We start from the raw sequence: 112,243 nt of genomic DNA, 5'->3' as shown, positions 1-112,243 counted from the left end.
CGGTCGAAGGAGTAGCGATCTAAGCTGATTCTGAGCCTCCTTTTATCGACCGCTTCATCGGTGAGGAACTCTAGGACCTTGGCAAATTCTTGCACCGGCTGCGCCAGGAGCGACTCATAAGCGGTGACCACCACGTTGCCATGGGCAGAGGAACACCAAGAATGCACATGTTCACTCCACGTGGCACCCCGAAAGGCAGTTGGCTCGACTGATTCTGCTTCAATAAAGAGGGGGAGGTTCTTGCGCACATCCAAGGGATCGTAATTTACCCCGAAGAGATGCCGGAACCGTGCCCGGAGGCGTGCGGCCTGGCGCGGATGGCGCGGATGGGTGATAGAGCGATGCTGGTAGTGGTACAGCGACACCATAACGTCTCGCCCGTCTCGCCGGATGTATGCTGTTCGAGGAAAGGCGTTGTCATACATCCAGTGATTATGGAGGACCGCTCGCATAGCAATCGGCAGGGAGTAGTTCTGAGGGTGCGGAATGTCCAGGTAGGAGCTGATCACCTGGCAGAGCCAGGATGTGCCCGACTTCGGATATCCCGAACCGAGATACATACCATAATGAGTGCCCGCCCGACGGGCTATGTGCTTCGTCGCGCGAGAAGAGACCCTCCGGAGTTGTTCGTCTAGCCGAGCAGGCATGCTGGCCATGCCCATCATTCCGTGTCTTCCCTGTGGTGCGCGGGGCGCCCTGGCACGCCGACGGTTGTGGTGTCTGGAGGGACATCGTGGATGATTGCCGCTCCGGCGCCCACGACCGAGCGAGCACCGACTGTGACCCCTTGGATGGCCGAGCTGCCAATTCCCATCCAGACCTCGTCGTGCAGAGTGACACTGCCGCTGAGATGTACCCCTGGTGTGATAGTCACGAAGTCGCCGACTCGACAGTCATGCGAGATGGTCGAGTTCACATTGATGTGCACATGCTGGCCGAGGGTCACCGCGTGCGTCACGCGGGATCCCGCCGCCATGATGAGTCCCGGGCCGTGGGAGACATGACTGCCGATCGTGGCGGTCGGGTGGATCAGGTCGGCGACCTCGTGGTGTGGGAAGCGCTGCACGATGAGCCTGCGGAGTTCGGGTGAACCGACGGCGGGAACGAAGGCAACTGCGTGGGACTCGAGCCAGTCGATGCCCCCAAGAATCGTGGCGGTGTGGGGCGCTGCCGGGTCGCCGGGGCTGAGTGCGTCGTCTAGGAAACCAACGAGCTCGAATGAAGGATTTACCTCATTGACGGCGACAGCAATGTCGTGGGCCTCTCGACCGTGTCCGCCGGCCCCGACGATGACGAGTGGCTTCACGTTCGAATTCCTGCCCACGCGTGGTGCCGACGAGCCGTGGACAGGATGAACTTCACGACACGTTCGCTGGTGTTCTGGATGAGGTAGTCGTCCGGCGTCAGATGGCTGATCCCGTCCGCGAGGTGGCTTGAGTCAAGAGCCATCCGGACGGCTGAAACCACGTCCTCGGACTCCAGGCCCGTCATGATGATGCCGCCAGTGTCCAGGGCCTCTGGGCGCTCGATCGAGTCGCGCAAGGTGATGGCAGGGAATCCGAGCAGCGTGGATTCTTCGGCGATGGTCCCGGAGTCGCTGAGGCAGCATGCCGAGGACATCTGCAGCTTGTTGTAGTCGTGGAACCCGAGTGGCTCGCTAAAGGTGATGCCCTCTGGGTCGACCCGTGCGGGTAGCGACTCCAGCCGTCTCCGCGTGCGGGGGTGTGTCGAGACAAAGACTGGCATCTCGAAGTGGTTGTGGACCGCGGTCAGGCAGTCCAGGAGCATCTGCAGGCGCTCGGGGGAGTCGACGTTTTCCTCACGATGCGCGCTGACGAGGAAGTAGCCGCCTTCGGTGAGCCTCTTGTCGGTGAGAACGGTGGAGGCATCTATGTCCGCCCGATAGGCATCGAGTACCTCGCGCATGGGTGAACCTGTCTTCAGGATCCGCCGGGGGTGTAGCCCCTCCGCCAGGAGGTTGCGACGAGCATGCTCGGTGTAGACGAGGTTGAAGTCGCTGATGTGGTCCACCAGGCGACGGTTGGTCTCCTCAGGAACGTTGAGATCGAAGCAGCGATTACCTGCCTCCATGTGGTACACAGGCACCTTCATCCGGCGGGCCATGAGGGCTGCGATGCACGAGTTCGTGTCGCCGAGGACGAGAAGCGCCTCCGGTGCCTCATCGCGGATCACCTTTTCCACGGCAATGAGCGTGCCGCCCAGGACAGTGCCGAGGGAACTCGTGTCGACACCGAGCAGGTGGTCCGGCCTGCGGATCCCCAGGTCTTCGAAGAAGACGTGGTTCAACTCATAGGCATAGTTCTGCCCGGTGTGGACCAGTACATGATCTACGTCCTCGGTCGAGTCGAGACGGTGCAGCACCCGGGACAGGCGGATCAGTTCGGGTCGGGTGCCGACGACGGTCATAACCTTCATGGGCGCCGTCCCAGCGGACGAACGGTCTCGGGGAAGGTGTCAGGAGCCTCTGGCCGGAACAACTCGTGGCTCCAGAACTGCGTCAGGAGGACATCATCACCGGTATTGGTGATGTTGTGGACCCAGCCGATCGGCATGTCCACAGCGATGGGCGCATCACCGTCAGCCTCAAAAGCCAGGATTTCATCGGTGAACATCCGGCGTAGCTCCATAGTTCCTTTCCCGCGGACAACGGCAAAACGCTCGATCTTCGAGAGGTGGTAGTGCTCGCCGCGAGTGATCCCGGGAAGTGTGGTGGAGAAGGAGTTCTGACCCTCGCCACCGCGGCAGCGGACGGTCTCGACGAATGTCCCGCGGGCGTCTGTGTGCGGGACCAGGTGGATCGGGTAGTGCTCCGGAAACAGAGCTGCCCGGTAGGTGTTGAACAGATCGATGCGGAACTTCGATGAGAGGTCCGGAATCTCGCCCCCGGGCACGTAACGCGCATGGAACTCCTGTAACAGGTCCCAGACCTCCTGTACGGTGTGCATCTCTGGTGTGGGGGACACGGTGCCGGCGTCCGCGTCAAGTCCTTCGATCAGAGCCTGGGCCGCGTCCTGGGCATGAATGAGCCCCACCGCGTTGTCGTTGATCGTCACGTCTTCTCCAGCGACCGTGGCGTGGACAAACGTCGCAACGAAGGAGTTGTATCTCGGACGCCCGTGCTCCCCGAAGATGTTCGGGAGGAGGACATTGACGAAGGTGCCGCCGACGGACGCCACAGCGGTGGCCAGCACCCGTCCGGCCGACTCCTTGCCGGTCCCGTACGGGGTGCTGTTACCTGCCTGGATGGAGTTGGCGTACACGACCCTGACGGGTCCACCCTGCGCGGTGATCGCGGACGCCACGTCCTCAGCGACCCTCACGTTGCCCTGAGCAACCTCCTCATTGGATTCAGCGCGGTTCACGCCGGCGATGTGGATCACTGTGTCCGCCTCCGCCACCAACTTGCGCAGTGAGCCCCATTCCGCACGGCTCACGGGGACAACCTCGTGGTCGGTGAGCGCATGCAGCCGTAGCCGGGTATGCCACCCGAGGAAGCCGTGAGCCCCAGTGACGACGATCCTCATTCGACCTCCGCCATCATCGCCTGCATCTCGGGGATGGCGGCGACGAGTGCCTTGGTCTGCTCCAGATCCAGCCGCTCAGTGTTGTCGGAGTTGTAGTCATCGGAACGGTAAGCATCGCCTTTGCCCTCCTCGACAAACTTGGCGTAATCAAGGGAGCGCGCGTCTATAGGGACCCGGAAGTAGTCGCCCTGGTCCGTGGCCTGGACCATTTCTTCGGAGGACAGGAGAGTCTCAAACATCTTCTCTCCGTGGCGGATGCCGATCTGTCGCATCTCCGGCTCGGTGACTCCTAGGAGAGAAGCCACGGCATGGGCAAGTGTCTCGACGGTGCACGCGGGGGCCTTCTTGACGAAGAGGTCACCGGGTTGCGCGTGCACAAAGGCGTACTTGACCAGGTCGACAGACTCCTCCAGGGACATAAGGAAACGGGTCATGCGTGGTTCGGTCACGGTCACAGGTCGGCCCTGACGGATCTGGTTCACAAAGAGCGGGATCACCGAGCCGCGGGAATACATCACGTTGCCGTACCGCGTGACCGACACGGTGGTGGGGGATTCTGGCGTGTTGCGGGCGAAAGCCTGTGCCGTCTTCTCCATGAGGGCTTTGGTCATTCCCATCGCATTGACTGGGTAGACGGCCTTGTCAGTGCTCAGGCAGACGACAGAGCGCACGTGGTGGTAATGGGCGGACTCGATGACATGCTGGCTACCGATCACGTTCGTCTTGACCGCCTGGTCGGGGAAGAACTCACAACTCGGCACCTGCTTGAGCGCAGCGGCATGGAAGACGAAGTCCGTGCCCGCCATGACGTTATCGACGCTGTGCCGATCCCGCACATCACCAAGGAAGAACCTCACTCTTCCGTCAGCTATCGACCGGCGCATCTCGTCCTGCTTCGCCTCGTCGCGGCTGAAGACATGGATCTGGCCCACTTCCTCCTCGAGCAGATGGTGCACCATCGTCCTGCCGAAGGAACCGGTGCCACCGGTGATCGTCACGGTAGCGCCACTGAAGTCGCCCATCTCCCTCGCCTCACTGCCCTTGATCGCTGATGAGCGAGACCAGTGTCGAGATCACCCGATCGATCTGGTCATCCGACAAGGCTGGCCCGCTGGGCAGGGTGATCCCACGACGGAAAAGATCGTCGGAAACGCCGGTCGTGAAGGTGCGGGCGCGGTCGAAGACGGGCTGGAGGTGCATCGGCTTCCACAGGTGGCGCACTTCAATGCGCTGTCGCGACAGCGCGCCGACCACTGCATCCGCATCCGGTCCGTCCTCAACAGTGAGGGTGGTCAGCCAGCAGTTGTCATCGTCGTCGCCACGCTGCGCACCGCCGCGGCCCAGGAAAGTGACCGGGAGGTGCGCCAATCCGCTGGCGTAACGCTCGCGGATCTGCCTCCGGCGGTCGATCATCTCGTCAAGCCGAGACAATTGGCCACGTCCGAGGGCTGCCAACACGTTAGACAGGCGATAGTTGTAGCCCACTTCCGTGTGCTCGTACCAGGCGACGGGCTGCCGTGCCTGAGTCGAAAGGTACCGACACCTCTCGAGCAAATCGTTGTGGTCGCTCAGGAGCATGCCACCACCTGAGGTAGTCATGATCTTGTTTCCGTTGAACGACAGCGCGGCGACACGTCCGAACGAGCCGGCGGCACGTCCCTGAAGTGACGCGCCCAACGCTTCAGCTGCATCTTCGAGCAGTGGGATCTCACGCTCCGCAAGTGCCGGCTCGATGGACGCGTAGTCGCAACAGCGACCGAACAGGTCGACCGTGATGACGGCGGCGATGTCCCTGCCCTCCGTCCGGAGGGTGTCCACGGCCTCGATAAGCAGGTGCGGATCGACGTTGCCGTCCTGGCGCTGGCTGTCCACGAAGACCGGTTCGGCGCCGGTATACAGGACGGCATTTGCGGTGGCGGCAAAGGTCATGGTTGGCAGGACAACGACCTTGCCCGGGCCTGCACCGAGTTCGAGCAGCGCCAGGTGGAGTGCAGCCGTTCCTGAGGAGAGGGCCAGTGCCCCTGCGACACCCACGCGATCGGCGATCTCAGCTTCGAAGGCATCCACATGGGGGCCGAGTGGTGCGACCCAGCCCGATCGAAGCGCATCAAGTACGTATCTCTCCTCGACCTCGGTGACCTGAGCCTGGGAGAGCAAGATGCGATCACTCACGGGTATGTACCGAGGTGAGGCGAGATGTGGTGTTCGCAGCCATCCATTGTGAGGCGACGTTGCCAGCGCGGAAAACCTGTGTGCGGACGTGTTCTGTCGCGAGTGAGGGCACGTGGACAGCGGTCATCAGCGGGTGACCCGTGTCGAGGTGGTCCTCCCCCTCGGTGAAGAGATCCTCGCTGAGCTTTTCGCCAGGGCGCAGGCCGGTGAACGTGACCTCGATCGTTTTGCCCGAGAGCTCGATGAGCTCGCGGGCGACATCGACGATCTTCACGGGCGTGCCCATGTCAAGCACCATAGCCTGCCCATCGTGACCCATGGCGCCGGCCTGGAGGACCAGCTGGCACGCCTCGGGGATCAGCATGAAATAGCGCTCGACGTCCGGATGCGTCACGGTCACTGGGCCGCCACGTCGGATCTGCTCGGTAAAGGCCGGGATGACTGAGCCGCGGGAGCCGAGCACATTGCCGAACCGCACGGAAACGTATCGTCCGATCTGCGTCTCAGAATAGTGCGCCGTGAGCCGCTCAGCGATGCGCTTGGAGTTGCCGAGGACGGACGTGGGGCTGGCCGCCTTGTCCGTGGAGATGTTGACGAAGGTTCCCACCCCGCTCGTAGCTGCTGCGTGGAGCACATTCAGGGTGCCGAGCACATTCGTTTTCCACGCTTCAAGCGGATACCGTTCCAGCAGCGTTAGGTGCTTCAGTGCCGCGGCGTGGAAGACGACGTCCGGCCTGAGTTCTGCGAAATGGTCAGTGAGCGCCTCGGCATCACGGATGTTGACCAGGAGTAGGTCGTCATTCGCCAGGAGTGCCTGTCCGCTCAGGCTGAGCTGGACAGCGTGAAGGGCGGACTCGTCGCGGTCCAGCATGATGAGACGGTCCGGACTGAAGGCCGAGATCTGTCGACACAGCTCCGAGCCTATCGAGCCGCCCGCGCCCGTGACCAGCACGACCTTGCCCGTCAGGTGCTCGAGGATCGCCTCCTGGTCAAGCTGGATCGCGCGGCGACCCAGCAGGTCCTCTAGATTGAGGTCGCGCAGATCGCTGCCGTGCGGGTCATCAGGCCGCACCCAGTCATTCAGTGGGGGAAGAACCTTGACGGTGAGGCCAGACTGGTTCGCCAGGGCGCGTGTCTCGCGGATGAGTGCGGCGTCGGCCGAGGGAATGGCGATGAACAGGTGGCTCGCTGACTTCTGCGCAGCCACCTGCAACAGGTCTGTTCTCGTGCCCAGCACTGGCACGCCCTCGACCCGCAGTCGTCGCTTGCCACGGTCATCGTCGATGAAGGCCACAGGAAGGAACTCGCTGCGGTCGTCATGCAACATGTTGTGCACGAGTCGGCCACCGGCAAGACCGGCGCCGTAGACGATGACTCGGCGGCCGTGCCGACGGTTCGCCGCCCGGTGAGCGCGATACGTGCGCACCGTGAACCGGCCCGCAAGCATCAGCACGATCGCCAGTGCGGTGGCGAGGAAAGGTACCGAGCGAGGCAGCTGGCTGCTTCCGATCACCCACGCGACTGTGACGAGGGTCAGCCCGGTGATGAGCGCAGTGCGCGCAACGGATGTCACCTCCTCGAAACTTCCCCGGACATGACGAACCATGTAGGGGCCGAAGGAAAGTCCGACCATCCCGTGGACAGCAGCCGCGCCCAAGGCAATCACCCATGTGCTGTGAAGCTCCAGGACGCTCGCATTGAGCTGCAGGCGGGTGAACAATGTCGCCACGATGGCCAGCACCCAACACAAGCCATCACTGACGATCCAGATGGCGCGAATGACATTCTCGCGCGCGTGGCCCTTCTCGGTGGCGCGTGACTCGAGCATGGCATCCCATTCCGTTCTCAAGCCCGAGGGCTCATCGCCTTTACCCATCTCGCCAAAGACCTGATCACGACGATGCCACACGCCACGACACGCGCGTCAAGCCACGGATATCGCTTCGCACGGACCTTGGCCACAGATTTACCAAATTTGGGTTCAATCGAGGGACAAGGGGGGGTGGTGCTTATGACGAGCCAGGCGATCTGGTGGTTGACGTTCACCGAGCCCGGTTTCGGGACGGGGGGTCGTCCAAGGCGCTGCTTACCGCTAGTAGGCTGGTGGTCACGACAGGGGAGCGCACAAGCGCTGAGAGTGCGGCACCGGGCCGCAGACCCTCGAACCTGATCCGGCTAGCACCGGTGGAGGAAGTCGAGTCTCGAGGTGGACCATCCACCGCCCCTCCTGCAGTCCGAGGAGGATTCACCACCATGCAGTATGCCGACACGCACCGTTCCCGAACCGCTCTCCTGGCCGCGGGGCTGGGTCTGGCGCTCGCCGTGAGCGGGTGCACCCTGATGGGTGGCAACGAGGAGCCGGCCGGGAACGAGCCAAACGTCCCTGAAAATGCGGGAGAGACGAGCCAGACCTCCCCAAAAAATGGGGAGGTCGTGCTCGTCACCCACGACTCGTTCAACCTGCCCGACGACGTCCTCGCCGGGTTCACCGAGGAGACCGGCTACGAGCTGGTGGTGCAGGCCTCCGGCGACGCCGGCTCTCTCACTAACCAGCTGGTCCTGACCAAGGACAGCCCGACCGGCGATGCCGTCTTCGGCATCGACAACACCTTCGCGACGCGAGCCGTCGACGAGGGCGTGCTCGCGGCATACAGCCCGTCTGACCTGCCTGCGGGGGTGAGCGAGCACGCCCTCCCGGGCGACGGGGCCGACTACCTCACGCCTGTCGACTATGGCGACGTCTGCCTCAACGTCGACGACGCCTGGTTCGCCGAGGAGGGGACCGCCCCGCCGCAGACGCTGCAGGACCTGACCGACCCGGCCTACCGCGACCTGTTCGTCACCCCGGGCGCCAGCTCCTCCAGCCCCGGCCTGGCCTTCCTCCTGGCCACCATCGGCGAGTTCGGCGAGGACGGGTGGCAGGCCTACTGGGAGGACCTGATGGCCAACGGTGCCCGGGTCACCTCCGGCTGGTCGGACGCCTACTCCGTGGACTTCACCTTCAGCGGCGGGGACCGCCCGATCGTGCTGTCCTACGCCTCGAGCCCGCCCTTCACCATCCCGGAGGGAGGCGACGAGCCGACCACCAGCGCCCTGCTGGACACCTGCTTCCGGCAGGTGGAGTACGCCGGAGTCCTCGAGGGCGCCGCCAACCCTGAGGGGGCGCAGGCCCTGGTCGACTACCTGCTCACCGAGCAGGTGCAGGCGGCGATCCCCGACTCGATGTACGTCTTCCCGGTGACCGACGTCGAGCTGCCCGAGCTCTGGGCGCGGTGGGCGCAGGTGGCGCCGGAGCCGATCGACCTCGACCCCGCCCTCATCGAGCAGCACCGGGAGGAGTGGGTCCGCGAGTGGGCCGACATCGCGACCGGCTGATCCCCGCGCTGGGGGTCGGCGCCCTGGCGCTGGTCCCGCTGCTGTTCCTGGCGGTCTTCTTCGTGCTGCCCGTCGGCGGCATGCTCGCCCGCGGCCTCTATCCCGACGGCGCCTGGGACCTCTCCGGGGTCGGGGAGGTCCTGGGCCGCGCCCGGACCGCTCGGGTCCTGCTGTTCACCATCGGTATGGCGTCACTCGGGACCGTGCTGACCGTGCTGCTCGGTCTGCCGCTGGCTTTTGTGCTCTACCGGCTGACGTTCCCCGGCCGGGGGGTGCTGCGGGCGGTGGTGGTCATGCCGTTCGTGCTGCCCACGGTCGTGGTCGGCGTGATGTTCCGCGCCCTGCTGTCCTCCGGGGGCCCGCTGGGCCTCCTCGGGTGGGACCGGCACTGGATGGCGATCCTGCTGGCGTTCGTCTTCTTCAACCTGGCGGTCGTGGTGCGCACCGTCGGGGGCATGTGGGAGGGGCTTGACCGTCGTGCGGAGGACGCCGCGGCCGCCCTGGGGGCGACGCCCGGGCAGGTCTTCCGGACCGTCACCCTGCCGGCGCTGGCCCCGTCGCTCATCTCGGCCGCGACGCTCGTGTTCCTGTTCTGCTCCACGGCCTTCGGGGTGGTGCTGACCCTCGGCGGGCTGCGCTACGGCACGATCGAGAGCGAGATCTACCTGCTCACCACCGAGTTCCTGGACCTGCAGGGGGCCGCCGTCCTCTCGCTGATCCAGCTGGTCGCGGTGGTGGCCATGCTCGCCCTGGCCGCCAGGGGGCGGGCCCGCACCGAGCAGAGCGTCAGCCGGGCCAGGGGCGCGGCCCGCCCGCCGCGCCGGGCCGACTGGCCCCTGCTGGCCGCCGCCGGCGCCGTGGTCGGTTTCATCCTCCTCCCAGTGCTCACCCTGGCCTGGCGCTCGCTGCGGGACGGCAGCGGCTGGACGCTCGACCACTACCGGCTGCTCGCCGACCCCGGCGCCTCGCCCGCCCTGCGCGTGAGCATCCTCGAGGCCGTGCAGAACTCCCTGCGCACGGCCGTCGATGCGACCGTGCTCGCCGTCGTGCTCGGGCTGTGCGTCGCAGTCGTCGTCTCGCGGCGACCGCGGGCCAGCGGCGCGCGCCGGGTCGTCTCGGCCCTGGACGGGGCGTTCATGCTGCCCCTGGGGATCTCCGCGGTCACGGTCGGCTTCGGCTTCCTCATCACCCTCGACCGCCCACCGCTCGACCTGCGCAGCTCAGCGGTCCTGGTGCCGATCGCGCAGGCGCTGGTGGCGCTCCCGCTCGTCGTGCGCACCCTCACGCCCGTGCTGCGGTCGGTGGACCCTAGGCTGCGCCAGGCCGCGGCGGCGCTCGGTGCAGGCCCGCTGCGCGCCGCCTGGACGGCCGAGGGGCCCGTGCTCGGGCGACCGCTGCTGGCGGCCACAGGGTTCGCCTTCGCGGTCTCGCTCGGCGAGTTCGGTGCGACCAGCTTCCTGGCCCGACCGGACCGGCCGACCGTGCCGGTCGTGATCTATCAGCTGATCAGCCGACCGGGGGTGGACAACCTGGGCATGGCCCTGGCCGCCTCGGTGCTGCTCAGCCTGTTGACTGTGACCGTGATGGGCCTGGTGGAGCGCCTCAGGGTCGGAAGTGTGGGGACGTTCTGATGCTGCGACTCGATGACGTGAGTGTGCGGTTCGGCGACACGGTCGCCGTCGACGAGGTCTCGCTCGAGGTGCCCGAGGGGCAGGTGCTCGCCGTCCTCGGGCCCTCGGGCTGCGGCAAGTCGACGCTGCTGCGGGCCATCGCCGGCCTCGAGGAGCTCGCCACCGGCACGGTGCGCGTGGACGGTCGCGACCTGGCCGGGGTGCCCACGCACCGCCGGGGCTTCGCGCTGATGTTCCAGGACGGCCAGCTGTTCCGGCACCTCGACGTGGCCGGCAACGTCGGCTACGCCCTCCGGCTGCGCGGCGTGCCACGGAGCGCGGTCGCCGGGCAGGTCGAGGACCTGCTGGAGACGGTCGGGCTCCCCGGCTACGGCGCGCGTGCCGTGACGACCCTCTCCGGCGGCGAGCAGCAACGGGTCGCCCTCGCGCGGGCGTTGGCCGCGCAGCCGCGGCTGTTGCTGCTCGACGAGCCGCTGTCGGCGCTGGACCGCTCGCTCCGGGAACGCCTGGCCGGTGACCTGCGCGGCATCCTCACCGGCACAGGGACGACCGCCCTGCTGGTGACGCACGACCACGACGAGGCGTTCACCCTCGCGGACCGGATGGCCGTCATGCTGGCCGGCCGGATCGTGCAGCACGGCCCGACCCAGGAGGTCTGGACCCGGCCCGTGGACCGTCAGGTGGCGGAGTTCATCGGCTTCGGGACGTTCCTGGAGCAGGAGCCCGCCGCGCGCGTGGCGCGGGCGGCCGGCCTGCCCGACCCCGGCGGGAGGACGCTCGCGCTCCGGCGGGCAGCCCTCCGCATCGACGACGCGGGCGTGCTCGGAGCCACCGTGCGGGGCGCGGCCGCGATCAGTGACGCCGTCCGCGTGGATCTGGACCTGGACGACGTGGGGGCCGTGGAGGCGCTGGCGGGACAGGACGTCACCCTGCGTCCCGGCGACCGCGTCCGGGTGCGGGCGGACGCGACCGGGATCACGGTGCTCTGACGGCGCCCGCAGCCGGTGTGGGCGGGCGAGGGCAGGGTGGTGGCCGCGGCGCTACAGGACGTGCATGACGGGTCCACCGCCGCCGGTGCTCGAGCTGTCCGGGAGGTCGGCCGACGAGGCGGCGGTGCTGACGGCGATCGCCAGGAGGACGGCGGTGCCGATTGCGGCCAGCGGCCAGAGGGCTACGGGATTGCGGGCGCGCTGCGCCTCAACCGGGCTGTCCAGCAGAATATGCATGACGTGTGCTCCAGGATGAGGGGAACCTGCGCCGCCAGCAGGTGGGTGACCCCGTCACGGGTGCTGGCGGTGCACCACCCCTCAGCGTCGCGGATGGTCCAAGGGTTTGTCAATGCGCAATTCTAGGCAGGCACCACCGACACGTCGTCCTCCTGCAGGATGACTTCTCGGGGGAGGTCGCCCTGCAGGAGGAGCGTGTGCGTCAGCTGGTGGCCGACGGGTGCATGAGCCCGTGGCCGGCGGGTGGGTCAGCTGGTGGCCGCGCCACCGGTGTCCGCCGGCAGCTTCGGGTCGGCGCAGAAGCTGAACTTCGGGTCCTTGCCGGCGTGGTAGCTGAACTGCTGGTCCTCGACCTGCAGCACCAGCAGGTGGCCGGGCACCAGGGCCTGGGTGTAGCTCATCCCGGGCTTCGGGCAGCCGATGCTGCCGTCGGACCAGGTCACCTCGAAGTAGCCGACGGCGCTCACCTGGTCGGGCTCGACGGACTCGCGCTCGGCGAGGTCGGCGATGGCCGCCTGCACCCCGTCGCTGGCGAGCACGTCGTCGGGCACGGGGCCGGTGGGCAGGGCCCCGCCCTCGGTGGGTGGCAGTGCAGTCACGGTGGAGTCCTCCGGCTTGCCGATGATGTTGTCGCTGGTCTGTTCTGCGTCGTCAGCCGGTGGCTGGGTCTCGCTGCTGGTCGGTGCGGGGTCGTCCGTCGCCCCACCCGGGTCCTCGGTCTCGGTCCCACAGGCCCCCAGCCCCAGAGCGATGGTCAGTGCCAGCAGCGGAGCTGCGGCGCGAAATCGGGAGATCGTCATGGTCATCACCTCTCGTCGGTTCCCGAGTGTATGACGTGGGGCCCGGCCGATCCGTTCCGCCTCCGGTCCACCTCCGGCCCGGAGACGGAGGAGGGGCGCCGACCCCCTGCGTCGGCGCCCCGTCCCCTGTCGCCCCTGGTGCGACCTCCGAGGAGGCCTCCCCTGCACCGTGTGCGGGTCTTGCCCCGGACCCACACACTCAACAGACGTCGGCCGAGAGGGTGACGTTGCATGCCGGCATTGTGACTCTCGTCACACGCGGTAGTCGGTGTGGTCCCGCGGCGGAGGTGGACCTCCGACGTCCGTGCGGTGCGCGGCCTGCGGTCAGCGCCCGGGCATCGGGCGCAGCGTGATCACCTGCAGCGCGTGGCCGACCGGGCCGTGCTCGTCGTGCAGCGTCGTCGCGTTGACGCCCAGGCCGGTCGTGCCCCACTCCACCCGGGTGTCGAGCCCCACCCAGCGCCCGGTCGGCGCCCGGTGGAAGTGGATGGTCAGGTCGGTGTTGGGGAACATCCACTCGGCCGGTGAGGTGCGCACCGCGATGCCGTTGGCGGTGTCGACCAGGCCGACGAACCGTGCCAGGTCGGTGGAGGCCTCGCCCTCCACGAGGTCGTGAGGCGTGCGCAACCAGACCCGCCCGCGCCCGGGGTCGGGCTCCTCGACGGGCCGGAGCTCCAGCGAGTCGATGTAGCCGCCCGGCCAGACGTCCATGCCGTCCCAGGTCACGAGCCCGTCCGGCGCCGGCAGCGCGTCGCTCGTCAGCCCCGCGACCGCGGACGTGTCCTGGACCGACAGGCGCCAGGCGCTGGCCCGGATCACGTCGCGGCCACCGGAGCTCATCGTGGCCTCGACGAGCTCGATCGTCCGCCCGGCCCGGAGGGTCCGGGTGCGGATCGTGGAGTCCTCGTGCCGGATCATCCCCAGGATGTCGAAGGACAGGCGCGCGAGCTGCAGGTCCTCGCGCGGCTGGTGCGCCTCGATCGCGTGGGTGAGCAGCCCGGAGGCCGGCGCCATGTGCTGCTCGTGCTCGGACCAGGCGCCCTGCGCGTGGACGGTCGGCCGGTAGACACCGTCACCCAGGGGGAGGTAGTAGCTCACGGCGCCATCGTAGGGAGCAGGATGGCCGGATGGACCAGCACCTGCTCCGCATCGCCACCGAGGTCCTCGGGCGGCCCTACCCCTACTCCTCCGGCCACGTCGCCACCGGCCCGGACGACACGGACATCACCCCGCACCTCCTCCACCCCAGCTTCCACGGGGCCCTGGACTGGCACAGCTCCGTGCACATGCAGTGGTCCCTGGTCCGGCTGCTCGGGCCGTATGCCGCGGCGCCGGGTCCGGTGGCCCCGTCACCGGAGGCGGTGGCCGCACGGCAGCTGCTGGAGGAGCGGCTGACGCCGGAGAACCTGGCTGTCGAGGCGGCCTACCTGAGGGAGCGGCCGTCCTTCGAGCGCCCCTACGGCTGGGCGTGGGCCGCGTTGCTGGGTGCCGCGGTGCGGGAGGAGCCGGCCTGGGCGGGCGCGATGGCGCCGGTCGTGGACGTGGTCGCCGACCACGTGCTCGCCTGGCTCCCGCGTCAGGCCTACCCGGTCCGCCACGGGAAGCACCAGAACGACGCCTTCGGGCTGCTGCTCCTGCACCGTGCCTACCGCGAGCTCGGCCGCGAGGACGTCGTGTCGGCGGTCCGCACCGCGGCGCGGGACTGGTTCGTCGGCGACGGGCCGGCGTCCACGGCGGACGAGCCGTCGGGGACCGACTTCCTGTCGCCGGCGCTCACCGAGGCGGTGCTCATGCAGGAGGTGTTGGGTGAGGAGTTCGACCCGTGGCTCGCGGCGTTCCTGCCCGGCCTGGGGGAGGGTGCCCACGCGCACCTGCTGGAGCCGCCCACGGTCCTGGACCCCGGCGACGGTCAGGGGGCGCACCTGCTGGGCCTCGCGCTGTCCCGCGCCTGGCAGCTGCGCGCACTGGCACGTTCCCTGCCCGACCGGCCCGCCGGCATACTCCGGCAGTCGGCCGACCGGCAGGTGGCGGCGGTGCTGCCGCACGTCACCGGCGGCGACTTCATGGCCACGCACTGGCTGGTCAGCTTCCTGCTCCTCGCGCGGGAGTAGGTGGCTACTCCCAGCGGTGAGGGGGATCGACGTGTCGGCGCAGGTCCATCGCGTCATGGAGAACTCTGCCGACGACCACCACATCGTCCTCGTGACGACAGATCAGGAAGTGCCGAGGGCGGTGGACAATACCGCCGGGGGAGCGGGTGCGACTCAGTCCTAGGTGCCAGGAGAAGACGCCGTCCCCGAGTTCTGGCCGAGCCGTTCGCCCCACCTTGTGGACCTGCGAAGCCGCATCGCGAATCGCTGTCGCGATCAACGCTTCGTAGCGCCGGCGTGCCTCCTCGCCGAACTGCTCGTCCGACCACGTAAGAATCGTGACAATGTCAGCCTGGGATGCGTGGGTGAGGCGGTAGCCCGCCATCAGTCAGTGTGCACGTGCCGTGCGCTGCGGACGCCGAGCTCGCCGATGAAGTCATCGAGATCGTCATCGGCGATGTCGTCGTAGCGTCCGGAGGCCAGATCTGACCACCCCTTCTCCGCAGCGTCGCGCAGTGCAGCAAGTTTGGCGGCGTCCTCCGACTCTCGTCGTTCGAGGAGTCGAAGGCCTTCGCGCAGCACCTCGCTCGCGTTCTGATATCGCCCGGACTCCACCAGCGACTCGACCAGTTCGTGCTGGTGTTGACTCAGGACCACGTTCCTCGTTGCCACGTCCATCACCTCCATTGGCAGTTTATGCCACTGTGCACCGGACTGGTAGGACACAACGCAGACGGGCCCGCCCCCTCGCGAGGAGGGGACGGGCCCGTCACAGGGTGGTGGTCAACAGACCACCGGTGCTGACTACGGCGTGTTGACCGAGACCAGCGTCTTGCCGACCGGGTCCGTGCCGTTGGAGTAGTTCACCGCGCCGAGGTAGCGGGTGCCGGCCTCCAGGCCGGTCCAGGCGACGGAGTAGTCGACCGTGCCACCGACGGTGGCCGGAGCGGTCTCCGGGGTGACCGTGAGGTTGCCCTCCGCGGTGTCACCCACTGCCCAGACGTAGGTCGGGACCGTGGCTGTCGCGCCCGCGGCACCGTCCCAGTAGTCGAGCGCGATGAGGTAGGTCCCGGCCTCGACGTCGTGCAGCGTGACGCTCTCGTCGGAGCCTCCCACCGCACTCTGGGCGATGACCTGGCCCGCGCTGTTGGCGAGGTACATGTCGATGTCGATCCCGGCCGGGTCCGTCTCGGCGTCGAACACCGAGACCCGCAGGGTGTGGGTGCCCTCCGGGACGGTGATCTCCGTGACCGAGTCGGCGATGGACTCGCCGCCACCCGGACCGTCCGAGGTGACCTCGGTCGGCAGGACCTCGGCGACAGCCAGGCCGTCGACCTCGGCGTTGACGACGCCCGCGTAGCCGGTCACGGCCTGGTAGTCGGCCGAGCCTTCGGCGGTGTCGCCGCTGATCTCGGCCGGTGCCGCCAGAGCGGTCGGCTGCACCGCGATCGGGCTCTCCACGACGACGTCACCGTTCACCAGGCGCAGCTGCGCGAAGTGGTAGGTGTCCGTCGCGGCGCCCGCCGACTCGATGGTGACCTCGAAGGAGGCCTCGCCGCCCGCCGGGACCACGATGGTGGCCGGCTCGACGGTGATCGACAGGCCCTCGGGCGCCTCCACCCTAGCGGTGTAGGTGCCACCCTCGCCGGTCACGTCGGTGACCGTGCGGGTGACCGTCTGGACACCCGCGAGCTCACCGATCGAGATGCTCGGGTAGTTCAGGTCGCTCGCGTCCGGAACGACCTCCGGGCAGCCACTGACGGCCGAGGGGTGCACCGAGCAGAGGTACAGCAGCCAGTCGTCGAAGCCGGCGTCGAAGACCAGGCCCGGGTTGTAGGACTTGCCCGGGACGACCTCGCCCGCACCGTAGTCGAGCGGGGACGCGTCCGCGCCGGAGCGCTGGATCGGGTCGCCACTGTCCATGGTGTCGCGCGCGGTGGTCATCATGGCCGACTTGATGGCGGCCGGGCTCCAGTCCGGGAACTCCTGCTTCATCAGCGCCGCCAGACCCGCGATGTGCGGGGCCGACATGGAGGTGCCGGAGATCTGGTTGAACGTCGGCACCGAGGGGTCCTCGTGGTCGGCGTGGTAGGCCGCCGCGACGTCGACACCCGGAGCGGTGATGTCCGGCTTGAGCAGGTCACCGTTGCCGGCCAGGGCCGGACCGTAGGAGGAGAAGCCGGCCATCTCGGGCGCGTTCACCGGGTCGGTGGACTGCGCCGAGATGGTGACGACCGCCGGGTCGTTCTCCGCGACCCACGCCTTGACGGCGGCACCGTCGGTGCCGTTCAGGTGGATCGAGGGGACGTGGTGGAAGTCGGCGTTGAGCGACTCCTGGTCGTTGTTGTTGACCTGGATCATGCCGATGCCGCCGGACTCGGCGACCTCCTGGCTCTTCTCCACGCGGGCGTTGCTGCCACGGGTGCAGAGGACGATGTTGCCCGCGGCCGCGGCGTCGTCCACCGAGCCGAGCAGGCACAGCGCGGCGTCCTCGGCGGTGACACCCTCGGCCGGGATGGTCGCCGCGTCGATGACGCTGCCGGTGACACCGTCACCGACACCGACACCGGTGTAGGTGGGAGCGTCGTCACCGGCGGTGAGCAGACCCTCGACCGTGGTCTCCACGCCGGCGCTGACCGCGGCCTCGCCACCGAGGACCACTGCGCCCTGCGGGGCCAGGCGAGTGAGCTCGGCACCGACGGCGTTGGGCAGGTGGGTGGGCTGGGTCAGCTGGACCGGCACGCCCAGGCTCGCCGCCAGGGCACTGGCGGCCAGGGCGTCGGGGAAGGCCTCGCCGCTGGCCACGAAGGTGACCTCCGGCTCAGTCGTGCCGAACGCCTGGGAGACAGCCACAGCGGTCTCGTAACGGTCGCCGCCGGAGAGGCGGTCCGAGGCGCCCAGCTCGGTGAAGACGTCGGCGCTGACGGCACCCTCGCCACCAATGACGACGATCTCGGCGGAGCTGGCGTTCTCGGTCGCGAGGTACTCCTCGAGCACGGTCGGGACGTTGTCCGTCTGGGTCAGGACGATGGGCGCACCCAGGTGGCCGGCCAGTGCGGCACCGGTCAGGGCGTCGGGGAAGTCCGCGCCGTTGGCGACGTAGATCCGGTCGACCGCGCCGTACATCTCCGCGATGGACACGGCCGTCTCGTAGCGGTCGGAACCCTCCACACGGGTCACCGTGCCGTAGGCGGCGATCTCCTCGGCGACCTCGTCGCTGACGGCACTGTTGCCGCCCAGCAGCACGATGTTGGTCGGCTCGATCGTCTCCAGGGAGGCCCTGGTGGCGGCGGGCAGGTGGTCCGGACGGGACAGCAGCACGGGGGCCGGCGTGAGTGCGTCGGACGGGGCGACGCCCGGGGCGAGGCCCTGGGCGGCCGACGGCGAGCCCGTGAGGGCGTCGGCGTACTCGTCGCCGGTGGCGATGTAGACGGTGTCCACGCTGTCACCGAACTCGGCCGCGACCAGCGCGGCGGTCTCGTAGCGGTCCGCACCGCCCCAGCGGTCGACCGGGTCGGCGTCGGTCTCGCCGAGCGTCACCGTCTTGACTGCGCCACGGTTGTGGGTGCTGGCCGCGACGGTCGTGGTCCACGGGGCGTTGTGCGCCACCGAGGACTCCCCGACGGTGTCACCGGAGTTGCCGGCCGACGTCGAGACGAAGATGCCCGCGTCCGCGGCGAACAGGAAGGCCACCTCGTCCGGGCCCACGATGCTGGTGCTGGAGCCGGAGATCGAGTAGTTGATGACGTCCACGCCGTCGGCGACCGCGTCGTCGATGGCCTGCACGAGGCCCGCCGTGGTGCCGGAGCCGTTGCCGTCGGGGGTCATCCACAGACCCTTGTAGACCGCGACGTAGGCCGACGGCGCCATGCCGGAGGCCGAGCCGAGGTCGTGGCCCATGATGGACAGGGGCACGTCGAAGTTGCCGGCGGAGGTGCCGGCGGTGTGCGAGCCGTGACCGTTGCGGTCGCGGGCCGAGGTGTACTCACCCTCGATGACGGTGTTGCCGTACTCCGCGCCGTACCAGCGGGCGCCGATCAGCTTGTCGTTGCACTCGAAGGCCCCGAACCAGTCGGTCCCGGCCTCGTCACAGCTGCCGTTCCAGTCGGCCGGGGCGGGGGCGAAGCCCTCGCCCGCGAAGCTCGGGTTGAGCGGGTCGATGCCGGTGTCGATGACACCGACGATGACGCCCTCGCCGGCGTTCTCCACGCCGCCGAACTGCTCCTCCCAGACGCCTCCCTCGCCGGACAGCCCGAGGTAGTCGGGGGTCTGCACCGTGTCGGCGTGCCGGATCTCGTCCTCCCACACCTGGACGACACCGGGGGCCTTGCGCATGTGCGCGGCCTCGATGTTGTTCATCCTGACCGCGAAGCCGTTGAGCGCCGTGTCATAGGTGGTGACGACGTCCGAGGAGCTCAGGCCGACGGTGCTCAGCACCTCGGAGCGCTGGGCACCCAGGTAGTCGGTGTAGGCCTCCGCGGCTGCACTGTCGACGTCGACCTTCTCACCCGCCTTCGGGGCCGTGGCCGCGAGGCCGTTGCCGCCGTCGAAGGCGACCAGTGGCTGGTCGGCCAGCTGGACGATATAGGTCTTCGTCTCTCCTGGCTGGAGATCGGCGACACCGTCGGCCTGAGCCGAGATGGTGCCGATCGCCAGCGGCGAGACTACGACCGCGGAAGCAGCGAAGGCGGCGATCCGCGCTCGCTTTCCGAGGGTAGGAGTACGCACTGGGTGTCCTTACTCGAGGGGATTTTCGCCGCACGCCATCGACACATGCCGCTCTGGCTCGACGGATGGGTGCGCTCGCAGTCTCACGGGCGGTGTCACCGTTGTCCAGAGGTGTGCCCTAATCGTTACCTTTGGGTCATGCCCCTCCTGCCCGGTCTGCTCGTCGCCGCCCTCGTCGGGTGGTCCCTGTGGGCCGAGGTGACACTGCGCCGCAGGTCACGGCGGGGCGAGGAGGTGCCGGCCCGGCTGCGGTGGCCGGTCCTGGTCCCGCCCGTCCTGGCCTACGTCGCCGGGGCGGGCTCCCTGGCGGTGCTGACCCCCGCCGGCTTCCTCGCGATCCTGGTCCTCCCCGCCTGGGTCGGTATGACGTGGCTCGCCCTGGACGAGCGGCGGCACCTCGTGCAGGGCCTGGGTCTGGCGACGGTGCTCAGCCTCCTCGGGTTCGTCGCGGTCGAGGTGCTCCGGTGACGGTCCTGGTGCCGGGGGAGCGTCGGCGCCTGGTCACCGAGACGTGGCTCGTCCTCGGGGTGAGCCTGGGTGCCTCGGCCGTCTGGGCGCTCCTGTCGCTGGTCCGCAAGCTGACCGAGCCCGTTCCCCTCGACCGGCAGACGACGGCGATGAACACCTCGCGCGCGCCCGACCGGCCGTGGCTGGACCTGGCCTACCAACTCGCCGAGATCCTGCTGCCGCTCGTGCCGGTGCTGCTGGCCCTGTTCCTGCTCGCGCACCACCTGCCTCCGCTCGGAGCCAGCCCGCACCGGGGGATCGGCTTCGACCTGGCCCGACCGGTCCACGACACCCTCGCGGGGCTCGGTCTCGCCGCGCTGATCGGGCTGCCCGGACTGGGGCTGTATCTCGGTGCGCGCGAGCTGGGGCTGAACACCACGATCAGCGCGGCCGGCCTGCCGGAGATCTGGTGGGGCATCCCGGTCCTGGTGCTCGCCGCAGTCGGCAACGCGCTCCTGGAGGAGGTGGTCATGGTCGGCTACCTGTTCACCCGGTGGGCGCAGGCCGGGTGGACCACCGCGGCGGTCATCGTCACCAGCGCCCTGGTCCGTGGCAGCTACCACCTCTACCAGGGCTTCGGCGGCTTCGTCGGCAATGTCGTGATGGGGCTGATCCTCGGGCTGGTCTACGCGCGCACCCGGCGGGTGATGCCGCTGGTCATCGCCCACACGGTGCTCGACATCGTCGCCTTCGTCGGGTACGCGCTCGTGGCGCCGCACGTCACCTGGTTGTGAACGGTTGGGGAACCGTCGCCCCACTCGGTTAGTTTGACCTCCACTGGCCGAGGGAGATGAGGGGCCGATGATCGAGGCGATCAACGACTTCGTGAGCACGCACGCCGGCTCGGTGTGGGTGCTCTGGGTGGTCTTCGGCCTGTGCGTCGTCGACGGGTTCTTCCCGCCGCTGCCGAGCGAGTCGATCGTCGTGGGGCTGGCCGCGGCGGCCGTCTCGGTCGGTTACCCCAACCTGTGGTGGGTCTTCCTCGCGGCCGCGGCCGGCGCGATGATCGGCGACAACATCGCCTACACGCTGGGCCGGCACTGGCTCACCGGGCTGGCGGACAGTCCGCGGCCACGGATCTACCGGACCGTGCGCTGGGCCGCACGCCAGCTCGACCGGCGCGGGGCCGTGATCATCATGGCCGCCCGCTACATCCCGGTCGGCCGCGTGGCCGTCAACATCACCGCCGGCGCCACCCGCTTCCCCCGGCCGCTCTTCGTCGTCCTGGACGCCGTCGCCGCCGTCAGCTGGGCGGCATACTCCATCGCGATCGGGACGCTCGCCGGTCAGTGGCTGCACGACAACCCGTTGCTCGCGATGGCGGTCGCGGTCACCGGTGGCGTGCTGCTCGGGCTGCTGCTCGAGCGCATCCTCAAGATGTTCACCGGGTCGCCGGACGAGCCGGCTCCCCAGAAGGAGACGGAGGGGACCGCGTGAGGTTGCCCAGCTGGCAGAGCCTCGGCGCCAACCACCGGGTGCTGCGGCACGGCCTGAACATCTGGCCGCCGTTCGCCGCGGCCGGGATCCGGGTCGAGGAGCTCTCCGAGGACTTCCGCTACGCCAGGGTGGCGCTGCACCTGCGGGCGCTCAACCGCAACTACGTGGGCACCCACTTCGGCGGGTCGCTGTTCTCCATGACCGACCCGTTCTGGATGTTCCTGGTGCTGCGCAACATCGGGCGGGACTACCTGGTGTGGGACAAGGCCGCCGAGATCGACTTCGTCTCGCCCGGGCGCTCCACCGTGCGGGCCGAGTTCCGCCTCACCGAGGACCACCTGGACGAGCTGCGGGCGGCGGCGGCCGACGGGTCGCGCGTGCTGCGCTGGTTCGAGACCGACGTCCTGGCTCCCGACGGGACCGTCGTGGCCAGGGTGCGCAAGCAGCTCTACGTGCGGCGCAAGCGCGACGTCGCCGCGGACTGAGCGCTGCCCCCGTCCCTGACCGCGGTGTGCCCCCGTCCCTGAGCGCTGCCCCCGTCCCTGACCGCGGTGCTCGTCCCCGCCTCCCCTTCCTCGCTCTCTGCGCGGTGCGTTCCGCCGTGGCAGAGTGGCGCCATGAGTGAAGTCACCGTCGTCAACAACGCCGCCGAGTCGCGCTTCGAGGCGCAGGTCGCCGGCGAGATGGTGGGTCGGATCGAGTACTCCACCGCCGCCAGCACCATCGAGCTCAGGCACACCGTGATCGACCCCGGCCACGAGGGCGAGGGCATCGGCTCCACGTTGGTGCGCGGCGTGCTCGAGCGGCTCCAGGAGGACAAGCCGACGCTCAAGGTCATCCCCAGCTGCCCGTTCGTCAAGAGCTACCTCGACCGGCACCCGGAGTTCCACTCCCTGCTCGACCCCCGCTGACGCCGCACAGAATGTCGTCGTTTACGCCGTTCGATCCAGGGCCAGGGTCGTGCAGGACCGGGCAGGGTTGGCCGCTTTTGCACGTCGTAGGCGGTGGCGGGCGGTGGCGGGCGGTGGCGGCTCGGGGTGGTCGTGCAGGACCGGGCAGGGGTGGCCGCTTCAGCACGTCGCAGACGGTGGCGGGCGGTGGCGGGCGGTGGCGGCCGGGGGCGGCTCGGGGTGGTCGTGCAGGACCGGGCAGGGGTGGCCGCTTTTGCACGTCGCAGGCGGTGGCGGGCGGTGGCGGCTCGGGGGCGGTTCGGGGGTGGTCGTGCAGGACCGGGCAGGGGTGGCCGCTTCTGCACGTCGTGGCGGTGGCGGCCGGTGGCGGCCGGTGGCGGCCCTCAGCGCAACGGCACGAACTGATAGTGCCCGGGCGCCGTCTCACGACCCTCGCGGGTGACCCGCACCAACCGCCCGCGCAGCGGCAGCACCATCGCGCCGTCCTCCGTCAGCTGGTCGACGAGGTCCTGCGGCACCGTGCTGGTCGCGGCCGAGACCAGGATCCGGTCGAACGGTCCGTCCCCAGGTGACCCGAGCACTCCGGGGACGGCGACGCGGACCCGGGCGTTCGGCATACGGCTCAGGGCGTCGGCGCTGCGCCGGACCAGCGGCTCCTCCAGCTCGACGCCGAGCACGCTGCCCTCGGGGCCCACCAGCAGGGCGAGGATCGCCGTGCTCCAGCCCGAGCCGCTGCCCACGTCGAGCACGCGGTCACCGGGACGCACCCCCAGGAACTGCAGCATGGCCCGGAGCGTGCTCGGCTGCGAGCAGGTCGACCCGTAGCCGATCTCCAGGGCCCGGTCCTGGGCAGCCGACCGGCGCACGGACCGGGGCAGGAAGTGGGCGCGCGGGGTCTGTGCCATCGCCCGGCTCACCGGGTCGGGGCCGCGGTCGCTGGGACCGGTCATGCCCCCTAGTCTGGCGCAGGTGAGCAGAGCGATCGAGTTGATCCCGGAGTCCTCCCGCGTCGTGACCGAGCTGCCGCTGGAGGGGCAGTGGGGCCGGCCGACGCCGTGCGAGGGGTGGACCGTGCGCGACCTGTTGGGTCACCTCACCTCCGAGCACCTCTGGGCGCCGCACCTGCTGCGCGGCGAGACGCTTGAGCAGGTGGGCTCGCGCTATGACGGCGACGTGCTCGGCGACAACCCTGTGGGGGCCTGGCGGCGGGCGATCACCTCCTCCGTCCTGGCCTGGGGGCAGGCCGACCCGGGCGGCACCGTGCACACCTCGATGGGGCCGATCCCCACGGACGAGTACGCCCACCAGATGCTGGTCGACCTCACCGTCCACGCGTGGGACCTGGCGCGTGCGGTCGGTGTGCGCCCGCACCTGGTGGCGGACGCGGTGGAGGAGTGCCTGGCCTACGAGCAGCCGCGCGTGGGCGCCGGCGAGGTGCCCGGGATCTTCGCGGCGCCGGTGGAGACGGACTCCGAGAGCCGCGTCGACCAGCTCGTGGCGCTGCTCGGCCGCGAGCCGGCGTGGGCGCCGGGCGCTCACTGACCCGCTTCTCGCCACAAGCACTGGCAGTTCGCGGGGGTGCGCCACCTGACGGCCTCCTGACCTGCACGTTTGTGGGGCCGTGCGCTCCGTGACCGTCGAACTGCCAGTCCGTATGGCGCGGGGTCGAGCCTGCGGGTAGCTGCAGTGCGTGCGCTGGTCAAGGAGCAGACCTCCACCGAACGGTTGAGGGGAGGTGTGACCGGACGGTCGATGTGGGCGCGCCGGATCGGCGGTGTCCTGGGATCTCACGATCCCAGGAGAGAGATGTCCCAGCTCACGACACCCCAGCAGTCACGCCCGATCCCGACCCCGACGCCGCAGGACCCCAGCGGTCAGCGTCCTCGGGGCGGGCGGTTCCTCACCTCCCGACGCGGCGCGTGGGTCGTCCTGGCCCTCGCGCTGGCGGTCTGTGCTGTCGTGCTCGGCCCGCTCCGGGCGACCGAGGCGCCACCCCGCGGTGACACGGTCCCCGCCTCCGCGGAGTCGGCGGTGGCGGCCGAGGTCGGCGACACGTTCCCCGGCAGGGACGTCGCGCCCGTGCTCGTCGTCCTGGACCGCGGCGGTGCGCCGCTGGAGGCCGGTGACCTCGAGGCGGCCTCGGCGATGGGTGAGGCGCTCGCCGGCCTGACCGGTCACGAGGTGTCGCCGGTGATCCCGGCGCAGGACGGCGCGGCCGCGATGCTGTCGGCCCCGATCACCCTCGGCTCGGACAACGCGGCCACCGCCGAGGTGGTCGAGGCGGTGCGGGCCACGGTGGCCGACCACGCCGTCCCCGGCCTGAAGGCCCAGGTGACGGGCGGCCCGGCGTTCGGCGCCGACATCGCCTCGAGCTTCGACGGCGCCGACCTCACCCTGCTGCTCGTGACCATCGGCATCGTGGCGGTCCTGCTGATCGGGACCTACCGCTCGCCCGTGCTCTTCCTCGTGCCGCTGCTCGTGGTCGGGGTGGCCGACCAGGTCGCCGGCGTCCTCACCAGGTGGCTCGGCACCACCTTCGACCTGCACTTCGACGGAGGCATCATCAGCGTGCTCGTCTTCGGCGCCGGCACCAACTACGCCCTGCTGCTGATCAGCCGCTACCGCGAGGAGCTGCGCCGCCACGACGACCACCGCACGGCCCTGGGCGCGGCCTGGCGCGGCGCGGTGCCCGCGATCCTGGCCAGCAACCTCACCGTCGTCCTCGCCCTGCTCACCCTCGGGCTGGCGACGCTGCCGGGCACCCGCGGCCTGGGTCTGGCCTCCGCGGCCGGACTCCTCGTGGCTCTCCTGGCGGCCGTGATCGTGCTGCCGGCCGCCCTCGCGGTCTGTGGCCGGAGGGTCTTCTGGCCCTTCGCCCCGCGCGCCGGTCAGCCCGACCCGCAGGAGACCGGGGTGTGGGCGCGCATCGCGCGCTTCGTGGTCGGTCGGCCCACCCAGGTGGTCGTGGCCGCGGTCCTGACCCTCGGCATACTCGCCTCTGGTCTGCTCGGCACCCAGGTGGGCCTCGCTCAGTCGGAGAAGTTCCGCGTCGCCTCGGAGTCGGCGGCCGGGCTGGAGGTGCTCGCCGCGCACTACCCGGCCGGTGAGGCCGCGCCGCTGCAGGTCTACGCCCGTGACGCCGAGGCCGACTGGGTCGCCGCGGAGCTGGACTCGATCGACGGCGTCGTGCGGGTCCGTCCCGAGCAGACCGATGAGTGGACGCGGTTCACGGTGATCGGCGAGGCCGCTCCGGGGACCCCTGCCGCCGGGCAGCTCGTGACGACGGTGCGGGCGGCGGTGACCGACGCCGACGTGCCCGTCGAGGACCGTGCCGTGCTCGTGGGGGGCGCCAACGCGCAGACCCTGGACGAGGCGCGTGCGGCCGACCGCGACTTCCTCGTGGTGGCGCCGCTCGTCCTGCTCGTCGCGCTCGCCGTGCTGGTGGTGCTGCTGCGCTCGGTCCTCGCCCCCGTGCTCCTGCTGCTGGTCAACGTGGCCAGCGCGGCCGCAGCGATCGGCGCCGGTGCCTGGCTGGGGAGGACCCTGTTCGACTTCCCCGCCCTGGACGTGATGGTGCCGCTGCTGGCCTTCCTGTTCCTCGTGGCCCTGGGGATCGACTACACGATCTTCCTCGTGCACCGCGCCCGGAGGGAGGCGATGACCCACGGGACGCGCGCGGGGATGGTCCGCGCGGTGGCGCACACCGGGGCCGTCATCACCAGTGCCGGCATCGTGCTCGCGGGGGTGTTCGCCGCGCTCGGGGTGCTGCCGCTGGTCACCCTCGGCCAGCTGGGGCTGATCGTGGGCGTCGGGGTCCTGTTGGACACGCTGCTGGTCCGGGCGGTGCTGGTGCCGGCCGTCTTCGCGCTGGTCGGGGAGCGGATCTGGTGGCCGAGCACGCCTGCCGACCGGTCCCGGGCCTGACGGCCGAGGAGGTCAGGTGGTGCACACTCGTGCCGTGGACCTTCGTGACCTGCAGCGCGGCGAGGCGGACCGGGCGGTCGCGCTCTGGGAGCAGTGCGGGCTGACGCGTCCCTGGAACGACCCGCGCGCCGACCTGTCCCGGGCGCTCTCCGGGGAGACCTCCACGGTGCTCGCTGCGGTGGAGGCGGGGCGGCTGGTCGGCACCGCGATGGTCGGGCACGACGGGCACCGTGGCTGGGTCTACTACCTGGCGGTCAGTCCGGAGCACCGCCGGGTGGGGGTCGGGCGGCTGCTCATGCAGGCCTGCGAGCAGTGGCTGCAGGACCGCGGTGCGCCCAAGGTCCAGCTCACGGTGCGACGGGGCAACCCCGACGTACTCGGTTTCTACCGGGCGCTGGGCTACACCGACCAGGAGACGCTCGTGCTCGGGCGCTTCCTCGACCCCGAGCTGGAGGAACGGCGCCGGGTCGGCACGGGTGGGCAGGGGTGACATGACCGAGGTAGGAGCTGTCACAGACGGGCCCGAGGACCGGTCCGAACCTCCCTCAAAATGGGCAGAGGGCGGTCCAAACCTCCCCAAAAATGGGGTGGCGGGGTGGTTGGCGGTCGGGCGGCACACGCTGTTCGCCCTGCTGCTGGTGATCGGTGTGGTGCGCGCGGTCTCCGCGGACGCCGACCTGCGGTGGCTCGCGCCCCTGGTCCTGCTCACGGCGACCTGGTATGTCGTGGGGACGGCCTGGCGCCGCACGTTCGTCGCGGCGGGGGCCGGCCCCTGGTGGCTGCTCGGGCTCACCCTGCTGTGGGGAGGCCTGGTCCTGGTGTCCCCGGAGTTCGTCTGGGTGGCGTTCGCGCTGTGGCTGCTGTCGGTGCACCTGATGGCCTTCCCTCTGGCCGTGGCCTACTCGCTGCTGGTCCTGGCGGTGGTCATCGGCGTCCAGATCGATCTCGGCACGCACCCCGCGGGGGCGGTCCTCGGCCCGGCGATCGGGCTCCTCGTGGCGCTCGCGGCCTCCCGCGGCGAGCAGCTCCTGGCCCGGGAGGCCGTCGAGCGGCAGCAGCTCGTCGAGCGGCTCGTCGCCACCCAGGAGGAGATGGTGGTGCTCCACGACGACCTGACCCGCACCCAGCGCGAGAGTGGCGCGCTGGCTGAGCGCACCCGCCTGTCCCGCGACATCCACGACACCCTGGCCCAGGGCTTCTCCTCGATCCTGCTGCTGTCCCGCGCCGGTGCCCAGCGCGATGACCCGGCCCAGCTGCATACGCTCCTGCGGCAGATCGAGGCGACGGCGGCAGAGAACCTGGAGGAGTCGCGGCGCGTGGTCAGCGCCCTCACCCCGTCGGTGCTCGAGGGCGCCGGCCTGTCGGCCGCGCTGTCGCGGCTCGTCGGCGGTATGACGCAGGAGACCGGGATCGACGCGCGCTTCACCGCGGACGGTCGGGAGGCCCCGCTCGCCACCGCGCAGGAGGTCGCCCTGCTCCGGATGGCGCAGAGCGCCCTGGCCAACGTGCGACAGCACTCCGGCGCCGACCACGTCGTGGTGACCCTGACGAGCGGGCGCGACGAGGTGCGCCTGGACGTGGCGGATGACGGACGGGGTTTCGTCGTCAGCTCCTGGGAGGCGGTGCCGGCCCCAGCGGCGCGCGGCGGCTACGGTCTGCGCTCGATGCGGGAGCGGCTGCGTGACCTCGGCGGTGACCTGGTGGTCGAGTCGACACCGGGCGAGGGCACGGTCCTCGGTGCGCACCTGCCTCTGTCCGTGTCCGGTCCCGCCACGCAGCCGCAACCGGACGGTGGCGCATGAGTGGGAGCGGGGAGGGGACGATCATGGTGCGGGTGCTGCTGGTGGACGACCATCCCGTGGTCCGGTCGGGTCTGCGGGCCGTGCTCGAGGCCACCGGGCGGGTCGAGGTCGTGGGAGAAGCGGCGTCGGGCGAGCAGGCGCTGGCCCTGGTGCCCTCGGCGCGTCCTGACGTCGTCCTGATGGATCTCAACCTCGGTGACGGGATAGACGGTGTCACGACGACCACCCGCATCCTGGCGACCGGCCCGACGACGTTAGGCGCAGCAAGGCCTCCGGCAGTGCTGATCCTGACGACCTATGACCACGACGCCGACATCGTGCGCGCCGTGGAGGCCGGTGCCTCGGGTTACCTGCTCAAGGACGCCTCACCCGAGGCGATCGCCGATGCCGTCGCCGCTGCGGCCCGCGGGGAGACGGTGCTGGCCAGCGGGCTCGCGCAGCGGCTCGTCAGCCGGATGCGGGCTCCCAGCGAGCCGACCCTGACACCGCGGGAACTCGAGGTGCTGCGGCTGGTGGCCGACGGCTCGAGCAACCGGGCGATCGCCAGGGCGCTGTTCGTCAGCGAGGCCACCGTGAAGACCCACCTGGTGCACGCCTACGAGAAGCTCGGTGTCGACAACCGCACCGGTGCGGTCACGGTGGCCCGGGAGCGCGGGCTGCTGTGAGTCCGAGTGTGGAGAGCCACCGAAGGGCTTGCCACTAGTCTTGTCAGAGCGCTAGGCTTGTGTCATGTCTGATCTCTCGGTCGCTGAAGCTGCCGGGCTGCTCGGTCTGAGTCGTCAGCGCGTCAACCAGCTGATCCGTGACGGTCAGCTGGAGGCTCATCGGGTGGGCCGGAGCTGGTCCATCCCTGAGGCGGCCCTCAAGGCCCACCAGGCATCGCGCCGACCTGGTGTCCGTCCGATGTCCCCGCGTGTCGCCCGGGCCATGGTGGATCTGATGGGGCAGCACCTCGGGGAGGAGCCGGGGCCGAGCTGGGGAGAGCTGCCCCACCGCGAACGCTCTCGCTTGCGGCAGCGCTGGCAACAGCTGGCCGCCAGTCGCCACCCCGCGTCGCTGCTGCGTGCCTGGCTGCCGCGCCGGTGCCGCGCTCAACGCTTCTCCTATCAGGGTGAGGCGCAAGACCTCTTTGCCGACTCCAGGCTGAGATCCGGCGGCGTGGCACATCCCGCGCTGGGCCTGGCGGGTGGTTCGCTGGTCGAGCCACATGTGGCCGACGTCGACCGCGAACGCGTCATCTGGGATCTCCTGCTGGTCCCGGACTCAGGCGGCAACGTGCTGCTCCGCTCCGAACCCGTTGTCCGGGTCGACCTGGCTGCCTGCCTCGTGGACGTGGCCGAACTTGGCGGTGGCCGCAACGACAAGGTCGTCGCCGACGTGCTCGCGCAGGAGGTGCGCCGATGACCGGCGCCCCACCGCAGGTCACGGTGCCAAGGAACGTTCCTCAACCGCAGGCCGAGGCCTGGCTCATCGCGGGCAGGCTGCAGCAGCGCCCTTGACCGGTTCACGAGTCTTGGCGTCGAGGTCAGACGTCTACGCATGGCGATGGAACGCATCCTCTGCGGCTGAACGACCTGATCAGTGGCGGTCGGTGGTCACCAGCAGGTCCGCGTCCGCGTACTTCACGACTGAGCCCGGCCGCACCTGGATGCCGCGGCGCATGACCGTCTCCCCGTCGACGGTGACCTCGCCGTTCTCGATGACCATGCGGGCCATCGCGCCGTCCTGCACGACACCCGCGAGCTTGAGCAGCTGGCCCAGGCGGATGGACTCGTCCCGGATCGGGACCTCCTGCGGCTGGCTCATGGCTCCAGACTACGCGGGTTCCGGGGACGTGACACTGGTGCGGGGGGAGACACCAATGGCTCGGCTGGTGCAGCTGGAGACACCAATGGGTCGGCTGGTGCACCTGGAGACACCAATGGGTCGGCTGGTGCACCTGGAGACACCAATGGGTCGGCTGGTGCACCTGGAGACACCAGTGTCACGTCCTCCCGGACGGGGGCGTCTTCCTGGGCGATGTCCGCGGCCACCGACTCAGTCGGTCGGCCTGGTCAGGGTGCTGACCGCACAGATGGCCCCGGCCTCGCTGCGGGACTCGGCGCCGTGGGCCAGGCCGTCCTGGCCGGGAACGATGGTCAGGGTCTGGGGCCCGACCATCGGCGAGACCAGGCGGTAGCCGTAGGTGCACCCGACCAGGTCGATCCCTTCGCGCCGCATGTGGTCGCCCATCAGCAGCGCCTGCAGGGGACCGTGGATGACGAGGCCGTCGTAGCCCTCGGTCGGCACGTAGCCCAGGTCGTAGTGGATGCGGTGGGTGTTGTAGGTCAGCGCCGAGAACCGGAACAGCATCCGCTCGTCGACGGCCAGGGTCAGCACCGGGCCGGCTGGTGGCGTCGGCGGCTCGGGCGCCGGGGGCAGCGCGCCGGTGCCCGGGGCGCGGTAGACGATGTCCTGCTCTTCCCGGATGACCAGCTCACCGCCCTGGCTGATCTCCTGCAGCACGGTGACGAAGGTCAGCGGGCCGGTGCGGCCCTTCTTCTCGAGGGTCCTGGCGATCGAGGTGACCTTGGTCGCGGGCTCACCGATGACCAGCGGAGCGTATGTCGTGACTCGCCCGCCCGCGAACATCCGGCGACGCCCCGGGCCGGGTGGGGCCGGGATGCCGCTGGTCGGGTGGCCGTCGCGGCCCAGGTCGGACTGGCGGCGGCGGTCGAGCAGGTACATCCAGTGCCACAGCGGCGGGACGGTCGCCCCGGCCTCGAAGGGCACCTCGGTCTCCAGCATCGCGGCCAGGGACTCGACCGGCTCGGCGGAGATCACCTCGGTGCGGGTGGCTGTGGTGGGGTTGTCGGCGGGGTCTGTGGTCGTCATGTCAGTTGCCCTTCCGGCGCAGGATCTCCTCGGCGCGCGCCACCACGGGCGGGTCGACCATGTCGCCGTCCACGCGGACGGCCCCGCCGGCTGAGGCCGCCTCGATCACCCGCTGGGCCCACGCCACCTCCTCCTCCGAGGGGCGGTGGGCCGCGTGAGTGGGCTCCACCTGCCTGGGGTGGATGAGCAGCTTGCCGGTCAGGCCGAGGTCGCGGGCGTAGGCCAGGTCGTCGGTCAGCACCTCGGTGTCGTCGAGGGCGGTCGTGACCCCGTCGATCGGGCCGGGCAGTCCGGCTGCGCGCGAGGCCAGCACGAGAGTGGAGCGGGCCAGCAGGACGGCCTCGCGGCCGTTGCCGCTGCCGAGGTCGACGGCGTAGTCCAGGTGACCGAACGCCAGCCGGGAAACACCTGGGGCAGCGGCGAGCTCGTGCGCCCGGACGACGCCCAGCGCCGACTCCACCAGAGCGATCACCGGCACGCCGGTCAGGTTCGCGACACTGCTGGCCAGATCCGGGTCGTCGGCCTTGGGCAGCACGACCGCCAGCAGCCCTGTGCTGGGTGTCGGCGCCCCAGCTCCGGACGCTTCTGCAGCAGAAGCGATCCCGGCCAGGGCGGCCACATCGTCAGCGTGCTCCGCGCTGTCCGCAGCGTTGACCCGCACGGCCGCTCGGCCACCCTCCGTCAGCCACTTGACGACGGCGTCCCGCGCCACCGCCTTCGCCTCCGGCGCGACGGCGTCCTCCAGGTCGATGATGACCACGTCGGCCCCGCTGGCGACGGCCTTGTCGAAGCGCTCCGGCCGGTCACCGGGCACGAACAGGAACGAGCGCGCGGACTGGACTGTCGTCATACCGGGTCCACGTTCCCGCGCTTGACCAGCTGCCGGGCGATGACGTTCTTCTGGATCTCGTTGGTCCCCTCGCCCACGATCATCAACGGCGCGTCGCGGAAGTAGCGCTCGACGTCGAACTCGGTCGAGTAGCCGTAGCCGCCGTGGATCCGGATCGCGTCCAGGGCGATCTCCATGCCGACCTCGGAGGCGAACAGCTTGGCCATCCCAGCCTCCATGTCGGCGCGCTGACCGGCGTCGAACGCGCGCGCCGCGTGCAGCGTGAGCTGCCGGGCGGCGACGAGCTTGGTGGCCATCTCCGCCAGGTAGTTGCCGATCGACTGGTGCTTCCAGATCGGGACGCCGAAGGACTCGCGCTCCTGGGAGTACTGCAGGGAGTCCTCCAGGGCGGCCCGGCCGACGCCGAGCGCGCGCGAGGCGACCTGCAGGCGGCCGACCTCCAGGCCCTTCATCATCTGGGCGAACCCGAGCCCCTCCTCGGTGCCGAGCAGGGCCGAGCGGGGCACCCGCATACCGTCAAAGGCGATCTCGCAGCTCTCCACGCCCTTGTAGCCCAGCTTGGGCAGGTCGCGGGACAGGTGGAAGCCCTCCCGGCCGTCCTCGCCCTCCTTCTCCACCAGCAGGATCGAGACGCCCTTGTGGCGCGGCTCGGCCTCCGGGTCGGTCTTGACCATCAGCGCGATCAGCTCGGCCTTGCGGGCGTTGGTGATCCAGGTCTTGGAGCCGTTGACCACGTAGTCGTCGCCGTCGACCCTGGCGGTCGTGCGCATCGCCTGCAGGTCGGAGCCGCCACCGGGCTCGGTGAGGGCCATCGTGGCGCGCAGCTCTCCGGTCGCCATCCGGGGCAGGTAGGTGTCCTTCTGCTCCTGCGTGCCGTAGGCCAGGATCAGCTTGGCGACCACGGTGTGCCCACCCATCGCGCCGGCCAGGCTCATCCAGCCGCGCGCCAGCTCCTCGGTGACCAGGCAGTAGGCCGGCAGGCTCACCTGCGCCTCACCCCACGGCTCGGGGATGGCCAGCCCGAAGATGCCCATCTCCTTCATCGCGTCGATGAGGTCCTCGGGGTAGGTGTTGGCGTGCTCCAGCTCGCTGGCGACCGGCTTGACCTGCTCGGTGACGAACTCCCGCACCAGGCGGACGATCTCAACCTCTTCCTCGGACAACATCTCGGTGCTCATCGGTTCTTCTCTCGTGTCAGACCATTTTTGGGGAAGTTCGGACCGCGTCCTCCACCTTTTTGGGGAGGTTTGGCACACTGTCGTGCCTGCGGCGTGAGGGTCAGGTGCCTGCGGGCAGGTGGGTGGACAGCAGCCGGGCGCCGGTGGCCCAGCTGATGTCGGCCGGGGAGACCCCGGTGACGCCGCCCAGCTGCAGGCAGTCCTCCACCTTGGCGGTCATCTGCTGCTCCGTGGGCGGCTTGCCGGGGGAGCCGGGCGGCAGGTCGAGCGAGCCGGTGACGGTGCGGCCGTCGGTGAGGTCCACCTCGACGTCGACCGCGCCGACGAGCAGGCCGTCGCCGGGCTCGTCGGTCAGCGTGATCTCGGTGAGCCCGACCAGACGCTGGGCGTCGGTTCGCTGCACGGCCTCGTCACCGAAGGCCTGGAAGCCCGAGTGCGGGTCGAGCAGGGCGGTGGCCGCGGCGTACTCCAGGCTGAACTTGCCCTCCAGCCCCGTCTGCGGGCGGCTGTGGACCAGGGGGGTGACCGTGCCGCGCGGCGTGGTCAGCCGGATGGCGGTGACGTCCTCCGCGGCGAGCGGGCCTCCGGCCGTCTCGCGCAGCGCGCCGATCGGGCGCTGCAGGGCGTAGCAGGCGGGGTAGACCTTGATAGCCAGCCCGTCGGGGATCATCGCCGGGTCCGAGCCCGGGTCGGCCACCAACGGGTGCTCGGGGTCGCCGCCGAGCAGACCCATCCACGCCTCGACAGCACGGGGGTCCGCGCTGGCGCCGGCCGCCGCGAGCTGGGCGGCCTGGATGCCGGCCTGGGCAGCCATCCCGACCTGCAGGCTCTTGGCGTCCGTGCCGAAGGCACGCTGGACGCCGCCCGAGGCGGGGACCGCCAGCGCGATGGCGTTCGTCAGCTGCGCCTCGGACAGGCCGTGCGCGACACCAGCGACCACCGCTGCCGAGATCGCGCCGGCGGTCGTCGTGGCGTGCCAGCCCTTGGTGTAGTGCTCCCAGCCCAGGGCAGTCCCGAGCCGGGCCATCACGCCCGCGCCGGCCAGATAGGCCCGCGCGGCCCGGGCGCCGTCGTGCCCGGCGGTGGCCAGGGCGACCGGCACGCACACGGTGGAGATGTGGGTGGTCGAGGGCAGGTGCAGGTCGTCGAAGTCGATGACGTGGGCCAGCGCCGCCCAGCGGGCGGCCTGGCTGTCGAGCGCGTCGACGACCGGGCGGATCTCGTGGGTGCGGGCGGCCAGCGCCACGGCCACCGTGTCGAGGAGGCTGCGGTCGGCCAGCTCCAGGTCGGCCGGGGACGGCTCGGTGCTGGCCGCCCAGTGCGCGAGCGCTGCAGCGACGGTCCGGGTGTCGGAGGGTCCGGTGGTGGCTGTTGAGCCCTCCTCCGTGCCGATGGTGTCGACGGTGCTCACGGGGTGCCTCCTGCGGCGGGTGTCAGGCCGAGCTCGGCCAGGATCTGGTCGGTGTGCTCGCCGACCTCGGGGATCGGGCCCATGACCGGGGTGGAGCCCTGGAGCGTGGCCGGGGGGATCAGGGCGCGGAGGCGACCGACCGGCGAGTCGTAGTCGACCCAGCGGTCGCGGGCCTCCAGCTGGGGGTGGGCGGCCAGGCCGGCCAGGTCGCGCAGCAGCGCGTTGGCGATGCCGACCTCCTCGAGGCGGGCCGCTGCCTGCTCGGCGGTCTGGCCGGCGAAGGCCGCCTCGATCTCGGTCGTGAGCGCGGCCGCGTTCTCGACCCGCAGGCTGTTGCGCTCGAAGCGGGGGTCGGTGGCCAGGGCGGCGTTGCCGAGCACCTGGTCACAGAAGGTCGCCCACTCGCGCTCGTTCTGGATGCCGAGAAAGACCTGCTGCTCGTCGCCGCAGTGGAACGGACCGTAGGGTGCGATCGCCGCGTGCTTGGCGCCGCTGCGCCGTGGCGCGCTCCCGCCGTACACCGTGTAGTTGAGGGGGAAGCCCATCCACTCGGCCAGGGCCTCCAGCATCGACACCTCGAGGGTGGCGCCCTCGCCGGTGCGCTCGCGCTGGAACAGGGCGGTGAGGATGCCGCTGTAGGCATACATTCCCGCGGCGATGTCGGCGACCGAGATGCCGACCTTGGACGGCTCATCCTCGGTGCCGGTGATCGAGATCAGGCCGGCCTCGCACTGGACGAGCAGGTCGTAGGCCTTCTTGGTGGTGTAGGGCCCGCCGGGTCCGTAGCCGGAGATCGAGACGTGCACCAGGCGTGGGTTGGCCGCGCGCAGGGTCCCGGCGCCCAGGCCCAGCCGCTCGGCGGCACCGGGGGCCAGGTTCTGGACGAAGACGTCGGCCTCGCGCGCCAGCGCGGTGATCGCCTCCTGACCCTGAGGACTCTTCAGGTCCAGGGCGAGCGACTCCTTGGACCGGTTGAGCCAGACGAAGTGGCTCGACATGCCCTTGACGGTCTCGTCGTAGCCGCGGGCGAAGTCGCCGGGCCCGGGTCGCTCGACCTTGATGACCCGGGCGCCCAGGTCGGCGAGCTGGCGGGTCGCGAACGGCGCGGCGACAGCCTGTTCGAGCGAGACGACGGTGATCCCGTCGAGTGGGTTCATGGGTCAGTCCTCCGTAGATGTGAGGCCATTGTTTCGAAGGGCCGTACATTTTGTCAACCAGAGTCGGGCAGTGTTCGGTATGCCGTGGGGCCGGCGCGAGCCGGTGCGCTCGGTCGAGGGGGTGGCGGGAGGGGCGGAGTATGCCGAGGTGCCGGTCCGAGGAAGCCGGCACCTCGGCATACTCCTGGAGCTAGCTGATCAGGGCCAGCGACAGGATGGGCAGGTAGGTCACCAGGATCAGGGCGACCAGCAGCACACCCGCACTCGGGAGAGCTGCCTTGGCGACCTGCAGCACACTCATGCCCGACAGGCCCGAGGCCACGAACAGGTTCAGCCCCAGGGGTGGGGTGATCATGCCGATCTCCAGGTTCATCACCATGATGACGCCCAGGTGGATCGGGTCGACGCCCAGCTCCAGGGCGATCGGCAGCAGGATCGGCGCGAGGATCAGCAGCGCGCTGCTGGTCTCCATGAAGCAGCCGACGATCAGCAGCACCACGTTGACGATGAGCAGGAACTGCCACGGCTCCAGGTTCATCCCCGCGATGCCCGAGGTCACCTGGTTGGGGATCCGCTCGAGGGACAGCACGAAGGTGAACAGGATGCCGTTGGCGATGATGAACATGACCATCGCCGACGTCTTCGCCGAGTTGAGGAACACGGTCGCCAGGTCCTTGAAGGTCAGCTCCCGGTAGATCAGCATCGCCACGATGAAGCTGTAGGCCACCGCGGCGGCGGCCGCCTCGGTCGGGGTGAAGATGCCGCCGTAGATGCCACCCAGCACGATCACGGGCAGCAGCAGGGCCAGGATGGCGTCGCGGAAGGCGCGACGCCGCGTGCCCCTGGGCAGCCTCTCGCCGGTGTGCTCGCCGAAGTTGCGCCGCCGCGACACCCAGACGGCCATGCCCAGCAGCATCAGGCCGGCCACGAGGCCGGGCAGGATGCCGGCCAGGAACAGGTCACCGATGCTGGTCTCGGTCGCGATGCCGTAGACGATCAGCGGGATCGACGGAGGGATCAGGATGCCCAGCGAGCCCGAGGTGGCGATGAGGCCGGTCGAGAACTCCTTGGAGTAGCCGTGCCGGATCATCGCCGGGATCATCAGCGTGCCGACCGCGATCACCGTCGCGGGGCTGGAGCCGGACACCGCGGCGAAGAACATGCAGGCCAGGACGGCCGTCATCGCCATGCCGCCGCGGTACTGCCCGACGAGGGCGTTGCCGAACTCGGTGAGCCGGCGGCTGATCCCGCCCCTGGTCATGATGTTGGCGGCCAGGACGAAGAATGGGATCGCCATGAGGGGGAAGCTGTTCAGCGCGTTGAACAACCGCTCGACCACCTGGGTCAGCGGAACGGTCGTGAAGTAGTAGAGGTAGACGAAGGAGGTCAGGCCCAGGGCCATCGCGATCGGTGTCGACGTGAACAGCAGCACGAACAGGATCACGATCAGGGTGATGACTTCGGTGCTCATCGGCCGTCCTCCTTCGTGTCGTCCTGGGTGTCCGTCTCGGTCGCGATGACCTTGCGGGAGGCGCGGATCTCCTCGAGGGTGAGACCCGTGGCCTCGGCCTCGGCCGCGAGCAGCTCCTCGTCGCTGGGTCCGCCGTACTTCCACGTGCGCCACAGCATCTCGACCGCGCGGATCAGCATGAGGGTCATGCCCAGGGGCACGGCGAGCTCGACCACCCACAGCGGCAGCTTGAGCACGGGGGTGACGGTGCTCCAGGAGAACGGTTCGGCGATCAGCTGCCAACCGAGGTAGCCCATGATCACCAGGTAGACGATCGTGACCGTGCCGGCGACCAGCGCCAGCCACTTCTTGCCCCGGTCCTTGAAGAAGACGCCGAGGATGTCCACGCTGACGTGCTCGTTGTGCCGCAACGTGACGATCGCGCCGAAGAACGTCGAGTAGATGATCAGGTAGATGACGGCCTCTTCGGTCCAGAACCAGGACTTGTCGAACTGCCGGAGGATGACGTTCACGATCGAGATCAGTGCGGCCACGGCAAGGGTGCCTGCGGCGATGACGTTCTCGATGACCGTGAGCGCCCGGTCGAGTGGTTTCACGTCTGCACCCCTCTGTGGTGGGGGTCGGTGCCGGGGCGGCGCGAGGCCGCCCCGGCTCGGTGGACAGGGATCATCACTCCTGGTTGGCCAGGAGCTCGTCGATGATCTCGTCGCCGATCACATCGCGGTACTGCTCGTAGATCTCGGGAACGACGACATCCTTGAACGCCTGACGCTCCTCGTCGGTCCACACATTGATCTCGGTGCTGCCCTCGGCCTCGATGGCCTCCTTGGACTCCTGGTTCACCGCCACGGCGTTGTCGCGGTTGTAGGTCGAGGCCTCCTCAGCGGTCTCCACGAGGATCTGCTGCAGGTCCTCGGGGAGGCTGTCGAAGAACTCGGTGTTGACCACCAGGATGTAGCCGATGTAGCCGTGGTTGGACTCGGCGATGTTGCTCTGCACCGTGTGCATCTTCTGCGACTCGATGTTGGAGTAGGTGTTCTCGCCACCGTCGATGACACCCTGCTGCAGGGCGGGGTAGACCTCGGCGAAGGCGATCGCCTCGGCGGACCCTCCCCAGGCCTCGATCTGGCTCTTCAGGACGTCGGAGGGCTGGATGCGGTACTTCTTGCCCTCCATGTCCGCCGGCTTCTGGGTGAGGTTGTTGGAGTGGATCTGCTTCATGCCCGAGTCCCAGAGGCCGAGCACCTTCATGTTCTTGGACGCGAGGTCGTCGTTGGCGAAGATCGCCTTGCCGACCTCGGTGTCCGGCGCCGCGACGGACGGGATGTCCTCCGGGGTGTCGAACAGGAACGGCAGGTCCAGGACCTGCAGGGCGGGGGCGACGGTCGTGAACTTGGCGGAGGCGGGAGCCAGCATCTGCACGGAGTTCTGCTGGATGGCCTGCATCTCGTCCTTGTCGCCGTAGAGCGAGGAGTTGGAGAAGACCTCGACGTCGATGCGACCGTCGGTCCGCTTCTCCAGCTCCTCCTCGAACCAGATCGCCGCCTTGCCCTTGGGGGTGGCGTCCGTCGTGACGTGGGAGAACTTCAGGGTGAAGGTCTCGCTGCCGCCACCACCGGTGCTGTCGCCACCGTCGTCACCGCCACCGCTGCGGGCCCCGCCACAGCTGGTCAGGGCCAGGGCCCCGATGGCGACGACCCCGGCGAGGGTGCGCAGAGTGCGCGTAGTCATGAGGGTGTTCCTTTCATGGATGGCCGCTCCGCCGTCATCGACGAAGGGGTACTGCGCCGGCGTCCGAGATGGAGCCGGTGGGTGTAGTGCTCGGGTAGGAAGTCGGAGACGGCCCACTCGACGGCGGCACCGCTGGAGTCGACATAGAGCCGCTCGATGTGGAGCAGGGGATGGCCGACGTCGCACCCGAGCCGCTCCCGGTCGGTCTCGGTGGCGGCGCGGGCGGTCATCGTCTGCTCGGCGCCGTTGAGCTGCACGCCTCGTGCCGTGATCGCGCCGATGACCGTCGTCGTGGTCGTCGCGCCGGTCTCACCGAAGGTGGGCTCGCCCTCCAGCAGCTGGCCCACGGCCGGGGGGAGGTAGACGGAGGTGTGGCAGAAGACGGTGCCGCGGTGGCGGCGCACGAAGCGCATGGCGTACATCAGCCGTGAGGTGAGCCCCAGGGCACGCACGGCGTCCGGGTCGAAGGCTCCCGCGAGCGGCTGGACCACCTCGAGCTCGGTGTCGTCGGCCAGGCCCAACAGGTCGTCGACGGTCTCGAACGGTCGCCGGTACCTCAGGTGCGAGGGGGTGATGAAGGTGCCGCTGCCGGGGACCCGGTAGACCAGCCCCTCGTTCACCAGGTCGAGGTAGGCGCGGCGGACGGTCTGGCGGCTGACGCCGAACTCCTGACCCAGCTCCCCGTCGGTGGGCAGGGCCTCCCCCTCGGCCCAGCGCTGGTCGCGGATCGCGTCGCGCAGGTGGCTGGCGAGCCGTCGGTAACCCGGCTCCTCCGTCCGGCGCGCACTGCGCGACATACTGATCTCCATCACCTCTGGTGCAGCGGGCGCGGTGTCGGACCGCCGTTGGTTGCCACGGGGCACTATGTCAAAGGGCAGTACATTTCGTCAATGGCATGTAGATAACGATTTGGTTGAGGAGAGCGACGTGCGGGGAGGGTCTGTCAGGGGTGCTCCCCACGGGGAGCCCGGAGCGGCACGGGTGATGCTGGGGGCCAGTGCGCTGACGACGCTGGGGGCGATCCCGCCGTTCCTGGTCGGCGCCCAGGCGGTGCTCATGCAGCGGGACCTCCACTTCGGGCCGTCCGTGCTCGGCATCGTGGTCAGCACCTTCTTCGGCGTGGCAGCCGTCGCCACGATCCTCGGCGGTGGCCAGTTCGGGCGCTGGACCCGGCGCCAGGGGCTGTTGATCTCTGGGGTCCTGGTGGCGCTCGGAGGCTTCGGCCTGGCGTTCGGGGTGCACCGCTGGGAGGTGCTCGTGCCCGCGATGGCGGTGCTGGGGCTGGCGAACGCTGCCTGCCAGGGCACGTCCAACCAGACGGTGGCCACGGCCCTGCCGGTGCGCCGGAGGGGCCTGGGCTTCGGCATCAAGCAGAGCGCGGTCCCGGCGGCGATCATGTTCGGTGGCCTCGCCGTGCCGACGATGACGGCGCTGTTCGGCTGGCGGAGCACGTTCGTGGTCACCGGCTGTGCCGGGGTGCTCGTGATCGTCCTGGCCCTCCTCAGCCCGCCGGCGAGAGCGGGTGGGGACCGCGCGGCCGCCGCGGCGCGACCGGGCGACGAGGCGCCGCGGTGGCCGCTCCTGCTCTGCGGGATCGCGATCACCTTCGCCAGCGCGGCAGCCAACTTCCTGGGCGCCTACCTGGCCAGCTGGGCGCACGACACCGGACTCACCGTGGGGCAGGCGGGGCTGCTCATGGCCGCGGGATCGGGCAGCTCGATCCTGGTCCGCGTCTTCTCCGGCCACCGCGCGGACCGTCGGCACGGGGGCAACCTGGGCATCGTGGCCGTGCAGATGGCCCTCGGGGCCGTCTGTCTCTTCCTGATCGGGCTGCTGCCGGTGCCGTGGGCGGTCGTGGTCTTCGGTTTCCTGGCCTTCGGGCTCGGCTGGTCCTGGCCCGGGCTGTTCCTGTATGCCGTGGCGCGGGTCGGGCGTGACGCGCCGGCCAAGGCGTCCTCGGTCGTGCAGGCCGGCGCGTTCACCGGTGGCGCGATCGGTCCGGTGCTCTTCGGCCTGCTCATCTCCGCCGTCAGCTTCGAGGGAGCCTGGCTGGTGGCGTCGGGCTCCTTCCTGGTCGCGTGCCTGCTGACCCTCGTCGCGCGCGCCGGCTTCCGCCGTGACCTGGTGCGTCGCCCGCCCGCCACACCCTTCGGCTACGGCGGCGGGATCACCCGCCCCAAACGGGTGACCGGCGGCTGACCGACCGGAGGCCACCGCGACCGCCCGGCGCAGCGACTCCGGCCCAGTAGCAGCGACTCTTCCCTAGTAGCGCAGGGAGAAGCTGCGGCTCCCGGGTCCACCAGTCCGGCTGGTCACCGAGACGATGAAGATCTTCCCGCGCTGCGGCTCGGTGAAGGTGACCGGGTAGGTCGCGCCCTCCAGCCCCCGGTCCAGACGGGCGTGGCGACCGTAGCCGGGCGAGAACGCGCTGATCTGGGCGGTGGCCGTGCGCACCCTGCCGTGGGTGTCGGTGTACTTCACCGTGGCCGTCGAGCCGGCCAGGTTGTAGCCGGCCACCCACAGGGCGTTCTTCTGCGGGTTCAGGGCGGCGTTCGTGATCAGCGGCGTGCTGACGTGGTGCCGGAGCGCCTCGGCCAGCGTGGTGCCGCTCACCTGGCACGTGTAGTAGGGATCCCACCGGAACGAGATGTTCTTGGCCGTGTAGCGAGCGACCGCCTGCACCTGGCGGTCCAGCCGGTCCTTGGTGGTCTTGCCGCGGGGCCCGCCGGCGCCGCAGCCGGTGTCGCCCGCACCGCCCTGCGGGGTCATCCCCTCCACGTTGGCCCACAGCCTCGCGCCCGTGCCCTCGAGCCCCGCGCTGGCCGCACGGAAGGAGTCACTGACCGGCATCACGTAGGTGTTGTCCCAGGTGCCCTCACCCACGAAGGCCGCGGTATGCGGGTCCACCGGGCCGTTGCGCTCGTTCACCAGGTAGGAGCCACCCTTGCCGGTCCCCATCCCGTCCTGGAGGGCGATCGTCAACGGCACGCCGGAGGCGGTCTCCGCGATCGCCCTCGCCCCGTCCCTGGTCTTCGCCGACAGCTCCTCGCGGTCCGTGCCCGGGTTCGCGGACCTCCGGTTGTCGAGGTACGGCGACACCAGGGCGGCCCTGCCGGGGAGGATCCGGGCGATGGCCCGGTTCTGCAGGCGGTACAGGTCGAGCACCGGCTGCCAGACGTCCCCGGCGGCCACCGGCATCTCGGTGTGGTGGTAGAAACCGGCGAGCGCCGCGGTGGCGCCGACCGCCTTGTGGTAGCGCAGGAACCGGTCGGTGAACTCGGCGAACGTGTCCTGGTAGCTCAGGTCCGGCAGCCACGGGACGTCCGTGCGCTTCTCGACCGACGGCATCCCGACGTAGACCGCCATCCCGGCCCGGTCCGCGGCGGCGAGCAGCGAGACCGTCCGGTCGATGCCCTTCGCGGCGCCTCCGTGGATCGCGACCAGGTCGTACCGGCCGTCGGCCGAGGTGCAGCCCTCGCCCCCGGTCGGGATCATCAGCAGCGTGAACCGCTGGCCACGGCTGGTGATCGCCCGGTCCAGCGGACACTGCAGGGCGCCCTGGGTGAAGTGGCTGTGGTTGGCGAAGGTGAGGACTCGGCGGATCCTCCCCTCCGCCGCCATCGCGGTGGCGCAGGGCCGGCCGTCGATCCGGCAGGCCGTGAAGGCGGGGTCGATCTCGCCGCCGGTCCGGATCCGGTCCTGGCCGTCCAGCGAGCTCGTGCGCAGGGTGTTGCCGAAGGTCACCACGGTGTCGCCGCCGACCTGCTTGATCTGACGCAGGGTCGTGGTGTTCTCCGCATCGGTGCTGCCCGCGGAGACGAAGAAGCCGCTGAGCGGTGGTGTGGCGGCCCGGGCGGTGGGGGCCGCCTGGGCGGTGTCGGTGACGAGTGCTGGTGCCGGACCGGCGACCAGGGCGAGGATGACGGTCAGGGCGGTGCGCAGCGCCCAGATCCGTTGGACCATGGTGTGGGACCTCCTGAGGCCCTCGGAGACTCGGTCTGTTCCGCCCCGGGGGGCGAGCAGGCGAGGCCAGGGTAGGCGAGCTCCCTGAGTGGTGGTGGGGTGGCGGGCCGGTGAGTCCGATATCGCCGCTTCGGGCACGCGTCTGGTGTCGTCGGGGCCCGGTGCGGGTCCTCCGTGAGACGGCTCGGCCCTCAGCGGACCCGGGGCAGCTGCTGGTCGCCGTGGAGCACGCCGCGGAACAGGTCGCCGGTGTCCTCGAGGCGGTCCAGGACCGTCCGGATCGTCCAGCGGTCGGGTCGCAGGTCGGGGTCGTCGAGCTCGTCCCAGGTGATCGGCGCGGACACCGGCGCGCCCGCGGAGGGACGGGGGCTGTAGGGCGCGACGAGGGTCTTGTTGACGGCGTTCTGGGTGTAGTCCAGGCGCGCCAGCCCCTTGCGGCTGCGGACCTCCCAGCGCCAGCTCACCAGCTCCGGCAGCACCGCCCCGACGCTGCGGGAGACGGTCTCGGCCCAGGCGCGCGTGTCGGCGAAGCTGGGGCCCCGCCGGATCGGCACCCAGACCTGGAGGCCGCGGCGCCCGGTCACCTTCGGGTAGGCCCGCAGCTCCAGGTGCTCGAAGGCCGTCCGGTGCAGTCGCGCGAGCTCCAGGGTCTGCGCCCACGTGGTGCGCTCGCCGGGGTCGATGTCGAACATGACGTAGGACGGGCAGTCCGGGGCCTGCGTCGGAGAGGTCCACGGGTGCCACTCCAGGGCACCGAAGTTGGCCGCCCAGACCAGCGCCGCCGCCTCGTCCACGACCAGGTAGGTCCGTGTCTCGCCGGGGTCGGCGTCGGGGTTGTCCCAGCGGGGCAACCAGTCGGGGGCGTGGTCGGGCAGCTCCTTGTGCCAGAAGCCCTTGCCCTGCGCGCCGTCGGGGTACCGGTGCAGGTTGAGCGCCCGACCCGAGACATAGGGGAGGAGCACGGGGGCTATCTGTGCGGCATACCGGATGAACTCGCGCTTGGTGACCGCCTCCTCGCCCTCCCGGGCCGGGAACAGGACCTTGTCCAGGTTGGTCAGCCGCAGCGACCGTCCGTAGACCTCCCAGCTGCCTGAGGAGCCCAGCTCCGCCAGGGCCGCGAGCTCGTCCTCGGACGGCGGGTCGGGTGGTGCCACGCGCAGCGACTCCGCTGCCTCGGCGGCGGGGCGGTCCGAGTGCCAGAGGGCGTCCGGGTCGGCCCTCACCTCCTCGTTGGTGCGATCGCTGAGCACCGACCGCGGGAGGTCCTCGGCGTCCCAGCCGTGCGCGGCGTGCTCGTCGCGCTTGTGGAAGAGCAGCCACTGCTCCTTGTCGCCCTGCTGCCGGGCCGTGCGGACCAGCATGAACTGGCCACGCAGCTTCTCGCCGTGCAGGATCACGTGCAGCGTGCCGTTCCTGAGGGCGGTCGCCGGGTCCTCGTCCGCCCCGGGCTCCCACGTGCCGGTGTCCCAGACGATGACGTCCCCGCCGCCGTACTCGCCCGCGGGAATCACGCCCTCGAAGTGCAGGTACTCCATGGGGTGGTCCTCGACGTGGATGGCAAGCCGCCGCACGTCCGGGTCGAGGGTGGGTCCCTTGGGCACCGCCCAGCTCGCCAGCGTCCCGTCCACCTCCAGGCGGAAGTCGTAGTGCCGGGCGGTGGCCCGGTGCCGCTGCACGACGAAGACCCGGTCCCCGTCCCCGGCGAGGGCAGGGGTCTCACCGCTCGGCTCGGGCGTGCGCGAGAAGTCGCGCATCTGCCGGTAGCGCTCGAGCCGCTCGGTGGCGCGCTGCGTGGGGCCGGCCCGCGATGTCGAGGTGTCTCCCGCCATCAGCCCACCGTGTCACCGGCGGTCCGGCGCTGCACCCCGGAGCGGCGGCTGCCCGCTCAGAGGGTCCGGCGCGATGAGGTCGAGGTGGCGGTCGTCCGGCTGGACGGCGCCGGACTGCACGGTGCGACGGGCGCTCGATCGTGGTGAGATGAAGAGTGGGCACCGGTGCGGATCTGCGGCTGTCCGACCTTCTCGCCGCGCTGTCGGTGGCCACGGACCTCGGGATGGCCAGCCACCGGAGCAGGCGGTCCGGTCATGCCTGCTGGCGACCGGCCTCGGTCGGGCACTGGGGCTGCCGGTGGAGGATCTCCGCGATGTCTACTTAGCCTCGCTCATGCGGCATCCCGGGAGCACCGCGACCGCCTCGCTGGAGGCCAGGTTGTTCGGCGGCGAGCTCGTGTCCCGACGGATCTCCCAGCCCGCTGACTTCGGGAACCGCCGAGAGATGCTGGCCCTCACCTCGGCACGGGCCGCGGGAGCGGACCGCAACGTCTGTTGCTGGTCGGGCGGGCGATGGCCGGCGACCTGCTGCACGGACGCGACCTCTTTGCGTCCATCTGCGACACCGGTGCAGTGCTCGCCGGGCGACTCGGGCTCGGACGAGGGGTTGCGGACTCGATCTCCCAGCAGTTCGAGCGCTGGGACGGCAGGGGCGGACCACACGGGCTGGCGAGGGCGGAGATTGCCCTCCCAGCGCGCGGGAGCGAGGTCGCCACCCAGGCACTGCTGCTTCATCAGGCTGGCGGTGCCGATGCGGCCATGTCGATGCTGCGCGACCGGTCGGGCGGCTGGTGTGCCCCGGCCATGGCCGAGGCGTTCCGGCGGCACGGCTGAGGACGAGGCCCGCGAGGCTGTCGTTGGTGATGAAGGTCTTGGAGCCGTTGGCGACGTAGTCCGCACGCTCCCGCCGCGCCGAGGTCCGGATCGACTGCAGGTCCGAGCCGGTGCCCGGCTCGGTCCTCGCGATGGCACCGACGAGCTCGTCGCTCGCCATCCGGGGCAGCCACCGGCGCTTCTGCTCCTCGGTGCCGTAGGCCAGGAGGTAGTGCGCGACGATCCCGCTGTGGACGCTGTTGCCCCAGGCGTCGTCCCCGGCATAGGCCTGCTCCTCGAGGAGGACGGCCTCGTGGGCGAAGGTCCCGCCCCCGCCGCCGTACTCCTCCGGGACACTCAGGCACAGCAGCCCCGCGGAGCCGGCGGCCAGCCAGTGCTCCGGATCGACCGGCTGCTGCTCGGCCCAGCGCGCATGGTTCGGGACCGACTCCTTCTCCAGGAAGGTCCGCGCGAGGGTGCGCAGCTCGTCCAGGTCACCGGTCATTCACGGCGAACGGTATGCCCGGATGAGCTCCACCATCGGTGCTACTCCTTTGGTCGCGATGCCGCCGTCCGTGCGCAGGCGGTGCCTTTCCGCTGCAGCGAACTGCTGACCACAGACCATGCTGCTCACACACGCTCGCCGGTGCACCGCTCCTTCACCGACCCCGCGGCGTGTCGGGTGAAGGACCCGTGCGCATGGACGCCCAGGCGACCTCACGAGACTCCATCGCAGCGCGCCCAGGCACTGGGAGTGCTTCCAGAGGACGCAGTCCAGGCTGCCGACCGGGCCGCTGCGGGTCGAGCCACCCGAGGCGGCGCCGTGCCCTCATGGTGTAGCCCCTTCCATGGGCTTGTGCTCGATGCCCTGAGCCCACATCGCGTCGAGACCGCGCGTCGGCAGCAGGGCCTTCATCGCGAGGATCGCCCGGGCGTCCGCACCCACCAGGGAGCGTGCCCGCATCCGCCGCCGGGTCAGCTGGCGCTCGACGGCGGCGGCGACGCGCTCGGGCGGCTTGGCGTTCCTGCGGAGCTTCGCGATGAGCTGGCGCTCGCCGGCGAAGTGCGGCGCGTAGAGCTTCCGGTGGTCGGGGTCGAGGCCGGCCTCGAGATCGTCGAGGAGCTGGTCCATCTCGTGCCACGGGTCGGTGTCGATGACGCCCGGTTCGACGAGGGCGACCTGCACCGCGAAGGGGCGCAGCTCAACGCGCAGGCAGTCGGCCACCGCCTCGGTCGCGTACTTCGAGGCGTTGTAGATCCCGGTGAACGGGAAGGACACCCGGCCGTTGATCGAGGAGATGAACACGACGCGTCCACCGGAGCGGCGAAGCCGGGGCAGCACGGCCCGGGTCAGCGCGAGTGGTCCGATCAGGTTGACGTCGAACTGTTCGTGCATGTCGGCCCGGGACAGCGTCTCGAGCGGTCCGCCGACCCCGATGCCGGCGTTGTTCACCAGGGCGTCGAGACGCTCTGGGAGAACGCGGTCGAGTGCGGCCACGTGCTCGGGGATGGTGACGTCGAGCTCAACCGGGGTGATCCGGGCGGACTCCGCGGCCAGCTGCCTGGCGGCAACGTCCGAGCGCACGCCGGCGTATACCTGCCAGCCTGAACGGGCTAGGCGGACGGCGATGGCGCGACCGATGCCGCGTCCGGCGCCGGTGACGAGGACGACTCGAGCGGTCATGACCAGAGTCCTCTCCGGGAGGCTTCGGGTGCGGACATGGCTCCGTGCGCGGACGCTCGGGGGCTCTGCCCGGCAACCAGCGCTGGTCTGCGGGTGAGGCCGATGACACCGGTCGCGACCAGCCAGATTCCGGCCAGGCCGGCAACTGGGAACAGCGGGTCGAAGGTGTCGATGAAGGCGATCGTGGCCGTGGCGAGGGCGAACGCGAGGCCGCCGAGCAGGCCGAGGGGGAGAACGATCCTGTTGCCCAGGGCGCGGGTGCGGCCGCCGGCGACAGCGAGTGCTGCGACCGAGAGGCCCCATGCGGGGTTGACGATCGTCTCGACACCCATGAAGGCGGCCACCAGCGGTGTCGTGCCGCCGTGCTCGATCGCGGCAGCCTGGGTGGCGGCGAAGAGGTGGATCACGGCACCGAGGACGGCGACGACCGCAACCGTCGCACTGATCGGCAGCAGCCTGCCGAGGCGGTCGCGGATCGTCTGGTCGTGCCCGAGCGCAAGGAGTCCGGCAGCGACGCAGGCGAAGCCCAGGAGTGCCACGAGGTGGGCCGGATACCAGGCGGTGTCGACGAGCATCGAGTGGAGCTGCTCAGTCTTGTCGCCCTCGTCGCTTCCCGTGGGATGGAGCGGACCGCTGGCGAAGAACGCGGCGCCACCGACGATCAGGGACACGAAGCCCAGGCGGTTGAGACGTGGCGTGGCAGTCGCGGCGGTGTGGGAGTTGCGGAGGGTGGTCATGCCTCCACATTCCGCCGATCCCGGGCCCAGCACATGCGGGCAGACCCGGGCCCACCTCGAGGGTCAACCCTGGTACGCGGACACCCTGACCGTGCCATGATCTGAAGATGAACCCGGCCGTCGCCGCCGACCAGTCGGGGTACCACGATGTGCCCTCGCTCGGGAGGGAGGTCGCGGTCGGCAGCCTGGCCCTGCTCGTCCTCGGGTTGGTGGCGTACGGCGCGACGCTGGGCTTTCACGTCGGCAACCTCCACAATGCGCTCCTCGCGCTCACCTTCGCGGGTGTCGGGCTGCACGTGCTCCGCGCACGGTCGGGACACCGCGTGGGGCAGCTGTTCGTCGGGCTCGGGCTGGCGGCTGCCCTCATGTACTTCGGTCGCCAGACCGGCCTGCACGACCCTGCTCTTCCTGGAGCCGCGTGGCTGTCATGGGTGTCGATCTGGCTGGTGCCGCTGGTGATGGCGGCCGCTGGCGTTGCCGTGATGGTGTTTCCGACGGGCCAACACCTGTCACCACGGTGGCGCGTCGCATCACACGCCATGGTGGGGCTGGCGATCCTGATCGCGTTGGCGTCCGCACTGTGGCCCATCGAAGACGACTGGCGCAGCAGCGATCTCACCTTCCCGTTCACCCTCGGTGGTGGGGACACCGCCCGGGCCATCGGCTGGCCGCTGATGATCTTCGGCTACTCCGCCTTCCAGGTGATGTGGGCCGCCGCGGTTGTCACGCGGCTGCGGCGGGCCGACGGCGACGAGGTCCGCCAGCTGCGGTGGTTCGTGTTCGCCGTGGCCGTGTCCCTGCTGCTCCTGTTTGCCGGGCAGATCGCCTGGGGGACGCCGCTGCTCGGGCTGCTCACCCTCCCCCTGGTGCCGCTCGCGGCGGGTGTGGCGATCGTCCGATACCGGCTCTACGACATCGACTTGGTGATCAGCAGGACGCTCGTCGGCGGCATCTTGCTGCTGCTGATCTCCGTCGGCTACGTCGGCGTGGTGGTCGGGGTGGGCGCTCTGCTCCCGGTGTCGGACCGGGTGCTCGCCCTTGCTGCGACGGCCGCCGTGGCGGTCGTGTTCGAGCCCGTGCGACGGCGCGCACAAACGCTCGTGGATCGGCTCGTCTACGGTCGGCGCGCGACGCCGTACGAGACGCTGTCGCGCCTCTCGGCCCAACTGGCTCGCGACGACGCAGGACTGTTGGAGGGCCTTGCCGCGACGATCGCCGGCGGTGTGAGTGCCTCCGAGGTCGTGGTCTGGGTCGGCGACGCGGAGCGGATGGAGGTGGTCGCCGCCTGGCCCACCCGACCCGCGAGAGAGGCACGCTCGCTGGCCGAGCTCGGCGGCCGGCGGGAGGTGGTGCGGCCCGTGTGGCACGACGGCGTCGTGCAGGGGGCTCTCGTGCTGACCAAGGCGCCCGGCGAGCCGCTGGCACCGAGTGAGGACCAGCTCCTCGGCGATCTGGTCGCGCAGACCGGGCTGGTCATCGACCACCGCGCCCGCCTCGAGCAGATCGCCTGCCAGACTGCCGAGCTGCAAGCGGCGGCGCGCCGGATCGTCACCGCGGAGGACGCTGCCCGGCGCCGGATCGAGCGCAACCTCCACGATGGTGCCCAGCAGCGGCTCGTGTCGCTCGGCATGGAGCTCGGCGCGCTGGTGGAGCGTGCTGCGGCGGCGGGTGACGCGGACCTGGTGCGACGAGCCGAACTCGCCCGCCAGCAGCTGCTCGACGCGACCTCCGAGCTGCGCGAGATGGCCCGGGGAGTGCACCCGGCGGTGCTCACCCAGGACGGACTCGAGGCAGCCCTGGCCAACCTCGTCGACCGGTCACCGGTCCTCGTGCGGCTCCACGTCGCGCTGGGTTGGAGGCTCCCGTCCGAGGTCGAGGCCACCGCCTACTTCATGATCAGCGAGGCCCTCACCAACGCGGCCCGCCACGCCCACGCGAGTGTCGTCGTTGTCGACGTGTCTCTCGACGAGGACCGCCTCACTGTTGAGGTGAGTGACGACGGCATCGGCGGCGCAGCCCTCGAGCCGGGCGGCGGCCTGCAGGGGCTGGCCGACCGGCTGTCCGCCCTCGGCGCGCGGTTGGAGGTCGTCAGCCTGCCGGGCGGCGGAGGAACCACGGTAAGGACGGTGTTGGCGTGCGGGTGATCCTCGCCGACGACTCCGTCCTCCTCCGCGAGGGTTTGGCGCGGATCCTCACCGACTCCGGGTTCGAGGTGGTCGGGCAGGCGGGTGACGCACCGTCGCTCGTGGACCTCGCCCGGCGCGACACTCCCGACGTCGCCGTGATCGACCTGCGGATGCCGCCAGGGTTCGGCAGTGAAGGCATCGACGCCGCGGCCGAGATCCGCGCGTTCGCGCCAGGGGTCGGGCTGATGCTCCTCTCACAGCACGTCGAGGTCCACCACGCGATGCGGCTGATGACCGACTTCGACGGGGGTGTGGGCTACCTCCTCAAGGACCGGGTCTCCGACCTCAGCGCGTTCGCTGCCGACGTGCGGCGCGTGGCCACCGGCGATGTCGTCCTCGACTCCGAGCTCGTGAGCCGGCTGGTCGCCAGGCGCCGCCGCGATGACCCGCTCGACCGACTCAGCGCCCGCGAGCGCCAGGTGCTGGCCCTCATGGCTCAGGGCCTCACCAACGCGGGTCTCTGCTCGGAGTTGCACGTGAGCCCCAAGACCGTCGAGGGGCACGTGCGCAACATCTTCACCAAGCTCGACCTCGACGCCGACGAGCGCTCGCACCGGCGTGTCCTGGCGGTGCTGCGATTCCTGCGTGCGTGAGCCCATAGGCGTGGAGGTTCTCACGCACTCTGTCGTGGGAGCAGGGGTGTGACCTGCAGACTGACACGTTCGTGGGACGCCGACTGTGTCACCAACTTGTCGGAATCCTCAGATTGCGGTTCGGCTTCGTTCCGGTGAGGATCGCTTCTCGGGGCCGGTCTGGCTGGGGTCGTTAGCCTTCGAGGGCATCTGGATAGTGCCGCCGGGAGTGCAGCACCCGGACGACGAGCAGGTCGCCAGTCGGGGTCTGCTGGTAGAAGATTCCGTAGGGGAACCGCCGCATCCGGGCTCTGCGGAGCTTGTCGAACCCGTCAACCGCCGGTGCTCCTCTGGGAAACATGACGATCCGCTCGATGGCCGCGTCGACGTCGTCGGCGAAGCGTGGGCTGAGCTTCGGGTCGATGCCGGCGTAGTGGTCACAGGCCTCTTCGACATCGCCCACCGCGTGCGGGGTGAGGACGATCCTCAACGTCGACCAGGGAGCGTCTTGCGGACGTCTGACCACTCGTGCAGCGACTCGGGGTCCGCCTGGGCGGCATCCAGTGCTGCGACGAGGGCTGCACGTTCCTCTTCGGTCGGACGGTAGGCGGGCTCGCCGAAATGAGTGCGCAATGCCTCCTGGATGACTTCCGACCGACTCCGGTGCTCTATCGAGCGGGCCTGTTCCACCATCTTGTACAGCTCCTCGGGGAGCGTCACTGCCACCTTGCGGACTGCCATGCCTACCTCCTCGGTATGATCCGATCATACCACCGATGGCAGATGGCAGGTGAGCCTCTCGCCGGAATAGTGGGCCCCTATCCTTAGTTGAGTGACATGTACTCAACTTCACTGAGTCCCAGTTTGACAATGACCGGGTCTGTGGAGGAAGTTGGGGACCGGAGATCTGGCCGGGCAGACGCGCTGCGGCCACCACACGACATACAGGAGAGTCAACGCATGGGACGTGCAGTCGGGATCGACCTCGGGACCACCAACTCGGCGGTCGCCGTCCTCGAGGGCGGGGAGCCGCAGATCATCGCCAACGCCGAGGGTGGGCGCACCACCCCGTCCGTCGTCAGCTTCACCAAGAGCGGTGAGGTCCTCGTCGGTGAGATCGCCAAGCGTCAGGCGGTCACCAACGTCGACCGCACCATCCGCTCCGTCAAGCGCCACATGGGCACCGACTGGAGCCAGGAGATCGACGACAAGAAGTACACCGCGCAGGAGATCAGCGCCCGCATCCTGATGAAGCTCAAGCGGGACGCCGAGTCCTACCTGGGTGAGGACGTGACCGACGCGGTCATCACCGTGCCGGCCTACTTCGACGACGCCGAGCGCCAGTCCACCAAGGAGGCGGGCGAGATCGCCGGCCTCAACGTGCTGCGCATCGTCAACGAGCCGACCGCCGCCGCGCTGGCCTACGGGCTGGACAAGGGCAAGGAGGACGAGCTCATCCTCGTCTTCGACCTCGGTGGTGGCACCTTCGATGTGTCCCTCCTCGAGGTGGGCAAGGACGCCGAGGACGGCTTCGCGACCATCCAGGTCCGCGCCACCCACGGCGACAACAAGCTCGGTGGTGACGACTGGGACGAGCGCATCGTCAACCACCTGCTGACCACCGTCAAGAACACGACGGGTGTCGACCTGGCCAAGGACAAGATCGCCATGCAGCGCCTGCGTGACGCTGCGGAGCAGGCCAAGAAGGAGCTGTCGACCTCCACCAACACCAGCATCAACCTGCAGTTCCTGTCGATGAGCGAGAACGGCCCGATCCACCTGGACGAGTCGCTGACGCGCGCGCAGTTCGAGCAGATGACCACTGACCTGCTGGAGCGCACCAAGGCACCGTTCGAGCAGGTCATCAAGGACGCCGGCATCTCCGTGAGCGAGATCGACCACGTCGTCCTGGTCGGTGGCTCCACCCGGATGCCGGCCGTCACCGACCTGGTCAAGAAGCTCACCGGTGGCCAGGAGCCCAACAAGGGCGTCAACCCGGACGAGGTCGTCGCCGTCGGCGCGTCCCTGCAGGCCGGTGTCCTCAAGGGCGAGCGCAAGGACGTGCTGCTCATCGACGTCACCCCGCTGAGCCTGGGCATCGAGACCCAGGGCGGCATCATGACCCGCCTCATCGAGCGCAACACGGCCATCCCGACCAAGCGCAGCGAGGTCTTCACCACGGCCAGTGACAACCAGCCGTCGGTGGGCATCCAAGTCTTCCAGGGTGAGCGTGAGATCGCGCAGCACAACAAGCCCCTGGGCAACTTCGAGCTGACCGGCATCGCGCCGGCCCCGCGTGGTATCCCGCAGATCGAGGTCACCTTCGACATCGACGCCAACGGCATCGTGCACGTCTCCGCCAAGGACCGCGGCACGGGCAAGGAGCAGTCGATGACCATCTCCGGCGGCTCCGCGCTGCCGAAGGAGGAGATCGAGCGCATGGTCAAGGACGCCGAGGCGCACGCCGAGGAGGACAAGAAGCGGCGCGAGGAGACCGAGACCCGCAACACCGCCGAGCAGCTGGTCTACTCCACCGAGAAGTTCCTGACCGACTCCGGCGACAAGGTCCCCGAGGACCTGCGCGGCACGGTCGACACCGCGCTGAACGACCTCAAGGAGGCGCTCAAGCCGGAGTCCGGCGCGAGCCCCGACGACATCAAGGCCAAGATGGAGACCCTCTCCACCGAGAGCCAGAAGATGGGGTCGGCGATCTACGCCGCGCAGCAGGCCGAGGGTGGCGACGGTGCCCCCGGTGCCGGCTTCCCCGGTGGTGACGGCTTCCCCGGCGCCGGTGCCGGTTCGGCCGGTGGCGACGGTGCCGGCGGTCAGAGCGCCGCGGCCGACGACGTCGTCGACGCCGAGGTTGTCGACGACGAGGAGACCAAGTGACCGACAGCACCGGTGCCGGTGTGCCACAGGACCGTGAGTCCGAGGGCCACACCGGCCCGGTGATCCGCGACAAGCGACGGTTGGACCCGGAGACGGGCCAGGTCCGCGAGCCGGCCGCTGCAGCGGCTCCGGCCGGCGACACCGCGGACGCCGAGGTGCTCGCTGCGGGCGACGACGCCTTCGCCGGTGACGTCGGCGAGGCGCTCCCCGGCGAGGCCGGGGTGTCCGCAGAGGACCACCCCGACACCCAGCTCGCGGCAGACCGGCTCGAGGACCTGCGCCGTCTCCAGGCGGAGTACGTCAACTACAAGCGCCGCGTCGACCGCGACCGGGCCAGGGACCGCGAGGCCGGCACCCTGGTGGTGGTCGAGGCACTGCTGCCGCTGCTGGACGACCTCCACATGGCCAAGGAGCACGGTGAGCTCACCGAGGGGCCGTTGCTGGCCATCGCCGACAAGCTCGAGACCACCCTGGGCCGGTTCGGCGTGGAGCGGCTCGGCGCGGTCGGTGAGGTGTTCGACCCCGCCCTCCACGAGGCGCTGATGCACCTGCCGGAGGCGGACCTGCCCGAGGGCGCGACCGAGACCACCATCGTCCAGGTCATGCAGCCGGGCTTCAAGGTCGGTGACCGGGTGGTGCGCGCCGCCCGGGTGGCGGTCGCCGACCCGGCGTGACCCCGTGGCCGGGGCGGTGCGCGAGCGCCGTCCCGGCCCACCGGCCCACCCGGCCGGACAGCGGCCCGGGTGGGTCGACATACTGCAGCAGGACCATGATGGACAAAGAGTGGCACCTGTGGGACCGACGAAACCGCTACGACATGGCGGGTAGGACCTACGGAACCGCTATGAATACGGGTGGGACCGACGAAACCCCTACGAAAATGCGGGAGGTGAGGAGACATGGCCAGCCAGGACTGGTTCGAGAAGGACTTCTACGCCATCCTCGGCGTGCCCGCGGACGCGGACGACAAGAAGATCAAGAGCACCTACCGCAAGCTCGCCCGTGAGTGGCACCCCGACTCCAAGCCCGGTGACACCGCGGCAGAGAAGAAGTTCAAGGAGATCGGCGAGGCCTACGCCGTCCTCTCCGACCCCGAGCAGCGCAAGCAGTACGACGCCGTCCGGGCCATGTCCCGCGGCGGTGCCCGGTTCACCGCGGGCGGTCCCGGCGGTGCCGGCGGTGCGGGCTTCGAGGACGTCTTCGCGCAGATGTTCGGCGGGGGCGGTGGGGGCCGGAGCACCCGCTTCACCACGGGGGGCGGTGCCCAGGGGATCAACCTCGAGGACCTGCTCGGTGGGTTTGCCGGCGGGGGACAGTACGCCGGTGGGTCACCCTTCCAGTCGACGCGCGGCCCCCGTCCCGGCCGGGACGTCGAGGCCCGCACGACGATCGACTTCACGCAGGCAGCGACCGGTGACACGGTCACCCTGCAGACGCCGGAGGGCGAACGGATCACCACCCGGATCCCCGCGGGGGTCAAGGACGGCCAGAAGATCCGGTTGCGCGGCAAGGGGCTGGCCGGTGACCCGGGAGCCCCCAACGGTGACCTGATGCTGATCGTGTCGGTCCGCCCGCACCCGGTCTTCGGCCGCGACGGCAACAACCTGACCGTCGACCTGCCGGTGACCTTCGCCGAGGCGGCCCTCGGCGCCACCGTGCAGGTGCCCACGCTCGACGGGGGCACGGTCAGGGTCAAGGTCGCACCGGGCACCCCCTCGGGGCGCGTCCTGCGCGTCAAGGGGCGCGGCATCGAGACCAAGAACGGCACCGGCGACCTGCTGGCCAGGGTCAGCGTCGTCGTCCCCCAGCGGCTGTCCGACCGGGCGCGTGAGGCCGTCGAGGCCCTCGCCGCGGAGGAGGACGGTGCCGACCCGCGCGCCGAGCTGCTCCGCCGCGCCCGCGAGTAACCACCCCGGCGGGGCACGAGCAACAACCAGCCCGCCCCGCGGCATACTGCGAAGGAGGAGGACCGATGGCACGGAAGCAGTCACCCGATGAGGACACGCCGGTCTACGTCATCTCCATCGCGGCCGAGCTCGCGGGCATGCACGCCCAGACGCTGCGGCAGTACGACCGGCTCGGGCTGGTCACACCCCAGCGCACGCGGGGCGGCGGACGACGCTACTCCGCGCGGGACGTGTCGCGGCTGCGCGAGGTGCAGAGACTGTCCCAGGACGAGGGCGTCAGCCTCGCCGGGATCCAGCGCATCATGGAGCTGGAGCACCAGGTCCGCGCGCTGCGCGAACGCACGGCGGAGCTGCTCGAGCAGAACCGGGCCCTCCGGGAGACCCTGGAGATCCGCAGCCGCGTCTTCGCCGCCGGCACGAGCGGCGAGGCCGTCGTGATGCGTCCCGGCACCCGCCCGCGCCAGGAGCCGCCGAGCACTGCCGTCGCCGTCTGGCGCCCCCTGCCCTTCTGACGCGCGTGCCCTTCTGTGGGGCGCCGGCACCCGGCGGCCTCTCACGGCCTCTCACTACGCCCGAACCTCTTGGCGGGCCGTGTAAGTGCTCTGCAAGAGGTGTCGTATGAGGTGACTTCTGCAGAGCGCTGGGGGTGTGCGCTGGCGCTCGGGTGCCCGGCTCGAGGACGCCACAGAAAGAACCGCCGGGCCGGAGCAGCTGCTCCGGCCCGGCGGCCTGTGGTGCTGTCGAGCCCGAGGGCTCAACGGGTCAGATCAGCGTCAGCCGATCCAGCCCGGGTACCGCTTGTTGAGCTCGTCCTCGACCTCCTGGGAGATCGCCGCGGTGCCACCGACGATGACCACGCGCTCCGGCGAGAGCCGGTCGAGCTCCGCCCAGATCGCCTGCGGGACCTGCTCCGTCTTGGAGATCAGGACGGGGACGTCCTGCGAACCAGCCAGCGCGGAGCCGGCCAGCGCGTCGGGGAAGTCCCGACCGTCGGCGATGTAGACCACCGGGACGTCGGTGCCGAAGTTCTGCGCCGACACCTCAGCAGCGGTCTCCCAGCGGTTCGCGCCGGAGATCCGCTCGGACGCACCGAGCTGGTCGTAGGCGGCCTGGCTGACCGCACCCTCGCCACCGATGACGACGATGTTGCCCGGGTTGAGGGCCTCGAGCGCCTCGAGGGTCACCTGCGGCACCTCGTCGGTCTTGGTGAGCAGCACCGGGGCGTCGTTGGCGCCGGCCAGGGCCGAGCCGGTGAGCGCGTCCGGGTAGGCGTCGTCGACGCCAGAGGCCACGTAGACCACCGGCAGACCCGACGGGTACATCTTCGCCAGGTTGGCCGCGGTGTCGTAACGGTTCTCACCGTCGACACGGCTCACCGTGTACTTCTCCGCCAGGCCGTCCTCGACGTCCTGGTTGATGATGCCGGTGCCACCGAGGATCACGACGTTGCTCGGAGCGAGCTCCTCGAGCGCAGCCTCGGTCGGCTTGGTGAGCTTGTCCGCCTTGGCGAGCAGCACGGGGGCTGCGTTGCCGTCAGGGGTCTCCATCGTGCCCGCGAACTCGGGGAACTTGCCCTGGGCCGCGGCCGGCGCACCGGTCATGGCGTCGGGGTAGTTCTCGCCCGAGGCGAGGTAGACGGTGTCGACACCATCCGGGAACAGGTCCGACACGGCGTCAGCCGTCTCGTAGCGGTTCGCACCGAAGACGCGCTCGACCTCCGGGGCCGGCGGCGGCGGGGGCTCCTCACCGGGGGGAGCCTGCTCGCCACGGGCGATGACCGGGAACGTGACGGTCGGCTGACCCTCACCGGTCCAGGACAGGGTGCCCTTCTGCCACACGTCGGCGGCAGCGTCCACGTTGCGCACCGCAATGGTGACGTCAGCGGACCCGCCGGCCGGGATGGTGACCGTCTCGGGGGTGACCTTGACCTCGAGGCCAGCCGGGCCCTCGAAGGCCGCGGTGTAGGAGACCTCCGCGTCGGTCACGTTGGTGACGGTGCGGGTGACCTCGGTCGGGCCGTCGGCGCCCAGGGCGCCGATCTGCAGCGACGCGGTGTTGAAGTTGTAACCGGTGGTGTAGTCGGCCTCGAAGGCCTCCCAGTCGGCCGGACCGGAGTCGAAGACCAGGCCCGGGTTCAGGAACACCTTGGGAGCCACGAAGCCGACGCCGCCGTTGAACGGGTCGTTGCTCATGGCGTCCGTGTAGTTGCGCGTCGTGGTCTGCATGGCCGACTTGACCGCCATCGGCGACCAGTCCGGGTGACCCTGCTTCATCAGCAGCGCCAGACCCGCGATGTGCGGGGAGGCCATGGAGGTGCCGCTCATGTAGGCCCAGCCACCGGGAACGGCGGCGAGGACGTCGACACCCGGGGCGCCCAGGTCCGGCTTGAGCAGGTTCTGCTCGGCAGCCGGGCGCTGGACCGGGCCGCGCGAGGAGAAGCCGGCGACGACCGGGGAGTTCTCGTCACGGTGCGTCGCGGCGGCGACGGTCGTCACCCACGGCGCGTTGTTGGAGACGTACATGTTCGGCGGGTTGCCCTCCGGGCCGGAGTTACCGGCGGAGACGGCGCTGTAGACACCGGCGGCGGCAGCGTTGCGGAACGCCTCGGCGACCGCGCCGTTGTTGTACTCGTTGTCCGTCGGGCTACCGATGGAGTAGTTGAGGACGTCGACGCCGTCCTCGACCGCCTTCTCGATGGCGGCGGCGGAGTCGGTGTCCATGCAGGTGCCACCCTCCTGGTCACCCGCCACGAAGTCCCAGCAGACCTTGTAGACCGAGATGTGGGCGGCCGGGGCCATACCGGAGATCTCGATGTCGTTGGTGCCGTCGCTCAGGGCCAGCGGGAAGCCCGCCGCGGTGCCCGCGGTGTGGCTGCCGTGACCGTTGACGTCGGAGGGGCTGACATCCTCGTGCGGTGCCGGCTCGCCGCCGGCGGCGCGCAGGCCCTCGACGAAGTAGTTGGCACCGATGACCTTGTTGGAGCACGCGTCGGCCGGCCAGGAGCCGTCCTCGCCGGTGTCGCAGTCGCCCGCCCAGTCAGCCGGGGGAGCACCCACGGTGCCCTCGGTGAAGGACTCGTTGTCGTAGGCCAGGCCGGTGTCCAGGACACCGACGACCAGGCCCTCGCCAGCGGTGGCCGCGCCACCCAGCTGCTCCCACAGGCCGCCCGCACCACGAACCCCGAGGAAGTCGGGGCTCTCGTCGGTCAGCGGGGTCGCCGAGCCGGTGACGTCCGGGTCGGTCGAGTGCAGCTCCTGCCACTGTGCCTCGGACACCGACTTCACGGCCGGGTTGTTGGCCACCTCGGCGGCCTGCTCGGCGGTCAGCGTCGCGGCGAAACCGTTCAGGACGGTGTCGTAGCGGTAGGTCGGCTTGACGTCGACGCTCGCCAGGACGGAGTCCTGGGCCTCAGCCAGCTGCGCGGCGTAAGAGGTGGCGGCACTCGTGGTGACGTCCAGCTTCTCGCCGGCGGCCGGAGCCGTGCCGGAGTAGCTGGCCAGCGGTGCGTCGTTCAGGAGCACGATGTAGCTGGTCGGCTCCTCGTTGAAGTCAGCTGCGCTGACGGACGTCCCAGCGTTATCAGCCGGGAGCGGCGTGGCTGTGGCGGTCGCGGCGGTGAGCATGCTGCCCACCATCCCCAGACCCGCCACAACGGCGAGGGTGCGCTTTGGCAGCCCCGCTGGTGCTCGATGAGTCACTATTACCCCTTGCATTGATCCAGGGCACCCCCCACGGGCGCCCCCGGATCAACCTAGGCACCAAAGGCCCCATCCGTCAACCTCAAGCGTGGACATACGTGTGCAGGTCACGACGTCCTGCACCCGATGTTCAACTGCGGGCAAACTCCCGGACAAGAGGCACGACGTCCGCGATGGAGTCACACACCCGCGTCGGCCGGAACGGGAAACGCTCGACCCGGTCGGCGGTCGTGGACCCGGTGAGCACGAGCACGGTGCGCAGCCCGGCCTCGATGCCACTGACGATGTCGGTGTCCATCCGGTCGCCGATCATGACCGTGTGCTCGGAGTGGGCGTCGATCCGGTTCAGGGCGCTGCGCATCATGAGCGGGTTGGGTTTGCCCACGAAGTAGGGCTCCACCCCGGTGGCCCTGGTGATGAGCGCCGCCACCGAGCCGGTCGCCGGCAGCGGTCCGTGCGCCGACGGCCCCGTCGGGTCCGGGTTGGTCGCGATGAACCGGGCGCCGTCCTCGATCAGCCGGATGGCGCGCGTGATGGCCTCGAAGGAGTAGGTGCGGGTCTCGCCGAGCACCACATAGTCCGGGTCGCGGTCGGTCATCACGTAGCCGACGTCGTGCAGCGCGTTGGTCAGGCCCGCCTCACCGATGACATAGGCCGACCCGCCGTCCCGCTGGTCGGCGAGGAACTGTGCGGTGGCCAGTGCCGAGGTCCAGATGGCCTCCTCGGGCACCTCGATCCCACCGACGGCGAGGCGGGCGCGCAGGTCGCGCGGAGTGAAGATCGAGTTGTTGGTGAGCAGCTGGAACCGCGTGCCGGTGTCCTGCAGCTCGCTGATGAACTCGGCCGCGCCGGGGAGCGCACGCTCCTCATGGACGAGCACACCGTCCATGTCGGTCAGCCAGCAGTCGACGGGCAGGGTCTCGGTCATGTCGCCTATGGTCCCAGCCGACGGCCCGCAGGGCGACTGAAGCCACGCCGTTCGTGGCCCCGTGGGGACCGGCCGGGTGAGATAGTGAGCGCATGGAGAGCCCCAGGCAGCCCGGGACCCCCGGGGCGGAGGCCCGAGCGGGTGCTGAGCACCTGCTGATCTTCCCGGAGCGGGAGACGGCAGAGTCCGTCGCGGACCAGCTGGCGGAGGAGGGCTTCGACCGGGTCTCCGTGATCCGTGAGACGCTCCGCACCGAGGATGACGACGAGGCGCACGAGTGGGCCGTCCATATCGTCGACCGGCGGCTGCCGGAGGCCGAGGGCGGGGGTGCCTACGAGGCGCTCCGGGACCGGTTCGCCGGTCTGGCCACCGCGCACGAGGGGTGGTACGACGAACCGGGCGACCCGCGCCCGCCCGTTGTCGCGCAGAGCGCGGCGCCGCACAGTGTGAGCGAGAAGGACAGGTCGGGCAGCTGATGGTCGGCTGGACACAGGAGTGATCTGGGCGGTGGCCGCCACGGCCCTGGCCGGCTCGGCGACCCTGGTCGGGGGATTCCTGGCGCTCCACCCGGGCATGCGGAAGCGTGGGCCGCTGGCCGTCGGTCTCGCCTTCGCCGCGGGCCTGATGATCGTGCTGTCCGTCGTGGAGATCCTGCCGCTGAGCCTGAGCACGCTGCGGGACTCCGGAGTGGCCCGGCCCGGATGGTGGACCGCGGGCGCGTTCGCGGTGGGCTGCGGCCTGGTGCTGCTCATCGACGCAGTGCTGCCGGAGCGGGTTCCGCGGGCGCGCGGCGACGGTGGGCCCGGGGGCCCGGCGCTGGGGCCGGCAGCCTCCGACCTGGTGGGCAGCAACCGGCTGCTGCGCAGCGGGTTGCTCGTCGCCCTCGTGATCGGTGCGCACAACGCCCCGGAGGGTCTGATGACCTTCCTGACGATGCTGGAGTCTCCCGAGCTCGGTGCCGGACTCGCGCTGGCCATCGCGATCCACAACGTCCCCGAGGGCATCGCCGTCGCCGCGCCGATCTTTGCCGCCACGGGGCGCCGCAGACCGGCCATCGTGTGGACGGCGGTGGCGGGCGTCGCCGAGCCGCTGGGCGCCCTGGTGGGCTACTTCGTACTGCGGGCGCTCCTGCCCGCACACCTGCTGGTCCTCACGCTCGCGCTGGTCGCCGGCATGATGATCGCCCTGAGCCTGCGCGAGCTGATCCCGGCCGCGCGGCGCTACCAGACCCACCGCGCGCAGTCGCTGGGCGGGCTGGCTGCCGGCGCCGTCGTCGTCTGGGTGAGCCTGGCCCTGGCCGGTTCGGTGCCGCTCCCCTGGTGAGGGTGTGCCCGACGCCCGGTCACGACCACCGCGGTGCCCCTGCACCACGGACAGGGCGGGGGGCCGGGTGGGCACGCCTGACAATGGGAGGGTGACGTTGCACCGCGATGCCCTCAGGACCCTCACCGCATGGGTCCCGCCGACGGCCGACCAAGCCGCGCTGCGGGACCGGTTCGGCGGCCACCTGTATGACTTCCCCGACGGGCTGGACCGCTCCTGCTATCCCGATCACCTGACGGCGAGCACGGTCGTGCTGTCGCCGGACCGCGACCGCGTGCTGCTGACGCTGCACGCCAGGGCGGGGAGGTGGTTCCAGTTCGGCGGCCACTGCGAGCCCGGCGACGCGCGCCTCGTGGACGCGGCCCTGCGGGAGGCGACGGAGGAGTCAGGCATCGCCGGACTGCAGATCGACCCGGTGCCGGTCCACCTCGACGAGCACGAGGTGCCGTTCTGCGGCGACCGTGGCGGCGTGCACCACCTGGATGTCCGGTTCGTGGCGGTGGCGCCCGCGGGTGCGGTGCCCGCGGTCAGCGCGGAGTCGCTCGACGTGCGCTGGTGGCCGGTGCGGTCGCTGGGGACGCCGAGCGGCCCGCCGGGGGGATCGACCGAGCTGGTCGAGGTCGTGCGCCTGGCGCGGTCCCGGCTGGAGTAGCCGGGACCGCCTCAGGCAACGCAACGGGAGCCCGTCTCAGACGCGCTCCACCGTGGTGTCGGCTCAGACCGGGTTGCTGGACAGCACGGTCGGGCCGATGTAGCGGGTGCTGCCGATCTTGAGCCAGCCGTTGGAGGTCAGCGTGCCGGTGAGCTTGGTGCCACGCGAGATCGTGTCGACCACGCCGTAGCCGTTGCCGGGGCCGGAGCGGACGCGCGCGGCGGTGTTCGCGCTCACGTAACGGGTGACCTCTCCGGGTGACGTCGCGCCGTCGACGGGCGAGCTGGACAGGACGGCGGAGCTGATGAAGCGCTCGGCCCCGATCTTGAGCCAGCCGTTGTCCGTCATGGTGCCGGAGACCTCGGCGCCGCGCTGCTTGGCGTCCACGGCGGAGTAGTTCAGGCCGGGCCCGGAACGGACGTTGGCCGCGTTGCTGGCGCTGACGTAGCGGGTGACGGGGCCGGGGGCCGGGTCCTCGCCGCCACCGGAGACCGGCTCCTTGGACAGCACGGCCGAGCTGATGAACTGGCCGTCGCCGATCTCGAGCCAGCCGTTGTCCGTCATGGTGCCGGAGACCTCGGCGCCGCGCTGCCGCACACCGACGACGGAGTGGCTCAGGCCGGGCCCGGAACGGACGTTGGCGGCGTTGCTGGCGCTGACGTAGCGGGTGACGGGGCCGGGAGCCGGCTCCTCTGCGCCGTCACCGGGCTTGGCGTTGGGGTCGGCGCCGCCGTTGGAGCGGGTGAGGCCGGCCTTGACCGAGCAGATCGGCCAGGCACCCGGGCCCTGGGCGTGGAGCACGCGGCGCCCGATGGCGATCTGCTCCGCCTTGCTGGCCTGGTGGGCGTAGCCGGCGTACGCCTGGCCGCCGTAGGCCTTCCAGGTGGGGTGGTAGAACTGCAGGCCGCCGTAGTAGCCGTTGCCGGTGTTGATGTGCCAGTTGCCACTGGCCTCGCACTGCGCGACCCGGTCCCACACCTCGGGGGTGTAGGACGCCTGGGCGCTGCTGGTCGCCAGGCCCGCGGCGACGACGGCAAGGGTCGTGGCGCCGGCGAGGCGGGCCGTGAGGCGGCCCGGGACCTGGGCGCGCGCACGGGTGTGACGGGGGTGGTTCATCGCAATCTCCTTGACGCCGGCAGCCGCAGGCGCAGGGCCACGACCGGCCGGCACTCACGCCCGTCATGGGGTGAGGTCGGGGGCAGTGCGCGCGGACGCGGCAGCGTCGTTGAGGGGCAACGAGCGCGCAACAAGGGGACAGACTAGTCACAGATGGGAGTGGCGTGCCACTTTCGGTTTCTCCCTGTGGTATGCCGAGTGGCCGGATCGCGCACCCGTGCACCGTGCCATCATGGCGGCCATGAGACCGATACCCAGGTTCTGGGCGACCGCTGAGGGGGAGGCGTCCGACAGCCGGGGACGCGCGCTCGCGCTACGGATCTGGGGCTGGTCGACCACCTCCGCGGCCGATGCGGCCCAGGTCGCGGCGCAACGGTTGACGGACGTGCGCGCCAGGCTCGCCTCGGGCGCGGAGCTGCAGCCGTGGAAGTACTACCCGCGGATGCCCCTGCGCGAGGAGACGCTCGCCGAGATCACCGGCGCCGACGGGAGGCTGCTGGCGGTCGTCACCCGCAACAGGTACGGCGCCGAGGTGCTCAACACCGACCTGTTCCTCATCGCCGACATCGATCTGCCGGAGCCGGCCCGCGCGCCCGGAGCCGGAGGGCGGCTCCTCTCCCGGCTGTTCGGGCGTCGCCAGGAGCCGTCCGCTGCTGTCCCCACTCCCGAGCAGGAGGCCCTGGAGCGGGTCGCCCGGTTCGCGGCGGCGCGTCCGGACCTGGGGGTGCAGACGTACCGGACGGCCGCAGGTCTGCGGGTGCTGGTGACCGGTGGAGATCTTCCGCCCGGGACCCCCGCCTCCGAGGGCGTCCTGGGGCAGCTGCAGTCCGATCCGGTGTACCAGCTGCTGTGTGCGACGCACCAGACCTACCGGGCGCGGCTCACACCGAAGCCCTGGCGGTGCGGGCACCGGGCGCTGAGCGTGTCGTGGCCGTACGAGGAGCGGAGTGGCGAGGCGGCGCAGTGGCAGGCACGCTACGAGGAGCGGTCGGCGCAGTTCGCCACGGTGCGCCGGCTGTCGGTGGCCGGCCCGCCGCCCACGGACGAGGAGGCCCAGGTGATCGCCTGGCACGACCGGGTGGCCCGCGCGACCGAGGACCTCCCGCTGGCCTGACGGAACGCACGACGACTGGGACGCACAGGGTTGAGCGGAATAGGCTCAACTCTGCGGCGGTTGTCCAGGTCAGGGAATCAGACTCCGGGATCAAGAGAAGGGGACCGCACCACATGGACCTGCAACTGACCACCAAGGCCCAGGAGGCCATCTCGACCGCCGTGCGTGACGCGGCCGCCTCGGGCCACCCGCAGGTGGAGCCCGCCCACCTGCTGCGCGCCCTGGCGCAACAGCGGGAGACCACGACCGGCCCCCTCCTGGACGCCGTCGGGTCCTCCGCCGCCAGCGCGGTGCAGGCGGCCGAGACCGTGCTCGCGGGGCTGCCGAGCGTCAGTGGGTCGGCCGTCGGCAACCCCTCGCCCTCCCGGCAGCTGCAGACCGTGCTGGCCACGGCTCAGCAGGAGATGCAGACGATGGGGGACAGCTACGTCTCCACCGACCACCTGCTGGTCGGCATCGCCGCGGACCCGCGCTTCGGGGTCGACGCCGACGCCCTCCGGCAGCGGATCCCCGCCCTGCGCGGTGGCGCGAAGGTCGACAGTCAGGACCCGGAGGCGACCTACGACGCGCTGGAGAAGTACGGCACCGACCTGACGGCACTGGCCCGTGAGGGACGCCTCGACCCGGTCATCGGCCGGGACAGCGAGATCCGCCGCGTCGTGCAGGTACTCTCCCGGCGGACCAAGAACAACCCGGTGCTCATCGGTGACCCGGGCGTCGGCAAGACCGCGGTCGTCGAGGGCCTGGCCCAGCGCATCGTGGCCGGCGACGTGCCGGAGTCGCTGCGCGACAAGCGCCTCATCTCCCTGGACCTCGGCGCGATGGTGGCCGGGGCGAAGTACCGCGGGGAGTTCGAGGAGCGGCTCAAGGCCGTGCTCAGCGAGATCACCTCGAGCGACGGCAGGATCGTCACCTTCATCGACGAGCTGCACACGGTGGTCGGTGCCGGAGCCGCCGAGGGCTCGATGGATGCCGGCAACATGCTCAAGCCGCTGCTCGCCCGGGGCGCGCTGCGCCTGGTCGGCGCCACCACGCTGGACGAGTACCGCGAGCACATCGAGAAGGACCCGGCGCTCGAGCGCCGCTTCCAGCAGGTGTATGTCGGTGAGCCCAGCGTCGAGGACACCATCGCCATCCTGCGTGGCCTCAAGGAGCGCTACGAGGCGCACCACAAGGTCGCCATCGCCGACTCCGCCCTGGTGGCCGCGGCCACCCTCTCGGACCGTTACATCACCGGCCGCAAGCTCCCCGACAAGGCCATCGACCTGGTCGACGAGGCCGCCAGCCGGCTGCGCATGGAGATCGACTCCAGCCCCGTGGAGATCGACGAGCTGCAGCGCGCGGTCGACCGGCTGACCATGGAGGAGCTGCACCTGGACCGGGCCGCCGAGTCCGACGAGGGTGCGGCCGAGCGGCTGGAGCGGTTGCGGGCCGACCTGGCCGACAAGCGGGAGGAGCTCGCCGCCCTCACGGCCCGGTGGGAGTCGGAGAAGTCCGGCCTGAACCGGGTCGGTGAGCTCAAGGCCCGCCTCGACGACCTGCGCACCCAGGCAGACCGGCTGCAGCGCGAGGGGGACTACGAGGCCGCCTCCCGCCTGCTCTACGGCGAGATCCCGGCGGCGGAGCAGGAGCTCACCGACGCCCAGGAGGCCGAGGCCTCCGGGTCCACGGCGGGCGCCACCGGGGAGAGCCCGATGGTCAAGGACGAGGTGGGCGCGGACGACGTCGCCGACGTCATCTCGATGTGGACCGGCATCCCCGCCGGACGGCTCCTGGAGGGCGAGACCGAGAAGCTCCTGCGCATGGAGGACGTGCTCGGCCAGCGGCTGATCGGTCAGCACACCGCCGTGCGTGCCGTGTCCGACGCGGTGCGCCGCTCGCGGGCCGGCATCGCCGACCCCGACCGGCCGACCGGGTCCTTCCTGTTCCTCGGTCCCACCGGCGTCGGCAAGACCGAGCTGGCCAAGGCGCTGGCGGACTTCCTGTTCGACGACGAGCGCGCGATGGTGCGCATCGACATGAGCGAGTACTCCGAGCGACACTCCGTGGCCCGACTGGTCGGGGCGCCCCCCGGGTACATCGGCTACGAGGAGGGCGGTCAGCTGACCGAGGCGGTCCGCCGCCGGCCCTACTCGGTCGTCCTGCTCGACGAGGTGGAGAAGGCACACCCAGAGACCTTCGACATCCTGCTGCAGGTGCTCGACGACGGCCGACTCACCGACGGTCAGGGACGCACGGTCGACTTCCGCAACGTGCTCCTGGTGATGACCTCCAACCTGGGCAGCCAGTTCCTGGTCGACCCGCTCACGGACCAGGAGACCAAGCGCGAGCAGGTGATGGCCACCGTGCGCACGGCCTTCAAGCCGGAGTTCCTCAACCGGTTGGACGAGGTCGTCATCTTCGACCCGCTCAGCCGAGACCAGCTGGCCACGATCGTCGGCCTGCAGGTCGAGCACCTGGCCCGGCGTCTGGCCGACCGCAGGATCACCCTGCAGGTGACCGAGGCGGCCAGTGCCTGGCTGGCCGAGCGCGGCTACGACCCGGCCTACGGCGCGCGGCCCCTGCGCCGCCTCGTGCAGACCGAGATCGGTGACCGGCTCGCCCGCGCCCTGCTCGCCGGCGAGATCGCCGACGGCGAGGTCGTCACCGTCGACGTGGTCGACGACGCGATCGCTCTCGGCGGAGGTGAGTGACGGCATACTGGAGCCGGTAGGTGTTCGCGCGTCAGCACGGGAGGGGAACGATGAGGATCGACCGGCACACGAGGCGGACCACCCTGCCGCTCGCGCTCGCCGTCGTCACCGCCGTGGGCCTGGCCGCCTGCAGCGGTGACGACGAGCCCGACACGGACTCCGCCACCACCACGGAGATCACGGCGGCCGACCGGCTGGCGCAGGCCCACGCCATCCTCGCCGAGGCAGGCAGCGTGCACCTGGTGCTCGAGGGGGTCGACCTGCCGGAGAGCGCCATCGTCCTCAAGGCGGAGGGGTCCGGGACGATGGACCCGCCGGCCTTCGACGGCTCGATCACGGCGAAGGTCTCCGGTATCCAGGCGGACGTGCCCACGATCGCGGTCGATGACACGCTCTACGTCAAGCTGCCCTTCGCCCCCGACTACATCTCCACCACCCCGGAGGAGCTCAACGTCCCGGACCCGGCGCGGCTCTTCGACGTGGACACCGGGCTGGCAGGCCTGCTCACGATGACCGAGGGGGCTGCGTTCGGTGAGCAGGCCAGGGTCGGCGCCGAGGTCACCCAGCAGGTGACCGGCACGGTCCCCGGGCAGGCCGTCGTGGACCTGCTCCACGTCGGTGACGCCGAGCAGGACTTCACCGTCGACTACGGGTTGGTCGAGGAGAGCTGGGAGGTCCGGACGGTGCAGATCACCGGGCCGTTCTACCCACCGGACGACGCGACCTACACGGTGACCCTCGACCAGTACGGCGAGCCGGTCACCGTCACCGCCCCCTGACGTGCCGGAACAGTCCACCGCGCCACCCACCTCTGTGGGGACGGCCCAGCCCCGGGGCGCGCGGTCCCTCCTGACGGTCGCCTCGGTCGCCGTCGCGCTCGCGGCGGCCGACACGTATGTCGTGGTGCTGGCTCTGACGGACATGATGGCCGGGGCGGGGCTGGGCATCGAGTCCCTGCAGAAGGGCACCCCGATCATCTCGGGGTTCCTCCTGGGCTACATCGCGGTGCTGCCCCTCATCGGGCGCCTCGCTGACCTGGTGTCGCGCCGCAGGATCCTGCTCGCCTGCCTGGCGGTCTTCGTCGTCGGCTCCCTCGTCACCGGCGTCGCTGTCGAGCTGCCGGTGATGATCGGGGGCCGCTTCCTGCAGGGGCTCGGCGGCGGGGGCCTGGTGCCCGCGACCCTGGCGATCGTGGCCGACCTGTGGCCGCCGGGCCGCCGGGGCACACCGCTCGGCATCGTGGGCGCGGTCCAGGAGCTCGGCTCCGTCCTCGGGCCGCTGCTCGGCGCCGCGATCCTGCTGGTCAGCGACTGGCGCGGCATCTTCTGGGTGAACGCCGCCCTGGGGGTCGCCTTCCTCCTCGGCGTCTGGCTGATCCGCCCCGAGGGGCTGGAGCAGGCGGACGACCCCGCCGTGGCCCCCGGCGGGGACCGGGCGCGGCCCCGCCACCGGCTGGTCACCTCCCTGGCCTGGCTCGCCGGCCTTGTCGGGGTGGTCGCGGCCGCGCTGGCTCTGCTCGCGCCGGAGGCGCTGGTCACCTCCGTGGCCTACGGCGAGCCGTTCATCCCGTTCGGCGAGTCGGACTCACGGGTGTGGACGCCGGTCGGGTTGGTGGCCGCGGTGTCGCTCCTGCTGGTCGTGGTGCTGACCGCTCCCCGGTGGCTGCCGACGCTGCTGGAGGCCGACGTGCTCGGCGCCCTCCTCATCGCGGTCGCCCTCGGCAGCCTGGTGCTCACCTTCTCCTCCGCCGACCCGGCCGTGGAGGTGCTGGGACCCTGGGGGCTGGGGCTGCTGCCCCTCGGGGGCCTGGCGGTCGTGGCCTTCACGATCCGGCAGCGCACGGCCGCGGCCCCGCTCATCGCCCGCGGGGTGGTGCACGGCAGGGTCGTCCCGGCGCTGGTCGTGAGCCTGCTGGTGGGCACCGCGATCGTGGCCATCGTGGTCGACGTGCCCCTGCTCGCGCGACTCACCGAGGGCACCACCGAGACCGAGGCGGCCTTCGTCCTCGTGCAGTTCCTGGTCGCCGTGCCCGTCGGTGCGGTCCTCGGCGGACTGCTGCTCAAGCGGTTCGGGCCCGGCCTGGTCGCCGCGCCCGGCCTGGCCGTCACCGCGGCAGCGCTGTGGGGGATGTCCGGATGGACGCGCGGGTCCCTCGACGAGCCCGGGACCAGCACGGTGCTGCTGGTGCTGGCCGGTTTCGGCATCGGCCTGGCCATCGCCCCCGTCAACGACGCCGCCCTCGCCGACTCCACCCACCGCACCCACGGCACGGTCAGCTCCCTGGTCGTGGTGGCTCGCATGGTCGGCATGGTCGTCGGCCTGGCCCTGCTCACCGCGGTCGGCCTCCGCCGGTTCCAGCAGGAGGTCAACGCCCTGCCCGACCCGACCGACTCGGTGGCCATGCTGGACGCGGCGGTCGTCCAGGTCCAGACCGTCTTCGCCGGGGCGGCCCTGGCCTCGCTGGCTGCCGCGGTCATCTCGGTGCTGCTGGGCTGGCGCCACGTGCGCCACCACTATCTCTTGCGGGGGAGGGGATGGCAGGATCGAACCCATGAGCCGTGAACTGCACCTGGCCGGTGACCCCGACGCGGACCGCCTGCTCGCCGAGAACCCGTTCGCCCTCCTGGTCGGCATGCTCCTGGACCAGCAGATCCCGATGGAGGTGGCCTTCTCCGGGCCGCGCAAGCTCGAGGAGCGCCTCGGCGCGTGCGACCCGGGGCAGATCGCCGCGATGGACCCCGACGAGTTCATCGCGGTGTGCGCCACCCCACCGTCGGTCCACCGCTTCCCGAAGTCGATGGGCCAGCGGGTGCACGACCTGGCCTCCGCGGTGGTGGCCGACTATGACGGTGACACCGCCGCGATCTGGACCCGTGACGCGCCGGACGGCCGGACCATCCTCAAGCGCCTCAAGGCCCTGCCGGGCTTCGGCGACCAGAAGGCCCGCATCTTCCTGGCCCTGCTCGGCAAGCAGTTCGGCCTGTCGGCCGAGGGCTGGCGGGAGGCGGCCGGTGACTACGGGCACCCGGAGGCCCGCATGTCGATCGCGGACGTGGTCGACGGCGAGAGCCTGTTGCAGGTCCGCACCTACAAGAAGGAGAAGAAGGCGGCAGCCAAGGCCGCCGCGACGTGACGGCACCCCGTGAGCTGACCACGGCGGAGTCCGTCGCGAGCCTGGTCGCGCACCACCCGGAGTGGCTCGACGACGGTCGCGGGGTGCCCGCGGAGCCGTCCCCCGACGCCACCCTGATCGGCTCGGGCGAGTCGTATGCCGCGTGGCTGGTCGTGTCCCGCGAGCTCACCGACCTGCGTGACCCGCGCGGTCCGCGCCGGGTCGTGGTCCGGGTCCCGCACCGGCCCGACGAGCTGCCCCGACCGATGTCGGAGGAGTTCGCTGCGCTGGTGGCCGCACCGGAGGGGGTCGGCCCCCGCCCCATCCACCTGGCCACGGCGGGTGACCCGGTCGGTGCCGAGCTGGGCAGCACCACCGGCGGAACGGCATACATGGTGGTGGAGCACGTCCCGGGCCAGGTGCGCCCGCCGGCCGCCTGGACCGACGACCTCCTGGCCGCCCACGCCGGCCAGCTGGCGCGCCTGCACGAGCTGACCTTCGACGGCTACGGCGATGTCACGGCGACCGACCGCCTCCGGCACGGTCTGAGCATGGTGCGCGCCGGCGAGGCCGGCCTGCAGTGGTGGTCGGACCACCACCCCCGGCTCGTCGCGGCGCCGGACGTCGCCGCGCTGTGGCCCAGGGTGCGGGCCCTGTTCGCCGCGACCGAGCCGGAGTTCGAGCGCCTCGAGCAGTTCTGCCTCACGCACGGCGACGCGGCGGTGCCGAACATCCTGGTCTCCGGAGGGGTCCCGCGCTATGTCGACTGGGAGTGGGCGGGCATCGGCGACCCGGCCCGCGACCTCGCCTTCATCGGCGGTGCGGTGTGGCTCGACCCGTGGTACCTCCGGCTCACACCCGAGCGGGTCGGGCGGTACCTCGAGGCCTACTGCGCCGCGGCCGGACCGGCGGCCGCGCCGACCAGCGAGCCGGCGGCACTCGCCGCGCGCGGCCGGTGCTGGCTGGTCAACGAGGTGTTCTTCGTCGCCCTGCACTTCCGCCGACAGGCCGAGCGGGGGGCCGGCCCGGAGTATGCGGACCGGGCCGACACCCTGCTGGCGCGGTTGGCCCTGGCGCTGGACTGAGACGGCCAGGGCCCCGGACCGGCGTCACTCGATGGTGAGGGTGACCTCGACCGGGGACTCGAAGTCGATCTCCTTGGTGCCCGCCTTGCCCTTCGGGTGGACGTGCAGGGTGATCTGCTCGGAGTCGGCGGGGACCTGGAACCAGGTCCGCTCGTCGAACCGGTTCACCAGGCTCGAGGCGTCGTTCTCCGGCGTGACCGTGCCGCCGTCGGCCAGCTCCAGCTGGATCGTGGTGATGTCCTCGTTCACCCCGGTGTCGTCGCGCGCGTCGATGTCCACCCCGAGGAAGACCTGGCCGGGGCGGGCCCAGCCCTTGACGTAGGGGGTGATGACCGCGCCGGTGACCTGACCGTTGACCTCGTGGGTGCCGGAGCCCCAGCCGTCGAACACGTGGCTCCAGCCCTCACCCTCGACCGTCACCTGTGTGCCTGCCTGGTAGATCGCCTCCACGTCCGAGCTCACGCGCGTGCCGTCCAGCAGGCTGAGGGCCTGGGTCGCGTCACCGGTGACCACTTCCATGACGGCGTCCTCCGGCGCCGCGTCAGCGGGCACGGAGAGCAGGTAGGTCTTCTGCAGCCGCTCACCGGACCCCAGGCGCAGGGGTGCCTCGCCCGCGGCGGGGCTCCCGGCGAGCCGCAGCTGGGCCTCGCTCTCGGCCGGGCGGCTGTCGCCGGTCTCCCACCGAGGGTCCTCGGAGACGATGGTGGCCAGCAGGAAGGTCTCACCGTCGGCGGGGAACGTCGGCCCGTCCGGGGCGGCCGGGTCGACCTCGCTGGACAGCTCGGGGTCCAGCTCGTCGAGCTGGGCGGTCTGGGTGACGCGCAGGCTCACGCCGGGCGCCAGCACGAGGTGGGCCGGCGACTGCTCGACGTCGGTCCAGGCCACGTCGGGCACCGTGCTGAGCTGGGCCACCCATCCGCTGTTGAGCTGGTGCGGACCGGTCTCCTCGGCGACCTCGTCGGCTGCCTCGGAAGCGTCGTCCTCGCCCTCCGGCTGCTCCTCGACCTGCGCTGCCGCGTCCTCGATCACCGCCTCGTCGTCCGAGGAGCCGCAACCGGCCAGCAGGAGTGCGGAGGCCAGCCCCAGGGCGGCAAGACGGTAGGTACTACGGACATGCATGATTGGCTCCCAACGGTGGTCGTCACGGACAGCCGCGGGCTGGCGGAGGCCTGACCCCGTGTGCGACCCCTGTCGCGGCCCGGAACGTCTCCCTCGCGGGCGGTGTGGGTGAGCGACGCCCCTGGTCGCTCCCTCCCCAGTGCCAGCGGCAACCTCCACCCTAACAGCCCTGTCCCCCAGGCGATCCGGCGGGTGGGTGGCCAGGTGGGACCGTGGTCAGTCCGTGACGTCGACCACGACGGGCGCGTGGTCGGACGCGCCCTTGCCCTTGCGCTCCTCGCGGTCGATGAACGCGCCGCTGACCCGGGCTGCGAACGCCGGGGACCCCAGCGCGAAGTCGATCCGCATGCCCTGCCGCTTGGGAAAGCGCAGCTGGGTGTAGTCCCAGTAGGTGTAGACGCCGGGCCCGGGGGTGAACGGCCGCACGACGTCGGTGAAGCCCGCCTCCAGGACCGCCCGGAACGCCGCCCGCTCCGGTGCCGAGACGTGGGTCTTGTTCTCGTAGAACGCCATCGACCAGACATCCTCGTCCTCCGGCGCGATATTCCAGTCACCCATCAGCACGGCCGGCTCGTCCGGGGCCGCGACGAGCCGCGCCGCGGCATACGTCCTCAACCGGCCCAGCCAGTCGAGCTTGTAGGCCATGTGGGGATCGTCCAGGGACCGGCCGTTGGGCACATAGAGGGAGACGACCCGGACGCCACCGCACACCGCCGAGATGGCGCGGGCCTCCGCCCCGGCGGGGTCACCCCACGCCGGCATCCCGTCGAAGCCGACCTGCACGTCCTCCAGGCCGACCCGGGAGGCGATCGCGACGCCGTTCCACTGGTTCAGGCCGACGTGCGCGACCTGGTAGCCCGCCGCCTCGAACAGCAGGTGCGGGAACTGGTCGTCCCGGCACTTGGTCTCCTGGATGGCCAGGACGTCCACGTCGTGCCGGTCGAGGAAGGCGGTCACCCGGTCGACACGGGCGCGGATGCTGTTGACGTTCCAGGTGGCGAGGCGCACCGTCCCAGCCTAGGAGCCCCTTGTCGGCCGGTCCGCCCGGCCCTACCGTTGGTGGGATGCGGGCGTCGCCCGCCGACCAAGGAGGCCAGGATGGCCGTTGACGGGTTCCTCAAGCTCCCCGACATCGTCGGCGAGAGCCAGCGGGACGGGCACGAGGACGAGATCGAGATCCACAGCCTGCGCTTCGGGATCGCCGCCGCCGACCCGGAGCGGACCGCTGTCTCCCGTCGCGGCCGGGTCGGCTTCGACCCGGTGACGCTGCTCAAGCGCTATGACCGGGCCTCGCCCTACCTGAAGCAGATGCTCGTGGAGTCCCGGCGCGCGAGCGAGGCCACGATCGCCCTGCGCCGGACCGTCGAGGGTGACACCCGGGACTATCTCGTCGTGGTGCTGACCGACGCCTCGCTGGTCAGCTATGACCTGGACACCACCGAGGACGGTCGGCTGGAGGAGACGCTCACGCTCGGCTACCGGACGATCCGGTTCACCTACGAGGGTGACCACGAGGTCGAGCTGGAGGTCTCAGCCGGCCGGTGAGGCGGGAGGGTCCGTCGAGACAGCGGACCGGGCAGTGCGCCGGCGCTGCGCGAGGATGCCCGAGACGCGGCGCACGGCGGACCGGGGGAGCAACCGGGCCCCGGCGGTGACCGCCTTGTAGGTGGCCGAGGGCACGGACACGGTGCGACCGGCGGCCAGGTCCCGCAGCGCGGCCGTGACGACCTGGTCGGCCTCCAGCCACAGCAGCTCGGGCAGCCGGGACATGTTCATCCGCGCCCGCTCGTGGAACTCGGTGTGCACGAACCCCGGGCAGACCACGGTCGCGGTCACGCCCGTCCCGGTCAGCTCGACGGCCAGGGCCTCGGTAAACACCGTGACCCACGACTTGATCGCCGAGTAGCTGCCCATGACCGCGAACCCGGCCACCGACGAGACGTTGAGTATGCCGCCGCTCCCGCGGGTGCGCATCGCACCGGCGGCGGCGTGGCTGAGGACCATCACGGCCCGCACCATGACGTCCAGGGCCTGCTCCTCCTCGGCCAGGTCACCGCTGGAGAAGCTGCGCCGCAGGCCGAACCCGGCGTTGTTGACGAGCAGGTCCACCGGCCGGGCCGCCTCACGCAACCGCTCGGCGACCCGCTCGGTCTGGGCCCGGTCGGCAAGGTCGGCCGGCAGGATCTCGGTCGCCACGGCATACCGGCTGCGCAGCTCCTGGCCCAGCTCCTCGAGCCGCGCCCGGTCGCGGGCCACCAGGACCAGGTCGTGGCCGCGGCTGGCCAGCTCGACGGCGAAGGCGCGGCCCAGGCCCGCGGAGGCGCCGGTGACGAGTGCGGTTCCCATGTCCGCAACAGTAGGTGACAGCCGTGCGCAGTAGGGTGCGATCTCGTGACCGATACGCGCGCCAGACTCCTCGACCTGATCCGCACCCGTGCCGTCGTCCACGGCAGGGTGACGCTGAGCTCGGGCAAGGAGGCGGACTACTACGTGGACCTGCGCAGGATCACCCTGGACGGCGAGGCGGCCCCGCTGGTCGGTCAGGTGATGAACGACCTGGTCGCCGACCTGGACTTCGATGCGGTGGGCGGGCTGACGATGGGCGCCGACCCGGTGGCGACGGCGATGCTGCACGCCCGGGCGGCCTCCGGCGGTCGGCTGGACGCCTTCGTGGTGCGCAAGGCCGAGAAGGCGCACGGCCTACAGCAGCGGGTCGAGGGTCCCTCGATCGTCGGCCGACGGGTCCTCGTCGTGGAGGATACCTCGACGACCGGTGGTTCGCCGCTGGCCGCGGTGGAGGCCTGCCGGGAGGCCGGCGCCGAGGTCGTGGCCGTGGCCGTCATCGCCGACCGCGCCAGCGGTGCCGAGGAGAAGGTGCGCGAGCAGGGCCTGGACTACCGCGCGGCGTACTCGATGACCGACCTCGGTCTCGCCTGACGCGCCACGCAGAGCGCCCCGCCCCCGGGTGGGGACGGGGCGCCGGCACCGTGCGCGGTCAGCGCCGCTTGCGGTCCCAGTGGGCGAACCCGGCGGCCCGGGCGGCCTCCTCGGTCTCGAACCAGACCTCGGCCCGCGCCGCCTCGTAGGAGGGTGACTCAGGGGTGTGGAAGAGCATCGACCCGGCGTTGCCCTTGATGGACCACCCGACCGGTCCCGAGCCGTCCTCGGCGGGCTCGGCCGACCCGGGCCCGAACGGTCCCTGGGCGTAGTTGCCGGCAGCCGCACCGGCCTGCGCCTCGTCGTAGCCGTAGTCGCCGGCGTCCGTCGGTGCGGCGGGCTCGGTGTAGCCGGTGTCCGTCGTCTCGGCGTACTCCGGCTGTGTGGCGGGCTCGGTGTAGCCGGTGTCCGTCGTCTCGGCGTACTCCGCCTGGGTGGCGGGCTCGGTGTAGCCGGTGTCCGTGGTCTCTGCGTAGTCGGGCTGCGTCGTGGGCTCGGCGTAACCCGCCTCGGTCGGGGTCCCGGTCTCGTCGGTGCCGAAGTCGGCGGCCCTCTGCACCGGCTCACCCTGGTCCCAGGTGGTGTCCTGGGTGCCCTCGGTCGGGGCCGGCTCCTCGTCCTGCGCCGCCCATGCTGCTGCGCCACCCGTCGCGGCGGCGGCGCCGGCGCCGGCGGCGACTGCCCCGCCGGCGACTCCCGAGCCGTCGTCGTAGGTGGTGTCGGCCGGGGTGGTCTCGCCCGTGGCGGTGTCCGTGTAGGTCGCGTCCTGCGCGTAGTCCGCCGCAGGGGTCTCGGCCGTCTGGGAGCTGTCGTAGGTGGTGTCCGAGGAAGCGTCGGTGTACGTGGTGTCCTCGTAGGTGCTGCCCGTCTCGACGGGAGCAGCCTGGCCGTAGCCCGAGTCCGCCTGCGCGGTGTCACCGTAGGGCTGGTCGGACGGCTCACCGTAGGCGGCCTCGGTGGTCGCGGTGTCACCCGTGGCCGTGTCCTGGTAGGTCGCCTCCTGGAACCCGGTGTCCTCCGCGTAGCCGGCGTCCTGGGTGGTCGCCTCCTGCGGGTAGCCGGCGTCCTGGGTGGCCGCCTCCTGCGGGTAGCCGGCGTCCTGGGTGGCCGCCTCCTGCGGGTAGCCGGCCTCCTGCTGGGAGCCGGTGTCCTGCGGGTAGGCCGTCGTGTCCTGGGCGCCCGACTCCTCGGCGTAGGCCGTGTTGTCCTGGTAGGCCGCCTGCTGGGGCTCGGCCCCGGTCGCGTAGCCGGACTGGCCCGGCATCTCGGCGGCCTGGTCGTACGGTGCCGCACCGGGCTGGGCGCCGGACTGGTCACCCACCTGCGGTGCCGTGGCCGCCCCGGCCGACCCCGCGGCATACCCTCCACCGGCCTGGGACGGCGGGACGGCGTCGGCGTCGGTGTCCGGACGCAGAGCCGGGTCGCTCGACCGCGAGACCTCGTCCGCACCCCCCGGGCGACGTAGCAGCAGCCAGACCGCTGCGGCGATCACCAGCAGCAGGAGTATCAGCCAGACCCATTTCCAGTCCATGGTCACACCGTCCTCGTCAGTCGAGACCTGCGGCGGCGGGTGCCGTCGCTGTGGCCGGGGGAGGCGGCCTGCGCCGCTGTTCCCCTGTGCCTCACCGTAGTGCGAATGCCGGAAGGTCTCCACGCGATCGCCTGCGCGTCGGGCCGGGCGGGCGGTCCCGGGCGCCCCGACTGCGACAATGGCGGTCGACATGACGACGGGGGCGACCTCGGGTGAGGAGAACGATGAGCGAGCAGGAGCTCACCGGCGTGGCCGGCTGGGCGGTCGACCTGATGGAGACCCTCGGGGGGCCCGGTGCCGGTCTGGCGATCGCCGCGGAGAACCTGTTCCCGCCGATCCCGAGCGAGGTGATCCTCCCGCTCGCCGGGTTCACCGCCAGCCGCGGGTCGTTCACCCTGGCCGAGGCGATCTTCTGGACCACCGCGGGCTCGGTCGTGGGGGCGTTCGCGCTCTACCTCGTCGGTGCGCTGCTGGGTCGCGACCGGTTGCGGGCGATCTGGGCGCGCCTGCCCCTGGTGCGGATGAGCGACCTGGACAAGACGGAGGCGTGGTTCGAGCGGCACGGCCGCAAGACGGTCCTGTTCGGCAGGTTCATCCCGATCTTCCGCAGCCTCATCTCGATCCCGGCCGGGATCGAGCGGATGCCCGTGCTCGTCTTCGGCGGGCTCACCCTGATCGGCAGCCTGGTCTGGAACACGATCTTCGTGATGGCCGGTTACATCCTCGGTGAGAACTGGCACCGGGTGGAGCCCTACGCCGACGGTTTCCAGAAGGTCGTGATCGTCGTCGTGGTGGTCGCGGTCTGCTGGTGGGTGATCCACCGGGTGCGCGAGGAGCACCGGGCCCGGAAGGAGTCGGGTGTCTGACCCGACAGTGACCGACGAGCCGAAGGACCGCCCGTATGCCGACAGTCCGGTCGGCGTCGGCCCCTGGGTCGGCCCGTGGCCCGGTGGGCCGGACGGCGAGCTGCCCCGCCACCTCGACCCCGACCTGCTGCGTGAGGGTGATCGGCGCAACGTGGTGGACGGCTACCGCTACTGGCGGCACGAGGCGATCGTGGCCGACCTCGACACCCGGCGGCACGGGTTCCACGTGGCGGTGGAGAACTGGGGGCACGACTTCAACATCGGCTCGGTGATCCGCACCGCGAACGCCTTCAACGCTGCCGCGTTCCACATCGTCGGCAGGCGGCGCTGGAACCGGCGCGGGGCCATGGTGACCGACCGCTACCAGCACGAGCAGCACCACCCCGACATCCAGCACCTGCTCGAGTGGGCGGGAGCCCAGGACGACGGTGCGGGCATCCCGGTGATCGGGCTGGACAACCTGCCCGGGGCCGTGCCGCTGGAGGGCTATGCGCTGCCCGAGCAGTGCGTCCTGCTGTTCGGCCAGGAGGGCTCGGGGCTGAGCGCCGAGGCGGTCTCCGGGTGCGACGTGCTCCTGGAGATCACCCAGCACGGCTCGACCCGCTCCCTCAACGCCGGTGCGGCCGCCGCGATCGTGATGTACCACTGGGCCCTGCAGCACGCCTGAGACCCTCCCACGCACCTCCTCCTGACAGGGCTGCGCGTCACCGGGATGCGAGACCGGGGGAGGGGAGGAGCGGCGCCCGCCAGATCACCCGGCCCCACGGCATACCCCGTGTGGAACGATGGACGCAAGGACCGCTCACCCGCACCTCATCGAGGAGGACCCATGCCCATCGCGACACCAGAGGTCTACGCCGACATGCTCGACCGGGCCAAGGCGGAGCACTTCGCCTACCCGGCCATCAACGTGACCTCCAGCCAGACGCTCAACGCGGCCCTGCGGGGCTTCGCCGACGCGGGCAGCGACGGCATCATCCAGATCTCCACGGGCGGTGCGGAGTATCTCTCGGGGCCGAGCGTCAAGAACATGGTGACCGGCTCGCTGGCCTTCGCCGCGTACGCCGAGGAGGTGGCCAAGAGCTACGACGTCAACATCGCGCTGCACACCGACCACTGCCCCAAGGACAAGCTGGACGGCTTCGTGCGGCCGCTGCTCCAGGCCTCGATCGAGCGGGTGAAGGGCGGGGGGCTGCCCTACTTCCAGTCGCACATGTGGGACGGCTCCGCGGTGCCGCTCGAGGAGAACCTGCAGCTCGCCGAGGAGCTGCTCGCGCAGGCCGCTGAGGCCCGGATCATCCTCGAGGTCGAGATCGGTGTCGTCGGCGGCGAGGAGGACGGCGTGGCCAACGAGATCAACGACAAGCTCTACACCACGCCCGAGGACGCGCTGGCGACCGTCGAGGCGCTCGGGCTGGGCGAGAAGGGGCGTTACCTGACCGCCCTGACCTTCGGCAACGTGCACGGCGTCTACAAGCCGGGCAACGTCAAGCTGCGTCCGGAGATCCTCAAGGCCGCGCAGGAGGCCGTCGTCCAGGCCAGGGGGCTGGGCGAGGGGGAGCGTCCGTTCGACCTGGTCTTCCACGGCGGCTCGGGCTCCAGCGCGCAGGAGATCTCCGACGCCGTCGACTACGGCGTCGTCAAGATGAACATCGACACCGACACCCAGTACGCCTTCACCCGGCCGGTCGCCGGCTTCATGCTGAGCAACTACGAGGGCGTGCTGAAGATCGACGGCGAGGTCGGCAACAAGAAGATGTATGACCCCCGCACCTGGGGCAAGGAGGCCGAGGCCAACATGGCCGCTCGGGTCGTGGAGGCGTGCGAGCACCTGCGGTCGGCGGGGACGCACCGATGAGTCTGGGGAGCGGGGCCGTGATGGGTGGCGGGAACCTGATGGGCATCCCGGAGACGTTGCTCCCCGAGGACGGGGCCGCGGCGCGGCTGGAGCAGGGCGTCGACCCTCGCGAGGTTGCGGCGTCGCAGCCGACCTCGAGTATGGCGTGGGCCGCCCTGGCCGAGCACGCCCTGTCCGAGGGTGATGACCTGGAGGCCTACGCCTTCGCCCGCACCGGCTACCACCGGGGGCTGGACGCGTTGCGCCGGTCCGGGTGGAAGGGCCAGGGGCCGATCCCCTGGAGCCACGAACCCAACCGTGGGTTCCTGCGCGCGCTCGCGGCACTCGCGAAGGCGGCGGGACGGATCGGTGAGTCCGACGAGGAACGGCGCTGCGCCGACTTCCTGCGCGACTCCTCGGCCGACGCAGCGCGCGAGCTCGGTCTCTGACCCATTTTTGGGGAGGTTCGGACCGCCTCCTGCGCGATTTGAGGGAGGTTCGGACCGCCTTCTCCGCCATTTGAGGGAGGTTCGGACCGCCTTCTGCGCGATGTGAGGGAGGTTCGGGCCGGACATGGAGGCGGCCGGTGGCCCCGTCCGAAGACGGCGGCCCCGGCCGCTTCCCCCCGTCGTCGAACCTCGCGTCCCCGTACGGTGCGTCCGACGGGTATAGATACTGCCTCACGTTTTGCGCGAATAGTGGCATCACTGTGCCACTGGCCGTAACCTGCCATGCATGAACAGTCAACCTTCGGCGGTTCACCTCAGCGACCAGGCGCGCGTGCTGTATCGGCACGTTCTGCGCCGGGCGCCCGCGACGATCGAGGAGCACGCGGCCGAGTTGGGCTGGACGCGGACGAAGGCAGCCCGACAGCTCGCGGAGCTCGAGTCGCTCCGGCTCATCCACCTCACTGAGGGGGCGGTGATCCATGCCGACGACCCGCGGCTCACGCTCGGCCGTCTCCTGGAGGGGGAGGAGGCCGAGCTCGCGGCGCGGAGGCAGGCCCTCATCGACGTGCGCGTGGCCATCGAGACCTACGAGGCCGACTACCGGCAGGGTCTGCTGGAGTCGGGTCCGAGGGTGCCTCCCTGGGAGCGGATTCCTGCCTCGGAGGTGCCGAGCGCGATCGAGCGCCTGGCCCGCTCCTCGCGGGGCGTCCTGCGGCAGGTCACCAGCACCCTTGCCCGCGGTCCCGGCCACCTCGAGGCCGTGCGCCGGCTCCGGGCCGAGATGATGGCCGGCGGTCGCGAGCAGCAGTCGGTGTTCCCGCTGTCGGTGCTGGAGGACCCGGGCTGGCGGCAGCTGGCCGAGGCGCGGGCGACCGCCGGCGAGCGGCAGCGCTACCTCGAGGACGTCCCGCTCGACTTCATCATCTTCGGTGACGGCGGCGTGCTGCTCGCCGACGAGGACGAGCCGGTCGTGCGTGCCCCGGACATGCTGCTGGTGCGGTCGACGAATGTGCAGACGATGTTCACCGCCCTGTTCGAGGAGCTGTGGCGGCGCGCCGACCCGGTCCACGAGGGCGGCGCGGCGCAGGCGGACCTGCGGCTGCTGGAGCTGCTCGCCCTGGGGTTCAAGGACGAGGCCATCGCCCGGCACCTCGGCATGGGCCTGCGCACCGTCCGCCGCCGGGTCTCGGCGCTGATGGACGAGCACGGCGTGGAGACCCGGTTCCAGCTCGGCCTGGCCGTCAGCCGGCGTGGCCTGCTCAAGTAGTCACGCGTGGCGCTCTGCGCTCCGCAGAAGGCGCGGGCGGTGCTCTGCGCTCTGCAGAAGACGCTGGTAGCGCTCTGCGCTCTGCAGAAGATGTCGCATGACGTCACAGATGCAGAGCCGTGGCGGCGACTGACGTCTTCTGCAGAGCGTCCGTGCCGCAGTCAGCTCCCGGAGCCGTTGAGGGCGGGATCCGCCCAGGAGTCCACGACGACGTAGTCACCGAAGTGGTGCAGGAACGTCCCGTGCGCGAGCATCTGCTGCCACAGCTCGGCGTCCTCGGCTGCGGCGCCCTCGCACCCCGGCTCGTCGGGCAGGGCAGCGGTGAGCTGCCAGTTGAACGACTCCGGGCCGACGTGCGAGAACCACGCGGGTCCGCGCAGCGGCTCGGCGCACCCGACGTCGACCGTCACGAACCCGCCCTCCATGGTCAGGGTCGTCGCGTGGTCCGGTTGCGGGTCGCGGCTGTCGGAGACGCCCACCTCCTGCGAGGCGACTTCGCCGGGCACCTCGGTGAGGCCTGCGGAGAGGTCCTCGGCGGTGACGACCGTGGTGGGCCCACCCCGGGGGTCATCCACACCGTCCGGCAGTAGCGCCAGCCCGGCCGGCTCCGGCGACGCGTCACCGGCGGTGCCGGCGATCAGCAGGATCTCACCGTCCGTGCTGAGTCGTGGCTTACTGGTCAGGATCTGGGCCCACTCATCCGGGGTGACCGGCACCGGACAGTCCACACCCGGGTCCGGATCCTCGACGGTCTCCACGCGGCCGGTGGTGCTGAACGTCCCGTCCTGCACGGCCCCCGTCACGGTGACATCGACACCGCACGACCGGACGTGCACGCCTGAGTCGTCGAAGGTCAGCCCGTAGTCACTCTCCGGAGAGTCGACCCGGGGGGTGTCCCCGTCCGTCTCGACGAGCATCCAGCGCCGGTCGACCGCCTCCTCGGCGGTGAGCGGAGTGAGCTCTCCGGACGGTGCCCACTCGCCCTCGGACATCACCAGGACCGTCGGCGTGCCGACCTCGTCGGGTATGCCGATCGTGCCGGTGGGCTCCTCGGCCTCACCTTCCGTGGGGCTGTGGGTGAAGTCGCTCACCCCGTCGGTCTCCTCCAGTGGTCCGGACGCGGACGCGAGCGGGTCGTCCGGGCCGGTCGGGTCGGTGCCCGCCGGGCCGTTGTCGGTGGGAACGGGGCCGGATTCTGCTGCAGGTGGCAGCGGCACCTCGCCACTCCCGCCGAGACCCTGCGTCCACACGATGCCGACGACGGCCGCAGCGGCGGCGGCCAGGAACCCGGTGCCCCAGGCGCGCGAGGTCGTGCGGGACCGCCGCCCGGCGGCCCAGGTGTCCTCCGCCTCGATCGGGCGGCCGAACTCCATGTCCTCTGCCGCGAGGTCGAGTAGATCGCGGATCTCCTCGTCACTCATGTCGTCTCCTCCGTTCCGACGAGTGCCTCGGCAGCCTGCGGGAGCAGCTGCCTCAGCCGGCGTAGGCCGGCGTGCGCCTGGCTCTTGACCGTGCCGTTGCTGACCCCGAGGGTCTGCGCGATCTGGGTCTCGGACAGGTCGTCGTAGTAGCGCAGCACCAGCACCGTGCGCTGCTTGTCGGTGAGCTCCAGCAGAGCCCGCCGTACATCCAGGCCGGTGACGCGGGCCGAGGGATCGACCGGACTGGTTGCCCCGACCGGTCGTGCTCCCTCGGCCACGTCGCCGACCAACACCTCACGCCCGTGCCGCCGCCACTGGGAGATGTTGTCGCGATACATCACCCGTCGGACGAAGGCGTCCGGGCTGCCCTGGCTGACCCGCTCCCAACGTGCGGCCAGCTTGATCAGCGCATCCTGCAGGAGGTCCTGTGCCCGGTGGGGATCACCCGTGATCAGTGCCGCGGAGCGAAGCAGCGCTGACTGGCGGGCCCTGACGTACGCGACGTAGGTCTCACCTGGGTCGGGCATGGGTACCTCCTACCCTGTGAACGCTCCCCGGCGCCCGATCGGTTGGCGCCCCCGCCATTCTTCTTCCTCGACGGCCTCTGCCCGGCCACCCGGGGGCGGGTGTCGGCAACGCCACCGCCCACGACCGATACCCTGACCTCTGACAATTCTCGACAGCGAGGTGGCAGTATGCCGGCAGTGGTCCTGGTAGGAGCCCAGTGGGGCGATGAGGGCAAGGGCAAGGCGACCGACCTCCTGGGCAGCAGCGTCGACTACGTGGTCAAGTTCAACGGTGGCAACAACGCCGGCCACACGGTGGTGATCGGTGACCAGAAGTACGCGCTGCACCTGTTGCCCTCGGGCATCCTCAGCCCCGGCGTCGTCCCGGTGATCGCCAACGGTGTCGTGGTCGACCTCGGTGTGCTCATCCAGGAGCTGGACGGGCTCGAGGCCCGCGGCGTGGACACCTCCCGCCTGGTCATCAGCGCCAACGCCCACGTCATCCCGCCCTACAACCGGGTGCTCGACAAGGTGACGGAGCGGTTCCTGGGCAGCCGCAGGCTGGGCACGACCGGCCGGGGCATCGGCCCGACCTACGCGGACAAGATGAGCCGGGTCGGCATCCGGATGCAGGACCTGTATGACGAGTCGATCCTGCGCCAGAAGGTCACCGCAGCCCTGGACACCAAGAACCAGCTGTTGCTCAAGATCTACAACCGCCGCGCGATCGAGGTCGAGGAGGTCATGGAGGAGCTGCTCAGGCACGCCGAGCGGATCCGGCCGATGGTCCGCGACACGGCGCTGCTCCTCAACGAGGCGCTGGACCAGGACCAGACCGTGCTCTTCGAGGCCGGTCAGGCCACGCTGCTGGACGTCGACCACGGCACCTACCCGTTCGTGACATCCTCCAACGCGACCTCGGGTGGGGCCTGCACCGGGTCGGGCGTCGCGCCGACGCGCATCTCCAGCGTGATCGGGATCCTGAAGGCCTACACGAGCCGGGTCGGCGAGGGACCGTTCCCGACCGAGCTGCACGACGACATGGGCGAGTTCCTGCGCAAGACGGGTGCGGAGTACGGCACCACGACCGGACGCCCGCGACGCTGCGGCTGGGTGGACGCGGTGATGGGGCGCTACGCCCAGCGGATCAACGGCGTCACCGACTTCGTCATCACCAAGCTGGACGTGCTCACCGGGCTGGAGAAGGTTCCGGTGTGTGTGGCCTACGACGTGCAGGGCACCCGGCACGACTCGATGCCGGTCAGCCAGTCCGACTTCCACCACGCCACCCCGATCTACGAGGAGCTGCCCGGCTGGTGGGAGGACATCAGCCAGTGCCGCACCTTCGAGGAGCTGCCCGAGAACGCCCGCAACTACGTGTTGCGTCTCGAGGAGCTCATCGGTGCCAGGGTCTCGGCGATCGGCGTCGGTCCGGGGCGGGACGAGACCATCGAGCGCTACGACCTGCTCGGGCGGGACTGAGGGGTATCCAGGGGTCACCCGGGTTGGTGTCCTAGGCTGCTGGGCCCAACCGTCCGCACCCGAGGAGCTCTCACCATCGTGACCACCGGATCGAACCCACCTGTCGGCCCCTTCTTCACCGGGGGGACCGGGCGCAGCGGCACGACGATCGCTGCCCAGCTCCTCGGCGCGCACCCTGAGGTCGCGCTGGTGCCCGTGGAGGTGAGCTTCCAGGTGGACACCGGGGGCCTCGCCGACCTGGGTGAGGGCGCGGTGGACGTCGCGGCGTTCGAGGCGAAGATGCGCGAGACGTGGTTCCGCAAGCGCCCCAACAAGAACGGTCCCCGCGGTGTCCATGTCGTCGCGACCGAGGCGGAGGTCGACGAGGCCCTCGCCGACCTGCACGACGCCTACCCGGCCGACCCCTGGGGGGCGTGCCGGCAGTTCATGAGTCAGGTGCTGGCACCGCACACCGCGCGCGGAGGGGCTCGGACCTGGGTGGAGATGACCCCACCGAACGGCAAGCGCGCCGAGGCGCTCTGCCGGATGTTCCCGCAGGGCCGGGTGATCCACATGGTGCGTGACGGGCGTGACGTGGCCGCTTCCGTGGCGCGCCGCAACTGGGGCCCGAACGACATCATGTCGGCCCTGACCTGGTGGGGCCGGGAGATGCGGGTGATCGACCGGTCCATGCAGCAGGCGGTCCCCGGGCAGGTGCGCACCATCCGGCTCGAGTCGCTGGTCGTGACCCGGCGGGAGGAGGAGTATGCCGCTCTCCTCGAGTTCGTGGGGCTGCCGGAGGACGAGTCCATGAGGCGCTTCTTCGACGACGTGGTCGGGGCCGAGTCGATGCACCCCGGTCGGTGGCGCGACGGTCTGGACCCGGAGCGGGAACGCGAGGTCGAGGCCCGCTACGAGGAGGTCCTCGCCCAGCTGGAGGCCGACGGGGTGCGGATGCCTCCGGTCGACTAGAGACCGGACCGCGGCACGTCCCGGGCCGGCCCGGCGGACGATCCCACGGACGATCGCCCTGAGGCGCGCGGGTGTCGGAGGCCGGGTCTACCGTCGGTGACATGGACACCACAGCAGGCACCCCACGTGCCGACCGTCCCGAGATCCCCGAGGGCTATGGCCTCCCGGAGACCACAGAGGGTCTGCTGACCTGGTCAGACGTCGAGCCCCGGCTGGAGCGTGCGGCGCACTACTGGATCTGCAGCGTCCGTCCCGACGGCACCCCGCACGCGGTGCCACGCTGGGGCGTCTGGCTGGACGGCCGGTTCTGGTACGACGGTGCGCCGACCACCCGGCACACCCGCAACGTCGAGCAGAACCCGGCCGTGACCCTGACCCTCGAGAGCGGCACCGAGGTGGTGATCGTCGAGGGCGAGTCGGTCGCCACGCGGGCCGACGCCGACGGTCTGGGGTCACGACTGGCGGACGCCTTCAGCAAGTACGCCGACAGCGGCTACGCCCCGGGCGCGGACTCGTGGTCCGGCGAGGGTGGCGGTGGACTGCGCGTGATCGCGCCGCGACGGGCGATGGCCTGGTTCGACTTCCCCAAGGACTGCACCCGCTTCACGTTCTGAGGGCCTCGAGGCCCATCACGCCGGAGATCGGTGTCGTGCCCGGGACTCGTGTCGGCAGGTCATGCGTCCCGCGACCCGGGGCCTACCCCCAACCGGTCGGCCAGTCGCAGCGCGTCGAACGGGGCGTGCACCTTCGCGTCGTTGTCGAAGTAGACGTAGACGTCGGCGGCCTCCCGCCACCGGGTGATGCGCCGCGCCCAGCCGGCCAACGCCTCGTCGGAGTAGCCACTCGTGTAGAGCTCCGTGTCACCGTGGAGCCGCACGTAGACGACGTCGGAGGTCACCTCGTCCAGGGCGGGCCAGCGGCCCGCGGTGTCGGCGACGACCAGCCCGACGTCGTGGTGTCGCAACAGCCCCACGAACTCCGGGTTGTCCGCGAAGGTCGGGCTCCGCACCTCGAGGACATGGTGGAGGGGGCGGTCGGCGTCCGTCGCGAGCCAGGTGCGGTCGGTGACCTTGTCGTCGTGCTCGTGGGCCAGCTCGAGGGCGGCGGCGGTCGACCGGGGCAGCAGGTCGAAGAACCCGGCAAGCTGCTCCGCGTCATACGCGTGGCTCTCGGGCAGCTGCCACAGGACCGGCCCGAGCCGGTCACCGAGGGCGAGCACCCCGGAGGCGAAGAAGTTGGCCACGGGCACCCGGGAGTGTCGCAGCCGCAGCAGATGGGTGACGTAGCGCGGCCCCTTGACCGAGAAGACGAAGCCCGGGGGCGTCTCCGCCGCCCAGCGCTGGTAGCTCGTGGGGCGCTGGAGGGAGTAGAACGAACCATTGATCTCGATGGTGTCGAAGCACCGTGCCGCGTGCTCGAGCTCGCGGCGCTGAGGCAGGCCGCTGGGGTAGAAGACGCCGCGCCACGGACGGTAGCGCCAGCCGGAGATGCCGACCCGGGCCGGATGCATGGACACGCCTCCGACGTTAGGTCCGGGGGTGTCCGGGCGCCTCCCGCCAGGCACGGTGTGCGGGCTTGACCTTGGAGTCAGGTCCAAGGTTTATCGTCGGTGACATGAACACCACGACGGTGCCCCGGGCCGCCAACCCGACGCCGGAGCGTCTCCGGATCGGCCAGCTCGCGAGGGCGGCCGGCGTCAGCACGGACACCATCCGCTACTACGAGCGCGAGGGCCTGCTGCCCGCGCCAGAGCGCACGTCGTCCGGCTACCGCGAGTACGGCCCCGGCACCGCGGACCGGCTCGCCTTCATCCAGGGGTGCCAGCGGCTCGGTCTGCGGCTGACCGACATCGGCGACCTGCTGGCGATCCGGGACACCGGAGTCTGTCCGTGCGAGCCGGCGGAGCAGCACCTGCGCCGCCGCATCGCCGAGGTCGACGCGGAGCTGGAACGGCTGACCCTCCTGCGGGCGCAGATGTCGGCGATGGTGCAGACGCTGCCGTCGGACGACTGTGCGCCCCCGCCAGGCTCGTCCTGGTGTCCTCCTCACGCGGAGGGAGGTGACTGAGATGACCGATCTGCTGACCGGCTCCACCTGCGACTGCTCGGCCGGCTGCACCGGCTGCGGCTGCGGCTGCTGCTGACGGTGTGGGTGCCCGGCCGGTCACCCCGGTGAGCCGTCGCCGGGCACCCGACCTGTCGTGCGAGGACCGGCGGCACGGCGTGTGTCACACCGCGGCGCTCAGGCCCGCACGGCGCCCACGACCTGCCAGACCAGGCCGCGCCGCCGGTGCGACACCGTCAGCCCCTGCTCCCGCAGTACCGCCGTCATCAGCTCGGGGTCGTGGTCGAAGGCGCGGTACTGCCTGCCCATCACGCGTTGTCCCAGGTTGATCAGCCCGGTCGCCCCGCGGGCCGCCACGGAGTATGGCGGATGGCTCAGCACGAGGGCACGTCGCGTGAGGCGGCCGGCCGCGGACAGCAGGCCCTCGACGTCCGGGTAGCAGCAGACCACCCGGTGCAGGACCACCAGGTCGGCGGGCGCGACGAGATCGGGCTCGACGGCCACGTCGCCGATGAGCCGGTGCACCTGCTGCGACAGACCGGTCTCCTCCGCGAGGGCCGCAGCTGGTGCGTCGTAGGAACGGACCAGCTCGACGTTGGTGGCCGTCGCGGCCCCTCTCGAGAGCAGGTCGAGCTGCAGCTCGCCGACGCCACCGCCGATCTCCAGCACTGTGCGGCCCTCGATCCCCACCGACTCCAGGAAGTGCACCAGGTGCAGCTGGCTGCTGTCCAGGCCCTTGCTGCGGTAGCGGTTGGCGCGGTAGTCGGCGAACCGACGGGTGAACATGCGGTCGCAGCCGCGGGGGTCGCAACAACCAGCCATGGCGTCAGTGTCGCGGATCCGGCGCGGGTCGTCGAGGCCGAGGCGGGGGGAGCCACCAGGGAACGACCCCTTCCGTGACCGTGTGTGACCTACAGTGAGTCGCCATGGGTGAGCCGAGCTTCGGAGAGCGGTTCCTCGCGCTGCTTGCCGACGACCGCCCGCTGGGCGACTACGAGGAGCTCCGCCGGAGCGCGGGCCCGGCGGGTCGCGAGGAGGCGGACCGAGTGCACGCCCTGGCCCTGCGCGCCCGTGGCCTGCGCGAGCAGGACCGCCGCCGGGAGGCCGAGCTCACCGCGCTGTTCGACACGGTCGCCGACCTGGCCGCGCTCAAGGACCTCGACGACGTCCTCGAGGCCATCGTGCGCCGTGCCCGGACGCTCCTGGCCTGCGACGTGTCCTACCTGTCCCTCAACGACGACGAGCAGGGGGTGACCACGATGCGGGTCACCCAGGGCATCCACACCGAGGAGTTCCGCAACGTCCGGCTCGGCTTCGGTGAGGGGCTGGGCGGCCTGGTGGCCCAGACCGCACGCCCGTACATGACCGCCGACTACTTCAACGACTCCCGGTTCGTCCACACCACCCCCATCGACCGTGCGGTCGGCGGGGAGGACCTCCGGGCGATCCTCGGGGTGCCGCTGCTGCTGGGACGCACGGTGATCGGTGTGCTGTATGCCGCCAACCACGAGGCGCGCCCGTTCAGCCGGGCCGACGCCGACCTGCTCACCAGCTTTGCGGGGCACGCGGCGATCGCCCTCGACAACACGCGCAGGATCAAGGAGACCCAGGCCGCCCTGGCGGACCTGAAGGCGACCAGCGACCTGCTGCGACAGAACGTGGAGGGTGTGCAGCTGGCGAGCATCGCGCACGAGCGACTCACCGGGGTCGTGCTCCAGGGCGGCTCGCTCGAGGACCTGGCCCACGAGCTGCACCAGGTGCTGCAGCAACCGGTCTACATCATCGACGCACGCGGCGCCGTCCTGGCGACCAGTGACTCCGGGGAGGCTCCGGCGGGTGACGAGCTGGACCTGGTGACGGTCGCCTTCGGTGACAGCGGCACCCATATCGAGCGGGGGGTGAGCATCGCGCCCGTGTTCGCCGGCGGGGCACCACTCGCCGCGGTGCTGACCCGCAGCGAGGTGGACGACGTGGCACGCCGGATCCTGGAGCGCGCGGCGACGACCGCCGCGCTCATCATGGTGGTGCAGCGCAGCGTCTCCGAGGCACAGACGCGCAGGCGTGGCGATCTCCTGGTGGACCTGCTCGTCGGCCGCTCCGGCGCCGGCTCGCTGACCGCGCGCGCCAGCCTGCTGGGCGCGGACCTGGCCAGGCCGCACGCCGTGCTCGTCGTCGACGGCGCCGATGCGCACCTCAAGCAGGCCGCGGTGGACCTGGGCGTCAACTCCAACGGCCTGACCGCGGACGTGGGCGAGCGGCTTGTGCTGGTCGTCCCGGGGGACGCTCCGCTGGAGGCCGGTCGACGGCTGGTGCGCCGGGCCGGGCCGGGCACCGGCTCGGTCCCTGTCGGACGAGCCGTCCCCACCGTGGGTGTGGCAGGACCGGTCACCGGGGTGGACGGGCTGCGTGCGGCCTTCCAGGAGGCCGCCCGCTGCCTGGACGCGTTGCTGGCACTCGGCCGTCGGGGCGATGTCGCCGACGCCGCGTCCCTGGGTTTCGTCGGGTTGCTCATGGGCCGCCACGACCCGGTCGAGCACGTGCGCGCACGCCTGGGGACCCTGCTCGACTACGACCGCGAGCGCGGCACCGCGCTGGTGGAGACGCTGGAGGTCTGGCTCGCCCAGGACCGGCACCTGGCCTGTGCCGGTGAGCGGCTGCACGTCCACCCCAACACGGTGACGCAGCGCCTCGAGCGGATCGGCCGGCTGCTGGGCGACGGCTGGCAGAGCCCGGAGAACCTGCTGGAGCTCGGGCTGGCCCTGCGCCTGCGCAGCGTGCTCCGGCCGCCCGACCGGGGGTAGGGAGCCCGCAGGGGTAGGACCGCAGGTAGGGAACCCGGGCGGGTAGTCATCCTGACGGCGGCCTGGAGGAGGGCCGGAGGGCACCTCGCCGCCGGGGGCGGACCGACCGACCCAGGGTGCCGGTCGGTCCGCTGCTCAGAGTCCCTGCTCGCTGTCGGCGGCGCCGATGTCCTCTGACGGCACCTTCTGACCGCGTCGCCGGGCGACCAGGTTGGTCACGGTGCCCCACACCCCACTGCGGAACAGCAGGACCACGATGACGAACACCGATCCGGTGATGATGCCGATGCCGTCGAAGCCGGAGGAGGCCAGCTGGTCCTCCAGCGTGACGATCAGGCCGGCTCCGATGATCGCGCCCCAGAGGGTGCCGATGCCTCCCAGGACAGTGATCAGGACGACCTTGCCCGACGTCTGCCAGGAGACCTCCTGGAGCGAGACGAAGCCGTGGCTCAGGGCGAACAGTCCACCGGCGAGGCCCGCCAGGCCCGCGGAGAGCACGAAGACCGTGACGCGGTAGCGCTCCACGTTGTAACCGAGGGCGCGTGCGCGGGCGGGGTTGTCCCTCGTCGCGACGAGCACCCGGCCGAACGGCGAGTGGACCACGCGCCAGGCGAACCACATGCCGGCCAGGATGAGCGGCAGGGCGGCGTAGTAGAAGTAGAACGGCTCGGTCTCGACGGCCTCGATGCCGAAGAAGTTGCGGGGCACGCCCTGCAGTCCGTTCTCGCCACCGGTGACGTCGCGCCACTGGTTCACCACGAAGAAGAGCATCTGGGCGAAGGCCAGCGTGACCATGGCGAAGTAGATGCCGCTGCGCCGGACCGAGAGCAGGCCGATCGGGAGGGCCAGGGCCATGGCGGCGACGGCACCGAGCAGGGCGGCCACGGGGAACGGCAGACCGAGCTCGATGGCCACCAGGCCGGTCACGTAGGCCGAGCTGCCCCAGAAGGCGGCGTGGCCGAAGGACAGCAGCCCTGCGTAGCCGAGGAGCAGGTCGAGGGCGACGGCGAACAGTGCCCAGGCGGCGATGTCCATCGCCACCGGCGGGTAGATGACCCAGGGCAGCGCCAGCGCCACGACGAGCCCGACCGCCAGGAGGGCCCAGCGGGCGGGGGAGCGGCCGCGCAGGCCCGGCCTGGTCTGCCCGGCCTGGACGGCCTCCGGGGTGTCGGTCGTGCTTCTCATGCGTTCTCCTCCCGCCCGAACAGGCCGGCCGGTCGGGCCAGGATGACCAGGGCCATGAGGACGAAGATGACGATCTGGGACAGCTGGGGTGCGTAGGCCTGGCCGTAGGCCTCGACGAGCCCGACCAGGAACCCGGCCACGACCGCTCCCACGATCGAGCCCAGTCCGCCGATGACGACCACTGCGAACAGGATGATGATGAAGCTCGACCCCATGTCGGCGGTGATGGCCCGGAAGGGTGCGGCCAGCACGCCGGCCAGTCCGGCCAGGGCGATGCCGAACCCGAAGACGGGGGTGACCCAGGCCTTGACGTTGACGCCGAGTGCCCGGGTGAGGTCCGACTTCTCGGTGGAGGCGCGGACGATCATGCCGATCCGGGTGCGGGTCATCAGCAGCCAGACCCCGGCGCACACGAGCAGCGAGAAGAGGAAGACGAACACCTGGTAGGTCGGCAGGTGGAAGCTCCCCAGGCTCAGCTGTCCCGACAGCACCTCGGGACGGGTGTACGGCAGGCCGGACACGCCATACTGCCGCTTGATCAGGTCCACCAGCAGCAGGGACAGTCCGAAGGTGAGCAGGAAGTTGTAGAGCGGGTCGAGCTCGGCCAGCCGGCTCACGAAGAGGCGCTCGATGACGACGCCGAACAGGAACAGCAGGACCGGCACGACCACCAGGGCCGGCCAGAAGGTCAGACCAGTGACGTCCAGCAGGACCGCGGCGACGACGGCGCCCAGCATGTAGCAGGCGCCGTGCGCGAAGTTGACCACGCCGAGGACGCCGAAGATGATCGCCAGGCCGAGCGCTGCCAGCGCGTAGAAGCTACCGGCCGCCAGGCCCTGGACCGTGTAGAGCAGGAACGCGTTCATGCCTCTCCTTCAGGCGGAGGAGCCGGGTGCCCGGAACGGGGGTGGGCACCCGGCCCGATACGTCGACCGGGCGTCAGCCGAGGTCGCAGGTGGACTCCTCGAGCGGCATGAAGGCGTCCTCGGCCGGGATGGTGCTCACGATCTCCTCGTAGTCCCAGTCCTCCTCGACAGCGTCCGGCGTCTTGACCTTGGCGAGGTAGACGTCGTGGATGACGCGGTGGTCCTCGGCGCGGATCTCACCGTTCTTGAGGAAGACGTCGTTGATCTTCTTGCCCTCGAAGTTGCCGACGATGGTGTCGGCGTCGTCGGTGCCCTCCTCCTGGACGGCCTCGAGGTACTGGAGGGCCGCGGAGTAGTTGGCGGCGTGCGCGAAGCTGGGGCGCGTGCCGGTCTCCTCCAGGAAGCGGTCGGCCCAGGCGCGGTTCTCCTCATCGAAGTTCCAGTACCACGCCTCGGCGAAGTTGACGCCGGAGAAGGCCTCGACCCCGAGGGAGTGGATGTCGGTGATGAACATCAGACCGACGGCCAGCTCGATGCCCTGTGCTGCATAGCCGCCCTCGTTGTACTGCTTGACCAGGTTGATGAGGTCACCACCGGCCTGCATGGTGCCGATGACGTTCGGCTCCTCGGCGGCGGCCTTGGTCAGGAAGGTGCTGAAGTTGTCGTTCGGGAACGGCGTGGCGATGTGGTCGCCGATCGTGCCGCCGGCCTCCTCGACCGCGTCGGTGAAGGACTTGTCCATGTCCTGTCCGAACGCGTAGTCGGGATAGATGATCTGCCAGTCGGTGCCGCCGTTCTCGGTCACCGTCTTGCCGGTCACGTTCGCCAGCATGTAGGTGTCGTAGGCCCAGTGGAACGTGTAGGGGTTGCACGAGTCGTTGGTGAGCTCGGTGGTGCCCGCCCCGATGTTGATGTAGAGCTTCTTCTTGGCCTCGGCCTGGGTGGCCACGGCCAGAGCGGCCGAGGAGGTCGGCACGTCCAGGATGATGTCGGCCTGCTCCCGGTCGTAGAGCTCCTGGGCCTTGGTGTTGGCGACGTCCGGCTTGTTCTGGTGGTCCGCGGAGGTCACCTCGATCTCCGTCGCGACGACGTCGTCGCCGTGCTTCTCCTTGTAGTCGGCCACGGCCATCTCCACGGCCGCCACGGAGTTGGGGCCGGACAGGTCCTTGTAGACACCGCTCTGGTCGTTGAGGACCGCGATGACGACCTTGCCGTCGCTGAGCTCGCCCTCGTCGCCGCCGCCCGGGCCGGCATTGCCGCAGGCCGACAGGACGAGGGCACTTGCTGACACCACGGCTGTCGCCGTGAGGAGCTTCTTGGTCATGGGATCTTCTCTCCTTTGAGGTGCTGCCGTGCTGGTGGCAGGTGGTGCGCGGCCGGGCTGGCCGGTTGTGGGGGTGGGGTCTGTGGCGCCGGGCTACATGCCCAGGTAGGTGAGCAGCTCGTCCTGACGGTCGGTGAACTCCTGCTTGTCGAGGTCGGCAGCGACCGCGCCCTCGGCGAGCACGTAGTGCCGGTCCGCCACCGTCGAGGCGAACTTCACGTTCTGCTCCACGAGGAGCACCGTGGTGCCCTGCTCCTTGACACGCAGCAGGATGTCGCGGATCTGCTGCACGATCACGGGGGCCAGGCCCTCGCTCGGCTCGTCCAGGAGCAGGAGCCGCGCACCGGTGCGGAGCACCCGGGCGACCGCGAGCATCTGCTGCTCGCCACCGGACAGGGTCGTCCCCGCCGCGCGGCGCCGGTCGGCCAGGACGGGGAAGGCCTCGTAGACCTGCCCCAGCGACCAGGCGGAGTCGGGGTGCGTCACCGTGGGGAGCGTGAGGTTCTCCTCGACGTTCAGGGAGGCGTAGATGCCGCGGTCGTCCGGCACCCAGCCCAGACCCAGCCCCGGCCGCCGGTGGGTCGGGACGGTGGTGAGCTCGCTGCCGTTCAGCATGATGCTGCCGCGGACGTCAGGGTGCAGTCCGATGATCGACCGGAGCAGGGTGGTCTTGCCGGCGCCGTTGCGGCCCACCAGCGTGACGACCTCACCCTCCCGGACAGTGAGGTCGATGCCGTGCAGCGCCTGGGCCTCCCCGTAGAACGCCTGCAGTCCACGGATCTCAAGCACGGCTCTCCTCCCCCAGGTAGGCGCTGATGACGCGGCTGTCGGTGCGGACGGTGTCGTAGGTGCCCTGGGCCAGCACCTCGCCGGCCATGAGCACGGTGACGTGGTGGGCCAGGGAGCCCACCACGTGCATGTTGTGGTCCACGAAGACGACCGTGCGGCCGACGGCGATCTGTCTGACCAGCTCGATGGTGCGGTTGACGTCCTCCCGCCCCATGCCGGCGGTGGGTTCGTCGAGCAGGAGCACCTTGGGATCGAGGGAGATGACCAGAGCCATCTCCAGGGCCCGCTTCTGGCCGTAGGCGAGCTCACCGGCCGGGCGGTCGGCCAGGGCGGAGAGGCCGACCTCGGCGATCAGCTCGTCCGCGCGCTCGCGGTACTGCAGCAACCGCTTGTCGGAACGCCAGAACCGCAGGCCACCGCCGGCCATGCCCTGGAGGCCCAGCTCGACGTGCTCGCGGGGGGTCAGGTTGTCGAACAGGCTGGTGATCTGGAAGGAGCGGGCGACACCCTCGTGGGCGATCTGCTCGGGCTCCCTGCCGGTGATGTCCTTGCCGTGCACCGTGATGGTGCCCTCGGTCGGCTTGAGGTAGCCGGTGAGCAGGTTGAAGAGTGTGGTCTTGCCGGCACCGTTGGGGCCGACCAGTGCGTGGACCTCACCCTCGACGACGTCCAGGTCGACGTTGCGCACGGCACGGAAGCCCCGGAAGTCCTTGCTCAGGCCCCTGGCAGAGAGAGCCACGGTGCGTCCGGTGGCGTGCTCCTGCGCCGGGGCGGCGTCGTGGTCGGCAGCGTTCATGGCTCCACAACCTAGGTGCCCGACCGACGGCAACCCATGTGGTGACATCACATAAATATGTGATCGGCCATGGTGCATGGGCACATCGACTTCGGACCGGAGCCCACGCAGGATGCGGCGAGACGGATGTGCACCGACGGTGTCGCAGCCGACCGGTCCGGTGATGACGAGGAGTGCACGATGACGATGCGGACGGTGCTGGTCACCGGTGGTGCCAGCGGGATCGGGGAGGCCATCGCGCGACGCAGCGCCCGGGACGGGCACCGGGTCGTGGTCGCCGACCGCGACCGGGCCGGCGCCGACCGGGTGGCCGCCGAGCTCGGCGGTGAGGCGTGGCACGTCGACCTGGCGGACACGGTGGCGCTGGAGGCGCTGCGGCTGGAGTGCGACGTGCTGGTGAACAATGCCGGCATCCAGCGGGTGGCGCCGATCCAGGAGCTCGACCCGGAGGACTTCCGGCTGATCCAGCGGGTGATGGTCGAGTCGCCCTTCCTGCTGGTGCGGGCCGCGCTGCCGCACATGTATGCGCAGGGGTGGGGGCGGATCATCAACGTCTCGTCGGCGCACGGTTTGCGGGCCTCGGAGTTCAAGGTGGCCTACGTGACGGCCAAGCACGGCCTGGAGGGGCTGTCGAAGGTGGCGGCGCTGGAGGGGGCAGCGCACGGGGTGACGTCGAACTGCATCAACCCGGGCTACGTGCGGACTCCATTGGTGGAGAAGCAGATCGCTGATCAGGCGGCGACGCACGGGATCCCGGAGGACGAGGTCATCGAGAAGGTCATGCTGACGCGCTCGGCCATCAAGCGGATGTGCGAGCCCGACGAGGTCGCGGCCCTGGCGGCCTTCCTGATGTCCGATGACGCAGGCATGGTGACCGGCACCTCCCACACGATGGACGGCGGCTGGACCGCTCAGTGACGGCGGCTGGACCACTCAGTGATCGCGGCTGGACCACTCAGTGATCGCGGCTGGACCACTCAGTGGTCGCGGCACACCGTCCTCCGAGCGCACCCGCACCCGCGACCGCTCTCTCACGCCACGCAGAACTCGTTGCCCTCGGGGGTCCAGCATGACCACGTGCCCCAGGACCTCCCGGCCGGTGTCGTCCGCGTAGTTCTCCTCGCGCACCGCAGTGGCGCCTGCGGCGACCAGCTCCTCGACCCGCGACCGGATCAGACCCGCGCGCTCGGCCCAGTCCCAGGGCGGCTCACCGGCGACCCGGATGTCGATCTGCACGCGGTTCTTGGCCGACTTCGACTCCTCCACCCGCAACCAGGAGATGGCCGGGCCGGTGCCGTCCGGATCGATGATCGAGGCACCGTCGGGGTCGTCGTAGCCGGGCTCGGGCACGTAGCCGAGGGCCGGCGCCCAGAACGCCGCGAGCAGGTGCGGGTCACGCGCATCACAGCCGAGGGTCCACCGGGTGCTCATCCGGCGATGCTGGCACGGCCCGGGGACGGTGCGCCACTCCCCTCAGGACGCGCCGCCCGGCGGGTCGGGCGCGGTCAACCCGGACTCGATCGCGAAGACGACCAGCTGGGCCCGGTCCCGGGCGTGCAGCTTGACCATCGCGCGGGACACGTGGGTGCGCACCGTGTCCGGGCTGACGACCAGCAGCTCGGCGATCTCCTGGTTGGACCGGCCGGTGCCGACCCAGGCGACCATCTCCCGCTCCCGCTGGGTGAGGCGGTGCAGCTCCGGGTGGACCCGGGCGGACCGTGCGGTGGCAGCGAAGTGCTCGATGACCCGGCGGGTCACCGACGGGGCGAGCAGCGAACCGCCCTCGGCGACGACGCGCACCGCATCAAGCAGGGCCGTGGGTTCGGCGTCCTTGAGCAGGAACCCGCTGGCACCCAGCCGCAGGGCCTCGAAGACGTAGTCGTCCAGCTCGAAGGTCGTCAGCATCACCACGCGCACGTCGGCCAGCGCGGGGTCGCCCGAGACCTCAGCCAGGAGCCCCAACCCGTCCAGGACCGGCATCCGGATGTCGCAGAGCACCACGTCCGGCCTGGTCCTGCGGATCATGGCCAGGCCGCTGCGGCCGTCCTCGGCCTCACCCACCAGCTCCAGGCTGTCCTCGCTGCCGATCAGGGTGGCCAGCCCGACCCGCACCAGGGCCTGGTCGTCCACCAGCGCGACCCTGATCACGGGTGCCTCAGCGGCAGCACGGCGACCACCTCGAAGCCGCCGCCCGGACGTGGACCGGCCGAGAGGGTGCCGCCCAGGGCGGCCGCGCGGTCGTGCATGCCGGCCAGCCCCATGCCGCGCCGACCGTCGTCTCCCACGCTGTCATCCTGCCCGGTCGGGCCGCTCCCGTCATCCCGCACGACGAGCCGGAGCGTGCCGTCCTCCGGGGTGAGCGCCACCTGGACGCGTTGCGCACCGGAGTGCCGCAGCACGTTCGTCAGCGCCTCCTGGGCGATGGCGTAGATCGCCGCCCCGATCTGCTCGGGGACGTCGGAGGGTGACTCGTCGTGCACCGCCACGGCGACGCCCGCCGCCTCGACCCGGCCCACCAGGGTGGCCAGGTCGGCCAGCCCGGGCCGGGGTCGCCGGGGGGCCTCCTGGCCGGACAGCCGGGACAGCTCCACGCGCAGTGACCCCAGTGACTCGCGGCTGGTGTCCCGGATCGCCTCGAGGGCCGCGCGGGCGGCCACGGGGTCCCGGTCGAGCAGGTGCAGCGCGACACCCGACTGCATGGCGATCACGGCGAGCCCGTGCCCCACACCGTCGTGCAGCTCCTGGGCCGTGCGGAGCTGCTCCGCCGTGGCCGCGTGCCGGGCACGCTCCCGGGCCGCCTGGCGCCGGTTGCGCAGCAGGCCACCGAGCAGCCCGGCCGCCAGGGTGAGGCCCACGGTGCCGGAGGCCTGCCAGAGTGCCGACAGCGTCCCTCCGTCCGAGGAGCCCACCAGGTCACGCACGACCAGGCCGGCCAGGACGGCGAGGAGGGCGGCGGTGACGCAGCGTGCCCAGGTGCGCAGTGGCGCATGGCACGCGCTCACGAACGAGCTCACCACGAGCACCAGATAGATCGGGCCGTCGTGGAAGCCCAGCGCGAGGTAGGCACCGACGAGGCCGCCGGTCACCAGCAGCGTGGTCCCCGGCCGGGACCGCGCCCCCAGCTGCACCAGGGACGCGACGACCGCGATGGCCACAGCGAGCAGGAGCCCGGCGTCGAGCAGGTCGGGGAAGGGAGTCTCACCACCCCAGGGCCCGCCCGGGTCACCCTGCCGTGAGCGCGCCCCGCGCCAGCCGCCCTCGGGCAGCGCGCTGGAGAAGATGGTGCCCACCCCGGTGAACAGGGTCAGGGGCAGCACCCACAGCAGGTCCTTGGGGCGGATGCGCATCCGGGCAGAGCCCTCCTCACCTCGGTCGGGGGCAGGGTTCCTGCCCGGTCCTCCGACTCTAGGCCCGCGCCAGGTGCACCTCGTCCGCGCAGCCGCGCACTCCGCATACGTCATCCTGCGTATGCCGGTCACGCACCCGGGCGGACGACCTCACCCCGGGTGGGGGTGGACCGTGGAGGACATGAACGAACTCGTAGTGGAGACGGCCGGCCTCACCAAGAGGTACGGCTCACGGCTCGCCGTCGACCAGGTGGATCTGACGGTGCGACGGGGCGAGGTCTATGGCTTCCTCGGCCCCAACGGTGCGGGCAAGACGACCACCCTGCGGATGCTGCTGGGGCTGATCCGGCCGACCAGTGGCACCGCCACCGTGCTCGGTGGCGCGGCCGGGGCGCCCGCGGTGACCGCACGGGTCGGTGCGCTCGTCGAGGGGCCAGGGTTCATGCCCTACCTGTCCGGACGGGACAACCTGCGGGTCCTGAGCCGCTACCGGCGCCTGCCCGACACGGTGGTGGACGACGCGCTCGAGCGGGTCGAGCTGAGCGCCCGCGGTGGCGACGCCTTCCGCTCCTACTCCCTCGGCATGAAGCAACGCCTCGGCGTGGCCGCTGCCCTGATGGGGGAGCCCGAGCTGATCGTGCTGGACGAGCCGACGAACGGGCTCGACCCGGCCGGCATGGCCAGCATGCGGTCCCTCGTCGTCGACCTGGCCCGCGCCGGGCAGACCGTGCTGCTCTCCTCCCACCTGCTCGCGGAGGTGCAGGAGATCTGCCACCGCGTCGGGGTCATCAACGAGGGGCGGCTGCTGCGCGAGTCGACGGTGGCCGACCTCCTGGGCACGGCGACCCTGCGGGTGCACGCCGAGCCCACCGAGGAGGCCCTGGCCGTCGCCCGCCGGGTCGCGGGGGACGAGGTCCGGGTGGAGCACGGCGAGCTGCTCGTGCCGCTGCCCCCGGACCGGGCGCCGCAGCTGGTGCGCGCCCTGGTGGAGCAGGGGCTCGACGTGCACTCGGTGCGCCACGGCGACCGGTCCCTGGAGGACGTGTTCTTCGAGATGACGACCAACGGCGGCACGCCCGCCCGGAAGGAGAAGGTGTCATGACGACGATGGTGGCCAGCCCCCGTGCGGACCTGCTGCGGGTGCGGAAGTGGCCCGCGGCCTGGGTGACCGGCGGCGCGTGGCTCGTCCTGCTGGTCCTGTTCGGCTACGTCTTCAACTACGTGGCCTACCGGTCGGGCAACGGCAGCTTCGCGACCGACGGGATGGCCGATGCGGCGCTGCTGGAGTCCGTCCTCCCGGCCAACCTGCCGGAGACGATCACCAGTGGGACGCCGATGTTCGGTGGTGCCCTGATGATGGTGCTCGGTGCGATGGCGGCCTCCAGCGGTTACGGCTGGGGCAGCTGGAAGACGATCCTCACGCAGGGGCCCTCCCGGAGCGCCGTCACGCTGGGCTCGCTGCTCTCGCTGGCGGTCGTGGTCGCGGTGACGGTCGTGGCCTCGGTGGTGGTGGGGCTGGGGATCTCCACCGGCATCGCGCTGGTCGAGGGCGTGGACGTGGCGCTGCCCACGGTCACCGACCTGGGCCGCGGCGCGGGCACCGCCTTCCTCGTGCTGCTCATGTGGGCCCTGTTCGGCTACCTGCTCGGCACGCTGGCCAGGGGGCCGGCGCTCGCCGTCGGGCTCGGCCTGGTCTGGTCCCTGGTCGTGGAGAACCTGCTCCGGGGCGTCGGTGGGCTCCTGGACTGGGTGGAGTCGCTGACGACGGTGCTCCCCGGGACGGCCGCCGGGTCGCTGGTGGGGTCCCTCGCGGGGGCGGGCGCACCGGGTGGTGCTCCTGGCGTGCTGGACACCCTCTCCGGCACCCAGGCGCTGGTCACACTCCTCGCCTATGTCGTGCTGCTGCCGGTGGTCACCGTGCTGGTCGTCAACCGCCGCGACCTCGCGTGACCCGTGGTGCCGCGAGGCATCCTGCCGAGACTGTTCTCTGCCCCTCGAGTGGGGCGGAGAGCAGTCTCGTCGCGCGTGCCGGGCGAGCTCGCGCGGTGGGACCGGACTGACCGGCTGGTATGCCGTCGCCCGGGAGGTGCTGCACGTGCGAGACAGGGGCGCTCGGCCCGGTTAGCGTGGTCGAGATGGAGACGATGCGTGTGAGACCCAAGCTCGTCGTCGACGGTGCCGACCGGGCGATCGAGTTCTACCGCGAGGTGCTGGGCGCCCGCCTGGCCACCCGCTTCACCATGGGTGAGGCGGTGGTCTTCGCCGAGCTGGACCTGCCCAGCGGCGACGTGCTGCAGCTCAAGGACCCCGACGAGTTCGATCGGGGGCCCGCCGACGGCGGCACGGGCGTGATCATGGATGTGCTGTGCGAGGACCCGGACACCCTCGTGGAGGCGGCCCTCGCCCGGGGTGCCGAGCTCGTGTTCCCCGTGGACGACCAGCCCTACGGCGCCCGGCAGGGGCGCATCCGCGACCCGTTCGGCCACCAGTGGATCATCGGGACGGCGATCACCAGGACCGACGCCGAGGTGCAGGCAGCCCTCGACCAGTGGGCCCGCGAGGGCGCCCAGTAGCGCGCACCGGGGAGCGCCGCGGCGAGGAGGCCTCAGCCCGGACGGCCACAGTGCAGTGCGAGCGGACCACCGTGCTGGCGGCTCGTGAGTGGCTTTCACCCCCTTATAGGGGCGCTGATGCCACTCACGAGCGCGACGATGGACGTCGAGCCCTGCGCGAGGAGACTCTCCGGGTCCGGGTCAGTCCACCCAGGGCCTCGACCCACCGTGCTGGCGGCTCGTGAGTGGCTTTCACCCCCTTATAGGGGCGCTGATGCCACTCACGAGCGCGACGACGGACGTCGAGGCCCTGCGCGAGGACACTCTCGGGGGTCAGTCCACCCAGACGCGGGCGTTGCGGAACATCCGCAACCACGGGCTGGCCTCGTCGAGCGGACCGGGCGTCCACGAGAGCTGGGCGTTGCGCTGGACCCGCTCGGGGTGCGGCATCATCGCGGTGAACCGACCGTCCGGTGTGGTGACGGCGGTCAGGCCGCCGGCGGACCCGTTCGGGTTCGCCGGGTAGGTCGTGGCCGGGCGTCCGTGGTTGTCGACGAAGCGCGCCGCCGCGAGGACCGCCTGCTCGTCACCGCGGGCGGTGAAGTCGGCCCGCCCCTCACCGTGGGCCACCGCGATCGGGATGCGGGAGCCGGCCATGCCGCCGAGGAAGACCGACGGGCTCTCCAGCACCTCCACGAGACTGAGCCGGGCCTCATACTGCTCACTGCGGTTGCGCGTGAACCGGGGCCACGCCTCCGCACCGGGGATCAGGTCCGCGAGGGCGGCGAACATCTGGCAGCCGTTGCAGATGCCGAGGGCGAAGGTGTCCGCCCGGGAGAAGAACGTGCCGAACGACTCGGTCAGGCTCTCGTTGAACAGCACGGAGCGCGCCCAGCCCTCGCCGGCGCCGAGCGTGTCACCGTAGGAGAACCCGCCGCAGGCGACGAGACCCACGACGTCGGCCAGGTCGAACCGCCCGGTCTGCAGGTCGGTCATGTGGACGTCGTAGGTGTCGAACCCGGCACGGTCGAAGGCGAAGGCCGTCTCCACGTGCGAGTTGACACCCTGCTCGCGCAGCACGGCGACGGCCGGCCGGGCCCCCAGGTTGAGGTAGGGCGCCGCGATGTCCTCGGCCGGGTCGAAGGTCGTGGTCAGGTGGAGCCCGGGGTCGTCGTCGGCGCCGAAGGCCGCGTGCTCCTCGTCGGCGCACTCCGGGTTGTCCCGCAGCGCGGCGAGACGCCAGGACACCTCGTCCCAGGCCTGGGCCAGGTCCCGCACCGGCTCCTCCAGCACGAGCCCCTCGCCACGGACGCGGACCAGCCGCTCGGTCGTGGCCTGCCCCAGGTGGTGGGTCAGGTCGCCCAGGCCGTGCTCAGCGAGGACGGTCCGGGCCTCCGCGAGCAGGTCGGCGGGCACCCCGAGAACCACGCCGAGCTCCTCGGTGAACAGCGCCGCCACCCCGTCCTCACCGGGCACCTGGACATCGAGGCCGACCGCGCCGGCGAAGGCCATCTCGCAGAGCGTGGCCCACAGCCCGCCGTCGGAGCGGTCGTGATAGCTGGTGACCAGACCCGCAGCGCGCAGGGCGGTCAGTGCGTCCGCGAGGGCCACGATCCGCGCGGGGTCGTCCAGGTCGGGGACGGTGCCACCGAACGTGCCGCGCACCTGCGCCAGCATCGACCCACCGAGACGGTTGCGCCCGGCGCCCAGGTCGACCAGCAGCAGCGCCGACCCGGCGGTGACCTGCGGGGTGAGGGTGCCGCGCACGTCGGGCAGGGACGCGAAGGCCGAGACGACCAGCGAGACCGGCGAGACCACCTGGCGGTCGGTTCCGTCCGGCGCAGCCCAGGTCGTGCGCATCGACATGGAGTCCTTGCCGACCGGCACGGAGATGCCCAGGGCCGGGCAGAGCTCCATGGCGACGGCGTGGACGGTGTCGTAGAGGGCGGCGTCCTCACCGGGGGTGCCGGCGGCGGCCATCCAGTTGCAGGACAGCTTCACCCCGCTGAGGGTCACCGGCGCCGCCAGCAGGTTGGTCAGCGCCTCACCCACGGCCATCCGCCCCGACGCCGGGCCGTTGACCGCGGCGAGCGGGGTGCGCTCACCACTGGCCATCGCCTGGCCGGCGACGCCGACCAGGTCGGACAGGGTCACGGCGACGTCGGCGACCGGCACCTGCCAGGGGCCGACCATCTGGTCCCGGTGGCTCAGGCCGCCGACCGTCCGGTCGCCGATGGTGACCAGGAAGCGCTTGGACGCCACGGTGGGGTGCCGCAGGACGTCGTATGCCGCGTGGCGCAGCGACTCTGCACCGTCCAGTCCGGTGCGGTCCAGCTCGGGAGCCGAGCGGGTCACGCGCTGCACGTCGCGGGTCATCCGCGGGGGCTTGCCGAGGAGCACCTCCATCGGCATGTCGACGGCCTGCGTCTGCTCGTCGGCGAGGACGAGCTGCCCGTCGTCCTGGGCGGTGCCGATCACGGCGTAGGGGCAGCGCTCCCGCTCGCACAGGGCGGCGAAGGCGGTCAGGGACTCGGGGGCGATCGCCAGGACGTAGCGCTCCTGGCTCTCGTTGGACCAGACCTCCTTCGGCGCCAGGCCGGACTCCTCGAGCGGCACGGCGGACAGGTCGAAGCGCGCGCCCAGGCCCGCGTCGTCGACCAGCTCGGGGAAGGCGTTGCTCAGGCCACCGGCTCCCACGTCGTGGATCGCCAGCACGGGGTTGTCCGCCCCCAGCGCGGCGCAGTGGTTGATGACCTCCTGGGCGCGGCGCTCCATCTCGGGGTTGCCGCGCTGGACGGAGTCGAAGTCGAGCTCGGCGGCGTTCGTGCCGGAGGCCATCGAGCTCGCGGCGCCGCCACCCATGCCGATCCGCATCCCCGGACCACCGATCTGCACGAGCAGGGTGCCGGCCGGGAAGCGGACCTTCTCGGTCTGCGAGGCGCTGATCGAGCCCAGGCCGCCGGCGCTCATGATCGGCTTGTGGTAGCCGCGGCGCACCCCGTCGACGGTCTGCTCGTAGACGCGGAAGAAGCCGCCGAGGGCGGGGCGCCCGAACTCGTTGTTGAACGCGGCCGCACCGATCGGGCCCTCGAGCATGATGTCGAGCGGTGAGGCGATGTGCTCGGGGGAGCCGTAGGGGTCGGCCTCCCACGGCTCGTCCGTCCCCGGGAGGTGCAGGTTGGACACGACGAACCCGGTGAGGCCGGCCTTCGGTGCACTGCCGCGCCCGGTCGCCCCCTCGTCGCGGATCTCGCCCCCTGCGCCCGTGGCGGCCCCCGCGAAGGGAGAGATGGCGGTGGGGTGGTTGTGCGTCTCCACCTTCATCAGGACGTGCACGTCCTCCTCGCGGGCGGCGTAGCGGCTCGGGCCGCCGTCGCCCTGCTCGGGGATCCACCGGGTGACCCGGCCACCGGTCATCACCGAGGCGTTGTCCTTGTAGGCGACCACCGTCCCGTGCCCGGCGACCTCCTCGGTGTGCCGGATCATGCCGAACAGGCTGCGGGACTGGGACTGTCCGTCGATGACGAAGTCCGCGTTGAAGATCTTGTGCCGGCAGTGCTCGGAGTTGGCCTGGGCGAACATCGTCAGCTCCACGTCCGTGGGGTTGCGCCCGATCCCGGTGAACGCCTCGACGAGGTAGTCGATCTCGTCCTCGGCGAGCGCCAGGCCCCATGCCCGGTCGGCCTCCACGAGCGCCTCGCGACCCCGGCCCAGCACGTCGACGTGCTCCATCGGCGCGGCCTCGCGCTCGGTGAACAGGGCGGCCGCGTCGTCGTGGCTCGGCAACGCCGTCTCGGTCATCCGGTCGTGCAGCAGGGAGGCGCAGGCGGCCCAGTCGTCCTCACCCAGCGGGTCCGGCCCCTCGAGGATGAGGGTGAACTCGACGACGCGCTCGACCCGGTGGATGTCGATGCCGCAGTTGCGCACGATGTCGGTCGCCTTGCTCGCCCACGGCGAGATGGTGCCCAGCCGCGGGGTGACGACGACCATCGCGGTCCCACCGCCCCCGTCCGGGGCGTCCGGGGCGCCGGGCGCCCTGCGGGGCTCGCCGTAGTCGAGGAGTCGGGTCAGGGTCACCGCCGTCGGCTCGTCGAACGCGGTCTCCGAGGCGACCCAGTGGCTGTAGCCGGCGTCGACCCCGGTCACCCGCGGCACCGCCGCCCGGAGCCGGCGCAGCAGGGCCTGCGCACGGAAGTCGGAGAGGGCGGCGCCCCCGGGCACGGAGGTGAGGACGTAGTCGTGCACAGTCATGGACGTCGGGTCTCCTTGAGCGCTACTGCTCGGTGGGGGAGGTGAAGGGCTGACCGGTCAGGCTCTCGTAGGCCTCGACGTAGCGGGCCCGGGTCAGGGCGACGACCTCGGCGGGCAGCGGGGGAGGTGACTCACCGGAGGCCCGGTCCCAGCCGCTCGCGTCCGAGAGCAGCCAGTCGCGCAGCACCTGCTTGTCGTACGAGGTCTGGGTGCGCCCCGGGGACCACTCGGACGCGCGCCAGAACCGGCTGCTGTCGGGGGTGAGCACCTCGTCGGCCAGGATCACCTGCACCTGGTCGGGATCGACTGTGGTCCAGTCGATCTCCTCGTCCGGGGTGACGCCGAGGGAGGCCGGGTCCACGCCGTACTCGACCTTGGTGTCGGCGATCAGGATGCCTCGCTCGGCGGCGATCTCGTTGCCCCTGGCGAGTATGCCGAGGGTCAGGTCGCGCACTCTCGTCGCCAGTGCGGGGCCCAGCTCGTCCTCGACGTCCTCGAAGGTCATCGGCTCGTCGTGGGCTCCCGCGGGCGCCTTGGTGGTCGGGGTGAAGACCGGCTCGGGCAGGCGGGACCCGTCCTCCAGCCCGGGCGGCAGGGGCACGCCGCTGACAGCGCCGGTGGCTCGGTACTCCGTGAGGCCGCCGCCGGTCAGGTAGGCGCGGGCGATGCACTCGACCGGCAGCATCCGCAGGCGACGGACGGTGATCGCGCGCCCGGCCACCCGGTCGGGGACGTCCGTGCCGAGGACGTGGTTGGGGATGAGGTCGGCCAGCTGGTCGAACCACCACAGGGACAGCTGGGTCAGCACCGCACCCTTGTCGGGGATGGGGCTGTCGATGGTGTGGTCGAAGGCGGAGATCCGGTCGGAGGCGACCAGCAGCAGCCGGGACTCGTCGACCAGCCCGGTCTCGGGGGAGATGGGGGCGAAGAGCTCCCGCACCTTGCCGGAGTACACCGGCATGAACCCGGGCAGCTCGCCGGGCAGTCCCGCCGTGTCCTGCGCGCTCATCGAAGGACCGTCCCGGCGATGGCGCGGTCGGCGATGTCACTGCGGTGCTGGCAGCCCGCCAGGTCGATCGCCGCCACCCCGGCGTAGGCCCGGTCGCGTGCCGTGGCCAGGTCGGGGCCGGTGCCGACGATGGACAGCACCCGACCACCCGAGGCGACCACGCCCTCGGGTGTCGCCGCGGTCCCCGCGTGCAGCACCTGCACGTCCGCCAGGGCCCCGCACTCCTCCAGTCCTGCGATCGGCGCACCGGTCACCGGGGACTGCGGGTAGCCCTCGCAGGCCATGACGACGGCGACGGCGGCGCTGTCGTGCCAGGACAGCTCGGGCAGCTCGGCGAGGCGCCCGCGCGCCGCGGCGTCGAGCAGCTGACCCAGTGGCGTGCGCAACCGGGCGAGGACGACCTGCGTCTCCGGGTCGCCGAAGCGGGCGTTGAACTCCACGACCCTCAGGCCGCGACTGGTCAGGGCGAGGCCGACATAGAGCACGCCGGCGAACGGGGTGCCGCGCCGGTGCATCTCGGCGATGGTGGGCCGGGCGATGCGGTCCAGCACCTGCTCGGTCAGGTCGTCGGGGGCCCACGGGAGCGGGCTGTAGGCGCCCATCCCGCCGGTGTTGGGCCCGGTGTCGCCGTCGCCGATGCGCTTGAAGTCCTGGGCGGGCGTCAGGGCGCGCACCTCGGTGCCGTCGCTCAGGCAGAAGAGCGAGATCTCCGGGCCGTCGAGGTACTCCTCGATGACGACGCGGGCGCCCTCCCGGGCCAGGCAGGCCAGCCCGTGGGCCAGTGCCTCGTCGTGGTCCTCGGTCACCACGACGCCCTTGCCGGCGGCGAGCCCGTCGTCCTTGACGACGTAGGGCGCGCCGGTCGCCCGCAGGGCGTCGATCACCTCGTCCTCCGTGGCACAGACGTGGGCGAGGGCGGTCGGCACGTTGGCGGCTGCCATCACCTCCTTGGCGAACGCCTTGCTCCCCTCGAGGGCCGCCGCGGCCGCGCTCGGTCCGAAGCAGGCGATGCCGCGGGCCCGGACCGCGTCCGCGACCCCGGCCACCAACGGCGCCTCGGGGCCGACGACGACGAGGTCGGCGCCGACCTCCTCGGCCAGCCGGGACATGGCCGCCGGGTCGGTGACCGGCCCGCAGTCGGGCAGGCACTGCGCCACCAGGTCGATGCCCGGGTTGCCCGGGGCGGCGAGAACGGCGTCCACGACCGGATCGGCCGCCAGTGCGTGGACGATGGCGTGCTCGCGCGCGCCTGAGCCAATGACGAGAACCCTCACGGGATGACACTAAGCCAGCGGGGCGTGTCGACCGAAGCCTGGGCCGACGGGACGGAGGCCGGACGCGCCGGGATGGTGTCGCGGAAAGTTGGGGCGTGGCCCACCTGGGAGGCAGGGGGGGTCATCTCCCAGGTGGGCCACGCGGTGGGGCGGGGTCGAACTGTCTCGGGGGGATAACAGTCGACGCGCACGGCTCCCACTCCGGCTAGGCCGGTGGCACCACAATGACACGGCTACTGACAGATGTCACGTCGAGATCTGACGGCTTATAGTCATTGTCGGTAATCCGTCATCCTGGCGGGGTGAGTGAGGAGGGGCGGTATGCCGAGGCTCGATGAGCTCACCGACCCACAGTTCGAGGACTACCTGTCCTCGCTGTACCTGACGATGCTGCGCATCGGGCGCCCCACCCGTGAGGCACTGGTGGCCACGGGCCTGCACCCGCACGACGTCGACCGTGCGGCCTCCTTCCTGGTCGGTCGCCAGCTGATCACGCCGTCCGGGCCCGGGGCCTGGGAGGTCCTCCCCCCGGAGACGGCGATGCCACGGCTGGCGGACGCGCTCGAGGCGCGGGCGCGAGCCACCCGCACCACGGCCCACGAGCTGGGAGCCCTCTGGCGCCAGAGCCGGACGGAGTCGGACGCCCCCGCGTTCGTGGGGGTGGAGATGCTGCACTCGGTCGACCAGGTCGTGCTCGCGGCCTACTCCCTGGCGAGCACCGCGCAGCAGCGGATCCGGATCTTCATGGACGAGTCCCCGGCGTCCCTGCGTCTCATCCGGGACGAGCCCAACAGTGTGGTCCGGCCCACCGTGCCGCCGTCGGCGGTGAGCATGGTCGTGGATGTCGCGCTCTTCGCGCACGAGGGGGTGCTGGCACGGCTCGAGACCGCGGCCAACTCCGGGCAGAAGATCCAGGCGGGCGACGGCATACCGTTCAGTGGCCTCGTCGTCGACGACAAGGCCGCCCTCGTCGACCTGTCGCGGCACGACGAGCGGGCCGACGGCTCGTTCGTGGTGCGGCGCCGGTCCCCGACCGCCGCGATCGCAGCCCTGTTCGACGTCGCCTTCGAGCTGGCCACCCCCATGGTGCCCACGGTGGCGCGGCTGGCCGGCGAGACCGACGACGCGCCGCTGGAGGCCCGGGACCGCCGCATCCTGAGCCTGCTCGCCACCGGGGCGACCGACCAGCAGATCGCGCGGAGCGTGGGGGTGTCCACGCGGACCGTGGAGCGACGGGTCTCGCGGCTGATGAACACACTCAGTGCGGGCACCAGGTTCCAGGCCGGTGTGCAGGCCGCGCGACGGGGCTGGATCTGAGCGGGGGCCAACCGCCTGCCGACAGGTAGGCTTGTCCGACCCGTGTCGGAGCAGGACCCGTGATCAGCCGTCGGGTGGAGGGGATGGGACTGAGGTGACCGAAGCCACCGAGGACGTCGTGTCGCGAGAGATCGCCGTCGAGCAGGCACACGTCGACCGGGTGTACACCGAGCTGGCCAAGGCGGTCGACCGCGCCCAGCTGGTGCATGCCGAGGGTATGGCGCGCGGCCAGACCGACCGCCGCGGCACCGGTGACCCGCGGGACGAGGAGCTCGCCGGGCTCTTCGAGCGCGACGCCCTGGTCTTCACCGCCTCGCGCCGGCAGGCCTCGCTCCAGCACCAGCACGAGGGGCTGGTGTTCGGTCGGCTGGACCTCGACCACGCCTCCGGTGGGTCCACGACAGACCGTGAGGTGCGCTACGTCGGCCGCCTGGGCGTGCGGGACGACGACTACGAACCGCTGGTGATCGACTGGAGGGCGCCCGCCGCGGCCCCCTTCTACCGCGCGACACCTGTCGAGCCCCACGGCGTGCTGCGCCGACGGGTGCTCCGCTGCCAGGGCGAGGTCGTCATCGGCATCGAGGACGACCTGATGGTCACCGAGGCCCCCGACGACCTCGTGGTCGTCGGCGACGGTGCCCTGATCGCGGCCCTGACCCGCGCCCGCGGCCAGCGGATGCGCGACATCGTCGCGACGATCCAGCAGCACCAGGACGAGGCTATCCGGGCCTCCGCCCGCGGCGTCACCGAGATCACCGGGGGACCGGGCACCGGCAAGACCGTGGTGGCCCTGCACCGCGCGGCCTACCTGCTCTACGCCGACCGGCGGCGCTTCGAGTCCGGCGGGGTGCTGGTCGTCGGCCCCTCAGCCGCCTACACGGCATACATCGAGCGGGTCCTGCCCGGGCTGGGTGAGGAGTCGGTCGTCCTGCGGTCCGTGGGCGACCTGGTCGGCGGCATCACGGCGACCCGCAACGACCCTCCTGATGCAGCCGCCCTGAAGGGCAGCCTGCGGATCCGCCAGGTGCTCGGTCGCCTCGTGCGCGAGCCCGTCCCGGAGGCCCCCGAGCAGCTGCGCGTCTTCGTCGCCGGGCACGCCCTGCGCCTCGACCGGGCCGCCCTGGACCGGGTGCGCCGTCGGGTGCTGCGCCACCACCAACGGAACAGCTCGTTCGACGCCGCGCTGCGCGAGCTCGCCGAGGCCGCCTGGGCACAGGTGCGCGAGGGGGACCGCGAGGAGTTCCTGGACCGGTTCCTCGACTCCACCGACGTCGAGGCGTTCGCCCGTCAGTGGTGGCGCCCCGTGGATCCCCGGGAGGTGCTGCTGTGGCTGGCCGACCCCGCGGCGGCCCAGAGGCTGGCCGGTGACCTGTTCGGCCACGACGCTGCGGAGACCCTGTCGTCCTCGCTGCGCACCGCGCTCGACACGGGCACGTGGAGCGTGGCCGACGTGGCGCTGGTCGACGAGCTCGCGGCACGCCTGGGCGCGATGGTGGACCTGCCGTCCGAGGAGCGTGGGTTCTACGAGATCGAGGAGCTGGACGACGTGTCGCAGTACGGCACGGCGGCCCTGCGGGTCGGGCTCGACCGCGACCAGCCGGCGGCCCCGTCCGCAGGATCCTCCGACGGCTCCGGCCAGCGGATCTCGACGGACCCGCGCGACCGGCTGATGGCGGGCCGGGTGACGGCGGCCGACGAGTACGCCCATGTCCTCGTCGACGAGGCGCAGGACCTGTCCCCCATGCAGTGGCGGATGCTCGGACGGCGCGGTCGGTGGGCCTCCTGGACCGTCGTGGGCGACGCGGCGCAGAGCTCCTGGCCGGACATGGCCGAGTCCCTGGCCGCCCGCGAGGAGGCCTTCGGGAGCTCGGTGCGCCGGTCGTTCCACATGCGCACCAACTACCGGAACGCCCGCGAGATCTTCGAGTATGCCGAGCGGCTGATCCGTCAGTACGTCCCGGACGCGGACATTCCGGACGCGGTGCGGGACACCGGCGTCGAGCCGGTCGAGGTCACGGTGGCGGCGGACGGCGCTGCCGTCAGGGACGCGGTGACCGCGGCGCTGGAGGGTCTGGCCGAGGAGGTCGCCGGGTCGATCGCGGTGATCGCGCCGCAGCGCTGGTGGTCCGAGCTGACCGACGTGGCCGGCCGCTTCGACGGTCGCGTCGTGCTCATCGACCCGCTCTCCTCCAAGGGGCTGGAGTGGGACGCGACGGTCGTCGTCGACCCGGAGGCGATCATCGCCGAGTCACCCGGCGGACCGCGGGTCCTCTATGTCGTGCTGACGCGGGCGGCGCACCGGATGACGGTGCTGCAGGTCGACTGACCGCCTGTGGGTGACGGTCGGGAGCTGACACCTGCGGCGGCTAGGGTCGCTGTGTGAGCACCGCGCTGTATCGCCGTTACCGACCGGAGACCTTCGCCGACGTCATCGGGCAGGAGCACGTCACCGAGCCGCTGATGCAGGCACTGCGCTCCGGCCGGGTCAACCACGCCTACCTGTTCAGCGGCCCCCGGGGCTGCGGCAAGACGACGAGTGCGCGCATCCTGGCCCGCTGCCTCAACTGCGACCAGGGCCCGACCCCCGACCCGTGCGGTGTCTGCGATTCGTGCGTGGCGCTGGCCCGTGGGGGGCCTGGGTCGGTCGACGTCATCGAGATCGACGCGGCCAGCCACGGTGGTGTCGACGACGCCCGCGACCTGCGGGAGCGAGCGGCCTTCGGCCCAGCGCAGGCGCGCTACAAGGTCTACATCATCGATGAGGCCCACATGGTCACCTCGCACGGCTTCAACGCCCTGCTCAAGGTCGTCGAGGAGCCGCCGGAGCACGTGAAGTTCATCTTCGCGACCACCGAGCCGGACAAGGTCCTGTCCACCATCCGCTCGCGCACCCACCACTACCCGTTCCACCTGGTGCCTCCGCAGCGGCTGACCGCCTACCTCGAGGAGCTGTGCACGGCGGAGGGGGTCGAGCTGGAGCCCGGTGTGCTGTCCTTCGTGACGCGTGCCGGCGGTGGGTCGGTGCGGGACTCCCTGTCGGTGCTGGACCAGCTGATCTCGGGCGCCGACGACCGCGGGCTGACCTACGAGGGCGCGGCCGCGCTGCTCGGGTTCACCGACGTCGAGCTGCTGGACTCGGTCGTGGACGCGGTCGCCGCGCAGGACGCCGCCGCGGTGTTCC

The 112,243-nt window shown here is 71.0% G+C and carries 103 protein-coding genes, 1 pseudogene and 1 riboswitch (2 of these 105 cut by a window edge); of the genes and pseudogenes, 51 read left to right on the top strand and 53 right to left on the bottom strand.

The features are described from left to right. The 7 genes from DA085_RS01070 to DA085_RS01040 all read right to left on the bottom strand — a co-directional run. On the bottom strand, positions 1–425 hold the 5' portion of the coding sequence (locus DA085_RS01070; RefSeq protein WP_161958372.1) for a sulfotransferase domain-containing protein. It extends 181 nt beyond the left edge of the window; only the first 425 of its 606 coding nucleotides appear in the window; its start codon is at positions 423–425; its stop codon lies beyond the left edge, outside the window. Positions 426–661: 236 nt separating this feature from the next. Then, positions 662–1,306, bottom strand: a complete 645-nt coding sequence (locus tag DA085_RS01065; protein ID WP_161958371.1) for an acetyltransferase — start codon at positions 1,304–1,306, stop codon at positions 662–664. Next, entirely contained in the window at positions 1,303–2,436 is a 1,134-nt protein-coding gene (gene wecB, locus DA085_RS01060) for a non-hydrolyzing UDP-N-acetylglucosamine 2-epimerase (protein ID WP_109471072.1), read from the bottom strand. Before wecB ends, DA085_RS01065 begins: the two co-directional genes overlap by 4 nt. Continuing rightward, on the bottom strand, positions 2,433–3,545 hold the full coding sequence (locus tag DA085_RS01055) for a polysaccharide biosynthesis C-terminal domain-containing protein (RefSeq protein ID WP_109471071.1): 1,113 nt from the start codon (positions 3,543–3,545) through the stop codon (positions 2,433–2,435). The genes wecB and DA085_RS01055 overlap by 4 nt, the downstream gene beginning before the upstream one ends. Further along, complete coding sequence (locus DA085_RS01050) at positions 3,542–4,567, bottom strand: polysaccharide biosynthesis protein (protein ID WP_109471070.1); 1,026 nt, start codon at positions 4,565–4,567, stop codon at positions 3,542–3,544. Before DA085_RS01050 ends, DA085_RS01055 begins: the two co-directional genes overlap by 4 nt. 10 nt (positions 4,568–4,577) lie before the next feature. Next, entirely contained in the window at positions 4,578–5,717 is a 1,140-nt protein-coding gene (locus tag DA085_RS01045) for a DegT/DnrJ/EryC1/StrS family aminotransferase (protein WP_109471069.1), read from the bottom strand. After that, entirely contained in the window at positions 5,710–7,545 is a 1,836-nt protein-coding gene (locus tag DA085_RS01040; RefSeq protein WP_237565241.1) for a polysaccharide biosynthesis protein, read from the bottom strand. The genes DA085_RS01045 and DA085_RS01040 overlap by 8 nt, the downstream gene beginning before the upstream one ends. A gap of 276 nt (positions 7,546–7,821) precedes the next feature. After that, a riboswitch (TPP riboswitch) is annotated at positions 7,822–7,927 on the top strand. A gap of 43 nt (positions 7,928–7,970) precedes the next feature. Between DA085_RS01040 and DA085_RS01035 the strand changes: the two genes are divergently transcribed. Genes DA085_RS01035 through DA085_RS01025 form a run of 3 tightly spaced genes read left to right on the top strand, consistent with a single transcriptional unit; the run spans position 7,971 to position 11,712 of the window. Next, positions 7,971–9,092, top strand: a complete 1,122-nt coding sequence (locus tag DA085_RS01035) for a thiamine ABC transporter substrate-binding protein (protein ID WP_109471068.1) — start codon at positions 7,971–7,973, stop codon at positions 9,090–9,092. Beyond that, complete coding sequence (locus DA085_RS01030; RefSeq protein WP_237565240.1) at positions 9,068–10,723, top strand: ABC transporter permease; 1,656 nt, start codon at positions 9,068–9,070, stop codon at positions 10,721–10,723. The genes DA085_RS01035 and DA085_RS01030 overlap by 25 nt, the downstream gene beginning before the upstream one ends. Further along, positions 10,723–11,712 carry an ABC transporter ATP-binding protein gene (locus DA085_RS01025; RefSeq protein ID WP_109471067.1) on the top strand — a complete coding sequence of 330 codons (990 nt, stop codon included), beginning with the start codon at positions 10,723–10,725 and terminating at the stop codon, positions 11,710–11,712. The genes DA085_RS01030 and DA085_RS01025 overlap by 1 nt, the downstream gene beginning before the upstream one ends. A 51-nt stretch (positions 11,713–11,763) precedes the next feature. On the opposite strand, the gene DA085_RS01020 is transcribed toward DA085_RS01025, so the two are convergent. The 3 genes from DA085_RS01020 to DA085_RS01010 all read right to left on the bottom strand — a co-directional run bounded on the left by DA085_RS01020 (position 11,764) and on the right by DA085_RS01010 (position 13,847). Beyond that, on the bottom strand, positions 11,764–11,949 hold the full coding sequence (locus DA085_RS01020; RefSeq protein ID WP_109471066.1) for a hypothetical protein: 186 nt from the start codon (positions 11,947–11,949) through the stop codon (positions 11,764–11,766). A 248-nt stretch (positions 11,950–12,197) separates the two neighbouring features. Next, positions 12,198–12,749, bottom strand: a complete 552-nt coding sequence (locus DA085_RS01015) for a hypothetical protein (RefSeq protein ID WP_154402054.1) — start codon at positions 12,747–12,749, stop codon at positions 12,198–12,200. Positions 12,750–13,073: 324 nt separating this feature from the next. Further along, the gene (locus DA085_RS01010; protein ID WP_109471064.1) at positions 13,074–13,847 is read right to left on the bottom strand and encodes a thioesterase family protein; all 774 of its coding nucleotides are present in this window, start codon (positions 13,845–13,847) and stop codon (positions 13,074–13,076) included. 29 nt (positions 13,848–13,876) lie between these two features. Here DA085_RS01010 and DA085_RS01005 point away from each other — a divergent pair, with 29 nt between their 5' ends. Continuing rightward, positions 13,877–14,860, top strand: coding sequence for a DUF2891 family protein (locus DA085_RS01005; protein WP_109471063.1), 984 nt, complete (start codon positions 13,877–13,879; stop codon positions 14,858–14,860). A gap of 4 nt (positions 14,861–14,864) precedes the next feature. On the opposite strand, the gene DA085_RS21965 is transcribed toward DA085_RS01005, so the two are convergent. The 3 genes from DA085_RS21965 to DA085_RS00990 all read right to left on the bottom strand — a co-directional run bounded on the left by DA085_RS21965 (position 14,865) and on the right by DA085_RS00990 (position 19,567). Next, complete coding sequence (locus DA085_RS21965) at positions 14,865–15,224, bottom strand: type II toxin-antitoxin system RelE/ParE family toxin (protein WP_109471062.1); 360 nt, start codon at positions 15,222–15,224, stop codon at positions 14,865–14,867. Beyond that, on the bottom strand, positions 15,224–15,526 hold the full coding sequence (locus DA085_RS00995) for a type II toxin-antitoxin system ParD family antitoxin (RefSeq protein ID WP_237565239.1): 303 nt from the start codon (positions 15,524–15,526) through the stop codon (positions 15,224–15,226). The genes DA085_RS21965 and DA085_RS00995 overlap by 1 nt, the downstream gene beginning before the upstream one ends. Before the next feature lie 117 nt (positions 15,527–15,643). Beyond that, complete coding sequence (locus DA085_RS00990; RefSeq protein WP_109471061.1) at positions 15,644–19,567, bottom strand: cell wall-binding repeat-containing protein; 3,924 nt, start codon at positions 19,565–19,567, stop codon at positions 15,644–15,646. Positions 19,568–19,705: 138 nt separating this feature from the next. Here DA085_RS00990 and DA085_RS00985 point away from each other — a divergent pair, with 138 nt between their 5' ends. The 5 genes from DA085_RS00985 (at position 19,706) to DA085_RS00965 (ending at position 22,422) form a co-directional block, all read left to right on the top strand. Beyond that, positions 19,706–20,035 carry a hypothetical protein gene (locus tag DA085_RS00985; protein WP_109471060.1) on the top strand — a complete coding sequence of 110 codons (330 nt, stop codon included), beginning with the start codon at positions 19,706–19,708 and terminating at the stop codon, positions 20,033–20,035. Further along, positions 20,032–20,808: a CPBP family intramembrane glutamic endopeptidase gene (locus DA085_RS00980; protein ID WP_109471059.1), complete on the top strand. Its 777-nt coding sequence runs from the start codon at positions 20,032–20,034 to the stop codon at positions 20,806–20,808. Before DA085_RS00985 ends, DA085_RS00980 begins: the two co-directional genes overlap by 4 nt. 67 nt (positions 20,809–20,875) lie before the next feature. Continuing rightward, the gene (locus DA085_RS00975; RefSeq protein WP_237565238.1) at positions 20,876–21,511 is read left to right on the top strand and encodes a DedA family protein; all 636 of its coding nucleotides are present in this window, start codon (positions 20,876–20,878) and stop codon (positions 21,509–21,511) included. Then, positions 21,508–21,996: a DUF4442 domain-containing protein gene (locus DA085_RS00970; protein ID WP_202619056.1), complete on the top strand. Its 489-nt coding sequence runs from the start codon at positions 21,508–21,510 to the stop codon at positions 21,994–21,996. Before DA085_RS00975 ends, DA085_RS00970 begins: the two co-directional genes overlap by 4 nt. A 132-nt stretch (positions 21,997–22,128) precedes the next feature. Then, positions 22,129–22,422, top strand: a complete 294-nt coding sequence (locus DA085_RS00965; RefSeq protein WP_109471058.1) for a GNAT family N-acetyltransferase — start codon at positions 22,129–22,131, stop codon at positions 22,420–22,422. Between the two features lie 383 nt (positions 22,423–22,805). On the opposite strand, the gene DA085_RS00960 is transcribed toward DA085_RS00965, so the two are convergent. Then, on the bottom strand, positions 22,806–23,372 hold the full coding sequence (locus DA085_RS00960) for a protein-L-isoaspartate O-methyltransferase family protein (RefSeq protein ID WP_109471057.1): 567 nt from the start codon (positions 23,370–23,372) through the stop codon (positions 22,806–22,808). A 19-nt stretch (positions 23,373–23,391) separates the two neighbouring features. On the opposite strand from DA085_RS00960, the gene DA085_RS00955 reads away from it, so the two are divergent. From DA085_RS00955 to DA085_RS00930, 6 genes are all read left to right on the top strand, one after another. Next, on the top strand, positions 23,392–23,964 hold the full coding sequence (locus DA085_RS00955) for a TIGR03086 family metal-binding protein (protein WP_202619055.1): 573 nt from the start codon (positions 23,392–23,394) through the stop codon (positions 23,962–23,964). 264 nt (positions 23,965–24,228) lie between these two features. Then, positions 24,229–26,346, top strand: a complete 2,118-nt coding sequence (locus tag DA085_RS00950; RefSeq protein WP_109471055.1) for an MMPL family transporter — start codon at positions 24,229–24,231, stop codon at positions 26,344–26,346. Between the two features lie 34 nt (positions 26,347–26,380). Further along, positions 26,381–26,836: a GNAT family acetyltransferase gene (locus DA085_RS00945; protein WP_237565237.1), complete on the top strand. Its 456-nt coding sequence runs from the start codon at positions 26,381–26,383 to the stop codon at positions 26,834–26,836. Between the two features lie 97 nt (positions 26,837–26,933). Then, complete coding sequence (locus tag DA085_RS00940) at positions 26,934–28,148, top strand: sensor histidine kinase (RefSeq protein ID WP_237565236.1); 1,215 nt, start codon at positions 26,934–26,936, stop codon at positions 28,146–28,148. Beyond that, a complete protein-coding gene (locus DA085_RS00935) occupies positions 28,145–28,813 on the top strand; it encodes a response regulator (protein ID WP_272914461.1) in 669 nt (222 codons plus the stop codon). The genes DA085_RS00940 and DA085_RS00935 overlap by 4 nt, the downstream gene beginning before the upstream one ends. Before the next feature lie 64 nt (positions 28,814–28,877). Continuing rightward, the gene (locus DA085_RS00930; protein WP_109471052.1) at positions 28,878–29,552 is read left to right on the top strand and encodes a helix-turn-helix domain-containing protein; all 675 of its coding nucleotides are present in this window, start codon (positions 28,878–28,880) and stop codon (positions 29,550–29,552) included. A 174-nt stretch (positions 29,553–29,726) separates the two neighbouring features. Here the strand turns inward: DA085_RS00930 and DA085_RS00925 are convergent, their stop codons facing one another. The 10 genes from DA085_RS00925 to DA085_RS00880 form a co-directional block, all read right to left on the bottom strand. Next, positions 29,727–29,954: an RNA-binding S4 domain-containing protein gene (locus DA085_RS00925; RefSeq protein WP_109471051.1), complete on the bottom strand. Its 228-nt coding sequence runs from the start codon at positions 29,952–29,954 to the stop codon at positions 29,727–29,729. Positions 29,955–30,185: 231 nt separating this feature from the next. Next, on the bottom strand, positions 30,186–31,022 hold the full coding sequence (locus tag DA085_RS00920) for an HTD2 family dehydratase (protein WP_109471050.1): 837 nt from the start codon (positions 31,020–31,022) through the stop codon (positions 30,186–30,188). A gap of 1 nt (position 31,023) precedes the next feature. Beyond that, positions 31,024–31,872, bottom strand: a complete 849-nt coding sequence (locus DA085_RS00915) for an HpcH/HpaI aldolase/citrate lyase family protein (protein ID WP_109471049.1) — start codon at positions 31,870–31,872, stop codon at positions 31,024–31,026. Next, positions 31,869–33,050: an acyl-CoA dehydrogenase family protein gene (locus DA085_RS00910; RefSeq protein ID WP_237565235.1), complete on the bottom strand. Its 1,182-nt coding sequence runs from the start codon at positions 33,048–33,050 to the stop codon at positions 31,869–31,871. The genes DA085_RS00915 and DA085_RS00910 overlap by 4 nt, the downstream gene beginning before the upstream one ends. Positions 33,051–33,150: 100 nt before the next feature. Beyond that, positions 33,151–34,461, bottom strand: coding sequence for an MmgE/PrpD family protein (locus tag DA085_RS00905; RefSeq protein ID WP_202619054.1), 1,311 nt, complete (start codon positions 34,459–34,461; stop codon positions 33,151–33,153). After that, the gene (locus tag DA085_RS00900; protein WP_109471048.1) at positions 34,458–35,618 is read right to left on the bottom strand and encodes a CaiB/BaiF CoA transferase family protein; all 1,161 of its coding nucleotides are present in this window, start codon (positions 35,616–35,618) and stop codon (positions 34,458–34,460) included. Before DA085_RS00900 ends, DA085_RS00905 begins: the two co-directional genes overlap by 4 nt. A gap of 190 nt (positions 35,619–35,808) precedes the next feature. Further along, positions 35,809–37,089 carry a TRAP transporter large permease gene (locus tag DA085_RS00895; RefSeq protein WP_109471047.1) on the bottom strand — a complete coding sequence of 427 codons (1,281 nt, stop codon included), beginning with the start codon at positions 37,087–37,089 and terminating at the stop codon, positions 35,809–35,811. Continuing rightward, entirely contained in the window at positions 37,086–37,685 is a 600-nt protein-coding gene (locus tag DA085_RS00890) for a TRAP transporter small permease (protein WP_109471046.1), read from the bottom strand. Before DA085_RS00890 ends, DA085_RS00895 begins: the two co-directional genes overlap by 4 nt. A 73-nt stretch (positions 37,686–37,758) precedes the next feature. Further along, positions 37,759–38,820 (bottom strand): DctP family TRAP transporter solute-binding subunit, encoded by a 1,062-nt coding sequence (locus DA085_RS00885; RefSeq protein ID WP_109471045.1) that lies wholly within the window; start codon positions 38,818–38,820, stop codon positions 37,759–37,761. Next, entirely contained in the window at positions 38,817–39,617 is an 801-nt protein-coding gene (locus DA085_RS00880; RefSeq protein WP_161958370.1) for a GntR family transcriptional regulator, read from the bottom strand. Before DA085_RS00880 ends, DA085_RS00885 begins: the two co-directional genes overlap by 4 nt. 130 nt (positions 39,618–39,747) lie before the next feature. Between DA085_RS00880 and DA085_RS00875 the strand changes: the two genes are divergently transcribed. Further along, entirely contained in the window at positions 39,748–41,019 is a 1,272-nt protein-coding gene (locus DA085_RS00875) for an MFS transporter (protein ID WP_161958369.1), read from the top strand. Positions 41,020–41,082: 63 nt separating this feature from the next. On the opposite strand, the gene DA085_RS00870 is transcribed toward DA085_RS00875, so the two are convergent. Both DA085_RS00870 and ligD read right to left on the bottom strand, forming a co-directional pair. Further along, a complete protein-coding gene (locus tag DA085_RS00870) occupies positions 41,083–42,783 on the bottom strand; it encodes a hypothetical protein (protein WP_109471042.1) in 1,701 nt (566 codons plus the stop codon). A 191-nt stretch (positions 42,784–42,974) separates the two neighbouring features. Continuing rightward, a complete protein-coding gene (gene ligD / locus DA085_RS00865; protein ID WP_109471041.1) occupies positions 42,975–44,612 on the bottom strand; it encodes a non-homologous end-joining DNA ligase in 1,638 nt (545 codons plus the stop codon). 495 nt (positions 44,613–45,107) lie between these two features. Between ligD and DA085_RS21255 the strand changes: the two genes are divergently transcribed. Next, positions 45,108–45,446 carry an HD-GYP domain-containing protein gene (locus tag DA085_RS21255; RefSeq protein ID WP_202619053.1) on the top strand — a complete coding sequence of 113 codons (339 nt, stop codon included), beginning with the start codon at positions 45,108–45,110 and terminating at the stop codon, positions 45,444–45,446. A gap of 52 nt (positions 45,447–45,498) precedes the next feature. On the opposite strand, the pseudogene DA085_RS21250 reads toward DA085_RS21255, so the two are convergent. From DA085_RS21250 to DA085_RS00850, 3 genes and pseudogenes are all read right to left on the bottom strand, one after another. After that, positions 45,499–45,930, bottom strand: a pseudogene (locus DA085_RS21250) (acyl-CoA dehydrogenase family protein); the annotation flags it as partial. Between the two features lie 324 nt (positions 45,931–46,254). Continuing rightward, positions 46,255–47,109 (bottom strand): SDR family oxidoreductase, encoded by an 855-nt coding sequence (locus DA085_RS00855; protein ID WP_109471039.1) that lies wholly within the window; start codon positions 47,107–47,109, stop codon positions 46,255–46,257. Next, positions 47,106–47,846, bottom strand: coding sequence for a hypothetical protein (locus DA085_RS00850; protein WP_109471038.1), 741 nt, complete (start codon positions 47,844–47,846; stop codon positions 47,106–47,108). The genes DA085_RS00855 and DA085_RS00850 overlap by 4 nt, the downstream gene beginning before the upstream one ends. 107 nt (positions 47,847–47,953) lie before the next feature. Between DA085_RS00850 and DA085_RS00845 the strand changes: the two genes are divergently transcribed. Next, on the top strand, positions 47,954–49,990 hold the full coding sequence (locus tag DA085_RS00845; protein WP_109471037.1) for a sensor histidine kinase: 2,037 nt from the start codon (positions 47,954–47,956) through the stop codon (positions 49,988–49,990). Further along, complete coding sequence (locus DA085_RS00840) at positions 49,981–50,625, top strand: response regulator transcription factor (RefSeq protein ID WP_109471036.1); 645 nt, start codon at positions 49,981–49,983, stop codon at positions 50,623–50,625. Before DA085_RS00845 ends, DA085_RS00840 begins: the two co-directional genes overlap by 10 nt. A 172-nt stretch (positions 50,626–50,797) precedes the next feature. Here DA085_RS00840 and DA085_RS21100 read toward each other — a convergent pair whose 3' ends face one another. After that, entirely contained in the window at positions 50,798–51,130 is a 333-nt protein-coding gene (locus tag DA085_RS21100) for a type II toxin-antitoxin system RelE/ParE family toxin (protein ID WP_272914460.1), read from the bottom strand. Then, positions 51,091–51,345, bottom strand: coding sequence for a ribbon-helix-helix protein, CopG family (locus DA085_RS21095; RefSeq protein ID WP_161958367.1), 255 nt, complete (start codon positions 51,343–51,345; stop codon positions 51,091–51,093). Before DA085_RS21095 ends, DA085_RS21100 begins: the two co-directional genes overlap by 40 nt. A gap of 219 nt (positions 51,346–51,564) precedes the next feature. Here DA085_RS21095 and dnaK point away from each other — a divergent pair, with 219 nt between their 5' ends. The 4 genes from dnaK (at position 51,565) to DA085_RS00815 (ending at position 55,912) form a co-directional block, all read left to right on the top strand. Beyond that, positions 51,565–53,493: a molecular chaperone DnaK gene (gene dnaK / locus DA085_RS00830; RefSeq protein ID WP_109471034.1), complete on the top strand. Its 1,929-nt coding sequence runs from the start codon at positions 51,565–51,567 to the stop codon at positions 53,491–53,493. After that, complete coding sequence (locus tag DA085_RS00825) at positions 53,490–54,167, top strand: nucleotide exchange factor GrpE (RefSeq protein WP_237565234.1); 678 nt, start codon at positions 53,490–53,492, stop codon at positions 54,165–54,167. The genes dnaK and DA085_RS00825 overlap by 4 nt, the downstream gene beginning before the upstream one ends. 225 nt (positions 54,168–54,392) lie before the next feature. After that, the gene (locus DA085_RS00820; protein WP_109471033.1) at positions 54,393–55,400 is read left to right on the top strand and encodes a DnaJ C-terminal domain-containing protein; all 1,008 of its coding nucleotides are present in this window, start codon (positions 54,393–54,395) and stop codon (positions 55,398–55,400) included. A 65-nt stretch (positions 55,401–55,465) separates the two neighbouring features. Continuing rightward, a complete protein-coding gene (locus DA085_RS00815) occupies positions 55,466–55,912 on the top strand; it encodes a heat shock protein transcriptional repressor HspR (RefSeq protein ID WP_109471032.1) in 447 nt (148 codons plus the stop codon). Between the two features lie 261 nt (positions 55,913–56,173). Here the strand turns inward: DA085_RS00815 and DA085_RS00810 are convergent, their stop codons facing one another. Together DA085_RS00810 and DA085_RS00805 are read right to left on the bottom strand one after the other, a co-directional pair. Then, complete coding sequence (locus DA085_RS00810; protein WP_161958366.1) at positions 56,174–59,023, bottom strand: cell wall-binding repeat-containing protein; 2,850 nt, start codon at positions 59,021–59,023, stop codon at positions 56,174–56,176. Between the two features lie 205 nt (positions 59,024–59,228). Beyond that, on the bottom strand, positions 59,229–60,026 hold the full coding sequence (locus tag DA085_RS00805; protein WP_109471030.1) for an HAD-IIA family hydrolase: 798 nt from the start codon (positions 60,024–60,026) through the stop codon (positions 59,229–59,231). 92 nt (positions 60,027–60,118) lie between these two features. Here DA085_RS00805 and DA085_RS00800 point away from each other — a divergent pair, with 92 nt between their 5' ends. From DA085_RS00800 to DA085_RS00790, 3 genes are all read left to right on the top strand, one after another. Further along, positions 60,119–60,502, top strand: a complete 384-nt coding sequence (locus DA085_RS00800) for a ribonuclease E inhibitor RraB (RefSeq protein ID WP_109471029.1) — start codon at positions 60,119–60,121, stop codon at positions 60,500–60,502. Between the two features lie 31 nt (positions 60,503–60,533). Next, positions 60,534–61,349: a ZIP family metal transporter gene (locus DA085_RS00795; protein ID WP_154402053.1), complete on the top strand. Its 816-nt coding sequence runs from the start codon at positions 60,534–60,536 to the stop codon at positions 61,347–61,349. Between the two features lie 91 nt (positions 61,350–61,440). Beyond that, positions 61,441–62,001 (top strand): NUDIX hydrolase, encoded by a 561-nt coding sequence (locus DA085_RS00790; RefSeq protein ID WP_109471027.1) that lies wholly within the window; start codon positions 61,441–61,443, stop codon positions 61,999–62,001. 63 nt (positions 62,002–62,064) lie between these two features. Here DA085_RS00790 and DA085_RS21780 read toward each other — a convergent pair whose 3' ends face one another. Further along, positions 62,065–63,117 carry a transglycosylase family protein gene (locus tag DA085_RS21780; protein ID WP_109471026.1) on the bottom strand — a complete coding sequence of 351 codons (1,053 nt, stop codon included), beginning with the start codon at positions 63,115–63,117 and terminating at the stop codon, positions 62,065–62,067. Between the two features lie 241 nt (positions 63,118–63,358). Between DA085_RS21780 and DA085_RS00780 the strand changes: the two genes are divergently transcribed. The 6 genes from DA085_RS00780 to DA085_RS00755 all read left to right on the top strand — a co-directional run bounded on the left by DA085_RS00780 (position 63,359) and on the right by DA085_RS00755 (position 71,121). After that, on the top strand, positions 63,359–64,231 hold the full coding sequence (locus tag DA085_RS00780) for a hypothetical protein (protein WP_154402052.1): 873 nt from the start codon (positions 63,359–63,361) through the stop codon (positions 64,229–64,231). A 113-nt stretch (positions 64,232–64,344) separates the two neighbouring features. Next, the gene (gene clpB, locus DA085_RS00775) at positions 64,345–66,924 is read left to right on the top strand and encodes an ATP-dependent chaperone ClpB (protein WP_109471024.1); all 2,580 of its coding nucleotides are present in this window, start codon (positions 64,345–64,347) and stop codon (positions 66,922–66,924) included. Between the two features lie 50 nt (positions 66,925–66,974). Continuing rightward, entirely contained in the window at positions 66,975–67,703 is a 729-nt protein-coding gene (locus DA085_RS00770; protein WP_109471023.1) for an LppX_LprAFG lipoprotein, read from the top strand. Position 67,704: 1 nt separating this feature from the next. Then, on the top strand, positions 67,705–69,486 hold the full coding sequence (locus DA085_RS00765; RefSeq protein WP_237565233.1) for an MFS transporter: 1,782 nt from the start codon (positions 67,705–67,707) through the stop codon (positions 69,484–69,486). Then, complete coding sequence (locus tag DA085_RS00760; protein ID WP_109471021.1) at positions 69,476–70,057, top strand: HhH-GPD-type base excision DNA repair protein; 582 nt, start codon at positions 69,476–69,478, stop codon at positions 70,055–70,057. The genes DA085_RS00765 and DA085_RS00760 overlap by 11 nt, the downstream gene beginning before the upstream one ends. Next, positions 70,054–71,121, top strand: a complete 1,068-nt coding sequence (locus DA085_RS00755; protein ID WP_109471020.1) for a phosphotransferase family protein — start codon at positions 70,054–70,056, stop codon at positions 71,119–71,121. The genes DA085_RS00760 and DA085_RS00755 overlap by 4 nt, the downstream gene beginning before the upstream one ends. A gap of 24 nt (positions 71,122–71,145) precedes the next feature. Here the strand turns inward: DA085_RS00755 and DA085_RS00750 are convergent, their stop codons facing one another. Continuing rightward, complete coding sequence (locus DA085_RS00750; protein WP_109471019.1) at positions 71,146–72,240, bottom strand: hypothetical protein; 1,095 nt, start codon at positions 72,238–72,240, stop codon at positions 71,146–71,148. Between the two features lie 216 nt (positions 72,241–72,456). Beyond that, positions 72,457–73,248, bottom strand: a complete 792-nt coding sequence (locus DA085_RS00745) for an exodeoxyribonuclease III (protein ID WP_109471018.1) — start codon at positions 73,246–73,248, stop codon at positions 72,457–72,459. A 90-nt stretch (positions 73,249–73,338) separates the two neighbouring features. On the opposite strand from DA085_RS00745, the gene DA085_RS00740 reads away from it, so the two are divergent. After that, a complete protein-coding gene (locus DA085_RS00740; protein ID WP_109471017.1) occupies positions 73,339–73,785 on the top strand; it encodes an Hcp family type VI secretion system effector in 447 nt (148 codons plus the stop codon). Here DA085_RS00740 and DA085_RS00735 read toward each other — a convergent pair. Further along, a complete protein-coding gene (locus DA085_RS00735; protein ID WP_109471016.1) occupies positions 73,771–74,586 on the bottom strand; it encodes an SDR family NAD(P)-dependent oxidoreductase in 816 nt (271 codons plus the stop codon). The two genes, DA085_RS00740 and DA085_RS00735, sit on opposite strands and share 15 nt — an antisense overlap. Positions 74,587–74,631: 45 nt before the next feature. Here DA085_RS00735 and pyrE point away from each other — a divergent pair, with 45 nt between their 5' ends. Continuing rightward, the gene (gene pyrE / locus DA085_RS00730) at positions 74,632–75,177 is read left to right on the top strand and encodes an orotate phosphoribosyltransferase (protein ID WP_109471015.1); all 546 of its coding nucleotides are present in this window, start codon (positions 74,632–74,634) and stop codon (positions 75,175–75,177) included. 58 nt (positions 75,178–75,235) lie between these two features. Here the strand turns inward: pyrE and DA085_RS00725 are convergent, their stop codons facing one another. Then, positions 75,236–76,708 (bottom strand): sunset domain-containing protein, encoded by a 1,473-nt coding sequence (locus tag DA085_RS00725; RefSeq protein WP_154402051.1) that lies wholly within the window; start codon positions 76,706–76,708, stop codon positions 75,236–75,238. Positions 76,709–76,932: 224 nt separating this feature from the next. Between DA085_RS00725 and DA085_RS00720 the strand changes: the two genes are divergently transcribed. From DA085_RS00720 to DA085_RS00700, 5 genes are all read left to right on the top strand, one after another. Beyond that, positions 76,933–77,574: a DedA family protein gene (locus DA085_RS00720; protein ID WP_109471013.1), complete on the top strand. Its 642-nt coding sequence runs from the start codon at positions 76,933–76,935 to the stop codon at positions 77,572–77,574. After that, positions 77,567–78,241, top strand: a complete 675-nt coding sequence (locus DA085_RS00715) for a TrmH family RNA methyltransferase (protein WP_109471012.1) — start codon at positions 77,567–77,569, stop codon at positions 78,239–78,241. The genes DA085_RS00720 and DA085_RS00715 overlap by 8 nt, the downstream gene beginning before the upstream one ends. Positions 78,242–78,403: 162 nt before the next feature. Further along, on the top strand, positions 78,404–79,432 hold the full coding sequence (gene fbaA / locus DA085_RS00710) for a class II fructose-bisphosphate aldolase (protein WP_109471011.1): 1,029 nt from the start codon (positions 78,404–78,406) through the stop codon (positions 79,430–79,432). Then, on the top strand, positions 79,429–79,860 hold the full coding sequence (locus DA085_RS00705) for a DUF3151 domain-containing protein (RefSeq protein ID WP_237565232.1): 432 nt from the start codon (positions 79,429–79,431) through the stop codon (positions 79,858–79,860). Before fbaA ends, DA085_RS00705 begins: the two co-directional genes overlap by 4 nt. 286 nt (positions 79,861–80,146) lie before the next feature. Continuing rightward, positions 80,147–81,127 (top strand): hypothetical protein, encoded by a 981-nt coding sequence (locus DA085_RS00700; protein ID WP_154402050.1) that lies wholly within the window; start codon positions 80,147–80,149, stop codon positions 81,125–81,127. Between the two features lie 161 nt (positions 81,128–81,288). Here the strand turns inward: DA085_RS00700 and DA085_RS00695 are convergent, their stop codons facing one another. Both DA085_RS00695 and DA085_RS00690 read right to left on the bottom strand, forming a co-directional pair. Next, positions 81,289–82,548, bottom strand: coding sequence for a hypothetical protein (locus DA085_RS00695; protein ID WP_109471008.1), 1,260 nt, complete (start codon positions 82,546–82,548; stop codon positions 81,289–81,291). Next, positions 82,545–83,075 (bottom strand): SigE family RNA polymerase sigma factor, encoded by a 531-nt coding sequence (locus tag DA085_RS00690; RefSeq protein ID WP_109471007.1) that lies wholly within the window; start codon positions 83,073–83,075, stop codon positions 82,545–82,547. Before DA085_RS00690 ends, DA085_RS00695 begins: the two co-directional genes overlap by 4 nt. 168 nt (positions 83,076–83,243) lie before the next feature. Between DA085_RS00690 and DA085_RS00685 the strand changes: the two genes are divergently transcribed. The 3 genes from DA085_RS00685 (at position 83,244) to DA085_RS00675 (ending at position 86,101) form a co-directional block, all read left to right on the top strand. Next, positions 83,244–84,536: an adenylosuccinate synthase gene (locus DA085_RS00685; RefSeq protein ID WP_109471006.1), complete on the top strand. Its 1,293-nt coding sequence runs from the start codon at positions 83,244–83,246 to the stop codon at positions 84,534–84,536. A 78-nt stretch (positions 84,537–84,614) separates the two neighbouring features. Further along, complete coding sequence (locus DA085_RS00680; RefSeq protein ID WP_161958365.1) at positions 84,615–85,487, top strand: sulfotransferase family protein; 873 nt, start codon at positions 84,615–84,617, stop codon at positions 85,485–85,487. A 101-nt stretch (positions 85,488–85,588) separates the two neighbouring features. Next, positions 85,589–86,101 carry a pyridoxamine 5'-phosphate oxidase family protein gene (locus tag DA085_RS00675; protein WP_109471209.1) on the top strand — a complete coding sequence of 171 codons (513 nt, stop codon included), beginning with the start codon at positions 85,589–85,591 and terminating at the stop codon, positions 86,099–86,101. A gap of 59 nt (positions 86,102–86,160) precedes the next feature. Here DA085_RS00675 and DA085_RS00670 read toward each other — a convergent pair whose 3' ends face one another. Further along, entirely contained in the window at positions 86,161–86,997 is an 837-nt protein-coding gene (locus tag DA085_RS00670) for a DUF72 domain-containing protein (protein WP_109471208.1), read from the bottom strand. A 104-nt stretch (positions 86,998–87,101) separates the two neighbouring features. On the opposite strand from DA085_RS00670, the gene DA085_RS00665 reads away from it, so the two are divergent. After that, positions 87,102–87,554, top strand: coding sequence for a heavy metal-responsive transcriptional regulator (locus tag DA085_RS00665; protein ID WP_109471004.1), 453 nt, complete (start codon positions 87,102–87,104; stop codon positions 87,552–87,554). 174 nt (positions 87,555–87,728) lie between these two features. Here the strand turns inward: DA085_RS00665 and DA085_RS00660 are convergent, their stop codons facing one another. Continuing rightward, entirely contained in the window at positions 87,729–88,337 is a 609-nt protein-coding gene (locus tag DA085_RS00660; protein ID WP_109471003.1) for a class I SAM-dependent methyltransferase, read from the bottom strand. A 140-nt stretch (positions 88,338–88,477) separates the two neighbouring features. On the opposite strand from DA085_RS00660, the gene DA085_RS00655 reads away from it, so the two are divergent. After that, positions 88,478–90,352: a helix-turn-helix domain-containing protein gene (locus DA085_RS00655; protein ID WP_109471002.1), complete on the top strand. Its 1,875-nt coding sequence runs from the start codon at positions 88,478–88,480 to the stop codon at positions 90,350–90,352. 135 nt (positions 90,353–90,487) lie between these two features. Here the strand turns inward: DA085_RS00655 and DA085_RS00650 are convergent, their stop codons facing one another. The 5 genes from DA085_RS00650 to DA085_RS00630 form a co-directional block, all read right to left on the bottom strand. After that, positions 90,488–91,537: a branched-chain amino acid ABC transporter permease gene (locus DA085_RS00650; protein WP_109471001.1), complete on the bottom strand. Its 1,050-nt coding sequence runs from the start codon at positions 91,535–91,537 to the stop codon at positions 90,488–90,490. After that, the gene (locus DA085_RS00645; protein ID WP_109471000.1) at positions 91,534–92,403 is read right to left on the bottom strand and encodes a branched-chain amino acid ABC transporter permease; all 870 of its coding nucleotides are present in this window, start codon (positions 92,401–92,403) and stop codon (positions 91,534–91,536) included. The genes DA085_RS00650 and DA085_RS00645 overlap by 4 nt, the downstream gene beginning before the upstream one ends. 73 nt (positions 92,404–92,476) lie before the next feature. Beyond that, positions 92,477–93,727, bottom strand: coding sequence for an ABC transporter substrate-binding protein (locus DA085_RS00640; RefSeq protein WP_109470999.1), 1,251 nt, complete (start codon positions 93,725–93,727; stop codon positions 92,477–92,479). Positions 93,728–93,820: 93 nt separating this feature from the next. Beyond that, a complete protein-coding gene (locus DA085_RS00635) occupies positions 93,821–94,516 on the bottom strand; it encodes an ABC transporter ATP-binding protein (protein WP_109470998.1) in 696 nt (231 codons plus the stop codon). Further along, positions 94,509–95,312 carry an ABC transporter ATP-binding protein gene (locus DA085_RS00630; RefSeq protein WP_109470997.1) on the bottom strand — a complete coding sequence of 268 codons (804 nt, stop codon included), beginning with the start codon at positions 95,310–95,312 and terminating at the stop codon, positions 94,509–94,511. Before DA085_RS00630 ends, DA085_RS00635 begins: the two co-directional genes overlap by 8 nt. Positions 95,313–95,492: 180 nt before the next feature. Here DA085_RS00630 and DA085_RS00625 point away from each other — a divergent pair, with 180 nt between their 5' ends. Next, entirely contained in the window at positions 95,493–96,230 is a 738-nt protein-coding gene (locus tag DA085_RS00625; protein WP_109471207.1) for a 3-hydroxybutyrate dehydrogenase, read from the top strand. A 15-nt stretch (positions 96,231–96,245) separates the two neighbouring features. Here DA085_RS00625 and DA085_RS00620 read toward each other — a convergent pair whose 3' ends face one another. The 3 genes from DA085_RS00620 to DA085_RS00610 are packed head-to-tail and all read right to left on the bottom strand — an operon-like array spanning position 96,246 to position 98,659. Beyond that, complete coding sequence (locus tag DA085_RS00620; protein ID WP_237565231.1) at positions 96,246–96,743, bottom strand: VOC family protein; 498 nt, start codon at positions 96,741–96,743, stop codon at positions 96,246–96,248. 42 nt (positions 96,744–96,785) lie between these two features. After that, positions 96,786–97,460, bottom strand: coding sequence for a response regulator transcription factor (locus DA085_RS00615; protein WP_109470996.1), 675 nt, complete (start codon positions 97,458–97,460; stop codon positions 96,786–96,788). Next, on the bottom strand, positions 97,457–98,659 hold the full coding sequence (locus DA085_RS00610; protein WP_109470995.1) for a sensor histidine kinase: 1,203 nt from the start codon (positions 98,657–98,659) through the stop codon (positions 97,457–97,459). The genes DA085_RS00615 and DA085_RS00610 overlap by 4 nt, the downstream gene beginning before the upstream one ends. A 181-nt stretch (positions 98,660–98,840) precedes the next feature. Between DA085_RS00610 and DA085_RS00605 the strand changes: the two genes are divergently transcribed. The 3 genes from DA085_RS00605 (at position 98,841) to DA085_RS00595 (ending at position 101,232) form a co-directional block, all read left to right on the top strand. Then, positions 98,841–99,761, top strand: coding sequence for an ABC transporter ATP-binding protein (locus tag DA085_RS00605; RefSeq protein WP_109470994.1), 921 nt, complete (start codon positions 98,841–98,843; stop codon positions 99,759–99,761). After that, a complete protein-coding gene (locus tag DA085_RS00600) occupies positions 99,758–100,609 on the top strand; it encodes an ABC transporter permease subunit (protein WP_109470993.1) in 852 nt (283 codons plus the stop codon). The genes DA085_RS00605 and DA085_RS00600 overlap by 4 nt, the downstream gene beginning before the upstream one ends. Before the next feature lie 185 nt (positions 100,610–100,794). After that, entirely contained in the window at positions 100,795–101,232 is a 438-nt protein-coding gene (locus tag DA085_RS00595) for a VOC family protein (protein ID WP_161958364.1), read from the top strand. A gap of 312 nt (positions 101,233–101,544) precedes the next feature. Here the strand turns inward: DA085_RS00595 and purL are convergent, their stop codons facing one another. From purL to purD, 3 genes are read right to left on the bottom strand one after another with little or no spacing between them, the layout of a single operon-like run. Then, a complete protein-coding gene (gene purL, locus DA085_RS00590) occupies positions 101,545–105,462 on the bottom strand; it encodes a phosphoribosylformylglycinamidine synthase (protein ID WP_109470991.1) in 3,918 nt (1,305 codons plus the stop codon). Positions 105,463–105,484: 22 nt separating this feature from the next. Further along, complete coding sequence (locus DA085_RS00585; RefSeq protein WP_109470990.1) at positions 105,485–106,471, bottom strand: phosphoribosylaminoimidazolesuccinocarboxamide synthase; 987 nt, start codon at positions 106,469–106,471, stop codon at positions 105,485–105,487. Then, the gene (purD, locus tag DA085_RS00580) at positions 106,468–107,745 is read right to left on the bottom strand and encodes a phosphoribosylamine--glycine ligase (RefSeq protein ID WP_109470989.1); all 1,278 of its coding nucleotides are present in this window, start codon (positions 107,743–107,745) and stop codon (positions 106,468–106,470) included. Before purD ends, DA085_RS00585 begins: the two co-directional genes overlap by 4 nt. 321 nt (positions 107,746–108,066) lie before the next feature. On the opposite strand from purD, the gene DA085_RS00575 reads away from it, so the two are divergent. The 3 genes from DA085_RS00575 to DA085_RS00565 form a co-directional block, all read left to right on the top strand. Beyond that, positions 108,067–109,062: a helix-turn-helix transcriptional regulator gene (locus DA085_RS00575; RefSeq protein ID WP_109470988.1), complete on the top strand. Its 996-nt coding sequence runs from the start codon at positions 108,067–108,069 to the stop codon at positions 109,060–109,062. A gap of 94 nt (positions 109,063–109,156) precedes the next feature. After that, the gene (locus DA085_RS00570; RefSeq protein WP_109470987.1) at positions 109,157–111,388 is read left to right on the top strand and encodes a HelD family protein; all 2,232 of its coding nucleotides are present in this window, start codon (positions 109,157–109,159) and stop codon (positions 111,386–111,388) included. A 53-nt stretch (positions 111,389–111,441) separates the two neighbouring features. Continuing rightward, positions 111,442–112,243 carry the start of a DNA polymerase III subunit gamma and tau gene (locus tag DA085_RS00565; protein WP_109470986.1) on the top strand. Its footprint extends 1,658 nt past the window's final position, so only the first 802 of its 2,460 coding nucleotides appear in the window; it begins with the start codon at positions 111,442–111,444; its stop codon lies beyond the right edge, outside the window.

The sequence above is a fragment of the Ornithinimicrobium cavernae genome (genome assembly GCF_003121625.1).
GTDB classification, from domain to species: domain Bacteria; phylum Actinomycetota; class Actinomycetes; order Actinomycetales; family Dermatophilaceae; genus Ornithinicoccus; species Ornithinicoccus cavernae.
This window is presented reverse-complemented; position numbering and strand designations above follow the sequence as displayed.

What these genes read in the sequence shown, in the direction of transcription:
- wecB (WP_109471072.1), bottom strand. Translation starts at nt 2,436, where the DNA reads ATGAAGGTTATGACCGTCGTCGGCACCCGACCCGAACTGATCCGCCTG.
- DA085_RS01055 (WP_109471071.1), bottom strand. Translation starts at nt 3,545, where the DNA reads ATGAGGATCGTCGTCACTGGGGCTCACGGCTTCCTCGGGTGGCATACC.
- DA085_RS01050 (WP_109471070.1), bottom strand. Translation starts at nt 4,567, where the DNA reads ATGGGCGACTTCAGTGGCGCTACCGTGACGATCACCGGTGGCACCGGT.
- DA085_RS01040 (WP_237565241.1), bottom strand. Translation starts at nt 7,545, where the DNA reads ATGCTCGAGTCACGCGCCACCGAGAAGGGCCACGCGCGCGAGAATGTC.
- DA085_RS01035 (WP_109471068.1), top strand. Translation starts at nt 7,971, where the DNA reads ATGCAGTATGCCGACACGCACCGTTCCCGAACCGCTCTCCTGGCCGCG.
- DA085_RS01025 (WP_109471067.1), top strand. Translation starts at nt 10,723, where the DNA reads ATGCTGCGACTCGATGACGTGAGTGTGCGGTTCGGCGACACGGTCGCC.
- DA085_RS01020 (WP_109471066.1), bottom strand. Translation starts at nt 11,949, where the DNA reads ATGCATATTCTGCTGGACAGCCCGGTTGAGGCGCAGCGCGCCCGCAAT.
- DA085_RS01015 (WP_154402054.1), bottom strand. Translation starts at nt 12,749, where the DNA reads ATGACGATCTCCCGATTTCGCGCCGCAGCTCCGCTGCTGGCACTGACC.
- DA085_RS01005 (WP_109471063.1), top strand. Translation starts at nt 13,877, where the DNA reads ATGGACCAGCACCTGCTCCGCATCGCCACCGAGGTCCTCGGGCGGCCC.
- DA085_RS21965 (WP_109471062.1), bottom strand. Translation starts at nt 15,224, where the DNA reads ATGGCGGGCTACCGCCTCACCCACGCATCCCAGGCTGACATTGTCACG.
- DA085_RS00995 (WP_237565239.1), bottom strand. Translation starts at nt 15,526, where the DNA reads ATGGAGGTGATGGACGTGGCAACGAGGAACGTGGTCCTGAGTCAACAC.
- DA085_RS00985 (WP_109471060.1), top strand. Translation starts at nt 19,706, where the DNA reads ATGCCCCTCCTGCCCGGTCTGCTCGTCGCCGCCCTCGTCGGGTGGTCC.
- DA085_RS00975 (WP_237565238.1), top strand. Translation starts at nt 20,876, where the DNA reads ATGATCGAGGCGATCAACGACTTCGTGAGCACGCACGCCGGCTCGGTG.
- DA085_RS00965 (WP_109471058.1), top strand. Translation starts at nt 22,129, where the DNA reads ATGAGTGAAGTCACCGTCGTCAACAACGCCGCCGAGTCGCGCTTCGAG.
- DA085_RS00960 (WP_109471057.1), bottom strand. Translation starts at nt 23,372, where the DNA reads ATGACCGGTCCCAGCGACCGCGGCCCCGACCCGGTGAGCCGGGCGATG.
- DA085_RS00950 (WP_109471055.1), top strand. Translation starts at nt 24,229, where the DNA reads ATGTCCCAGCTCACGACACCCCAGCAGTCACGCCCGATCCCGACCCCG.
- DA085_RS00935 (WP_272914461.1), top strand. Translation starts at nt 28,145, where the DNA reads ATGAGTGGGAGCGGGGAGGGGACGATCATGGTGCGGGTGCTGCTGGTG.
- DA085_RS00930 (WP_109471052.1), top strand. Translation starts at nt 28,878, where the DNA reads ATGTCTGATCTCTCGGTCGCTGAAGCTGCCGGGCTGCTCGGTCTGAGT.
- DA085_RS00925 (WP_109471051.1), bottom strand. Translation starts at nt 29,954, where the DNA reads ATGAGCCAGCCGCAGGAGGTCCCGATCCGGGACGAGTCCATCCGCCTG.
- DA085_RS00920 (WP_109471050.1), bottom strand. Translation starts at nt 31,022, where the DNA reads ATGACGACCACAGACCCCGCCGACAACCCCACCACAGCCACCCGCACC.
- DA085_RS00915 (WP_109471049.1), bottom strand. Translation starts at nt 31,872, where the DNA reads ATGACGACAGTCCAGTCCGCGCGCTCGTTCCTGTTCGTGCCCGGTGAC.
- DA085_RS00910 (WP_237565235.1), bottom strand. Translation starts at nt 33,050, where the DNA reads ATGAGCACCGAGATGTTGTCCGAGGAAGAGGTTGAGATCGTCCGCCTG.
- DA085_RS00900 (WP_109471048.1), bottom strand. Translation starts at nt 35,618, where the DNA reads ATGAACCCACTCGACGGGATCACCGTCGTCTCGCTCGAACAGGCTGTC.
- DA085_RS00895 (WP_109471047.1), bottom strand. Translation starts at nt 37,089, where the DNA reads ATGAGCACCGAAGTCATCACCCTGATCGTGATCCTGTTCGTGCTGCTG.
- DA085_RS00885 (WP_109471045.1), bottom strand. Translation starts at nt 38,820, where the DNA reads ATGACTACGCGCACTCTGCGCACCCTCGCCGGGGTCGTCGCCATCGGG.
- DA085_RS00880 (WP_161958370.1), bottom strand. Translation starts at nt 39,617, where the DNA reads ATGTCGCGCAGTGCGCGCCGGACGGAGGAGCCGGGTTACCGACGGCTC.
- DA085_RS00870 (WP_109471042.1), bottom strand. Translation starts at nt 42,783, where the DNA reads ATGGTCCAACGGATCTGGGCGCTGCGCACCGCCCTGACCGTCATCCTC.
- ligD (WP_109471041.1), bottom strand. Translation starts at nt 44,612, where the DNA reads ATGGCGGGAGACACCTCGACATCGCGGGCCGGCCCCACGCAGCGCGCC.
- DA085_RS00855 (WP_109471039.1), bottom strand. Translation starts at nt 47,109, where the DNA reads ATGACCGCTCGAGTCGTCCTCGTCACCGGCGCCGGACGCGGCATCGGT.
- DA085_RS00850 (WP_109471038.1), bottom strand. Translation starts at nt 47,846, where the DNA reads ATGACCACCCTCCGCAACTCCCACACCGCCGCGACTGCCACGCCACGT.
- DA085_RS00845 (WP_109471037.1), top strand. Translation starts at nt 47,954, where the DNA reads ATGAACCCGGCCGTCGCCGCCGACCAGTCGGGGTACCACGATGTGCCC.
- DA085_RS21095 (WP_161958367.1), bottom strand. Translation starts at nt 51,345, where the DNA reads ATGGCAGTCCGCAAGGTGGCAGTGACGCTCCCCGAGGAGCTGTACAAG.
- dnaK (WP_109471034.1), top strand. Translation starts at nt 51,565, where the DNA reads ATGGGACGTGCAGTCGGGATCGACCTCGGGACCACCAACTCGGCGGTC.
- DA085_RS00820 (WP_109471033.1), top strand. Translation starts at nt 54,393, where the DNA reads ATGGCCAGCCAGGACTGGTTCGAGAAGGACTTCTACGCCATCCTCGGC.
- DA085_RS00815 (WP_109471032.1), top strand. Translation starts at nt 55,466, where the DNA reads ATGGCACGGAAGCAGTCACCCGATGAGGACACGCCGGTCTACGTCATC.
- DA085_RS00810 (WP_161958366.1), bottom strand. Translation starts at nt 59,023, where the DNA reads ATGCTCACCGCCGCGACCGCCACAGCCACGCCGCTCCCGGCTGATAAC.
- DA085_RS00805 (WP_109471030.1), bottom strand. Translation starts at nt 60,026, where the DNA reads ATGACCGAGACCCTGCCCGTCGACTGCTGGCTGACCGACATGGACGGT.
- DA085_RS00800 (WP_109471029.1), top strand. Translation starts at nt 60,119, where the DNA reads ATGGAGAGCCCCAGGCAGCCCGGGACCCCCGGGGCGGAGGCCCGAGCG.
- DA085_RS21780 (WP_109471026.1), bottom strand. Translation starts at nt 63,117, where the DNA reads ATGAACCACCCCCGTCACACCCGTGCGCGCGCCCAGGTCCCGGGCCGC.
- DA085_RS00780 (WP_154402052.1), top strand. Translation starts at nt 63,359, where the DNA reads ATGAGACCGATACCCAGGTTCTGGGCGACCGCTGAGGGGGAGGCGTCC.
- clpB (WP_109471024.1), top strand. Translation starts at nt 64,345, where the DNA reads ATGGACCTGCAACTGACCACCAAGGCCCAGGAGGCCATCTCGACCGCC.
- DA085_RS00770 (WP_109471023.1), top strand. Translation starts at nt 66,975, where the DNA reads ATGAGGATCGACCGGCACACGAGGCGGACCACCCTGCCGCTCGCGCTC.
- DA085_RS00760 (WP_109471021.1), top strand. Translation starts at nt 69,476, where the DNA reads ATGAGCCGTGAACTGCACCTGGCCGGTGACCCCGACGCGGACCGCCTG.
- DA085_RS00750 (WP_109471019.1), bottom strand. Translation starts at nt 72,240, where the DNA reads ATGCATGTCCGTAGTACCTACCGTCTTGCCGCCCTGGGGCTGGCCTCC.
- DA085_RS00740 (WP_109471017.1), top strand. Translation starts at nt 73,339, where the DNA reads ATGGCCGTTGACGGGTTCCTCAAGCTCCCCGACATCGTCGGCGAGAGC.
- DA085_RS00735 (WP_109471016.1), bottom strand. Translation starts at nt 74,586, where the DNA reads ATGGGAACCGCACTCGTCACCGGCGCCTCCGCGGGCCTGGGCCGCGCC.
- DA085_RS00725 (WP_154402051.1), bottom strand. Translation starts at nt 76,708, where the DNA reads ATGGACTGGAAATGGGTCTGGCTGATACTCCTGCTGCTGGTGATCGCC.
- DA085_RS00720 (WP_109471013.1), top strand. Translation starts at nt 76,933, where the DNA reads ATGAGCGAGCAGGAGCTCACCGGCGTGGCCGGCTGGGCGGTCGACCTG.
- fbaA (WP_109471011.1), top strand. Translation starts at nt 78,404, where the DNA reads ATGCCCATCGCGACACCAGAGGTCTACGCCGACATGCTCGACCGGGCC.
- DA085_RS00705 (WP_237565232.1), top strand. Translation starts at nt 79,429, where the DNA reads ATGAGTCTGGGGAGCGGGGCCGTGATGGGTGGCGGGAACCTGATGGGC.
- DA085_RS00700 (WP_154402050.1), top strand. Translation starts at nt 80,147, where the DNA reads ATGAACAGTCAACCTTCGGCGGTTCACCTCAGCGACCAGGCGCGCGTG.
- DA085_RS00695 (WP_109471008.1), bottom strand. Translation starts at nt 82,548, where the DNA reads ATGAGTGACGAGGAGATCCGCGATCTACTCGACCTCGCGGCAGAGGAC.
- DA085_RS00690 (WP_109471007.1), bottom strand. Translation starts at nt 83,075, where the DNA reads ATGCCCGACCCAGGTGAGACCTACGTCGCGTACGTCAGGGCCCGCCAG.
- DA085_RS00685 (WP_109471006.1), top strand. Translation starts at nt 83,244, where the DNA reads ATGCCGGCAGTGGTCCTGGTAGGAGCCCAGTGGGGCGATGAGGGCAAG.
- DA085_RS00675 (WP_109471209.1), top strand. Translation starts at nt 85,589, where the DNA reads ATGGACACCACAGCAGGCACCCCACGTGCCGACCGTCCCGAGATCCCC.
- DA085_RS00670 (WP_109471208.1), bottom strand. Translation starts at nt 86,997, where the DNA reads ATGCATCCGGCCCGGGTCGGCATCTCCGGCTGGCGCTACCGTCCGTGG.
- DA085_RS00665 (WP_109471004.1), top strand. Translation starts at nt 87,102, where the DNA reads ATGAACACCACGACGGTGCCCCGGGCCGCCAACCCGACGCCGGAGCGT.
- DA085_RS00660 (WP_109471003.1), bottom strand. Translation starts at nt 88,337, where the DNA reads ATGTTCACCCGTCGGTTCGCCGACTACCGCGCCAACCGCTACCGCAGC.
- DA085_RS00655 (WP_109471002.1), top strand. Translation starts at nt 88,478, where the DNA reads ATGGGTGAGCCGAGCTTCGGAGAGCGGTTCCTCGCGCTGCTTGCCGAC.
- DA085_RS00650 (WP_109471001.1), bottom strand. Translation starts at nt 91,537, where the DNA reads ATGAGAAGCACGACCGACACCCCGGAGGCCGTCCAGGCCGGGCAGACC.
- DA085_RS00645 (WP_109471000.1), bottom strand. Translation starts at nt 92,403, where the DNA reads ATGAACGCGTTCCTGCTCTACACGGTCCAGGGCCTGGCGGCCGGTAGC.
- DA085_RS00640 (WP_109470999.1), bottom strand. Translation starts at nt 93,727, where the DNA reads ATGACCAAGAAGCTCCTCACGGCGACAGCCGTGGTGTCAGCAAGTGCC.
- DA085_RS00630 (WP_109470997.1), bottom strand. Translation starts at nt 95,312, where the DNA reads ATGAACGCTGCCGACCACGACGCCGCCCCGGCGCAGGAGCACGCCACC.
- DA085_RS00625 (WP_109471207.1), top strand. Translation starts at nt 95,493, where the DNA reads ATGACGATGCGGACGGTGCTGGTCACCGGTGGTGCCAGCGGGATCGGG.
- DA085_RS00620 (WP_237565231.1), bottom strand. Translation starts at nt 96,743, where the DNA reads ATGAGCACCCGGTGGACCCTCGGCTGTGATGCGCGTGACCCGCACCTG.
- DA085_RS00610 (WP_109470995.1), bottom strand. Translation starts at nt 98,659, where the DNA reads ATGCGCATCCGCCCCAAGGACCTGCTGTGGGTGCTGCCCCTGACCCTG.
- DA085_RS00605 (WP_109470994.1), top strand. Translation starts at nt 98,841, where the DNA reads ATGAACGAACTCGTAGTGGAGACGGCCGGCCTCACCAAGAGGTACGGC.
- DA085_RS00600 (WP_109470993.1), top strand. Translation starts at nt 99,758, where the DNA reads ATGACGACGATGGTGGCCAGCCCCCGTGCGGACCTGCTGCGGGTGCGG.
- DA085_RS00595 (WP_161958364.1), top strand. Translation starts at nt 100,795, where the DNA reads ATGGAGACGATGCGTGTGAGACCCAAGCTCGTCGTCGACGGTGCCGAC.
- purL (WP_109470991.1), bottom strand. Translation starts at nt 105,462, where the DNA reads ATGACTGTGCACGACTACGTCCTCACCTCCGTGCCCGGGGGCGCCGCC.
- DA085_RS00585 (WP_109470990.1), bottom strand. Translation starts at nt 106,471, where the DNA reads ATGAGCGCGCAGGACACGGCGGGACTGCCCGGCGAGCTGCCCGGGTTC.
- DA085_RS00575 (WP_109470988.1), top strand. Translation starts at nt 108,067, where the DNA reads ATGCCGAGGCTCGATGAGCTCACCGACCCACAGTTCGAGGACTACCTG.